Annotated in this window: 116 protein-coding genes, 1 tRNA gene and 1 riboswitch (1 of these 118 running past the window's edge); of the genes, 61 read left to right on the top strand and 56 right to left on the bottom strand. The window is 57.7% G+C overall.

The window, feature by feature from the left end:
* From GE107_RS16030 to GE107_RS16020, 3 genes are all read right to left on the bottom strand, one after another.
* A protein-coding gene (locus GE107_RS16030; protein WP_219640993.1) for a spore coat protein crosses the window boundary here: on the bottom strand, positions 1–103 show its 5' end (the start). 248 nt of this gene lie to the left of the window's left edge; the window shows 103 of its 351 coding nt (coding positions 1–103); the start codon lies at positions 101–103; the stop codon falls past the left edge of the window.
* Positions 104–116: 13 nt separating this feature from the next.
* Positions 117–401, bottom strand: coding sequence for a hypothetical protein (locus GE107_RS16025; protein ID WP_219640992.1), 285 nt, complete (start codon positions 399–401; stop codon positions 117–119).
* 103 nt (positions 402–504) lie between these two features.
* Positions 505–1758 (bottom strand): ATP-binding protein, encoded by a 1254-nt coding sequence (locus GE107_RS16020; protein WP_255570527.1) that lies wholly within the window; start codon positions 1756–1758, stop codon positions 505–507.
* Between the two features lie 249 nt (positions 1759–2007).
* Between GE107_RS16020 and GE107_RS16015 the strand changes: the two genes are divergently transcribed.
* From GE107_RS16015 to GE107_RS15955, 13 genes are all read left to right on the top strand, one after another.
* Positions 2008–2490, top strand: coding sequence for a hypothetical protein (locus GE107_RS16015; RefSeq protein ID WP_219640991.1), 483 nt, complete (start codon positions 2008–2010; stop codon positions 2488–2490).
* A gap of 13 nt (positions 2491–2503) precedes the next feature.
* Positions 2504–3139: a ribonuclease H gene (gene rnhA / locus GE107_RS16010; protein WP_219640990.1), complete on the top strand. Its 636-nt coding sequence runs from the start codon at positions 2504–2506 to the stop codon at positions 3137–3139.
* 392 nt (positions 3140–3531) lie between these two features.
* Complete coding sequence (gene ligD / locus GE107_RS16005; protein ID WP_219640989.1) at positions 3532–4440, top strand: non-homologous end-joining DNA ligase; 909 nt, start codon at positions 3532–3534, stop codon at positions 4438–4440.
* 104 nt (positions 4441–4544) lie between these two features.
* Positions 4545–4688 (top strand): hypothetical protein, encoded by a 144-nt coding sequence (locus tag GE107_RS16000; RefSeq protein ID WP_219640988.1) that lies wholly within the window; start codon positions 4545–4547, stop codon positions 4686–4688.
* 27 nt (positions 4689–4715) lie between these two features.
* On the top strand, positions 4716–5372 hold the full coding sequence (locus GE107_RS15995) for an FMN-dependent NADH-azoreductase (protein WP_219640987.1): 657 nt from the start codon (positions 4716–4718) through the stop codon (positions 5370–5372).
* Positions 5373–6536: 1164 nt separating this feature from the next.
* Entirely contained in the window at positions 6537–7316 is a 780-nt protein-coding gene (locus GE107_RS15990) for a DeoR/GlpR family DNA-binding transcription regulator (RefSeq protein WP_255570526.1), read from the top strand.
* Positions 7313–8275 (top strand): 1-phosphofructokinase, encoded by a 963-nt coding sequence (gene pfkB, locus GE107_RS15985; RefSeq protein WP_219640986.1) that lies wholly within the window; start codon positions 7313–7315, stop codon positions 8273–8275. The genes GE107_RS15990 and pfkB overlap by 4 nt, the downstream gene beginning before the upstream one ends.
* A 3-nt stretch (positions 8276–8278) precedes the next feature.
* The gene (locus tag GE107_RS15980) at positions 8279–9655 is read left to right on the top strand and encodes a PTS fructose transporter subunit IIC (protein WP_219640985.1); all 1377 of its coding nucleotides are present in this window, start codon (positions 8279–8281) and stop codon (positions 9653–9655) included.
* A gap of 24 nt (positions 9656–9679) precedes the next feature.
* Positions 9680–10132, top strand: a complete 453-nt coding sequence (locus GE107_RS15975; RefSeq protein WP_219640984.1) for a PTS sugar transporter subunit IIA — start codon at positions 9680–9682, stop codon at positions 10130–10132.
* Between the two features lie 20 nt (positions 10133–10152).
* Positions 10153–10425: an HPr family phosphocarrier protein gene (locus tag GE107_RS15970; RefSeq protein ID WP_219640983.1), complete on the top strand. Its 273-nt coding sequence runs from the start codon at positions 10153–10155 to the stop codon at positions 10423–10425.
* Complete coding sequence (gene ptsP / locus GE107_RS15965) at positions 10425–12167, top strand: phosphoenolpyruvate--protein phosphotransferase (protein WP_219640982.1); 1743 nt, start codon at positions 10425–10427, stop codon at positions 12165–12167. Before GE107_RS15970 ends, ptsP begins: the two co-directional genes overlap by 1 nt.
* A 253-nt stretch (positions 12168–12420) precedes the next feature.
* Positions 12421–12624 (top strand): cold-shock protein, encoded by a 204-nt coding sequence (locus GE107_RS15960; protein WP_219640981.1) that lies wholly within the window; start codon positions 12421–12423, stop codon positions 12622–12624.
* 181 nt (positions 12625–12805) lie between these two features.
* Complete coding sequence (locus tag GE107_RS15955) at positions 12806–13018, top strand: cold-shock protein (protein ID WP_219640980.1); 213 nt, start codon at positions 12806–12808, stop codon at positions 13016–13018.
* Positions 13019–13090: 72 nt separating this feature from the next.
* On the opposite strand, the gene GE107_RS15950 is transcribed toward GE107_RS15955, so the two are convergent.
* The 23 genes from GE107_RS15950 to GE107_RS15840 all read right to left on the bottom strand — a co-directional run bounded on the left by GE107_RS15950 (position 13091) and on the right by GE107_RS15840 (position 33091).
* Positions 13091–13510 (bottom strand): L,D-transpeptidase, encoded by a 420-nt coding sequence (locus tag GE107_RS15950; protein WP_370636437.1) that lies wholly within the window; start codon positions 13508–13510, stop codon positions 13091–13093.
* Positions 13511–13729: 219 nt separating this feature from the next.
* On the bottom strand, positions 13730–14260 hold the full coding sequence (locus GE107_RS15945) for a C40 family peptidase (protein WP_219640979.1): 531 nt from the start codon (positions 14258–14260) through the stop codon (positions 13730–13732).
* 98 nt (positions 14261–14358) lie between these two features.
* Entirely contained in the window at positions 14359–14916 is a 558-nt protein-coding gene (locus GE107_RS15940) for a DUF421 domain-containing protein (RefSeq protein ID WP_219640978.1), read from the bottom strand.
* A gap of 86 nt (positions 14917–15002) precedes the next feature.
* A complete protein-coding gene (locus GE107_RS15935; RefSeq protein ID WP_219640977.1) occupies positions 15003–15146 on the bottom strand; it encodes a hypothetical protein in 144 nt (47 codons plus the stop codon).
* 81 nt (positions 15147–15227) lie between these two features.
* Entirely contained in the window at positions 15228–16058 is an 831-nt protein-coding gene (locus tag GE107_RS15930; protein WP_219640976.1) for a hypothetical protein, read from the bottom strand.
* Positions 16059–16204: 146 nt separating this feature from the next.
* Positions 16205–17392 carry a glycosyltransferase 87 family protein gene (locus tag GE107_RS15925; RefSeq protein ID WP_219640975.1) on the bottom strand — a complete coding sequence of 396 codons (1188 nt, stop codon included), beginning with the start codon at positions 17390–17392 and terminating at the stop codon, positions 16205–16207.
* Entirely contained in the window at positions 17392–18561 is a 1170-nt protein-coding gene (locus GE107_RS15920; protein WP_219640974.1) for a hypothetical protein, read from the bottom strand. The genes GE107_RS15925 and GE107_RS15920 overlap by 1 nt, the downstream gene beginning before the upstream one ends.
* Positions 18558–20063 (bottom strand): hypothetical protein, encoded by a 1506-nt coding sequence (locus GE107_RS15915; RefSeq protein ID WP_219640973.1) that lies wholly within the window; start codon positions 20061–20063, stop codon positions 18558–18560. The genes GE107_RS15920 and GE107_RS15915 overlap by 4 nt, the downstream gene beginning before the upstream one ends.
* A gap of 24 nt (positions 20064–20087) precedes the next feature.
* Positions 20088–20828: a class I SAM-dependent methyltransferase gene (locus tag GE107_RS15910; protein WP_219640972.1), complete on the bottom strand. Its 741-nt coding sequence runs from the start codon at positions 20826–20828 to the stop codon at positions 20088–20090.
* On the bottom strand, positions 20829–21812 hold the full coding sequence (locus tag GE107_RS15905; RefSeq protein ID WP_219640971.1) for a glycosyltransferase family 2 protein: 984 nt from the start codon (positions 21810–21812) through the stop codon (positions 20829–20831).
* A 30-nt stretch (positions 21813–21842) separates the two neighbouring features.
* Complete coding sequence (locus GE107_RS15900; RefSeq protein WP_219640970.1) at positions 21843–22760, bottom strand: type II secretion system F family protein; 918 nt, start codon at positions 22758–22760, stop codon at positions 21843–21845.
* A 3-nt stretch (positions 22761–22763) separates the two neighbouring features.
* The gene (locus GE107_RS15895; protein ID WP_219640969.1) at positions 22764–23726 is read right to left on the bottom strand and encodes a type II secretion system F family protein; all 963 of its coding nucleotides are present in this window, start codon (positions 23724–23726) and stop codon (positions 22764–22766) included.
* A 7-nt stretch (positions 23727–23733) separates the two neighbouring features.
* Complete coding sequence (locus GE107_RS15890; RefSeq protein WP_219640968.1) at positions 23734–25146, bottom strand: TadA family conjugal transfer-associated ATPase; 1413 nt, start codon at positions 25144–25146, stop codon at positions 23734–23736.
* A 46-nt stretch (positions 25147–25192) separates the two neighbouring features.
* Positions 25193–26032, bottom strand: a complete 840-nt coding sequence (locus GE107_RS15885) for a CpaE/TadZ family protein (protein ID WP_219640967.1) — start codon at positions 26030–26032, stop codon at positions 25193–25195.
* Positions 26033–26078: 46 nt separating this feature from the next.
* Positions 26079–26768 (bottom strand): Flp pilus assembly protein CpaB, encoded by a 690-nt coding sequence (gene cpaB, locus GE107_RS15880; RefSeq protein WP_219640966.1) that lies wholly within the window; start codon positions 26766–26768, stop codon positions 26079–26081.
* Positions 26769–26805: 37 nt separating this feature from the next.
* Positions 26806–27741 (bottom strand): pilus assembly protein TadG-related protein, encoded by a 936-nt coding sequence (locus GE107_RS15875; protein WP_255570525.1) that lies wholly within the window; start codon positions 27739–27741, stop codon positions 26806–26808.
* A 12-nt stretch (positions 27742–27753) separates the two neighbouring features.
* Positions 27754–28134 carry a TadE/TadG family type IV pilus assembly protein gene (locus tag GE107_RS15870; protein WP_219640965.1) on the bottom strand — a complete coding sequence of 127 codons (381 nt, stop codon included), beginning with the start codon at positions 28132–28134 and terminating at the stop codon, positions 27754–27756.
* Entirely contained in the window at positions 28131–28646 is a 516-nt protein-coding gene (locus GE107_RS15865; protein WP_219640964.1) for an A24 family peptidase, read from the bottom strand. Before GE107_RS15865 ends, GE107_RS15870 begins: the two co-directional genes overlap by 4 nt.
* Before the next feature lie 181 nt (positions 28647–28827).
* Positions 28828–29013, bottom strand: coding sequence for a Flp family type IVb pilin (locus tag GE107_RS15860; RefSeq protein WP_219640963.1), 186 nt, complete (start codon positions 29011–29013; stop codon positions 28828–28830).
* Positions 29014–29033: 20 nt separating this feature from the next.
* Complete coding sequence (locus GE107_RS15855; protein WP_219640962.1) at positions 29034–29402, bottom strand: DUF192 domain-containing protein; 369 nt, start codon at positions 29400–29402, stop codon at positions 29034–29036.
* Positions 29403–29482: 80 nt separating this feature from the next.
* Positions 29483–29575, bottom strand: a riboswitch (cyclic di-GMP riboswitch).
* A gap of 345 nt (positions 29576–29920) precedes the next feature.
* Positions 29921–30883: a 2,3-diaminopropionate biosynthesis protein SbnB gene (locus GE107_RS15850; RefSeq protein ID WP_219640961.1), complete on the bottom strand. Its 963-nt coding sequence runs from the start codon at positions 30881–30883 to the stop codon at positions 29921–29923.
* Positions 30861–31862 carry a 2,3-diaminopropionate biosynthesis protein SbnA gene (gene sbnA, locus GE107_RS15845; RefSeq protein ID WP_219640960.1) on the bottom strand — a complete coding sequence of 334 codons (1002 nt, stop codon included), beginning with the start codon at positions 31860–31862 and terminating at the stop codon, positions 30861–30863. The genes GE107_RS15850 and sbnA overlap by 23 nt, the downstream gene beginning before the upstream one ends.
* Positions 31859–33091: an AMP-binding protein gene (locus GE107_RS15840; protein WP_219640959.1), complete on the bottom strand. Its 1233-nt coding sequence runs from the start codon at positions 33089–33091 to the stop codon at positions 31859–31861. The genes sbnA and GE107_RS15840 overlap by 4 nt, the downstream gene beginning before the upstream one ends.
* A gap of 146 nt (positions 33092–33237) precedes the next feature.
* On the opposite strand from GE107_RS15840, the gene GE107_RS15835 reads away from it, so the two are divergent.
* Entirely contained in the window at positions 33238–34008 is a 771-nt protein-coding gene (locus GE107_RS15835) for a YheC/YheD family protein (protein ID WP_219640958.1), read from the top strand.
* An 889-nt stretch (positions 34009–34897) separates the two neighbouring features.
* Here GE107_RS15835 and GE107_RS15830 read toward each other — a convergent pair.
* The 3 genes from GE107_RS15830 to GE107_RS15820 form a co-directional block, all read right to left on the bottom strand.
* A complete protein-coding gene (locus GE107_RS15830; protein ID WP_219640957.1) occupies positions 34898–35116 on the bottom strand; it encodes a hypothetical protein in 219 nt (72 codons plus the stop codon).
* Complete coding sequence (locus GE107_RS15825; RefSeq protein ID WP_219640956.1) at positions 35104–36909, bottom strand: ABC transporter substrate-binding protein; 1806 nt, start codon at positions 36907–36909, stop codon at positions 35104–35106. The genes GE107_RS15830 and GE107_RS15825 overlap by 13 nt, the downstream gene beginning before the upstream one ends.
* Positions 36910–36972: 63 nt before the next feature.
* On the bottom strand, positions 36973–37149 hold the full coding sequence (locus GE107_RS15820) for a hypothetical protein (protein ID WP_219640955.1): 177 nt from the start codon (positions 37147–37149) through the stop codon (positions 36973–36975).
* A gap of 173 nt (positions 37150–37322) precedes the next feature.
* Here GE107_RS15820 and GE107_RS15815 point away from each other — a divergent pair, with 173 nt between their 5' ends.
* Positions 37323–37895: a xanthine phosphoribosyltransferase gene (locus GE107_RS15815; protein WP_219640954.1), complete on the top strand. Its 573-nt coding sequence runs from the start codon at positions 37323–37325 to the stop codon at positions 37893–37895.
* A gap of 38 nt (positions 37896–37933) precedes the next feature.
* Here GE107_RS15815 and GE107_RS15810 read toward each other — a convergent pair whose 3' ends face one another.
* From GE107_RS15810 to GE107_RS15795, 4 genes are all read right to left on the bottom strand, one after another.
* Positions 37934–39286: a sensor histidine kinase gene (locus tag GE107_RS15810; RefSeq protein ID WP_219640953.1), complete on the bottom strand. Its 1353-nt coding sequence runs from the start codon at positions 39284–39286 to the stop codon at positions 37934–37936.
* A gap of 60 nt (positions 39287–39346) precedes the next feature.
* Positions 39347–39856 (bottom strand): DUF4352 domain-containing protein, encoded by a 510-nt coding sequence (locus GE107_RS15805; RefSeq protein ID WP_219640952.1) that lies wholly within the window; start codon positions 39854–39856, stop codon positions 39347–39349.
* 115 nt (positions 39857–39971) lie between these two features.
* On the bottom strand, positions 39972–42773 hold the full coding sequence (locus GE107_RS15800; protein WP_219640951.1) for a Calx-beta domain-containing protein: 2802 nt from the start codon (positions 42771–42773) through the stop codon (positions 39972–39974).
* Between the two features lie 142 nt (positions 42774–42915).
* Entirely contained in the window at positions 42916–43602 is a 687-nt protein-coding gene (locus GE107_RS15795; protein ID WP_370636436.1) for a response regulator, read from the bottom strand.
* A 187-nt stretch (positions 43603–43789) separates the two neighbouring features.
* Here GE107_RS15795 and GE107_RS15790 point away from each other — a divergent pair, with 187 nt between their 5' ends.
* Positions 43790–45205, top strand: coding sequence for a hypothetical protein (locus GE107_RS15790; protein ID WP_219640950.1), 1416 nt, complete (start codon positions 43790–43792; stop codon positions 45203–45205).
* Between the two features lie 128 nt (positions 45206–45333).
* Here the strand turns inward: GE107_RS15790 and GE107_RS15785 are convergent, their stop codons facing one another.
* On the bottom strand, positions 45334–47388 hold the full coding sequence (locus GE107_RS15785; RefSeq protein ID WP_219640949.1) for a molybdopterin-containing oxidoreductase family protein: 2055 nt from the start codon (positions 47386–47388) through the stop codon (positions 45334–45336).
* A 157-nt stretch (positions 47389–47545) separates the two neighbouring features.
* Here GE107_RS15785 and GE107_RS15780 point away from each other — a divergent pair, with 157 nt between their 5' ends.
* Positions 47546–49837 (top strand): type IA DNA topoisomerase, encoded by a 2292-nt coding sequence (locus tag GE107_RS15780; RefSeq protein WP_219640948.1) that lies wholly within the window; start codon positions 47546–47548, stop codon positions 49835–49837.
* Positions 49838–50167: 330 nt separating this feature from the next.
* Positions 50168–50503 carry a metal-sensitive transcriptional regulator gene (locus tag GE107_RS15775; RefSeq protein ID WP_219640947.1) on the top strand — a complete coding sequence of 112 codons (336 nt, stop codon included), beginning with the start codon at positions 50168–50170 and terminating at the stop codon, positions 50501–50503.
* An 821-nt stretch (positions 50504–51324) separates the two neighbouring features.
* Here GE107_RS15775 and GE107_RS15770 read toward each other — a convergent pair.
* Both GE107_RS15770 and GE107_RS15765 read right to left on the bottom strand, forming a co-directional pair.
* A complete protein-coding gene (locus tag GE107_RS15770; RefSeq protein ID WP_219640946.1) occupies positions 51325–52317 on the bottom strand; it encodes a TIGR03943 family putative permease subunit in 993 nt (330 codons plus the stop codon).
* 11 nt (positions 52318–52328) lie between these two features.
* Positions 52329–53456, bottom strand: coding sequence for a permease (locus tag GE107_RS15765; RefSeq protein ID WP_219640945.1), 1128 nt, complete (start codon positions 53454–53456; stop codon positions 52329–52331).
* Between the two features lie 192 nt (positions 53457–53648).
* On the opposite strand from GE107_RS15765, the gene GE107_RS15760 reads away from it, so the two are divergent.
* On the top strand, positions 53649–54896 hold the full coding sequence (locus tag GE107_RS15760; RefSeq protein ID WP_219640944.1) for an NAD(P)/FAD-dependent oxidoreductase: 1248 nt from the start codon (positions 53649–53651) through the stop codon (positions 54894–54896).
* Positions 54897–54966: 70 nt separating this feature from the next.
* Positions 54967–55533 carry a guanylate kinase gene (locus GE107_RS15755; protein WP_219640943.1) on the top strand — a complete coding sequence of 189 codons (567 nt, stop codon included), beginning with the start codon at positions 54967–54969 and terminating at the stop codon, positions 55531–55533.
* Positions 55534–55539: 6 nt separating this feature from the next.
* On the opposite strand, the gene GE107_RS15750 is transcribed toward GE107_RS15755, so the two are convergent.
* The gene (locus GE107_RS15750) at positions 55540–55836 is read right to left on the bottom strand and encodes a hypothetical protein (protein WP_219640942.1); all 297 of its coding nucleotides are present in this window, start codon (positions 55834–55836) and stop codon (positions 55540–55542) included.
* 196 nt (positions 55837–56032) lie between these two features.
* Here GE107_RS15750 and GE107_RS15745 point away from each other — a divergent pair, with 196 nt between their 5' ends.
* Positions 56033–57907 carry an LTA synthase family protein gene (locus tag GE107_RS15745; protein ID WP_219640941.1) on the top strand — a complete coding sequence of 625 codons (1875 nt, stop codon included), beginning with the start codon at positions 56033–56035 and terminating at the stop codon, positions 57905–57907.
* A 36-nt stretch (positions 57908–57943) separates the two neighbouring features.
* Positions 57944–58609 carry a phosphatase PAP2 family protein gene (locus GE107_RS15740; RefSeq protein WP_219640940.1) on the top strand — a complete coding sequence of 222 codons (666 nt, stop codon included), beginning with the start codon at positions 57944–57946 and terminating at the stop codon, positions 58607–58609.
* Positions 58610–58662: 53 nt separating this feature from the next.
* Here the strand turns inward: GE107_RS15740 and GE107_RS15735 are convergent, their stop codons facing one another.
* Positions 58663–59283, bottom strand: a complete 621-nt coding sequence (locus GE107_RS15735) for a TetR/AcrR family transcriptional regulator (RefSeq protein WP_219640939.1) — start codon at positions 59281–59283, stop codon at positions 58663–58665.
* Between the two features lie 216 nt (positions 59284–59499).
* Between GE107_RS15735 and GE107_RS15730 the strand changes: the two genes are divergently transcribed.
* The 6 genes from GE107_RS15730 (at position 59500) to GE107_RS15705 (ending at position 67433) form a co-directional block, all read left to right on the top strand.
* Positions 59500–61005: a DHA2 family efflux MFS transporter permease subunit gene (locus tag GE107_RS15730; protein WP_219640938.1), complete on the top strand. Its 1506-nt coding sequence runs from the start codon at positions 59500–59502 to the stop codon at positions 61003–61005.
* Positions 61006–61774: 769 nt separating this feature from the next.
* Positions 61775–63475 (top strand): peptide ABC transporter substrate-binding protein, encoded by a 1701-nt coding sequence (locus tag GE107_RS15725; RefSeq protein ID WP_219640937.1) that lies wholly within the window; start codon positions 61775–61777, stop codon positions 63473–63475.
* Positions 63476–63594: 119 nt separating this feature from the next.
* Complete coding sequence (locus tag GE107_RS15720; RefSeq protein WP_219640936.1) at positions 63595–64524, top strand: ABC transporter permease; 930 nt, start codon at positions 63595–63597, stop codon at positions 64522–64524.
* Positions 64525–64528: 4 nt separating this feature from the next.
* Positions 64529–65443: an ABC transporter permease gene (locus GE107_RS15715; RefSeq protein WP_219640935.1), complete on the top strand. Its 915-nt coding sequence runs from the start codon at positions 64529–64531 to the stop codon at positions 65441–65443.
* A 12-nt stretch (positions 65444–65455) separates the two neighbouring features.
* The gene (locus GE107_RS15710; RefSeq protein ID WP_219640934.1) at positions 65456–66484 is read left to right on the top strand and encodes an ABC transporter ATP-binding protein; all 1029 of its coding nucleotides are present in this window, start codon (positions 65456–65458) and stop codon (positions 66482–66484) included.
* Positions 66477–67433, top strand: coding sequence for an ABC transporter ATP-binding protein (locus tag GE107_RS15705; protein WP_219640933.1), 957 nt, complete (start codon positions 66477–66479; stop codon positions 67431–67433). The genes GE107_RS15710 and GE107_RS15705 overlap by 8 nt, the downstream gene beginning before the upstream one ends.
* 447 nt (positions 67434–67880) lie before the next feature.
* Here the strand turns inward: GE107_RS15705 and GE107_RS15700 are convergent, their stop codons facing one another.
* From GE107_RS15700 to GE107_RS15690, 3 genes are read right to left on the bottom strand one after another with little or no spacing between them, the layout of a single operon-like run.
* Entirely contained in the window at positions 67881–68465 is a 585-nt protein-coding gene (locus GE107_RS15700) for a ferric reductase-like transmembrane domain-containing protein (protein WP_219640932.1), read from the bottom strand.
* Between the two features lie 3 nt (positions 68466–68468).
* Positions 68469–69437, bottom strand: a complete 969-nt coding sequence (locus GE107_RS15695) for an FAD:protein FMN transferase (RefSeq protein WP_219640931.1) — start codon at positions 69435–69437, stop codon at positions 68469–68471.
* On the bottom strand, positions 69437–69751 hold the full coding sequence (locus GE107_RS15690) for a hypothetical protein (protein WP_219640930.1): 315 nt from the start codon (positions 69749–69751) through the stop codon (positions 69437–69439). The genes GE107_RS15695 and GE107_RS15690 overlap by 1 nt, the downstream gene beginning before the upstream one ends.
* 158 nt (positions 69752–69909) lie before the next feature.
* Between GE107_RS15690 and GE107_RS15685 the strand changes: the two genes are divergently transcribed.
* From GE107_RS15685 to fdhD, 3 genes are all read left to right on the top strand, one after another.
* Positions 69910–70344 carry a hypothetical protein gene (locus GE107_RS15685; protein ID WP_219640929.1) on the top strand — a complete coding sequence of 145 codons (435 nt, stop codon included), beginning with the start codon at positions 69910–69912 and terminating at the stop codon, positions 70342–70344.
* A gap of 202 nt (positions 70345–70546) precedes the next feature.
* Positions 70547–72901: an FdhF/YdeP family oxidoreductase gene (locus tag GE107_RS15680; RefSeq protein ID WP_219640928.1), complete on the top strand. Its 2355-nt coding sequence runs from the start codon at positions 70547–70549 to the stop codon at positions 72899–72901.
* 28 nt (positions 72902–72929) lie between these two features.
* Positions 72930–73718 (top strand): formate dehydrogenase accessory sulfurtransferase FdhD, encoded by a 789-nt coding sequence (fdhD, locus tag GE107_RS15675; RefSeq protein WP_219640927.1) that lies wholly within the window; start codon positions 72930–72932, stop codon positions 73716–73718.
* Position 73719: 1 nt separating this feature from the next.
* On the opposite strand, the gene GE107_RS15670 is transcribed toward fdhD, so the two are convergent.
* Entirely contained in the window at positions 73720–74598 is an 879-nt protein-coding gene (locus GE107_RS15670; RefSeq protein WP_219640926.1) for an aldose epimerase family protein, read from the bottom strand.
* A gap of 145 nt (positions 74599–74743) precedes the next feature.
* The gene (locus GE107_RS15665; RefSeq protein WP_219640925.1) at positions 74744–76057 is read right to left on the bottom strand and encodes an ABC transporter substrate-binding protein; all 1314 of its coding nucleotides are present in this window, start codon (positions 76055–76057) and stop codon (positions 74744–74746) included.
* A gap of 215 nt (positions 76058–76272) precedes the next feature.
* Here GE107_RS15665 and GE107_RS15660 point away from each other — a divergent pair, with 215 nt between their 5' ends.
* From GE107_RS15660 to GE107_RS15645, 4 genes are all read left to right on the top strand, one after another.
* Positions 76273–77421, top strand: coding sequence for a phosphodiester glycosidase family protein (locus tag GE107_RS15660; protein ID WP_219640924.1), 1149 nt, complete (start codon positions 76273–76275; stop codon positions 77419–77421).
* A gap of 142 nt (positions 77422–77563) precedes the next feature.
* Positions 77564–78613, top strand: coding sequence for a LacI family DNA-binding transcriptional regulator (locus GE107_RS15655; protein ID WP_219640923.1), 1050 nt, complete (start codon positions 77564–77566; stop codon positions 78611–78613).
* 14 nt (positions 78614–78627) lie between these two features.
* Entirely contained in the window at positions 78628–79080 is a 453-nt protein-coding gene (locus GE107_RS15650; protein WP_219640922.1) for a VOC family protein, read from the top strand.
* 31 nt (positions 79081–79111) lie between these two features.
* Positions 79112–79780, top strand: coding sequence for a ThuA domain-containing protein (locus GE107_RS15645; RefSeq protein ID WP_219640921.1), 669 nt, complete (start codon positions 79112–79114; stop codon positions 79778–79780).
* Between the two features lie 277 nt (positions 79781–80057).
* On the opposite strand, the gene GE107_RS15640 is transcribed toward GE107_RS15645, so the two are convergent.
* Entirely contained in the window at positions 80058–80666 is a 609-nt protein-coding gene (locus GE107_RS15640; protein WP_219640920.1) for a DUF3298 and DUF4163 domain-containing protein, read from the bottom strand.
* A gap of 215 nt (positions 80667–80881) precedes the next feature.
* Between GE107_RS15640 and GE107_RS15635 the strand changes: the two genes are divergently transcribed.
* Both GE107_RS15635 and sigJ read left to right on the top strand, forming a co-directional pair.
* A complete protein-coding gene (locus tag GE107_RS15635) occupies positions 80882–82198 on the top strand; it encodes an FAD-dependent oxidoreductase (RefSeq protein ID WP_219640919.1) in 1317 nt (438 codons plus the stop codon).
* On the top strand, positions 82195–83112 hold the full coding sequence (gene sigJ, locus GE107_RS15630) for an RNA polymerase sigma factor SigJ (protein WP_219640918.1): 918 nt from the start codon (positions 82195–82197) through the stop codon (positions 83110–83112). The genes GE107_RS15635 and sigJ overlap by 4 nt, the downstream gene beginning before the upstream one ends.
* 699 nt (positions 83113–83811) lie before the next feature.
* On the opposite strand, the gene GE107_RS15625 is transcribed toward sigJ, so the two are convergent.
* The 3 genes from GE107_RS15625 to GE107_RS15615 all read right to left on the bottom strand — a co-directional run bounded on the left by GE107_RS15625 (position 83812) and on the right by GE107_RS15615 (position 88569).
* Positions 83812–86034 carry a molybdopterin oxidoreductase family protein gene (locus tag GE107_RS15625; RefSeq protein ID WP_255570523.1) on the bottom strand — a complete coding sequence of 741 codons (2223 nt, stop codon included), beginning with the start codon at positions 86032–86034 and terminating at the stop codon, positions 83812–83814.
* 98 nt (positions 86035–86132) lie between these two features.
* Positions 86133–87365, bottom strand: coding sequence for a nitrate/nitrite transporter (locus GE107_RS15620; protein WP_219640916.1), 1233 nt, complete (start codon positions 87363–87365; stop codon positions 86133–86135).
* Between the two features lie 262 nt (positions 87366–87627).
* Positions 87628–88569, bottom strand: coding sequence for an SPL family radical SAM protein (locus GE107_RS15615; protein WP_219640915.1), 942 nt, complete (start codon positions 88567–88569; stop codon positions 87628–87630).
* Between the two features lie 236 nt (positions 88570–88805).
* On the opposite strand from GE107_RS15615, the gene GE107_RS15610 reads away from it, so the two are divergent.
* Positions 88806–89078: a hypothetical protein gene (locus GE107_RS15610; protein WP_219640914.1), complete on the top strand. Its 273-nt coding sequence runs from the start codon at positions 88806–88808 to the stop codon at positions 89076–89078.
* Positions 89079–89188: 110 nt separating this feature from the next.
* Here the strand turns inward: GE107_RS15610 and GE107_RS15605 are convergent, their stop codons facing one another.
* From GE107_RS15605 to GE107_RS15595, 3 genes are all read right to left on the bottom strand, one after another.
* Positions 89189–91099: a sensor histidine kinase gene (locus GE107_RS15605; protein ID WP_219640913.1), complete on the bottom strand. Its 1911-nt coding sequence runs from the start codon at positions 91097–91099 to the stop codon at positions 89189–89191.
* A gap of 16 nt (positions 91100–91115) precedes the next feature.
* Positions 91116–93068: a sensor histidine kinase gene (locus GE107_RS15600; protein ID WP_219640912.1), complete on the bottom strand. Its 1953-nt coding sequence runs from the start codon at positions 93066–93068 to the stop codon at positions 91116–91118.
* Between the two features lie 78 nt (positions 93069–93146).
* Positions 93147–93809, bottom strand: a complete 663-nt coding sequence (locus tag GE107_RS15595; protein WP_219640911.1) for a response regulator transcription factor — start codon at positions 93807–93809, stop codon at positions 93147–93149.
* A 192-nt stretch (positions 93810–94001) separates the two neighbouring features.
* Here GE107_RS15595 and GE107_RS15590 point away from each other — a divergent pair, with 192 nt between their 5' ends.
* A complete protein-coding gene (locus tag GE107_RS15590) occupies positions 94002–95165 on the top strand; it encodes an HD-GYP domain-containing protein (protein ID WP_219640910.1) in 1164 nt (387 codons plus the stop codon).
* Between the two features lie 69 nt (positions 95166–95234).
* Positions 95235–95310 (top strand) — tRNA-Thr (locus GE107_RS15585).
* Positions 95311–95371: 61 nt separating this feature from the next.
* Here GE107_RS15585 and GE107_RS15580 read toward each other — a convergent pair.
* The 4 genes from GE107_RS15580 to GE107_RS15565 all read right to left on the bottom strand — a co-directional run bounded on the left by GE107_RS15580 (position 95372) and on the right by GE107_RS15565 (position 97288).
* Positions 95372–95581 carry an alpha/beta-type small acid-soluble spore protein gene (locus tag GE107_RS15580; RefSeq protein ID WP_219640909.1) on the bottom strand — a complete coding sequence of 70 codons (210 nt, stop codon included), beginning with the start codon at positions 95579–95581 and terminating at the stop codon, positions 95372–95374.
* 127 nt (positions 95582–95708) lie between these two features.
* Positions 95709–95921: an alpha/beta-type small acid-soluble spore protein gene (locus GE107_RS15575; RefSeq protein WP_219640908.1), complete on the bottom strand. Its 213-nt coding sequence runs from the start codon at positions 95919–95921 to the stop codon at positions 95709–95711.
* Positions 95922–96013: 92 nt separating this feature from the next.
* Positions 96014–96847 carry a non-homologous end joining protein Ku gene (gene ku, locus GE107_RS15570; protein ID WP_219640907.1) on the bottom strand — a complete coding sequence of 278 codons (834 nt, stop codon included), beginning with the start codon at positions 96845–96847 and terminating at the stop codon, positions 96014–96016.
* Between the two features lie 93 nt (positions 96848–96940).
* Positions 96941–97288: a DUF2512 family protein gene (locus GE107_RS15565; protein ID WP_219640906.1), complete on the bottom strand. Its 348-nt coding sequence runs from the start codon at positions 97286–97288 to the stop codon at positions 96941–96943.
* Between the two features lie 136 nt (positions 97289–97424).
* Between GE107_RS15565 and GE107_RS26620 the strand changes: the two genes are divergently transcribed.
* The gene (locus tag GE107_RS26620; protein ID WP_255570522.1) at positions 97425–97868 is read left to right on the top strand and encodes a WGxxGxxG family protein; all 444 of its coding nucleotides are present in this window, start codon (positions 97425–97427) and stop codon (positions 97866–97868) included.
* A gap of 7 nt (positions 97869–97875) precedes the next feature.
* On the opposite strand, the gene GE107_RS15555 is transcribed toward GE107_RS26620, so the two are convergent.
* Together GE107_RS15555 and GE107_RS15550 are read right to left on the bottom strand one after the other, a co-directional pair.
* A complete protein-coding gene (locus GE107_RS15555) occupies positions 97876–98463 on the bottom strand; it encodes an ImmA/IrrE family metallo-endopeptidase (protein WP_219640905.1) in 588 nt (195 codons plus the stop codon).
* Between the two features lie 189 nt (positions 98464–98652).
* The gene (locus GE107_RS15550) at positions 98653–99057 is read right to left on the bottom strand and encodes a helix-turn-helix domain-containing protein (RefSeq protein WP_219640904.1); all 405 of its coding nucleotides are present in this window, start codon (positions 99055–99057) and stop codon (positions 98653–98655) included.
* A gap of 247 nt (positions 99058–99304) precedes the next feature.
* Between GE107_RS15550 and GE107_RS15545 the strand changes: the two genes are divergently transcribed.
* From GE107_RS15545 to GE107_RS15450, 20 genes are all read left to right on the top strand, one after another.
* Positions 99305–99871, top strand: a complete 567-nt coding sequence (locus GE107_RS15545) for a sigma factor-like helix-turn-helix DNA-binding protein (RefSeq protein ID WP_255570521.1) — start codon at positions 99305–99307, stop codon at positions 99869–99871.
* Positions 99872–99933: 62 nt separating this feature from the next.
* On the top strand, positions 99934–100779 hold the full coding sequence (locus GE107_RS15540) for a hypothetical protein (RefSeq protein WP_219640903.1): 846 nt from the start codon (positions 99934–99936) through the stop codon (positions 100777–100779).
* A 20-nt stretch (positions 100780–100799) separates the two neighbouring features.
* Positions 100800–100991: a YqzN/YkzM domain-containing protein gene (locus GE107_RS15535; RefSeq protein WP_219640902.1), complete on the top strand. Its 192-nt coding sequence runs from the start codon at positions 100800–100802 to the stop codon at positions 100989–100991.
* A gap of 1 nt (position 100992) precedes the next feature.
* Positions 100993–102441, top strand: coding sequence for a phage tail sheath family protein (locus GE107_RS15530; protein ID WP_219640901.1), 1449 nt, complete (start codon positions 100993–100995; stop codon positions 102439–102441).
* A 21-nt stretch (positions 102442–102462) separates the two neighbouring features.
* Positions 102463–102870 (top strand): phage tail tube protein, encoded by a 408-nt coding sequence (locus GE107_RS15525; RefSeq protein WP_219640900.1) that lies wholly within the window; start codon positions 102463–102465, stop codon positions 102868–102870.
* A 127-nt stretch (positions 102871–102997) separates the two neighbouring features.
* Positions 102998–103396, top strand: a complete 399-nt coding sequence (locus tag GE107_RS15520; RefSeq protein WP_255570539.1) for a phage tail assembly chaperone — start codon at positions 102998–103000, stop codon at positions 103394–103396.
* Positions 103397–103419: 23 nt separating this feature from the next.
* On the top strand, positions 103420–103563 hold the full coding sequence (locus GE107_RS15515) for a hypothetical protein (protein WP_219640899.1): 144 nt from the start codon (positions 103420–103422) through the stop codon (positions 103561–103563).
* Between the two features lie 4 nt (positions 103564–103567).
* Positions 103568–105004, top strand: coding sequence for a glycine zipper domain-containing protein (locus GE107_RS15510; protein ID WP_219640898.1), 1437 nt, complete (start codon positions 103568–103570; stop codon positions 105002–105004).
* A 42-nt stretch (positions 105005–105046) separates the two neighbouring features.
* The gene (locus tag GE107_RS15505; RefSeq protein ID WP_219640897.1) at positions 105047–105670 is read left to right on the top strand and encodes a LysM peptidoglycan-binding domain-containing protein; all 624 of its coding nucleotides are present in this window, start codon (positions 105047–105049) and stop codon (positions 105668–105670) included.
* Positions 105667–106632: an XkdQ/YqbQ family protein gene (locus GE107_RS15500; protein WP_219640896.1), complete on the top strand. Its 966-nt coding sequence runs from the start codon at positions 105667–105669 to the stop codon at positions 106630–106632. Before GE107_RS15505 ends, GE107_RS15500 begins: the two co-directional genes overlap by 4 nt.
* On the top strand, positions 106625–107044 hold the full coding sequence (locus GE107_RS15495; protein ID WP_219640895.1) for a hypothetical protein: 420 nt from the start codon (positions 106625–106627) through the stop codon (positions 107042–107044). The genes GE107_RS15500 and GE107_RS15495 overlap by 8 nt, the downstream gene beginning before the upstream one ends.
* Positions 107037–107495 (top strand): DUF2634 domain-containing protein, encoded by a 459-nt coding sequence (locus GE107_RS15490; protein WP_219640894.1) that lies wholly within the window; start codon positions 107037–107039, stop codon positions 107493–107495. The genes GE107_RS15495 and GE107_RS15490 overlap by 8 nt, the downstream gene beginning before the upstream one ends.
* Before the next feature lies 1 nt (position 107496).
* Entirely contained in the window at positions 107497–108606 is a 1110-nt protein-coding gene (locus tag GE107_RS15485; protein WP_219640893.1) for a baseplate J/gp47 family protein, read from the top strand.
* A gap of 31 nt (positions 108607–108637) precedes the next feature.
* A complete protein-coding gene (locus GE107_RS15480) occupies positions 108638–109246 on the top strand; it encodes a YmfQ family protein (RefSeq protein ID WP_255570520.1) in 609 nt (202 codons plus the stop codon).
* Positions 109247–109258: 12 nt separating this feature from the next.
* A complete protein-coding gene (locus tag GE107_RS15475; protein WP_219640892.1) occupies positions 109259–111790 on the top strand; it encodes a hypothetical protein in 2532 nt (843 codons plus the stop codon).
* A gap of 13 nt (positions 111791–111803) precedes the next feature.
* On the top strand, positions 111804–112322 hold the full coding sequence (locus tag GE107_RS15470; protein ID WP_219640891.1) for a hypothetical protein: 519 nt from the start codon (positions 111804–111806) through the stop codon (positions 112320–112322).
* Positions 112323–112601: 279 nt separating this feature from the next.
* Positions 112602–112865 (top strand): hemolysin XhlA family protein, encoded by a 264-nt coding sequence (locus GE107_RS15465; protein ID WP_255570519.1) that lies wholly within the window; start codon positions 112602–112604, stop codon positions 112863–112865.
* 5 nt (positions 112866–112870) lie between these two features.
* Positions 112871–113116 (top strand): hypothetical protein, encoded by a 246-nt coding sequence (locus GE107_RS15460; RefSeq protein WP_219640890.1) that lies wholly within the window; start codon positions 112871–112873, stop codon positions 113114–113116.
* A gap of 87 nt (positions 113117–113203) precedes the next feature.
* Entirely contained in the window at positions 113204–113947 is a 744-nt protein-coding gene (locus GE107_RS15455; RefSeq protein ID WP_219640889.1) for a DUF1906 domain-containing protein, read from the top strand.
* Between the two features lie 507 nt (positions 113948–114454).
* Positions 114455–114940 (top strand): WD40/YVTN/BNR-like repeat-containing protein, encoded by a 486-nt coding sequence (locus GE107_RS15450; RefSeq protein WP_219640888.1) that lies wholly within the window; start codon positions 114455–114457, stop codon positions 114938–114940.
* Positions 114941–115343: the final 403 nt, after the last annotated feature.

Below are 115343 nucleotides of genomic sequence, written 5' to 3'. Positions count from 1 at the left end.
CCAGAATATCGTTGACGCGGTCGCGGTCGTTCATCTCCGGTCCTTTGACCTTCGGCTCGCCGGCCGGTTTGGGATTCTGGATCGTTTGCGGGTTCTGGTTCATGCTCGGCCTCCTGTCATTGTTGAAGCTGCGGGACGCTCTGCATCGCTTGGGTGTTGTTGTTCTGCAGATGCTTAAGCAGCACGGTGTAGTGGTGCTGATGCATTTGACCGGCTTTGTCGAGGGCCGTCCGGATTTCCTGGTCTTGGCATTCCTTGGCGAAATGGCTGCATTTCTTCATGGCGAGAAGCTCCCACGACAGCATGTCCTTCAAGTATTGGCTGTCTTTGGTCGTGATGACTTGCGGAGGTTTGGGCATCACGGCGGCGTTCTGCTGCATAGGGGGTTGCATTTGCTGCATATTCGGTCTCCTTTGGGTCGCGGAATGCGGAATGTAGCCTTATTGTTCCGCCTTTCGGCCCGGAAAATTCCATTCGGCATCCGATTTTCCATTCGCTTGAACCTTAGTCGGATACCGGCAGCGAGATGACGAATTTCGTTCCCTCGCCCGGCTCGCTCCGAACGGACACCGTTCCGTTCATGGAACGGATGAGTTGATAGGATACCGTGAGGCCCAATCCGGTGCCGTTGTTTTTGGTCGAAAAATAGATCGTTCCGAGCCGCTTCAGCTGGCCTTGGCTCATGCCGACGCCGTTGTCGTGAATGGCGATTCTGGCATGATGGTTGTCCCGGTCCAGATGAATCGAGACCTTCCCTTTGGAGACGTTGGCGCAAGCTTCGATGCCGTTTTTGATGAAATTGATGAGCAGTTGCTTGATTTCGTTGGGATTCGCGGCAATGCGGATTTCCGTCTCCGCTTGGAGCCTTTCGATCGTGACGTTGTTCATATTGGCGTATGGTGTCATGATATCGATGACGGAGTCGAGTTGAAGTCCCAGTTCGATTCGTTCCCGGGATTGCAGGGCGGGTTTCGAAACGGAAAGGTATTCGGAGAGGATGGCTTCCGTGCGTTTGATCTCATCCAGGCTGATATCGATGAAATAGCGGATTTTTTCTTTGGGGACGGAGCCGTCTCGGATTAATTTCAGAAATCCCATGACGGCGGTAAGAGGATTGCGGACCTCATGGGCGAGAGACGCGGCGACATGGCCGATCGTCTCGACTTTCTCGTTCTGAAGATAGTTCAAGTAGAGCTCTTTATCGGAAATCGCCTTGTGGAAAAGCGTAAGGAGGAGCCATATCCCCAAGCAGTTTTGAACCGGTATGATCAGAAGGTGATAGGACAGATGCTTCAGCATGTATGGCCGTTCGAGCACGAGCAACACCCCCATGGGGATGGCCGAAAAAACGATCCCCGCCGCGAAGCTTATCCATTTTCGATGGTCGGAACGGCAGTACAGGATAGACAGCAAGACGGACGCGGGATACGTGATCGCGACGATGACAAGTGCGGGCAGCAATCCGTCGCCGCCCAGCAGGATCCGGTAAACGAGGAATTCGGCCAACAGAATCAATCCTGTCGCCATGCCGCCGAATACCATGCCGAAGAACATGATGACGTAGCGGATGTCGAAGATGAATCCGTCCTGCACGCTGGAAGGAAACGTCATCGACAGCAGCAAGCAGACCGTGCATGTCAGGTTGATAAACCGTTTCGAGTAGGTGACCGCCCGGTCGCGATAGTAGATGTTAAAGAGGACGAAGGGCATCAGGGCGAACAGCAATTGCAGCAGAACGTCATTCGCATACATCAACATCCGGGTCACCCTATGCCGCGTATTCCATTACTTATTCGATAAGTGACCTGAATCTCCCTTCTTCGGAATGAGCCGAGAGCCTGATCGAAAAACATTCCATTACGGGAATATCCCTGACCGGAGTTGAACTTGAAAGGGTTCTTCTCTGCTTTTATTTGCTGCGCCGATCCGGCGAAAGGGCTCCCTTGCGGCATCGTCAAGCCATACATGGTATAATGCGGGATAAGAACCAGACGACGGAGGCCGACAATGCTCAGTTTCGAACAGAAGCTCGCGATCGCGGATTCATTCCCCGAGCTGCAGCGCAAGGACGTGTCTCTCGGACGCGTCAATTACCATTACGAAGAGAGCGCCTACGATAAGAAAACGGTGGTCTACCACCTTCATCCGAACGGCAACGGATTCGTTTACGCGGGTCAATTGGACGGCTATGAAACGGATGACAAGGGCTTCGTCAACATCCGTGATTTTGGCGCGGAAGAGCTTCGGGCCGTCATCGGCCAGTCGATCCTTTCCTTGTCGGGGCAGCCGGAAGGCGCAGGCGTGTCCCCCGGGCGGGCGCGCTCGGGCAAAGAGCGGTGGGCAAACGCGAAGAACCAGGAGCTGACGCTTGAGTTGGATGACGAAGACGGCATGTGGTACGTCTTCTCCGGATTGAATTTGGACGCGGCCTTCGACACGTACGAGGAAGCCGCGGCTTATCTTCGGGAAGAAGGGTTCGCCCGCTCGTAAAGGGAGATCGGTTATGGCCAAGCAAAAATATTACGTCGTATGGGTAGGCAACGCCCCGGGCATCTACGACAGCTGGGCGGCATGCAAAGCGCAAGTGGACGGATTTACCGGCGCCAAATACAAATCGTTCGACTCGCGAGCGGAAGCGGAACGAGCATACAAGGACGGTTGGAAACGCGCGCTGACGGCCGGACAGGCGGAAGGGAAGAAGGCGGCTTCCGGATCTCCCGGCACGGCGCCTCCCGTCGATTACGACAGCATTTCGGTCGACGTGGGAACGAGCGGGAATCCGGGGCCGATCGAGTACAAAGGCGTGGATACCCGGACGGGAGAAGTGATTTTCTCATACGGCCCCATCAGCAAAGGCACGAACAATTTGGGCGAGTTCCTCGCCATCGTGCACGCCCTCGCTTACTTGAAAAAAACGGGCAGCGACAAAACCGTGTACAGCGATTCCCGTACCGCCCTCAAATGGGTCAAGGAGAAGAAGGTCGCCACGAATCTCGCGCGCGACGAGTCGACCCGGGAAGTGTGGACACTCGTGGATCGTGCGGTTCAGTGGCTGCAGACGAACAGCTACAAGAACAAGCTGCTCAAGTGGGAAACCTCCGAATGGGGGGAAATCAAGGCCGATTACGGCAGAAAATAACATCCGGAACAGGGCCCTGCTCATGACGCATTGTCGCGTCGGAAGCAGGGCTTGTTTGGTTTGGAGGGCATTGAATTGTGACTTACAGCTGTCATGGTCAACGGTTCTGGAGACCCTAACGTCGAGGAATTTGCCAGGGCGGTAGAAGCTTTATGCAGTTTGAGCTATGCGGTGAGTATGTCTTACAAAAGCGGCGATGTACCGCCTGGATATTACGAATATACGGTATTTCCGCTTGAGGGTGTGTGGGACTTGCTGAATTGGACCGTGCCTGCGGCAGACAAAAACAATTTGAAGTACAGCATCATGATACGCCCGGATCGTTCGCGCAAAACGGGGATAATGGATGGAATAACGGTAGCATGCAACGTTGATCACGGGGGGAGCTCCAGTTGGAAACCCGCATTCTCTCCATCGGTGGAAAGGAAATCCCGATCACCAGCCCGGACCTGCTGCTGTGGCCGCAGCAGGGCATCACGAAATGGGACTATCTCCGGTATTTGCTCGCGGTCGCGCCTTTCATGATCCCATACACGAGGGACCGAATGCTCATGATTTGGCGTTATCCGGAGGGCATAGGGGGCCGCCGAATCGAAGAGCGTTCCATCCATGGGAGCGCTCCGGATTGGGTGTCCCGCACCGTCTACAACGGGAAGGAAAGAATCCTGCTCAATGATGCCGCCGTGCTGGCGTGGGCCGCGAGCCGCGGCGCGCTCGAATTCCACGTTCCTTTCGATCGTCATGACCGCAAGGATTATCCGACGGAGCTCGTGTTCGATCTGGATCCTTCGGAGGGCATGGATTTCGGAGTCGTACGGAAGGTAGCGGAAGAGCTGCGCAAGGTGCTGGACTCCTTATCCTTAAGAAGTTTTCCGAAAACGTCCGGAGCGACGGGCCTCCAGATTTTCGTGCCGATCGCTCCCGTCTATACGTTCGAACAGACACGGCAGCTGAATCGGTTCATCGCCGAGTACATGCTTCGGCATATGCCCGAAACCATTACGCTGGAGCGGGTCCCGAGCCGTAGAGGCGGCAAGCTCTACTTCGATTATTTGCAGCTGTGGCGAGGCCGCACGATGGCGGCGGTTTACTCCGTTCGGGCCAGGCCGGAGGCTGCGGTATCCGCCCCCGTCACGTGGGAAGAAGTGAAACTCGGCTTTCGCCCGACCGATTTCACGGTCGCGAGCATGCCCGCTCGTCTGATGAAGACGGGAGATTTATTCCGATTCGTTTCTGGCGTTACGGATCGGCTGAATCAGAGGCTGGACCCCATCCTGGATTTCGTTCGAGGTCATACCTGAGTCGTGTCGGGCGGAGCTGTTACGCCATCGTTTTGGCGTGCGCTGCATGCGGTTCCGGTAACGGGAGAACACTATCCGCATCCCGAACGGCAGGAGGATACGAGATGTTCATTTATGGACAGGATATACCGCTGGACGATGTCAGGTCCGAGGAGACGGCGGATTCGGGTTCGGGGCGGACGGTGGAGCCGGCGGAGTTTGCGTTCGTGTACGGGAAGGATATGGATCCGGAGCAAGCGGGCGAGTGAGCCTGCGGCGCAGAAAGGTGGTTAACCATGGGAAAGCTGCTGTATATTACGGCGAATCCCAAAGCGATCGAGCAGTCTTATTGTCTATCCGTCGGGCTCGCGTTTATCGAAGCGTACCGGAAGGAACGGCCGGAAGACGAAATCATCGATCTGGACCTTTATCAGATCCGGATCCCTTATCTCGATACCGATGTCTTCAGCGGGTGGGGCAAACTCCAGCAGGGCAAAGCGTTCGACCATTTGTCGGGCGACGAGAAGGATAAGGTCGCGAGAATCAACGATCTGACGGACCAGTTCATCTCGGCGGATAAATACGTGTTCGTTACGCCGATGTGGAATTTCAGCGTTCCTCCTCGGGTAAAGGCTTATATCGACACCATTTGCATCGCCGGGAAGACATTCCGCTATACGTCGAACGGCCCGGTCGGACTTCTCGGGGACAAGAAGGCCGTGCATATTCAGTCTCGAGGCGGCGTGTACTCCGAAGGACCGGCGAAGGAAATGGAGTTCGGGGACCGTTATTTGCGCGCGGTTTTCCAATTCATCGGGATCAAGGACGTGGAATCCGTGATCGTGGAGGGCATGGCCCAAATGCCGGATCAGGCGCAGTCGATCAAGGAGAAAGCGATCGCGAGAGCTCAGGAAGCGGCTCGCAGATTCGCGAGGGAACCCGTCCGGGCGTAGAAACAGACGGAAGGAGGGATCCGCCCTGGCATCCACGAGACAGCACCAAGAGGCTCACGGCATCGGGCAGACGGAGAAGCAGCTACGTCAGCAGTCCGAGGCGGCTGAAGCCATACAAGGCGAGAGCGAGCTCGACCGCGAAGTCGCGGAGGCGAGCCGCCGGCAGCATACGGAGCTGGACGAAGTGATCGAGTCTTAAGGCATGTATGAGCGGCCCGCAGGATGAAGGCTTCAAGCAAGCTTTCGTTCTTGCGGGTCCTTTGGGTTTCAGGGGAAAATTTCACGTTATTGATTTCCGCTCGTCCTGCCGAGTATTGGCGGAGAGACGCTAATCGGCGAGTGGTCATGCGAAATGGTTGAAATAGCGGCGGAGAGACGCTAATCGGGGCGTGGTCATGCGAATTGGCCGAAATAGCGGCGGAGAGACGCTAATCGGGGCGTGGTCATGCGAAATGGTTGAATTAGCGGCGGAGAGACGCTAATCGGCGAGTGGTCATGCGAAATGGTTGAAATAGCGGCGGAGAGACGCTAATCGGGGCGTGGTCATGCGAATCGGCCGAAATAGCGGCGGAGAGACGCTAATCGGGGCGTGGTCATGCGAATAGGCCGAAATAGCGGCGGAGAGACGCTAATCGGCCCGTGGTCATGCGAATTGGCCGAAATAGCGGCGGAGAGACGCTAATCGGGGCGTGGTCATGCGAATTGGCCGAAATAGCGGCGGAGGGACACGAATCGGCCGAAATAGCGGCGGAGAGACGCTAATCGGCCCGTGGTCATGCGAAATGGTCGAAATAGCGGCGGAGAGACGCTAATCGGGGCGTGGTCATGCGAAATGGTTGAATTAGCGGCGGAGAGACGCTAATCGGCCCGTGGTCATGCGAAATGGTTGAAATAGCGGCGGAGGGACACGAATCGGCATGTAATCATGCGAAGATATCCCTCCGATCCGCCCGGGAGCGAGCTGATATAACCAATGAACGGCCTTCTTGGCCGTTTTTTGCCGATTCTTCTATGGCATCCATTTACATCGCTTTGATTATGAGAACGCTTTACTTTTACAAAATGAGCATATATAATCATAATCGCGAACAATAAATCATTAAATGAGCATAAAACGTCACAACACTTCCGATTTATGATTCCGAAGGGGAGGTGGAGGCTGTCTTGCTGTTCGAGGAAGAACGAAAGCGGCAAATCGCGGGTTACGTCCAGGAGCGGGGCCGCGCATCGGTGCCGGAGCTGGCGGAACGATTCCAGGTGTCGGAATCCACGGTGCGCCGGGATTTGAGGGATCTGGAGGACGCGAAGCAGCTCCGGAGAACGCATGGAGGCGCGGTCGCGCTCCAGCAGGACGGTCCGGAACCTTCGTTCGTGGAGAAAGAAGACCGGTTCCGCGCGCAGAAGGAAGCGGTCGCCAAACAGGCGGTCTCTTTCATCGAGGAAGGCGATACGGTATTCCTGGATTCCGGGACGACGACGTATTATTTGGCCAAACTATTGAAAAGCTTTCAGAAGCTGACCGTCGTCACGAACTCGAACATGGTCGCCCAGGAGCTGAGTCAGGTCAAGCAGCTTCACCTGCTGCTCACGGGCGGGACGCTGCGCCACGAGACGCAGGCGATGGTCGGCCCGCTCGCGGATCGCGCCATCGGTTCCCTGAAGGTGGACAAATTGTTTCTCGCCATCAACGCCATCGACGCCGAAAGCGGGCTTACGACGCCGAATCTGACGGAAGCGGAGACGAAGCGCAGCATGATGCGGTCCGCCAGGCAAGTGATCCTCGTCACCGATCACAGCAAATTCGGGAAGGTGTCCTTCGCCAAGGTGGCTGACCTATCCGAGATCCATCATTGCGTCGTGGACGACGAGGTCGCACGCGAAGTGGTCCAGGAAATGGAAGCGGAAGGCATCAAAGTCACAATCGCAAGGAGAATCGACAAATGAAAGCCGTATACACGGTTACGATGAATCCGGCCGTGGACAAAACCGTAACCGTCGAACATTTTGCCCTCGGACAGCTGAACCGGATTCAAACGGTAAGAACCGATGCCGGCGGCAAAGGCATTAATGTAGCCAAAGTGCTGAAACGGTTTTCGATTCCCGTCGTCGCTTGGGGGATTACAGCCGGGCGCGGAGGCAGCGTGATCCAGGAGAGACTTCAAGAGGCCGGCATCCCCTCCGTCCTGCTGCAGGGGGAGGGAGAGACGCGCACCAACCTGAAGGTCGTAGACGAATATACGAAGCAAACGACGGAATTGAACGAAGCCGGGTTCCGCCCGGGTGAGGCTTTGCAGGACGAATTCGTCCGTCAGTTCGAGGCGAAGCTGCGAGAGGCCGAATTGGTCGTGCTGGGAGGCAGCTTGCCGCCCGGAGTGTCGCCCGACTTCTATCGCAAGCTGATCGGAATGGCGAACCGGGCGGGCGTGCGAACGATCCTGGACGCGGATGGCGAGGCGCTTGCGGAAGGCATCGAAGCGGCGCCGTACGCCTTGAAGCCGAACATCCACGAGCTCGAGGCGCTGCTCGGCACCGCGCTGACGACGGACGATCAAATCGTCGGTGCGGCGAGAGGGCTCATCCGCAAAGGAATCTCGCAGGTGCTCGTCTCGATGGGCGGGGAAGGTTCGATCCTCGTCACCGAAGGGGAGGCGTACCGGGCCCGGCCGTTCCCGATCGTGCCGCTAAGCACGGTAGGAGCCGGGGATTCCATGGCCGCGGTGTTGGCTTACAGCCTGCTGAACGGAATGAACCCGGAACAGACGGCAAGAATGACTTCCGCCGCGGGTACGATCACCGCATCCAAGCCGGGCACGGAGGTTGCAACGCTGGAAGAAGTGCGGCAATCGCTGGAACGGGTCGATATTACTCGAATTTCAACCATGAACCCCCTTAAGGAGGAGTAAACGATGGCGAAGAAAATCCTTGCCGTAACCGCTTGTCCGACCGGTGTCGCCCATACCTACATGGCGGCCGAGTCGCTGGCCAAAGCCGCGAAAGAGAAGCAGGTCGAGATCAAAGTGGAAACCCGCGGAGCGGTCGGCGTCGAGAACGAATTCACGGAGAAGGAGATTGCGGAGGCGCATGCGATTATCGTGGCCGCGGATACGGACGTGTTGGAATCCCGTTTCGAAGGCAAACCGGTCGTGAAGGTGCCCGTCGCCCAAGCGATCAAGGATCCGAACGGATTGATCGACCGGGCATTGGACATGAAAGCCGCGGATGCGGACGATTACCTCCGGCAGGTGGAGAAGACGAAGGCGAACCGCAGCGCCTCCAGGTCCGGTCCCTACAAGCACTTGATGACCGGCGTGTCCCACATGCTTCCGCTCGTCGTGGCGGGCGGCCTGCTGATCGCGATTTCCTTCATTTGGGGAATCAAGGCGTTTGAGGTAGAAGGAACGCTTCCGGCCGCATTGATGGCCATCGGCGGCGGTACGGGCGCATTCGGGCTCATGGTGCCCATTCTTGCCGGTTTCATTGCCTTCTCGATCGCGGAGAAACCGGGGCTCGCACCCGGACTCGTCGGCGGGATGATGGCTGCTCATACGGGTGCAGGATTCCTCGGAGGCATCCTGGCCGGCTTCCTGGCGGGCTACTCGGCGCTGTGGCTCAAGAAAGCGATCAAGCTTCCCCGCAACCTGGAGGGCTTGAAGCCGATTCTGCTCATCCCGCTGCTCGCGACGGCGTTCACCGGACTCATGATGGTATACGTGATCGGGGAACCTGTGAAAGCGATTATGGACGGACTGACGGATTGGCTGAAATCGATCGGCTCTGCGAACGCGGTTCTGCTCGGCTTGCTGCTCGGAGCGATGATGGCCTTCGATATGGGCGGTCCGGTGAACAAAGCGGCGTACACGTTCGCGGTCGGCCTTACCGCGAGCCAGGTTTACGGTCCGATGGCCGCGGTTATGGCCGCGGGGATGACGCCTCCGCTCGGCCTTTGGCTCGCGACGCTGATCGCCCGGAAGAAATTCACGCAAGAAGAGAAGGATGCCGGCAAATCGGCCGCCGTGCTCGGAATCTCGTTCATCACGGAAGGCGCGATTCCATTCGCGGCGAGCGATCCTTTCCGCGTCATCCCATCCATTATGGCGGGCTCCGCGGTGACGGGTGCCTTGTCCATGCTGTTCGGGGCTACGCTGAAGGCGCCCCACGGAGGGATCTTCGTGCTCGCGATCCCGAACGCCGTGACGAACCTGGGGCTGTACGCGCTGGCGATCGCGATCGGTACTGTCGTTACCGCGCTCATGATTTCGATTTTGAAAAAAACGGTGAACTAAGTCACCACCCAGGAGGGCATTGCGATGAACGTAAGCGAACTTCTGAGCGAACAAGCGATCTTGATCCCGCTAGAAGCGGCGGATAAATCCGAAGTTATCGGGAAAATGGTGGACGCGCTGGCCGCTTCCGGCTGCGTAACCGATTCGGCCGCGTACCTCGCGGCGGTCACGAACCGGGAGAAAACCGGTTCCACGGGAATCGGCTTCGGCGTCGCGATTCCGCACGGCAAATCCGCAGGAGTCGGCAAACCCGGCCTCGCATTCGCCAAACTGGCGCAGCCCGCCGACTGGGACTCGCTGGACGGTCAACCCGTCTCCGCGGTGTTCATGATCGCGGTCCCGGAGGCGGCGGCCGGCAACGAGCATTTGCAGATTCTGATTGCCATTTCCCGCAAACTCATTGACGAAGATTTCCGCAGCCGTCTTCTGGCCGTACGCGAGCCGGCCGAACTGACCCAGCTGCTGCAGACCATCTAATAGACAGGGAGCGACGCGTCATGGTATCCAAACAAGCCACGATCCGGAACGCGGCGGGCTTTCACATTCGCCCCGCCCAGCTGTTCACGGAACAGGCGGGCAAGTTTCAATCTCAAATCAACATCGCGGTAGAAGCGAATGGCGTGCGTGCAGACGGCAAAAGCATTCTCGGGCTCATGACGCTGGGGCTTCAGCAGGGCAGCGTCATCACGATAACCGCCGACGGCCCGGACGAGTCGGAAGCGCTGGAGGCTCTCGTGTCGCTGGTTGAGAGCGGCTTCGGAGAAGCATAATGGACACGGTGAGAGGTAAGCCGGCGGAAATCCGGATTGGGGGATTGGGCGTCTCGGAAGGCGTCAGGGTCGGGAAGGCGTTCGTCTATGCTCCGGTCCGGCTTGAAGAAGCCGAAGAGACGAAAACGGACGCCCCGGATCGCGAGATCGCCCGGCTTCACGAAGCCAAGGCCCGTTGCCTGCAAGACTTGGAGCAGCTGATCGCGCAGACGCAGGAGAAGCTCGGGGAAGAGAAGGCGGTCATTCTGAAGGGGCAAGTCAGCATGCTGAACGACCCCGTCTTCTTTCCGCCCATGGAGCAGCTGATCCGGCAGGAGCAGTGGTCGGCCGCGGCCGCCGTTCGGAAAGTCACCGAGCGTACGGCGGGCCTGTTCGAGAGCATGCCTGTCGAGTATATGCGCGAGAGGGCCGCCGATGTCCGGGACATCGGCGGCAGGATGCTGACGTACGTAATCGGCCGGGAAGTGAGCCGGTTGTCCGATATCCGGGAGGAAACGATTATCGTCGCGGATGATTTGACGCCGTCGGACACGGTTCAGCTGGACCGCCGGTTCGTGCTCGGCTTCGTCACGCGGATCGGCGGGAAAACGTCCCACACGGCCATCCTGGCTAACTCGCTCGGAATTGCCGCCGTCTTGGGAGCGGGCAGCGGTATCGATTCGATCCGTACCGGGGACTTACTCGTCATCGATGGTACGACCGGCGAGTGCGTGATCCATCCCGATCCCTCGACCGTAGAAGCCGCCCGCGAGAAAATGCGCCTGCAGGAGGAGAGCCGGCAGCAGCTGCAAGCGTACGCGAATCAAGAAGCGGTCACCGTGGACGGATTCCGCGCCGAAATCGCGGCCAATATCGGCACGCCGGAGGAAGCTGCGGGTTTGCCGGAGCAGGGCGCGGAAGCGGTCGGCTTGTACCGGACCGAATTCCTGTTCATGAGCCGAAGCGCCATGCCCGACGAGGAGACGCAATTCCAGGCTTACAAGCAGGTCGCGGAATCGATGCAGGGGCGACCCGTGATTATCCGGACGCTCGATATCGGGGGCGACAAGGAGCTGCCCTATCTGGAGCTGCCGCATGAGCTGAATCCGTTCCTCGGGTATCGCGCCATCCGCCTGTGCCTGGATCGTCCCGAGCTGCTGAGGACCCAGCTTCGCGCGATTCTGCGGGCCGGCGCGTACGGCACGCTGAAGATCATGTTCCCGATGATTTCGGGTCTGCAGGAGTGGAGGCAGGCGAAAAAGATGTGCGAAGAGGTCCGCGCGGAGCTGCATGCGGAGGGAGTGCCCATCGCGGACAAGGTCGAGCTCGGCATCATGGTCGAAATCCCCGCCGCGGCGCTGCAAGCCGATCGGTTCGCCCGCGAAGTGGATTTCTTCAGCATCGGAACGAACGACCTCGTCCAGTATACGGTGGCTGTTGACCGGATGAACGAACGGGTGTCCGGCCTGTACGATTATTTCCATCCTGCGGTCATTCGGCTGATCAAGCAGGTCATCGATGCGTCGATCCTCCACGGCAAGTGGACGGGCATGTGCGGCAGCATGGCCGGGGACCCTCTAGCCGCTCCGCTTCTAGTCGGTCTGGGACTCCACGAGTGGAGCATGTCTCCGTCCGCGATCCGCAAAATCAAACGCGAGATCACCCGGCTGAACGCCGCCGAATGCCGGACTTTGGCCGAACGGATCCTGGACATGGATACGGCGGCCGAAGTGCGGGAGGCGCTTGAAGCGTTCCGCGCTTAATCCATCCGTCATCGCCCCGGCCGCAGAAGGACGGGGTGAACGGACGGGGTCGGAAGTTCCAATTTCACGATTTTGCTTTTCCGCGTTTGCTTTTCCCGATGGAATGTGTTACGATGACATTGCTTCAAATTTTGACCTGAACTCGCATATTGTAGAGGGTTATGGTTGGGGCGAATAACCTTGTACAATATGTGAGTTTTTTATTTCTGCCGAAATAAAGAAGTCATGTACGGGAAAAAAGGAGGTGTACTGCATGTCGCAACAAGGAACGGTAAAATGGTTCAACGCCGAGAAAGGCTACGGCTTCATCGAAGTCGAAGGCGGCAACGACGTATTCGTTCACTTCAGCGCAATCGTCGGCGATGGCTTCAAGAGCCTCGACGAAGGCCAGCGCGTTGAGTTCAGCGTCGTCCAAGGCAACCGCGGCCCGCAAGCCGAGAACGTGGTTAAGCTGTAAGACCGATCGCGATTCAACGGGAAGATCGCTTGTGATCCTGCTTTCCTGGCGGGAGACCAGGCGATCTTTTTTTTTCTGAGATTGACCGTTCGGTTAGTCCGCCCCCTTTCGGCGCTTGTTTTACATTTTCGGGGTATTTTGGCGGTTCGGGGGCATGCTAGGGAGGAAGGGGGCGATTCCCATGTATTCGCGCAAAAAGACGTTCGAAGAGCTGCCGGAGGAAATGACCCCTGTCTGGTCGTGCACCCGGGAGAATTGCAACGGCTGGATGAGGGTCAATTTCTCCTTTGCCGCAGAGCCGGTCTGTCCTAGATGTCATTCCCCCATGGAGAGCGGCATGAGAAGCTTGCCTGTTCTCGTCAACACCGCCGCGATCCGAAAATATTCGAAATAGGATTTCCGATACAGGAAAACCCAACCCTCGCGGGGTTGGGTTTTTATCTGCCTTCCAGAGCGGAGCGGGCGACTATTTCGTGATCCACACGGGCGTTCCGACCTTGATCTTCTCGTAGAGCCAGCGCACGTCCTTATTGTGCATGCGGATACAGCCTTTGGATACGTATTTGCCGATGGATTTCTCATTGTTCGTTCCATGGATCCCATAGGCATAGGAAACCTGATTGCCGATCTTCACCTTCAAGCCGAGCCACCGGTCCCCAAGCGGATTCCTCGGGTCGCCGCCTTTGATTTTCTCCTTGTAGTACGGCCGGTTTTTGATCTTCTCGCGGATCGTGAACAGGCCTTCCGGCGTCGGGGTTTTCTTCTTCCCGGTCGCGACGGAGAATTGCTTCACCAGCTTTCCGTTTTCATAATAGCGGAGCACGTTATCGGAATTGTCGATGACGATGAATTGCTCTTCTTTTGCGTATTTGTCCGGAAGCGGCACGGACCCCGCCTGTACGGCGGCGATCGGGATGAAAAATAAGGCTAGGACGAGGAAGACGGCTCGAAAAACGGCGGAATTGATCGCAAGAACCTCCCTTCCTCACTATATATGCGGGAGGGGGTCTGGACCATGAGGGCGGCGTGCCCGATGCGGGCAACAAAAAAACACGCTGACCGACAGGGTGTCGGACAGCGTGCTGAAAAGGGAGGGAAAGGTTGGTTACAGAACCCTTCTGGCCGTAATGTAACGGCTGCTGTACTTGCTGAGGTCGCCGATTCGGATGCCGTTGATGTTCTTGCCGATCGTGTTGTGGATGAATTTGCCGTCCCCGATATAGATCCCGACGTGGTTGACTTGTCCTTTCACGCTTACGCTGAAGAACACGAGATCGCCGGGCTGCAGGTCGCTTTCGGCCACGTACTCGCCTTGCCGGCTCTGGGCGCGCGAGCTCCACTTGAGGTTAATGCCTTGAGACGCGAAGACGTATTTCGTAAAAGAGGAGCAATCGAACGTATAAGTGCTCGGATCGTTCACTCCGAATACATAGTGAACTTTGCCCTGCAGGGATTTCGCGAAGTTCACGATCTTATCCGCTTTGGAAGAGGCGGTCGAGTATGCCGATGTGGAAACCGTCCCGTCTGCCGCGGCGAATGCCGATCCGGCTCCGGCGCCGAACAGCTGCGCAGCGAGCAGGGACAGGCCGAGGACAGAAGCAAGGAACAATTTATTTGCCAATTTTGGAAATTTCATAATCGTCCTCCTGTTGACTGGATTTGTCGTGACAGGACAAACTATAACATGCTTTCTGGGCGTTATGTTGAATCTGAACCGATTCTCATCTTCCAAACTCAGCCATCGGAACGCCGAATCTCCTCGAATAAAGCGTCGGTGTTGCCTGTGGAGGGCGGCAGCTGCAGCTTCAGCAGGGCGAGGATTTGTTCGGCTTGGCCCCGGGTCAGCGGCTGTGCCGACTCCGTCAATTCATATCCGATCTGGCCGTTGATTTCGATCGTCGCGGTCCGGATATCGGAGAGATTGGAGATTCCGATCTCCCGGAAACGCAGCTCCAACTGTTCCGTCGTCATGCGCAGCTTGGTCAGGTTGCGCCGGATGATTTGTCCGTCGCGTATGATCAAGGTGGGCCGTCCGATGATGACCCGTTCGACCCATCGGAATTTCAAAGCGAGGAACTGAAAAGCAAGCAGAATAAGGATGAAGAGGGAAATGCACACGAGTGTCTTCCAAAGCTCGTTTTCCGTCACGGCATGTCCGATGATCGTGCCGATCGCCAAGACGGTAACCATTTCCAGCGTGGTCATCTCCGCCATCACTTTCTTGCCGGCCAGGCGGAGAGCGGCAAATCCGAAGACGATGACGCACGCTGCCTCGTACATGAATGAGAACACGGAAGAAGTCCTCCTAAGCGCTATGTATTCGTTTATGATGCCCAATACGAAGAAAAAAACCGACCCTTAAGGGCCGGTGCTCGGGTTCAGCAGTTGCCTTCGTTCTGGGCAGGCCGCGGTTTCTTGGGCCTTCTGTCCGCGTTCTCGGACCATTTGTCGCCGAACTGGTCCAGGCGGGATGGAGAGGAAGCCGGGCCGTCGTTGTCCGGTTTATTGTTGCGTCCCGTCATGCACGTCACCTCCGGGGGCGTGGATTCGTTCCCAGACAGTATGGCCACTTTCCCGGATTTTATGGCCGTGCGAGGGACTGATTATCCTGGATGAACAAGCTGGGCTTCCGCGGTACGGATAATGTCCGCGACCCGGCTTTCGAGCTCGAAAATGTCCCGTTGCCGCTCGATGATTTGCCGGGAGAGCGCGTTCACGGACGCGAGGAATCCGGCGGCCGATTTGGCGTCGCGCTTGCCGATGGATTGCGTGAAGCTCTTCCATACCGTCCAGCGGCTGTCCTTGGGGGCGGTCAAGGCGCTCTTGGCCGCTTTGATCCGGGTCTGGACGGGGGAGACGGCGGACAGGGTGTTCCTCACTTTCTTCATCTTGGCGGCCGCGGCTTTCTTGGCTGCCTGATAGGCCGTGTCCTTGTTCTTGATATCCTGGCGGGCGAGGAGCACGGGCAGCTTCAGGCTTTCCACCTGAGCGTTAAGGAGAGCCGTCAGGGTCTTGTTCTTCAGCTTCCGGGCCGCTTTCAGCCCGTCATTGGCCGAGCGGTACAGATCGAACAGATTCTGGTGCTGTTTCTTCGTCTGCTCGACCGTCAGCTTCAGCTTGGCGATCTTGTCCGCGTCGATGAGCGGGATCCGTTTGCGCAATGCCGCCATCTCGTCCGCGCTGCGGTAATGCAGGTCGGAAATCTTCTGCTCCCAGTCCCGGCTCGACACCCGCAGCGCTTCGAATTCCGCGAACTGCTGCTTGAGCTTCGTCCCCAGCGTTTCGTCCGCCGCCGCGACCGAGCGGTCGAAAGCCGTCTTCTGGTAGGCGGTGAAGTCCGGAGAGGCGGCGAGTGCAGGGCTCGCGGCCGCGGCGGCTGCCGCGACGAGGAGAAGCGGAGCCCACAGCCATGTCTTCCAATTGAACCTTGCCATATTCGATAACCCCTTCCCGGCGCCAAACGCGAAAAAGCACCCGCAAGCCAGGCGATTCGCCTTGGCTTACGGGTGCTTCCCGATGCGCGCTCGTTTATTTTCGTCCACTATAACCCGGCCCGGCCCCAAGTGTCAAGAGAACAGACTCAGGCAATGAACCCTTTATGGCGTAAAGAAAGCAAATTATAAACCGAGAGAATGACCCACATGAACAGAGTCAAGTAAATCAAGCCTTTCCAAACGACAAAACAGCGGGAGAGCGACTTCCGATCCGCGCGCGTCAAAACCTGGTCCGCTCGTTTCCCGAGAAAAATGAACAACGGGAATACGGTCAGGAAATAGCGCATGAAGCCGTGGGACGGAATGTTAACCGGCTGGATCAGGACGGAGCAGAGCGGCATCAGAATCAGTCCGAACGTATAGATCGGCTCGGACCAGCTTACGTCTTCCCCTTTACGCTGCCTCCTTGCCGTCGAAATCAAATAATCAAGGAAGATGCCGAACAAGATCAGGTGAAAGACGATGATGGGTTCAATCAGACCGTAATCCCGAGCTTGCTTGATAAACGTCAATATGTCTTCGTAGATCGGGAAGAACGGAATCGTGGAATGTCGCCCGTAATCGGGTGCCATCACCTTCAAAAACAACAAGGGATCGCCCTTCGCGATCCACAGATAAACCGGATAGACGGAAAACATCAAACCGCTGGCGGATGCCCAAGCGAAGTCCCGGACATCCCCCTTCCGGCGGATCATTCTTTCCAAGAAAAAGGCCAGGGGAATCCAGATTCCGACGATTCGGGTGAGCGCGGCCAATCCTCCGACGACATAAGCGGCCCTCCTCCTGCCTCCCTCCCATAATCGAAAAGCGAGTAAAGCGAGGAACAGAAAGAAGCTTTCGGTATAGAAAGCGCTGAAAAAATAAGAGGAGGGGAAAAACGCCAGAATGGAAAGCGTCAGAATCTTCACCCGTTCGCTGAGCCCTCTCCTGTCCATCAGCCGGTAGAAAAGCCAGAGCGAACAGGCAAAGAAAAGATTGGACAAAACGAAGCCTGCCCAATAAACGTCCGCGCCAAGCAGGTCGACGACCCCTTTGACCAGAAGAGGGAACAGAGGGAAGAACGCGGCCAGCCGATCCTCCGCATAGCCTTCCGATACCATTTGCGCATAGTTATACGAATCGTAGTAAATAAAGCGGTCGAGGACCGGATTCGCCAATTGAAACTGATGATCCAGATAATGGATCCGGTCCGGTTGACCGACGGCAAGAAACAGAAAGATTAGCAATCTGCTTCCGGCAAACAGAACGAACGTGACCTTGAGGGCTCTCATCATTACGCCACAAACCCCTTATTTCGCAAGATCATAAGGAATAAAGCGGAAAACAGCAACCAGACGACCAGGATCAAATAATGAACGGATCTTCTGGCTAGATAAGAGCGATCCGTGCGGTTCAGCCACAGGTACCAACGTTCCCCTAGAAACAGGAAAAGCGGGAAAACGGCCAAAATATATCGCATGAATCCATGGGACGCGACATGCATGGTCCTTACGACGATGGAGGACAAGGACATCGCGACGAGCCCCGAGGTGTAGATGAACTCGGACGAGGCCGCGCTGCCGCCCGCTAGATGAGAACGAAGGACGGAAACGAGATACCAGACGAAGAGGATGAACAAAATCAGATGGAACACGGCAATCGGATTCACCCAACCGGTCGCCTTCCATTTCTCGACGGCCCAAACGACGTCTTGATAGACGGGATAAAAGGGAAGGGTCGAATACCGTCCGAACGAGGCTGCCTGCACCTTCAGAAACAACAAGGGATCGCCTTTCGTTACCCACAGGTAAACCGGATAGACGGAAAACATCAACCCGCTCGCGAATGCCCCGGCAAAATCCTTGACGTCCCATTTGCGGCGGATCCCCCTTTCCAAGAAGAAGGCCAGCGGTATCCAGATCCCGACGATTCGGGTAAGCGCGGCCAATCCTCCAACGAAGTAAGCGGCCCCCCTCTTGCCGTCTCCCCATAATCGGAAGGCGAGCAAAGCCAGGAACAGAAAGAAGCTTTCGGTATAAAAAGCGCTGAAGTAATAAGAGGAGGGGAAAAAGGCCAGGAGGGACAGCGTAAAAAACCTGACTTTCCCGGGAATCCCCTTCTTCTCCATGAGACGTTCGAGCAGCCGAAGCGAGGCGATAAAGAATAGATTCGACAAGAGAAAGCCGGCCCAATAGACATCCGTTCCCGTGACGGCGGACAACCCATGGACCACCAGGGGAAAGAGCGGGAAAAAGGCGGTCAGCCGGTCTTCCGTGTAGCCTTCCGAGGCGATCTGCGCGTAATTGAACGAGTCGTACAGGATGAAACGGTCAAGCAAAGCCGGTTCGAGTTGGAGCTGATTGTCCGTGTAATGAGCATGTTCGGGCTGGCCGACGGACAAGATCAGCAAGATCAATACCCGGCTAACGGCAAAAAGCAGCAAAACGGTTCTCCAAGCTTTCATTCGGAACGCCCCCGCAGGTCCCAAACCAGTCCATAGCTTCCCTTAAAAACCGGCTTGGGCAATTGGCGAACGACTTCCTTCAAGGCGACGAGCTGCAAGGTGTTGGCCGATGGATCCGCATCCGCCATCGGAATGATCAGATAATCGGGCTTGTCCGACCGTACGACATCCATCAGATATTCGGACCGAAAGCCGTTCACGGAACGCTCGAACGCGGTCCAGCCGTGCACGCCCCGGGTAGGGTCCAGGATGAAGGGGTCGAACCGGCCGTCCGCCAGCACGTCGCCACCCCTGAACAGGACGTAACCGGAAGTTGTATACGTGGACAGCACTTTGGGCCGCTCCGAAGAAGGGAAGGCTTGCAGGATGTAATCCATTTCTTCCACCGGATACTTCGAGGCCGGATCCTTCACGTCCTGAAACATTTGCGCCGTGAAATTCACGGCTAATCCCAGGGTGAGCAGGGGCAGCACGACTTTGGGCCGGATGTAAGCCTCCGGGCTTCCGAACAGCTGCAGCCGCTTGAACCGGTCGATGGCCGGCGCCGCATAGTAGGGCAGGAAGAGCAGCAGGAACAGGAACTGCTTGTAGCTCGATAATCCGAGATACATCATGCCGATAAAGAGCAGGAAGCGAAACGGCCGGAACGGACGCTGCGTCAGGCTGTACATGGCGGACAAAATGAAAAGGATCACGCCCGCGAAAGCAAATCCGTCACCGGAATACGAGATAGGCTGCCACTCGTTGATCCATTTGGTGAAAGGGCTGTTCGATAAGGCGGCGAAATAAGTCAAGCTCCTCCAGCCCCCGAAATTCGCCAGTCCGCCGGCGATCACCCCCGCGGCGGCAAGCCAGTCGTACCGAACCAGCTTTTTCGACCAAGCGTTGTCCAGCATGTGCATGGTCAGCAGCACGAATACAACCGGCCATACGCCCGTATGGACGTTCGCCAGGACCCAGGACAGAAGGCCAAGCACGAGCGCCTTGCCCGCTCCGGCATGCAAGGCGAACCGCCTCAGCCAGACTGCGAACCATACGACCAGTCCGGCCGAGATCATTTGCGGACGAATATGGAAGTAAACCAGATAGATGAAATAAAGAAGAAACGGAAGAACAACATACACCAAAAAAGGGTGCATCCGGGGGAGGTCCATCTCCTGTCTGGAAACCTCCATCAACCGATACAACCCCCATGCCAGAAGAAAAACGGAAAACAGCGTAAAGAGATGGATAGCCTTCCATTCTCCCGCGTTATACAAGCTCCCGACGATCAGTTGGAAACCGACCTCATGCGGCACGTACGGCAAGCTCTCTCCGGCGAACGTATGGATCGCCGTGTCGATGACCCTGTGCTGCCGGATCATCTCCTTGCCGAGCTCGATATGCCAGTAGGTATCGGGATCGCCCCGGGAGACGCCGGCGTCCATGAAAATGAATAAGGCAACAAAAACGGCGGCGAATAGGCCGAATACGATGCTTTGACGGCGGCTCTTCACGTTCATAGAGTAGGGGGCCCTTTCCGCGGGTTACGTCTTCCGGCCGATCGCGGCGATCGAAACGCCGAACGGCAGTTTGGCGAACTTGAGCAGATGTCTCTCGCTGGACAAGATGCCGGCAAGCAGCTTGTTGAGCACGGGAGAGGGCAAGGTCAAGTCGTCGGATTTCGTGGTTGGTCCGAGTCTCCTCTGCAGGATCCGAACAAGCGCGATCACCGGAAACAGCCAGGTATTGAAGTAGCTGGCATGGATCGGGCGAAGGCGGCATTGCCGCATTTTATCGGTCAGCTCCCGCAATCGGTACCTTCTTTTGTGATGATGGGATTCGTCGTGGCGGCTCCACAAGAAAGAGAAGGCGGGTACGGTAATCAGCAGGCTTCCGCCCGGCTTCAGCTTCGAGGCTAAAGTCCGAAGCGCGCCGACATCGTCGTCGATGTGTTCGAGCACGTCGAGCAGAACGATGAGGTCGAACGATTCGTCGGCAAACGGAACCCCGTCCGGCAAGCTGCCGACGTATACCGATTTTCCGCTCTTCCACCTGGCGATTTCCGCCGCCCCGCGGTCCATTTCGAGGCCCGAGACCTCGCAGCCGAGCCGGGAGAGAAGGCCGAGGTTGCCGCCCGTTCCGCAGCCCGCGTCAAGGATGCGGGAATCGGAGTCGAGAGGCGTAAGCCGGGTGTGCAGAAGGCTCTCGATGATGTTGCGCCGGCCGGCGAACCACCAATGTTCTTGCTCCAGGCGGTCCATCTTCAGGTAAATCGATGGCTCCATCTATTGAACCCCCTCCAGTCGAGGTCTCTCCCTGCCGTCATCCCAGCCTGCCTTGTCTTGCACGAAGTACAGCGGCCGGCGTTTCGATTCGTTGTAGATGCGGCCGACATACTCCCCGATGAGGCCCATCGTCGTGAGCTGCACGCCGCCGAAGAAGAGGATCGCGACCATCAGGGAAGGGTAGCCGGGAACCGGGTTGCCGTGGATCAAGGTCGTGAGGAAGAGCCAAGCCGCAAACGCGATGGCGAACAGGGAAATGCCGAAGCCCGCGTAGGTCGCGACTTGCAGCGGGAGGAAGCTGAAGGACGTGATCCCTTCGACGGCGAAATTCCACAGCTTCCAGTAGTTGAACTTCGTCTTGCCCGCGTATCGCGGCTCCCTCCGGTACGTAATGCTCGTCTGGCGGAAGCCGACCCAGCTGAACAGTCCCTTCATGAACCGGTGCTGCTCGCGAAGCTCCGTCAGCGCGTTCACGACCCTCCTCGACATGAGCCGGAAATCGCCGGTATCCTTCGGAATCGGAATCGGGGTCAGCTTCTTGATGAACCGGTAAAACAAATGCGCCGTCACCTTCTTCACCGAGCTTTCCCCGTCCCGGCGGGTACGGGTCGCATAGACGACGTCATAGCCTTCTTCCCATCGGGAGAGCATTTCCAGAATGACTTCCGGCGGGTCCTGCAAATCCGCGTCGATCGGAATCACCGCTTCGCCCCGGCAATGGTCGAGACCGGCCGTCAAGGCGATTTCTTTGCCGAAATTGCGGGACAAATCGATGATCTTGACGCGGGAGTCCTTCTCCCGCAGTCCGTAAAGCTTGTCCAGCGTGTCGTCCTTGCTTCCGTCGTTGATGAAGATCAATTCGCAAGCGTAGCCGGACGGGTTCATGACCCTGGTGATGCGAGCGTAAAATTCCATGATGTTGGGGCTTTCGTTATAGACGGGCACAAGGATCGAAACCAATCGTCCCTTTACCGCTTTCCTCATGAAAACCAACCCCGCCTTTGATTGTCGATTTCAGTTCTTGGCGAATTGAAGGAATTGAATGGCCACCGGCCCGAGAAGCACGATGAAGATCGACGGGAAAATAAAGAGCACCAGCGGGAATAGCATCTTGATCGGCGCCTTCATCGCCGCTTCCTCCGCACGCTGCTTGCGCCGTTCCCGCACTTCCTGCGATTGGACGCGAAGCACCTGCACCATGCCGATCCCCAGCTTCTCGGCCTGCAGAATGCTGCTGATCAGCACCTTGAGCTCCTCCAGCACGACGCGGTCCCTCACGCCGGACAGCGCCTCCCGCCGCGTTCGGCCCAGGCGGATTTCCTCCAGGCATCGCCGGAATTCGCCCGGAAGAACGCCGTCCTTCTTGGACACGAGCTTGGTCAAGGCGGCGTCGAAGCCGAGTCCGGCCTCCAGGCTGACGGTCAACAGATCCAGAACGTCCGGCAGCTCGCGCAGCGCAAGCCTGGAGCGGGATTTCGTCTTTGTCTTCAAATAATGGCCGGGAAGAATAACCGCAATCAGCATCCCGCATAGCACCGCGAAAACGGCCCCGCCAAGTCCCAATCCGGCGGCAAGCGCGTAGAACAGAAAGAGGGCGGGCAGCGCGATGCATAGTGCCGCCTGCGCGATTCGGAAATCGACCGGCGACATGCCGAATGGCTGGCCGGCCTGCAGCAGCCTGAGCTCGATTTTCGCAACCTGCCGCTCTTCCAAGGTTTTGCCGAAGCCGCGGCGGAATTCTTTCCACACGGGAAGCAGCAAGCTCCGCCGCAGAGGGGGTTCCCGTCCGGCTGAGGCATTCGGGCGGATTTCCGCGGTGCCTCCGGTAATATGGCTTAACCTTCGTTTAAGCCGGTCCTGCCGTTCTTCGCGAAGAACGAAAAAGGAATAGACCAGCAGGGTGACCGTCAGGCAGAAAGCGACATACAGCATTCGTCACACCTCGATCGTCGTGATTTTACGGATGAGGATGAATCCGATCGTGCCCGAGACCAGCCCCGCGACGACCATTCCGATCCCGATGGGATGCGAGAAGAGCGAGCCGATGTAGGAAGGATCGATCAAATAGAGGACGAGCCCCAGCGCGAACGGCAGCGCGCCGATGACGACCCCGGAGATTCTTCCTTGCGCGGTCAGCGTGGTGACTTGGCCTTGGATGCGCACCCGGTCGCGAATGGTCTGGACGATCGTCTCGAGAATGACCGCCAGATTGCCGCCGATCTGCCTTTGGATCAAGATCGCCTGAATCATCAGATCCAGATCCTCGCTGGGCATCCGTTCCTTCCATTCGGTCAGCGCATCCTCCATCGAGGTCCCGTACTGCATCTCCTTCAGCACGGTTTCCGCTTCTTCCCGAACGGGGCCTTCCGATTCGTCGACGACGGTCTTCAGCGCCTGAGCGAAGCTGAAGCCTGCGCGGAGCGAACCGATGACCGTCGTCAGCATATCCAGGAGCCCGTCGTTGAACGCCTGGATCCGCGCGCGCCGCTTCCGGCCGATCCACCACCGGGGCAGGAGGAGGCCGGCAACCGCACCGACGGGAAGCAGGAGCCACTGGCCGGACAAGAGATAGAAGAAGCCCCCGCCCAGAGCCGTGCTGATCCATTGAAAGAGAATATATTCCTCCGGCTTCAGCGGAACGCCGGCGAGTCTGAGCATGTTTTCGAGCCGCGTGCTTTTTTTCTTCGTCAGCACGCGTTCGCGAACCGTTCGCTTGTAGAGCTGCATGCGGACGAGGAGATTGAACTTCTTTCGGTTCAGCTGCTTTTTGTCGTTCAAATCCAATAAACGGTTGAGCCGTTTGTCCAGCCGCTTGTTGGACAGAAACAGCAATTGCAGCACCGCGGCGAACAGCAGGAAGCTGCTCACCGCGAACATGGCCACGAGGATCCAGATCATGGCGGCTTCACCCCTCTTCGATAAACACGGACGCCGGAATATGGATGCCCGAGGCTTCCAGCCGCTCGTAGAATTTGGGGCGCACGCCCGTCGGCACCAGCCGGCCGATGATCTTGCCGCGCTCGTCCACGCCCTGCTGGCGGAAGGCGAATATATCCTGCAGGACGATGACGTCGCCTTCCATCCCGAGCACTTCGGTGATGTTCGTGATTTTGCGGGATCCGTCCTTCAATCTCGACTGTTGGATGATCAGATCGATCGCTCCCGCGATCTGTTCGCGAATCGCCTTCACCGGCAGATCGATCCCGGCCATGAGCACCATCGTTTCCAGGCGGGAAATCATGTCCCTCGGGCTGTTCGAGTGGCCCGTGGCCAGCGATCCGTCATGGCCCGTATTCATCGCCTGCAGCATGTCGAGTGCCTCGCCGCCGCGCACCTCGCCGATCACGATACGCTCCGGACGCATCCGGAGGGAGTTCCGCACGAGATCGCGGATGCTGATCGCGCCTTTGCCCTCGATGTTCGGGGGTCTGGATTCGAGCGACACGACGTGCTCCTGCCACAATTGAAGCTCGGCCGCGTCTTCGATCGTCACGATGCGTTCGTGGCTCGGGATGAAGGAGGACAGCACGTTGAGCGTCGTCGTTTTACCGGAACCGGTGCCCCCGCTCACGAAAATGTTCAGCTTCGCCTTGACGCAGGCTTCCAGGAAGATCGCCATGTCGCGGGTGACCGTGCCGAAATCGATGAGATTCTCGATCGTGTAAGGATCCTTGGAAAACTTCCGGATCGTGATCGTCGGTCCCTTCAGCGCAAGCGGCGGAATGATGACGTTCACGCGCGATCCGTCGGGCAGCCGCGCGTCGACCATCGGACTGCTCTCGTCGACGCGGCGCCCGATCGGCGATACGATTTTCTCGATAATGTTCATGACGTGCTCGTCGTCCCGGAATTGAACGTAGGACAGCTCGATTTTGCCGCCCCGTTCCACGTATACCTGGCTCGGTCCGTTGACCATGACCTCGGTGATTTCCGGATCCAGCAGCAGGGGATTGATCGGACCGAAGCCCGTCAAGTCATGGGTCAGCTCCTCGACCACTTTTTTCCGGTCGATCTTGCCCCGGAACGACTCGTCTTCCGAAATGATCTGAATGGCCATGGCATCGATCTTCGGAATGATGGCCTCGACGTCCCCGTCCTTCAAATCGTTCAGGATTTGTTTGTGCAGCTTGTTTTTTAGCTCTTGATGCTTGGAGATTTGCGCGGCCTGCTCTCTGGGGCGCGTGTCGGTGCCGCGGATTTGCCTGAAGGTCGTGAGCAGATCTTTCTTGGGCGGAAGAGCCCCTTCGGAAGGATCGGGGGCAGCCGCTTCCGATTCCGCTTGGACCGTTTTGGCTTGTACTTTATCCAGAAGACTCATGGGCGACCTCCCTCGGAGCGATTCTTTCGTGATTGGAAAGTAAAGGTCAAGCTTTCGACGTTTTCCGGAAAATCTGCTGAATGAACGAATTCGGCTTCGGCTTCAAGGCGGATATTTCCCGCCGGGTGACGAGCATCTCCGCCATCTTGAACACCGCCTTCGCCAAGTCGGATTTCCCTTGGTTGGACACGAAAGGAATCCCGATGTTCAGGGACTGCGAGACGAGATGGAATTCGTTCGGAATGAAGAAGGCCGTCTCGAAGCCCAGGATCTCCGGCACCTCCGATGCCTTGATCACGCTCTCCATCGTGGCCCGGTTGATGACCAGATGGATTTTGTCCCGGTATCCCAGTACTTGGAGCGTATCCAGCATGAGCTTCGTATTCTTGATGGCGGTCATTTCGAGCGTCGTCACCATCAGGATTTGATCCGCTTTCTCGATCAGTTGGAGCGTATGTTCGGGAAGACCGCCGGCGCTGTCCACGATCACGTAGTCGAATTGGGAGAGCAGCAAATCGCAAACGCGGTCGATGACGTTCGGCTTGATCAAATCGGCGTATTCCGGACGTTCCGGGCAAGCCAGCACCTTAAGGCCGCTGTTGTGATGAATGAGGAAGCCGGAAAGCGCGTATCGGTCCATGGCGTCTATGTCTTCTACGACGTCTTTAATCGTGAAAGTAGAATGAAGATCGAGCGCCAAGGCGATGTCGCCGAATTGAAAATCGCCGTCCAGAAGGCAAATCTTCACGTTTTTCTTCGTGAGGGCGACAGCCAGATTGACCACCATGGCCGTTTTCCCGATTCCGCCTTTGGCGCCGCAGACGACGATCAATTCGCCCCGTTTTCCGTTCGATGATTCATCCGTCAGCTTGTGTGCTTGGGTCATTGCCTTATCCTCCCGTACCCTATTGCTTGCAGCCGGTCCCGGCGGATTACTTCTTCGCTTGCGTTTGTTCCTTCAAGATGCGGCTGTGCAGCATCAAGCTGATGGTGCTGTCCGCATCCTCGTCGGCGTTGATCGCGCGGATCCCGTCCTCAGGCGAAAGCTCCAACGTCACCTGCGAGTATTCCGTATACGGCGTTTCCGGTTTGGCTTCCACCATGCGTCTCCCAATGGCCAGGACATGAACGTTTTCCAACAGGACTTCGGAGTTCAGCTTTTGCGCGGCTTTGTCGTTCTTGTTCACGACGAGGTCGACATAATCGCCCGGCTCGATCAAGTTGGACACGGATTGCACGATGTTGACTCCGATCGAAACGGCGCGGTACCCTTCCCGTACTTTTTTGGAAACGAACAGCGCTTCCTCCTCCTGGGTTTTCAAGTGGTTGGGAAGCAGAACCTCGCCGGCCGTCAGGTTGGAAGCCGCGATCTTGCCCTCCGCGTCCTGCGGGTTTTTGAGCGCTTGGGACAATACGCCGCTTTCCGGTATTTGTTTGATCTCGAGCATGCCTGCGGAAATTCTCGTATTGGCGGGGATTTCCTGCTTGGCCGCGACGACGCTGACGACTTTATCGTTCCGGAAGGCGGGGGTCTCTTTGGTTTTTTTCATATAATTAAAAAAGAGCACCGTCGTGGCGACTCCCATGAGAAGAGCCGCGATCAAAATGAGTTTGGATCTCATCGTTGTCACCCGTCCTAAGCGATTTGTGTGAATGGATTTACGCGATCAGCTTGATGGCATAGGCGCCTCGATTGTCGGCGCCGGGCTTGACGAAACCCGTGTCGGCGTAATTGAAAAAGACGCCGTAAATTTCCGTGTCCGTCTGAGACATCGGAGCTAAAACGTAAAAATAGGCGAAGCCCGTGACCCGAATTTGTTTGAGCTGCGAGGAGGTACCGACGGGCTCGTAGACGGGAATGAGCAGGATTCGCGGAGAATCCCGGTTGGGAAGCGTGCCCGGCTGCGTATAATCCCAGAGCGGGTAAGGGTCCGAATCGATCCGAAGCTTTACGCCGTCCCGGGTGGCTCCGGTGATGTTGCCGGTTTGGGTGTAGATTTGGTCATTTACGCTGATGATGTCTTTGTATCCGTATTTCAAGTTGTCTTCATAAGTACTGGCGCCGTTTCCGCCGAGGGCCAAGACTCCGAAATAACCGGTATCCGAACTGCCGCTGTCGACCCGGAGCCGGTACGGAGTGTTGACGTGGAGGACGATGGATCTGTCGATTCCGAGGGGCGCCGCTCCTTGCGCGCTGCCCATCGGCTGGATTTGCGCCGCCGCCTGCACCTTGACCGAGACGCTCTTGTACCCGAGCAGTCCGCTGAACGAGAGCGGCACCTCTTTCTTCAGAAACACGCGAACGGTGGAATTCATCTGAATCTCGGTTTTCGTCTTGCTGGACAGCTCATGATGCCGATCCAGAATATCGTCGACGACGGCCTCGACCTTCGACTGTTCGCCCGTCAGTTCCTGGGCCCCGGACAATGCCGCCGCATTGGCGGTCTTTTGCAGCTGCATTTTCGCCACATACACCGTGCCCCCGTCTACGACCAGACCGGCGGCAGCCAGCATTAACGTGAAAGCGAAACCGACGAGCACGATCGTGCTTCCCTGTTGTTCGCGCATCAGCTTCCTCAAGATTCGAACCATCATCGGGCAACCTCCTTATTCCACCCGAATCGTTGAATTCGTTGAAAGAACCGGGGCCGGGATGATCTTCGACATCAGCGGGGTAATAAAGGGAAGGGGGCATGAGAGCGAAACGGTCACGTTTTGCCCCGATTTACGAGTCGAATCCTGCGGCGTAATCGTGACGGTCAGTTTGGAAGGATCGCCAATCACCAAATGAGACTTGGCGTAATCGGTGATTTCCGCATCCGTTTTACCCAACCCGCCCAGTCTAACCGCTTCCTGCGCCGTCATATTGAGGCTCGAATACGCGAAGAGAAGTCTGCCTAAATCCACGATGCCGCATATGAGCAGCAATAGCAGCGGGAGCACGAGGGCGAACTCGACGAGCGACTGCCCTTTTTGATCTTTGATCATCCCGCTCCCCATCCTTTCAAACCTAAACAAATGACGGCTCCTCCCGCGATAGCAACGCCGTATGGATACGCTCCGGACGTCCAGATGCCGCCTTCCCATCTCGGCAGCATCCGAAACTGCAAGCATATAAACGTATAGCCGATAAACCGAAGCCTCTCCCGGATCCCTTTCTTGAACAAGACGATTCCAAGCGCGATCGCGGCTCCGAACAGGGCCATGTAGACAGACGTCTCGAGGACGAACCCCGTTCCTTTCAGCGCGCCCACGAGAGCCAGCAGTTTCACGTCTCCGGCACCCATCCCGCCCAGCAGATAAGGAAGGAGCAAGATGCAGAGCCCCGCGGCGAATCCAAGCAGGGAAAACACCAAACCCGCCCGGCCTTCGGTGAGGGCGTGCACGCCGATGGCCAAGACGACAGAAGGGAAAATCACGACGTTGTAGATTTTCCGGCTCTTAAGGTCGGTGATGACGCAAACCGCCAAAACGAACAAAAGCAGCCAATCAGCCCACACGACGGTTCCTCCGTTTCGAACGCTCGGACAAGTAAAACGGCTACGCCGTCCTTTTCGGACGGATAGACGTTTTATCGGAGGTGATTCAGAAAAGGATTGCGGATTTTATACTTTCTGAATCACTAAAAAGAAGGCCATACGTTGAATCAACGTACGGCCTCTTTCGCGGGAGTCGCGCCGATCAGCCCAATCCGGCAACGCCGTTGCTAATGGTGTTGTTCGCTTTCGTAAACAGGGCGGTAATTTGGCCCCTGAGCGCGATCAGGATCCCGACGACCGCGATCGCGATCAGGCCCAGGACGAGACCGTATTCCGTCATCCCTTGTCCTTGCTCGTTCGTTACCAGCGCCTTCATTTTGTTCATCATGGGAGTTCCTCCTAATAGGGTTAAACCCTCTCTGATTGGTTTTGGGCAGGTTGAAAGATCACGGTTTGTCCGACTTTCACTTCTTCCCTTGCCAGCGTCCCTGCCGGAAGCTCGACCACCGAACGGGTACCGGGAAAAGCTTTGCCGATGGTCCCCGTTCCGAGACGATGCTCGATGCCGGTGATTTGACCGTTCTCGTCCAAATGCAGCACATCGATCGGGTAGTTCATCAAGAAGGAATGCACCGATTTGCACGTTCGAATGTGGAGGCCGCATCCTTCGGGCAGCGATTCGGTCAGCATAAGCCCCCGCAAGCGCTTCCAGAAAGAACGCGCTTCGCTCATTTGGGAAGCCAACTGGCGGCCGCTTTCCCGAACGGTCAGCTTCATTCGACGATTTCACCTCCCCGCATGGTCGGATAGCCCAGATTGACCCGAAAGTGGGCACAAAAAAAACGCCCCCTGAATCTTTCGGCAGCTGGCTGGCGTAACGCGCCTTCATCGCGTCCTTAGCCCCTGTAGCTTTGCGTCCCCGGCTTTCGCCGGGTTTGCTATTGTCGAGATTCAGCGGAGCGTGTCGTCCGCCGATCCGATCTGTTGACTCCATCATAAGGGGCCGCCCGAATGTCCGGTAATCCGACGTCATGACCAATTTTCAGAATATTCTTTTCGCAGTTTCCCATCCTTCCGTCATGTGTTTCAAGTGGGAGGTAACTAGTCCGTAAGGAGGGGTGGAAAAAGAAAGACCAGGGAGCATAGCCCTGGTACGCTTGCGTGAATTAACAAAAAATTCTTAAAATATTTAAAGTTAGCTTTTTCTCTCGCATATTGTCTATCTGTCACTTTAGACAGGGGCGAATATTCCCAAGGGACTACCCCTTGGAAGCGCGTTGTCCTCGGCAGGGGCGCTACAATTCGGTTCCCACGCCTTGCAAACGGGCTTGCTTCACCAGGAGGGAGGCAACGGCCAAATCGAAGACCGCCATGCCCATAGGGCTGAACAGGACCGTCTCGGCCGGGGGAATCCCGTCAAGCGCCTGCCGGCACACCAAGTCGGCAAGCGACAAGGTTTGCTGCCGGGTCAGTCCGGTTTCCCGATGAAGGAGCTCGATATCCGTGTTTTCCCGGCACACCTCGTCCCAATCGTCGACGACGATGGCTTTGAGCTCTTGCAGCGCGCTGGCTCGGTAGTCGCGGAGGGAGACGTGCAGCAGCAGGTTGCCCGCCGGCGGAATCCTGTCGATATAGCGGCTGGCCGACACCGTGCAAGTGATGCAGACCCGGCATCCCTCGTAAGCCTCTTCCCAGCGGGAAGCCGCCGTCGTCCGTTCACGCCAGCCGTCGGGGACGGAAGAGAGATCGACGCCGCGGATATCGTAAATCGTGAAATGTTCGATCTTGTTTCCAAACAAGCCGATGCACATGTCCATGTGCGACCGGCCTACCGGCCCCCAACCGATGATGGAGACGCGGAACCGTTCTTCCGGACGGGCTGCGCGGAACTTGCGGAGCACCACGCCGCTAACGGCGGCCGTCCGAAGCTGGTTGGCCATGCCGCCGTTCAGCATCGCGTAAGGCTGGCCGGTATCCGCCCGGTTCAGCACGATGACGCCGTGCGCTCTCGGAATTCCGCGCTCGAGGTTGGCGGGAAAGCTGGCGATCCATTTGATGCCGGCTACGTCGAAATCCCCGCCCAAATAAGCGGGCATGGCGATAATCCGGTTGCGCGGGTCCCCGTAGCGCAAATACGGCTTGATCGGCTGCGCGTAGTCGCCCGCGTCCGCCACGCGCACCGCCTGCTCGACGCAATCGGTCAAGGCGGTCCAACCGGCTTCGAGCGACCGGATTTCAGTATCGTTCAAGATAAGCACCGGAATCCTCCTCAGTAGCGGCAACTGCCGGCGTGCGGCCGAATTGCCGAATCACCCATTCGTCCGAATAAACCGTATCGAGATAACGTTCTCCTCGGTCGTGCAGGATGACCGCGCACACCGCCCGGTCCGGCAGTCGGGGCAACATCCTCCGAACCGCCTCCATGACGCCTCCGGAGGAGGGGCCGGCCAGGATGCCCTCCCGCAACGCGAGCGCCCGGCATCCCGCAACCATGTCCCAGTCCGACACGCAGACCGCCTCATCCCAGAAGCGGTTTTGCCCGAACGGCGGCACGATGCCGGCTCCCATGCCGGGGAACCGCCGTTTTCCGTGCGCGCCGCCCAGGATGGCGCTCGTCTCCGAGTCCACGGCCACGATTCTGGCGGACAGTCCCCGCTCCCGCGCGTACGCGGCGCACCCCAGCATCGTCCCGCAAGTGCTCACGCCGCCGAACACATAATCCACTCGCCCCGCTTCCTCCACGATTTCTTTCATCGTTTCGCTCTGCGACCGCCAGTTGTTCTCGTTGCCGTATTGATTGGGCCAGAAGCTGCCCGGCAGCTCCGACAGCAGCTCCTGCACCCGGTTCAGCCGCGCGGGCAGAAACTCGCCGGTCGCGGGATCGGGCTGTTCCACCCGGTCGATCTCGGCGCCGAATGCCCGGAGAATGTCGAGATTGGCCTGAGCCGTCCTAGGATCGACGACGCAGATGAATTTCAGCTTCAACTGGGCGCACACGACGGCGAGGCTGATCGCCGTATTGCCCGAGCTTGACTCCACGATCACCGAGCCCGGAACGATCCGGCCGGTGCTCCAGGCTTCGCGGATCATGCGCAGGGCGGGGCGGTCTTTGGCGCTGCCGCCCGGGTTCAGAAGCTCCAGCTTGGCGAGCACCCGGATGCCGCGGGAATTCGCGAACAGGTTCGGAAGCTCGACCAGCGGGGTCCGGCCGACGGCGGACAGGATCGACGCTGTCATCGGGAACCGGCTCCTCCGTAATGGATTTTTCGCGTTTTGATGCTTTTCGGTTCCTTCTCCGTCTCCCCGGCGGGCGCGAGTGAGACTTCGATTCCATCCAGCAGGCCGCCTCGGATCATGGCTCCGATCTCCGGGATCCGGCTTTCGATCCCTCTCCGGATGGCCGGCAGCTGCCGGGATTTGAGCGAGGGACTCCGAAGCCGGACGGCAAGCTTGCGGCCGTCGATCTCGACGCGGATTTCGGCGTCGTCCGAGAATTGCCTGACCGCTTCCTCGATGTCGTAGAGACTGATCTTCTCCCCGTGTTTCAGCTCGGGGCCGATCCGTTTGACGATTCCTTCGAACGAATGCCGGGGGACTCCGCCGATTATCTCCGTCCGGAAATCGCGCACCACGTCGTAGGTGACGTAACGGACCGCGGGAAACGCGCCGCGGACGAACGAGGTCAGCACGAGAACTCCTTCGCCGGGCGGCAGCGGTTCGAAGCCTTCTTCGAGCGCCTCCGTTCCGACGCACTCCGCGTGCAGTCCCTCGGCGACCAAGTAACGGCCGAGTTCATGGGAATACGAAGCGATCGTCCCGATTTCGATGGAGCCGTACGTATCGAGAATGTCCGCGGGCGCGATGCCGAACCGTTCGGCGATCTTCTTCTGCCAGGAAGGGGGAGCGATTTCGCCGACGAGAATGATTTTGCGGACGCCGAACCTCTCCGGCCGTCCCGCGGCCCGAACGATCCGGTCCAGGATGGAGGGCATCGTGTACAGCAGGTCGGGCCGGAATTGGTCGATTTTCTCCAAATGGCGTTCCACCGGAAGCTCGAAAGACACCGATTCGCCCTGTACGCCCATGCGGTAAAAGACGTCCAGAGCGGTGCCGGCCGCATGTCCGGTGCCCATGTCCGCCAAAGCCCGATGGATGGGAACGCCGCCCGCGATCAGCCAAGAGAGGAACATCTGGGCTTTGATATCGACATACCAACGTTCGTCCTCTTCCGAATAATAAATCGTTTTGCGTTTGCCTGTACTGGTACCCGAAGTGGAATAGGAATGGAGCGGCAAGCCGAGGGCCGGATCCGGAGGAGCGGCGTAATAATGCTTCTCCAACAAGCCGGCGGTGAGAAGCGGAGGCAGAGGCAAGCCGCCCGCTTCGTCAAGGAGCCTCGCGTACCAAGGATAACGCCGGGCGGTTTCGCGCGCCTGCCGCAGCACGCTGCCGGAGTCAATCAACATCGAGCACCTCCTCTTGTACTGACCCTTCAGCATATGAGGGGGACAGGACAGCATGTTCGGGACGGATGCCGCTCAGGGACAGAAGCCAGGTTCAGATTCGTCCCCGCGCCATTATGATGAACCGATGGAAAGGAGTGGGGAAATCAATGGCGAAACCTTCGCGGAACGCCGGCAACAAGTGGACCAGACATGTGGTTTTGTGGAAGTATTCGAAGCTCACCGGCCATGTCCCGGAAATGAAGCGGATGACCATGTCCAGTCTCATCTCGATGTTGGAACGGCATGGGATGGTTTACGTGAAGCCGGTCTCGGGTTCCATGGGAATAGGCGTGATGAAGGTGGAAAAGTTCGGGAAGAGGGGAATCCGGTACCAGTCGGGGAAACTTCGGAAGTCTTTTCCCGACATCGAGTCGGGGTACGCTTCGCTCCTCCGCGCTTCCAAGGGCAAAGCTTACATGGTCCAGCAGGGAATTCATCTGGCGAAATACCGGAAACGGCCGTTCGACATCCGGCTGATGGTACAGCGGAAACCGAGGAGCGGCTGGACGGTCACGGGATGGGTTGGGAGGCTGGCCCATCCGCGGAAGATCGTGACGAACGGTAGCCAAGGGGGCACGATCTACCCGGTTCGCGTTCTGCTGCCGAAAAGCGGGAGTCTGATCAAACGAATGAAGCGGGTCGGCATTCTATGCGCGCGCAGGCTTCATGCCCAATACCCGGGCGTCATGCAGTTCGGACTCGACATCGCCGTCGACCATAAGCGGCGGCCCTGGATTCTAGAGGCCAACACGAAGCCCGACCCGTGTCCCTTCACCAAGCTGCCCAGCCGCCGAATGCTCAAACGCATCATCCGTTACGGAGCGGCATGGGGCATCCGCTATCGGCTCCATTGCGTGAAAGCCCGACGGGGAGTGTAGGCTCCGATAAGCTTCTCACGATGCGATATCACCGGTTAATATGAGGCGCGAATTGGAATAGTGTCGCAGAGGCACTATTTCGCGGGATTGCGGGAGCGCGAGGCGAAATAGTGTCGCAGAGGCACTATTTCGCGGGAACGCGGGAGCGAGAGGTGAAAAAGTGTCGCAGAGGCACTATTTCGCGGGAATGCGGGTCAACGGCGCAAAATCGTGTCGCAGAGGCACTATTTCGCGGGAATGCGGGAGCGCGAGGCGAAATAATGTCGCAGAGTCACTCTTTCACGGGAACGCGGGAGCGAGAGGTGAAAAAGTGTCGCAGAGGCACTATTTCGCGGGATTGCGGGTGAGAGGCGTGAAATAGTGGCGCAGAGGCATTATTTCGCGGGATTGCGGGAGCGCGAGGCGAAATAGTGGCGCAGAGGCACTATTTCGCGGGATTGCGGGTCAACGGCGCAAAATAGTGGCGCAGAGGCATTATTTCGCGGGATTGCGGGAGCGCGAGGTGAAAAAGTGTCGCAGAGGCACTATTTCGCGGGATTGCGGGAGCGCGAGTCGAAATAGTGGCGCAGAGGCACTATTTCGCGGGAATGCGGGTCAACGGCGCAAAATCGTGTCGCAGAGGCACTATTTCGCGGGATTGCGGGAGCGCGAGGCGAAATAATGTCGCAGAGTCACTCTTTCACGGGAACGCGGGAGCGAGAGGTGAAAAAGTGTCGCAGAGGCACTATTTCGCGGGAACGCGAGTGAGCGGCGCAAAATAGTGTCGCAGAGGCACTATTTCGCGGGAATGCGAGTGAGCGGCGCGAAATCGTGGCGCACGGACGCTAGCGCAGCGGGTCCGGACTTCCGTGTCCCGCTGCTCTTCGCCTCCCACCCGTCGCAGGCTAAGCTACCTTCTTTTCAGCTCAAAAAACTCGCAATCGGCGCGGGAGAAATAGGACAAGTCGCTGACGCCGGCTTGAATGACGACGGTCCGGTCGTCGAAGCGGACAATCGCGCCGCCGGAGTGGACGATGTGGCCATGCTCGAAAACCCGGATGCCGATCTGGCGGTCCATCGCGTCCTGCAAATCGGAATCGGTGTCGAGGCGGCGGTTTACGGCCGGCATGGGGGGTCCTCCCTTTCATGTTTGATCCACAGCTTGGAAAAATCGATCCATCCGAACGAATCGAGCGTGACCCCGTTCAGCGCCGGGTGGTAACGCGAGATTTTGCTTGGGTGATAGCCGAAGAGCAGCCAGTCCTCGTCCCGCAATCTCCATTCGATCTCGTCCATGGCCTTGATCCGCTGTTCCGGAGACGGTATCTTTACATATGCCCGCAATTTTTCCTCCAGCCAGGCATGCTGCCCGTCGTCGAAAAACCGGCGCACATAGGAGGCTTCATCGAGGAACAAGCGAAGGTACTCCCATTCCAAGTCGTCTTCAAGCGCTTCGCAGTTGATCATCAGATCCGCCTCCCGCACCGCTTCGGTCGAGTAGTATTCGATAAAAGATACGGGATGAAGGGAAACGCGAAGTCCGATGGATTCGCAGCGCTTTTGCAGCCACCCGGCATCGTCGTGAAGCGCCTTATTGTCGAAAAAGTAGAGCTTGATCGTTTGGCCGGCGTACCCGCTGTCCCGCATATGGGCTTTCGCCTCCTCCAGCGACGTGGCCTGGAAGTTTGCCAGACGGCTGCGATCGGGCATGAAGCTGTCCGCCGGCGCGTTGCGGTTGCCCTTCAGATCCCGGGTGATCGCGAGACGGTCGAATAAGAGCCTCATGGCCTTGCGGAAGGAACGGTTGCGAGCGATGCCTTCCTTCCGGAAATTGAAGACGATAAACTGGCAGCCGGTCATCCGGTATTCGATTTCGCCGCTGGGATCCGATCCGCCGTTCTTGTGCGGCGAGGCGTCCTCCCAGTAGGGAAGCTGATATTGGTCGTTCGGACCGTGTCCCGGGGTGAACCACAGCTCGACCCGGTCCAGAAAGGCTCTCTCCCCGAAGTAATCGCCATGAACCTCCAGCTTCATGACGCGGTCCGTGAATTCGGCCATCCGAAACGGCCCGGTTCCGACGATGGCGGTCCCCGAAAACTCCACGTCATGAGGCAGGATCGACATATAGTAGGAGCCGAAGAAATGCAGGAACATCCGGTTGGGCCGTTTCAGGTGGAAAGAGATGACGCGGTCGCCCCGGGTTTCGACGCGGTCGATCTCCTCATACTGCCACCGCGCCGGGGAACGGACGTCCTTCAGCCGCCGCAGCGTATACTCCACGTCCTTGGACGTTAACGTTCTGCCGTGATGGAAACGGACGCCTTTTCTCAAGTAGAACGTCCACCGGCTCCCTTCCTCGTCGCTCTCCCAAGTATGGGCGAGGGAAGGAAGGTAGGTTTTGCTCCGGGTATCGAAGGCGACCAGCTTGTCGCATATTTGTTGCAGGACATAGACCTCTGCCGCGGTGGACGCGAAAGCGGGATCAAGCGTGTCGAATTTATGGTTTATGGTGATCCGCAGGACGTCCACCGTGGAAGAGACCGTCCGTTCCACCTGAAAGCCGAACCTTTCGTCCAGCAAGCCGCGGAGCTGATCCCGGAGCGGGACGGGCAGGTCTTTATGGGAAATCAGATCCATGGCTTCTTTCATTTTGTCCTTGGCCAGCAGATCCCGAAAATATTCGTTCGTCACTTCGTCCAAATCGCGAAGGGGCGTCATTCGAGACGAATTGCCCCGGCCCATCCCGGCCTGCCAAGCGATGAACCCTTCCTCCGCCAGCTTGCGCAGGATCAGCTTCACGTTGCGCGGCGTACAGGACAGAACCTCGGTCAAATCCTCGATCGTCACCGGTACGCCGGTGCCCTTGCCCGGATTTCCCGGCAGGGCGAGCATGATGCTCAGATAATGCCTCACGGATTTCACGGCCGCTTCCCCCTTCCCCCGATCCCCTCCGGTCAAAAGGTGAAATCTTTCGTTTATCTTACTCTATTCCTTCTCCTTTTCCAAGCTGCAATTAAGCGCGCTGGCCAACTCACCGATGTTGGATTCCGCCTGGCTGACCTTCGCCATGACGCCGGTCCAGAGCGCGTGCAACGGCTTGATGAACCCGGCCGCGGATGCGATGCTGATCGACGTGAGCACTAAGGAAAGCCGCAGCTTCATGTACAGCCTCCAATATTGGGTGCGAACTTGCCGGTGGCGATCGGGGTGGGACTCGGCGGCGCGCTGTTCGCCGATCGCAGTACCCGCGCGGGCACGGATCTTCTTTTTTACATGCGGCGCCGCCTTGCCTTATAATAGGGGGATGATCGGATAAGGCCAAGGAGCGGAAAATCATGCAAATGTTAAAAGATAAAATCGTCCGGGAAGGAATCGTGCTGAACGATCAGGTGCTCAAGGTCGATTCCTTCCTCAACCACCGGGTCGATCCCGGGTTGATGCAGGCGATCGGACAAGCGTTCGCGGCAGCGTTCGCCGAATCGCGCATCGATCTCGTGCTGACGCTGGAATCGTCCGGCATCGCCCCGGCGCTGATGGCCGCCATGGCGCTCGGAGTGCCGCTCGTGTTCGCGCGCAAGCAGCTGTCGCTCACGATGAGGGACGACCTCTACGTGGAGCCTGTCTATTCTTTTACGAAGCAGCAGCAGTCTCAGGTTGCCGTATCGCGCAAATTCCTGACCGAAGGACAGAGCGTGCTGATCGTCGACGATTTCCTGGCGCACGGGGAAGCGGCTTTCGGCATGGCGCGGATCGTCGAAGCCGCCGGAGCCCGAGTCGCCGGAATCGGGATCGTGATCGAGAAGTCGTTCCAGAGCGGCCGCGCGAAGCTGACGGAAGCGGGATACCGCGTCGAGTCGCTCGCCCGTATCGCCTCGCTGTCGGGGAATCGGGTCGAGTTCGTGGAATAACGCTCCGATAACTCGAGAGCAAGTGCATGCGTTTTCGCTTATCCCGCTTGAAACTCCCTTAGGATTCGTCGTGACGGAAGCAGAATCCGCACGACGGTTCCCTTGCCGGGACTGCTCTGGATCTGCAGCTTTCCGTTGTGCTTCTCGACCACCATATAGGTGTAAGATAATCCTAGACCGAAATTATGGGATTTGTCTTTGGTTGAATAGAACATGTCCATAATGTGGGGAAGTTGATCCGACGGGATGCCCGTTCCGTTATCCCTGATCTCCAGCGCAAGTCCTTTTCCCGCTTTTCCGACGGAGACGGTGATCTCCCCGCCCTGCTCCGGAAGGGCATCCAGGGCGTTATTGAGGATATTGACGATCGCTTCCTGCAGATGAACGCGGTCGCATAACAAGATCGCATCGGCAGGAAAAGCGAGGCAAACCTTCGGATGCTTCTCTATCCGGTAGAAGGCGCACGATGCCGCTGCTTCCTGAACGATGGCGCTTAGCTTCCAGGCTTGCTCGTTCAAGTTGATTGCAGCGGTCCGGTGCTGGATCCGTTTGATCATATCGAAGAGATGGCGGGTTTCCGCGCGGATTTGATCGGCATCCCCGCGGACCGGATTGCTTGCGGCCTCTTCCGGCTGTTCCAGTATTTGATTGGCTAACAACTCGATGTTGATTAAACGGTTTTTGATCGAATGGTTCAACATCGCCGTCCCCATCGTAACCGAACGAAACGTGCCCTCCACAACCTGCCTTTCCAGACGAATCCTGATGCCCAAAAGACCCGAAGCCAAAATAATAAGCAAATACAAGAAGCAGGTTCCGGCCATCGGATAAATGGCATAAGCCTCCCATTCCGGCGAGTCGCCGAACAGATCGGGAGAGTAATGGAAGATCAGGGCAGCCAGCATATTCGGCATGATGAGGAACGCTTCGACGATCTTCCGGGTCCTCGGACGTGCCCCGCGCTTTCTGGTTAATTCCGCCGTCATCAGCACGAGCGCCAATACCAGATATCCCTTTGCCCAGGCGTAGAATAATAGATTGTCCGGATTTAACTGTCCGTCATCCAATGTCGGGACGGTCAGGAAGAGGGGGAGAAGGAGGCAGGGGCCGATCCATCGGCTGGTTATGCCGAAGAAGGACCCGTGATAAGCGGCTGCAGCCATAAGAAAAGCATAGGGAATCCCGGAAAGATGGAGAAAGGAGAAAAGCAGGGAAGCGGCGTGAGGGAAACCTGCGGACAGGTCCCCCAGCCAGTGGAGTAAAAAATGGTTCAATTCGAACAAGCTGGCACAGATCAGGCTGACGGCAAGCCAAAATTTCATGCGATCTTCCCGATCGGCCAGCAAGGAGGCCGCAAACAGCATCTCGACGAAAAAGAAAGCAGAATCCATCAACTCGCATTCTCCCCCGTAAAGAGCGAAATGGTGCCGCCTGTTAAATTATATCAAAATTCATTTCAATACGAACTCGATCATTCGTTCCGACATCGGATTCGGTTTGAATTGAAGCTTCATGACCGGGTCGTTCTTCGGATGCTCGAACGGAATGATACCGGTTACCCGTGCGCCTGGCGACAATTCACCTTCGTGAAGCTCCTCGCCATTGTCCAAAGCCGTCACGTTCAGGTCCGGTTCGGAGCCGGAGGAAAGCAGCTTGAAGCTTGCATAATGGTAACGTTTTGTTTCGGCTCCCGCATTTTCGAGCGTCACCTTCACGAGGACGAATTCCGTCCCGTCCTTCAATATTTGCTGATGATAGTCACCTGTTTTCGTCACTTCGTTCACAGTCGCCTTGATGTCGAACAACATGGCGGTTTCCCCGACCCGGTACGTTTGCTCTCCCTCCGTCATGTTGCCGGCCGCCGACGGCTTCGTCTCGGCAGGTCCGCCGCAGGCCGCAAGCAAGATCAGCAGCAGCGCCGTGACGATTCCCGCGAACCGGTTGCGCGTATTCCGTTCCAACGATGTTCCTCCCCTTTATGAACGGACTGCGGCAATAAGACCGTCCCGGCCTCGCTGGTGTCGAAGACGGGACGGATTGCCGGTTCCTTTTGTACTACAGGCTGCGATTCGTGATTCATGCGTATTTGATCGTGATCCATTCCGTAACCGAATTCCCGGCCAGATCGGTTGCCGTTACCGAAATCTGCTGCGGACGAGCCTCAACGTTGACGGTCGCTTCAAATTTTCCCCCGCCTGTCACCGAGGCTTGAACGGAGTCGACGACAACCGAATCGGCGCCGTTTGCCGTTCCCGAAATGACGGCAGAAGTCTGCCCTCCCGATACCGTAACTTCGCCGGGTACTGTCAGTAAGGGCGGCTCGGTATCCACATACTCGGTGTAGACGGTCTTTCCGGAACCCAGTTTGTAAGTGTAAAAACTCGAATCCATGAAATAAAAAACGAGTTCTCGTGACGCCGGTGAATTCAATATCGGTTTCAGAACGGCTAGATCTTCGTCGCCGTCGCTGATCAATCCGGCATCGATCGCTCCCTGGATATAATTTTCCGGCCAGGCCTTTGAGTTGTCTGCAGGAATTCCGAGAAACTTCATGATGAAAGCCATCGCTTCCGCAGTCGTAACCTTGTCGTTCGGACGGAACGTGCCGTCAGGAAATCCGACCGTTGCTCCCGTTCGCTGCATGAACTCCTTTGCAACCTCAACATAGCCGATTGCCCAGTGGCCCTTCATGTCGGAAAAAGTGCTCGCCTTTACCGATTTGGCCTCTTTATCCGCCCCGAAAGCCTTCACCATCACCGTCATCAGTTCCGCCCGGGTGATGTTGGAATCGAGCGCCAATCCGTCTTTTCCCCGCCCAACAATCAGTTTCATAGCTCTCATTCTCTCCGCGGCTTTCGTCATATTTTCCTTCGTGAGCCTCGGTTTCGGTTTCGGCGCAGGTGTCGGCGTAGGTGTCGGCGTAGGTGTCGGTGACGGTGCTGGAGTTGGTGTCGGCGTCGGTGTCGGTGTCGGTGTCGGTGTAGGTGTAGGTGTAGGTGTAGGTGTAGGTGTAGGTGTAGGTGTTGGTGTTGGAGTCGGTGCCGGAGGTGTCTCGTCATCGACTATGGTGAGCAAGGCCGTCGCCGGCGTCCCTAATGAAGCTCCCGGACCGGGATTGCTGAGCTGGATGTGAATCGTTTCGTTCCCTTCATAAACGGAATCGTCCGCGATCGGAATCGAGAAGGTTTTGACCGTTTCCCCAACGCCAAAGGCGAGCGTGCCGGAGACGGCGGTGTAGTCGCTTCCCGCTATCGCGCTGCCGTTCGAAGTGGAGTAATCCACGCTTGCCGGAACACCGGTGTTGTCGCTTCGGACTACCGTTACGGCCGCGCTCCCGCTGTTTTCGTTTACGCTCGCCGCGGCCGACTGAAGGCTCAGCACGGTCGGAAGTGCCGATTCGTCATCTGCGATGGTAAGCAAGGCCGCTGCCGGCGCCCCCAAGGAAGCTCCCGGACCGGGATTGCTGAGCTGGATGTGTACCGTTTCGTTCCCTTCATAAACGGAATCGTCCGTGATCGGAATCGAGAAGGTTTGGACCGTTTCCCCGACGCCAAAGGCCAGCGTGCCGGAAACGGCGGTGTAGTCGGTTCCCGCTGCGGCGCTGCCGTTCGAAGTGGAGTAATCGACGCTTGCCGGAACGCCGGTGTTGCCGCTGCGGACTACGGTTACGGTCGCGCTCCCGCTGTTTTCGTTTACGCTGACCGCGGCAGACTGCAGGTTCAGAACAACCGAGGGTTCGGTTTTCAATAACGCAAGGCGATTCCCGATAAAGTCTGCAACGGCCAAATCGGTTTTCGAATCCCCGTCGAACAGCCCGGATGCGATGGCGGCCGGAGTGCCGCCGCCAATGGCATAGTTGTCCGCTGCGCTTAATGTCCCGGTTCCGTTCCCAAGCAAGATGGAGACATTCTTCGAATTTTTGTTCACCACGGCTGCGTCATAATTCCCGTCCCCGTCGAAATCTCCCGCCGCGATGGCGACCGGATGCTGATCCGCCGTATAGTCGACATGCGGTTGGAACGTTCCGTCCCCATTTCCGAGTAGAATATAGACGTTGTTGCTGTCCGTACTATTGTCGGCAACGGCTAAATCAGGCCATGTATCCTCGTTGAAGTCTCCCCAGGCAATATAGGCCGGTGAAGTGCCGACCGGATAAACGTCGCCTGCTATGAACGTTCCGTCCCCGTTCCCCAGAAAAACGGCCACATTGCCGTTATTCGGATCCGTAACGGCCAAATCGAGATCGCCGTCGCTGTCGAAGTATCCTGCTGCAATCGAATATGGCGTCGCATTCGTTCCGGCCGAATAGCCGGGTCCTGCGGTGAACGTTCCATCGCCGACGCCCAAAAAAATGTAAATGTAATTGTTGTAGCTGTCCGTAACGGCAAAATCGTAATTTGTGTCGTGGTTGAAGTCGCCGAATGCGATCGAGGAGGCAAACGCATTGCTTCCGAGAGTAATAGGGGCGTCAGATTGCGTGAATGTGAAGGTGGTGGCATCCTGCTTATATAACAAGACTAACCCTGTGCTGCTGGCGTTATTGTAATACCCGACAGCCAAATCAAGCTTGCCGTCCTTGTTGAAATCCGCCGACGCCAGGGACCAAATGGAAGTAAAAGTTCCAGGCAATGAGATGCTTGGTCCATCCGTGAACGTTCCGTCTCCGTTTCCAATCAGAATGGATACGGTGCGCGGCCCGTTCAACCCCACGGCGAGATCCGTTTTTCCGTCTCCGTTAAAGTCCCCGGAAACGGTTGCAACCGGCGAAACGCCGGTACTTTGATACTGCACGTTCTGAAACAAACCGGCGGCGAAAACATCGGGCGGCGCCAGCAATGCTAAAAGTGCGGCGATGCCCATGCACAATGGCAGAAGCATCGCTTTCCTCCAACTTGCATACATGACCTCATCTCCCTTTGCCATTGATCTGTGCAACATGATAGCAAAGGGGAAAACAAAATAAACTACCCGAAATTTCGAGTAGTTTGTCAGATACGGATGGGCTGGAGAGCCTGGAGGCTCAAATCAGATGAAGCTGCTTGGCCAGCTCCAGAATTTCCTTCGAATTGTGCTTCTTCAGCCTGAGCCATTCCAGATAAGGAAACTTGCCTTTCAGAACGGACGAGATCTTGCAAAGCTCGTTGTTGATTGTATATTCGCTGTAGAACAGCATCTCCGAGATTTCCTTCCGGCTGTATCCGGCTTCCTGCAGTCTGAGGATCTGGATCTGTTTTGGAGTAATCTTCTTCTTCAGCTCCCGTTCCTGCTGCGCGCTCAAGCTGTTCAGCACTTGCCTGGCGGCGGAATGGTGGATGCTGGGCCGGCCGTAATAGGCGTCACGGACGGCGGCAGGAACGTCATTCAGATTTTGTTTCGTGATATAATTGACAGCCGAGCCGAATCCGAGCATGTGGGAAACGATTTCTTCTTCTTCGAGGGAAGACAGGACGATGACTTTAAGAGAAGGATGGCTGCGATGGAGTTCCAGCGAGATCTCGAAGCCTTCCAGCTTCCTGTCGGCAAGATTGAGATCGAGCAGAAGCACGTCGAATGCCGACGTTCTCGATGCCTCGGCGAGCTCGCTCTTATTCGCGGCGGTGCCGGCAACCGCAAGATCGGGTTCCTTGCCGAGCCGACTCAGCAACAGCCGGGTGAACACCGGATCGTCTTCGCAGACGAAGACGCGAATTTTTTTCCCTGCATCCACAGCCGATATCCTCCTTTCCTTCCTGACTTTGACTCAAATATATCATACCGATGCAGGAAATGGCTCTAAGCCGTCTAACGAAGCGGGCTGCCGCTTGGAGCCAGGAAGCTTGGCCCTGTGCGAACGCCTAGCGGCGAAACCGCATACCATGTAGCACCTACACTGCATGGTTGGAGAGTGATTCCCGGTGAGCATACAGCTGACGGCGCTGCACTGGGTTTATCTGGCTTTTATCGTCTTTATTCTGGCGGTACTGGTGAAACGCAGGGATACGACCCTGATTTGCGTAGCCGGCATTTTCACGCTGGGGTGGATCGCCACCGAAACGTTGAACGGCGCGGTATCCGGCATTTTCAACAGCTTTATCTACGCGACCAAAGAGCTGCTCGGCACGATCTTCATCATCTCGATCATCGTGGCCATGAGCCGGGTTCTTATCATTACAGGCATCAACGAAACGATGGTGAAGCCGCTGACGCGGTTTCTTCGGACGCCGGCGCAGGCTTACTGGGGAATCGGCCTCATCATGCTGGTGACGTCGCTGTTTTTCTGGCCGTCGCCGGGCGTCGCGCTCATCGGCGCGGTCCTGCTGCCGGTGGCGGTGCGGGTCGGGCTGCCGGCGCTCGGAGCGGCGATGGCGATGAACCTGTTCGGCCACGGGATCGCGCTCTCCGGGGATTACGTCATCCAAGGGGCGCCCAAATTGACCGCCGACGCGGCGGGACTGCCGGTATCGCAGGTGATGGAGGCGAGCGTTCCGCTCGTCGCCGTCATGGGCGTCGTGACGACGGTTGCCGCGTTCTGGATGATGAGCCGCGATCGGAAACGCGGCACCTGGCGCGACGGACTGGTCGGGAGGGGGGCAGTCGGAGCACTTCCGGCTGAGAGTTTGAGCGGGGTTGTACGTTCCGGGGCCATGCTGCCGAGGGAACTCAAGGGTTTCGTTGCCGTCATCATCGCGCTGCTGTTCGCGGCGGACGTCGCGGTCATGCTCGCCTTCCGTCTGCAGGGCGGAGACGCGACCGCCTTGATCGGCGGAACGGCCGTGCTGATCCTTATCGGCGTTACGCTGCTGGCCCATCGGAACCGGGGGCTAGAGGAGACGACGTCCTATTTGATCGAGGGGTTCCAATTCGGATTCCGCGTGTTCGGTCCCGTCATTCCGATCGCCGCATTCTTCTACCTCGGCGACTCCGCCTTCACCGCGCTGTTCGGCGAGCAGGCGCTCCAAGGCTCCCACGGCATCGTGAACGACCTCGGCGTCGCGCTCGCGAACCACGTCCCCGTGAACGGGGCGGTGGCGGCGGTGACGCTGACGGCTACCGGGGCGATCACGGGGCTGGACGGATCTGGGTTCTCCGGAATCTCGCTCGTCGGATCGATCGCGCACATGTTCTCGGTCTCCGTCGGCGGCAACGACACGCTGACCGCCCTCGGCCAAGTGGCTGCGATCTGGGTGGGCGGAGGCACGCTGATCCCGTGGGCGCTCATCCCGGCCGCGGCGATCTGCGGCGTCAGCCCGTTCGAGCTGGCGCGGCGGAATCTGAAGCCGGTGCTGATCGGGCTCGCGGTGACGACGGTCGTGGCAATGTTCTTGCTGTAGGCAAGATGAACCTGCCCCCATCTTGAAGACAAGGCGGGGGCTTTGTAAGCCGTTGCAGGTCCAGAGCGCGTTTCCGGTCGACTGACCAGGCAATAAAGGTTGTCGGAACACCCCGCCGAACCCGCTGCCTAAGCAGGCAGAACCTCCACCCGCGCCGAGAAGAACGTTGCTCCTCCGCCCATGTCCGCGAGGCGCTGGGGCGTCAGCGCGTTGATCGACTGCTCGCCCCCGTAGCCGTCTTCCCACCACAAGCCTTGCGTCACCAAGACGCCCGGCAGCACGTTTTCCGCCGCATCCAAGGTAATGACGACTTCGCCGCGCCCGTTGCGCACGCGGACCCGGTCGCCCGACGAGAGACCCAGAGCCGCGGCGTCATCCCGGTGCATGTGCAGCGTCGGCTGCTTCTCCAGCTTCTTCAGCTTCTCCTGGTTGGCGAACGTCGAGTTGAGGAAGCTGTGGTTCGGCCCCGCCACCAACAAGAACGGCAATTCCTCCTCATCCCCGCCGACCGGCGAGTATTCGGGAACCGGAGGCAGTCCGGCGAGACGCATCCGCTCCGAGAACAGCTCGATTTTGCCGGACGGGGTCGGGATGCGATGCTCGAACAACGACAAGCCTTTCAGCCCAGCCTTCATCCACCCGCGCTCCCGCAGCTTCTCGAACGTGATTCCTTCCAAATACGGATTGTCCGGATTGTCGAGCGCTTCCCGGATCATCTGCTCCTCCGTGATCCCGAATACGTCCGGCTCGAACCCCATCCGCAGCCCGAGCTCCTTGAACAACGTGAAGTTCGACTTGCATTCGCCCATCGGCTCGAGGATCGGTTCATGCAGCTGGACATAGAGGTGCCAGTAAGAGGTGAATAAGTCCAGGTTCTCGAAATGGCTTGTCGCCGGGAGAACGAGATCCGCGTAGCGGCACGTATCGGTCAGGAAAAGGTCGTGAACGACGGTGAACAAATCTTCTCTCATCAAACCTTCGCGCACCCGGTTGGAATCCGGCGTCACGATGGCGGGATTGCAGCTGTAGACGAACAGGAACTTCACCGGCGGGTCCTGCAGCTGCAGCAATGCGTCGCCGAGCTGATTCATGTTCACGACGCGGGTCGAACGGTTGGCGAGCAGATCCGGCCGCATCAGCCGGTTCTCGTTCATACCCGTATAGTGGCCGTTACTCTTGATCGCGCCGCCGCCCTTGACGTTCCATTGGCCGGTCAGCGCGGGCAGGCATGCGATCGTGCGGACCGCCATCCCTCCGTTGTCGTGATGCTGCAGGCCGTTGCCGATCCGAATATAAGCGGGAGATACCGTCCCGTATTCCCGCGCCAACCGGACCACGACGTCAGCGGGCACCCCCGTGATTTCCTCGACCCGCTCCGGCGGATATAGCGCCGCTTGTGCCGCCAGTTCCTCGTAACCGACCGTCCGATCCTCCAAGAACCGCTCGTCCGTCAAACCGTCCCGGATGAGGACATGCATCATGCCCAGCGCCAAAGCGGCGTCGGTTCCCGGCCGCACGGCAATGAATTCGTCCGCCCAAGTTGACGTGCGGTTGCGGTGAACGTCGATGTGGATGATTTTGGCGCCCCGCTTGCGGGCTTCCGTAGCGTACATGACCTGGTGCATATTCGTGGAGACGAGGTTGCAGCCCCATACGAGAATCAGCTTGGAGTGGACCGTATCCTCCGGGTCGATCCCCGCTCCCGCTCCCATCGTATATTTGTAGCCGACGCCGCCCGCCACGCTGCAGATCGTCCGGTCGAGCTGCGTGGCGCCCAGGCGGTGGAAGAACCGCCGGTCCATGCCCTCGGCGTTCAGATAGCCCATGTTGCCATAGAAGCTGTAGGGCATGACGGCCTCCGGCCCGCATTCCTCGATCGCCGCGTTCATCCGCCGGACGATGTCCTCGTACGCCTCCTCCCAAGTGATCCGCTCGAACGCCTCAATCCCGGAAGTTCCTTTGGGGGCAATCCTCCGCATCGGATACGTCAGCCGCTCGGGATGATGCACGCGGCCCGGCATGTTCCGCACCTTGTTGCAAATCGCTCCTTGGGTAACCGGATGGTCCGGGTCCCCATCGACGGCGACGATCCGGTCTCCTTCCAGCGTGACTTTCAAGCTGCATGTATCCGGACAGTCGAGAGGGCACACGGATCTGACGGTTCTCTGGGCCGTTTGCGGCATGTTCTCCACTCCTTATTTCAGCGCATGATTATATGTTTATTACCATGAATAACGGCGATACAACACGGCTCAACGCCGTTAACCTTCAATGTAGTATAATATTCAAAGTACCATACGGCTGTAAAATATGCATCTTCTATCGGAGTGGAAGAAACCTTTGAAAACGCTCGTCATCGCCGAAAAACCGGATATGGGACGCAATATCGCCGCCGTGATCGAACCCAAAGCGGTGAACAAACGGACCCACCTCGAAGGGGAGCGTTACGTCATCACGTGGGCGATCGGCCATCTCATCGGCTTGGCCGAGCCGGACCACTACGACGAGAAATACAAAAAATGGCGCCTGCAGGATCTCCCCATCATTCCGGAAGATTTCCGGCTGCTGCCCAATCCGCGGACGAAGGACCAGCTCGGCGTCATCAAGGAACTGGCCGCCCGCTGCGGAGAGCTCGTGAACGCGTGCGACGCCGGGCGCGAAGGGCAGCATATTTTCTCCTTGATCAAGCGGTACCTCCGCCTGAACCATCCCGTCAAGCGGCTCTGGATTTCCGACCTCACGCCCGAGACGATCCGCAAAGGGTTCGAGCAGCTCAAGGACGATGCGGAATACCTGAATTTGACCGTTGCCGCCCGTTCCCGAAGCGAAGCCGACTGGCTGATCGGAATGAACGGCTCGCGGGCTTTCACGACGAAGCACGGGGAGCTGCTGTCTGTCGGACGGGTGCAGACCCCGGTTCTGGCGCTGATCTATGACCGTCAACTGCAAATCGAGTCGTTCGACTCCCAGAAATATTATGAGGTGTACGGATTTTTCGGCCAGGAATCCACCTCGTATCGGGGGATGTGGCAGGGAGAACGGATCACCGATCCCGAACGCGCGGAGCGGCTGGCCGCCAAGGTGAAGGGTGTTTCCGCGAAGGTCGAGTCCTACGAGATCAAGGATACGAAGGAATACCCGTGGAAGCTTTACGACCTAACGCTGCTGCAGCGGGACGCGAACGGCAAGTTCGGCTTCTCCGCCAAGAAGACGCTCGACATCGCGCAGTCGCTTTACGAGAAGCATAAGGTCATTTCGTATCCCCGTACCAATTCGAACTACGTGACGGAGCAGAACATCCCGGAAATGCACCGCGTGCTCGGCTCGCTTCGGGGGTCCGAGTACGACGCCCTCGTTCAGGGAGCGAACCGGAACCTGGTCCATACGGGCAACCGGAACGTGTGCAACCCTTCGAAGGTCGAGGATCACCATGCGATCATGCCGACGTTCAAGAAGCCGGGAGCGCTGAGTCCCGAGGAACGCAAGCTGTACGACCTGATCGTCCGCCGGTTCCTGTCGCACTACTATCCCGCTGCGGAATATAAAGTACACACCGTTATGACGGTCGCCGCGGAGGAACGGTTCAAAACGACGATCAAAGAGAAGCTGTCCGACGGCTGGAAAGTCGTATACGCGGGACAAGCGGCGGATGGAGATGGCGGAAACGCAAAAGGAAAGGGCCGCGGCAAAAAAGGGGACAAAGACGACGGAGGTTCGGGACCGGAGCGGGAGGACGAGACCGAGGAGATCGAAACGCCGTTCGTGCTGAATCCCGATCTGCCGGTCGCTTGTGCGGATGCCGAAGTGAAGGCCAAGGAGACCCAACCTCCCAAGCATTATACGGAAGGCACGCTGCTGAAGGCGATGGAAAGCGCGGGCAAGCAGATCGAGGACGAGGAGCTGCGCGACGCGATGAAGGATTCCGGCCTCGGCACGCCGGCCACCCGGGCGGCCACGATCGAGCGGCTGAAGCAAGTAGGCTACATCGACATGCAAGGGAAGAAGCTGACGATCACGCGGAAAGGGCGTACGGCGATCGAGCTCATCCGCGGGGCCGGCGTGGAGCTGCTCGCTTCCCCCGAGATGACGGGACATTGGGAGCGGCGGCTGACGGAAATTTCCCGCGGACAAGCGTCGGCGGAGAAGTTCATGGAGAATGTAAAGAAGTTCGCCGTGCAGATCGTCGAGCGCGTGCGCGGCCAACAGCAGGCGGCGAAAACGGCGTTCGCAGCGGACGAGAAGCCGGTCGGCGCAAGAGGCAGAGGCAAGGCGGCGACAGCAACCCGAGCGAAGAGGACGACCGCCCCCGCGGAGAAGAAGCAGCTGCCCGCGCAGGCGTCGTCGTCGCCTGACGCCCCGGCCGGCACCGTTGCCCGCTGTCCGCGTCCGGGATGCGGCGGCCATATTTTCATGGGCCGCAAAGGATATGGCTGCAGCGAGTACAAGACCGGCTGCAAGTTCGTGATTTGGAAAGACAGCTTCGGCAGAACGCTCACCGACGCGATGGTCCGCAGCCTCGTCGAGAAAGGCAAGACGTCCAAGCTGAAGCTGAAGGATGAAGGCGGCGAATTCGAAGCGCGTCTCGTTCTGGCCGACCCCGGAACCGGGGAGCTGCGGCTCGATCGCGCGTAGGTGAGGAGAAGGGCGTGCCGCGGAAGAGAGCACGTCATGTCTGAAGGCAACAAAAGTAACCGCTTTAGACGGATGAAGTATTCTCTAATAGGTAAGCAACATTTTGCATGGTATGGGGGTTAACGATATTCATCGTGCGGGTCGAGGGGATTATCCCGAGGCTTGGATATTTGAGGGGGATTCGCCCTAACAGCGCTAGTTGAAGCGTTCCTGCTGCCGGTAAGCAGGAGTGACTAGCAAGAAGGGGAATCTCAAAAGTGAATCGTCAAATCAGTGGATTGACATACCCCGCAGGGGTATAATATGATGGTCAACAAGAGGTGATCATCGATGGAACAAACCGCACCGTCCTGCCATGACGACCACGGCGCCGAAGGCGGCGGTTCCGCTCGCAAGAGCCATCACTCGGACCAGGTGAAGGCCAATCTCATCAGCCGTCTGAACCGGATCGAAGGCCAGATCCGCGGCGTGAAGGGCATGATCGAGAAAGACACGTATTGCGACGATATCCTCAATCAGATCGCCTCCGTGCAATCCGCGCTGAATGGAGTCGGCAAGCTCCTTCTTGAGGGGCACATGAGAAGCTGCGTGATCGAACGGATTCAGGCGGGCGAACATGAAGTCATTGACGAATTGCTGGTTACGGTCAACAAATTGATGAAATAAGAGGGAGAGACCGTCCACGGTTTAAACCTGCGGGACTCGCTTAACGTGTTCGAAGAGCTGCGGTTGTCGGAGTTAAGCCTGTGAGACAGGCTTAAGGTGTTCGATGAGCTGCGGTTGTCGGAGATAAGCTTGCGAGACAGGCTTAAAGTGTTCGGTGAGCTGCGTTTGTTGGAGTTTAAGCCTGCGAGACAGGCTTAAAGTGTTCGGAGAGCCGTGGTTGTAGGAGTTTAAGCCTGCGAGACAGGCTTAAAGTGTCTGGTGAGCGGCGGTTGTCGGAGTTTAAGTCGGTGAGATCGGCTTAAAGTGTTCGGCGAGCTGCGGTTGTCGGAGTTAAGCCTGTGAGACAGGCTTAAAGTGTTCGGAGAGCCGCGGTTGTCGGAGTTAAGCTTGCGAGACAGGCTTAAAAGTGTTCGGAGAGCCGCGGTTGTCGGAGTTAAGCTTGCGAGACAGGCTTAAAGTGTTCGGTGAGCTGCAGTTGTCGGAGTTTAAGCCTGCGGGACTAGCTTAAAGTGTTCGGAGAGCCGCGGTTGTCGGAGTTAAGCTTGCGAGACAGGCTTAAAGTGTTCGGCGAGTCGCAGGTGACGGAGTTTAAGTCGATGAGACAGGCTTAAAGTGTTCGGTGAGCCGTGGTTGGCGAAGTTTAAGTCGGTGAGACCGGCTTATCGCGGTCCTCTACCTGCGATTCACATCTGCAAAGTCAAAAAAAGCAAAATCAAATACTCAAGCCCCGAAAAACGGGCTTCCTAACGTCAAAGCTCCCCGACCGGGGAGCTTTTTCCATATATTGTTCCGCCTATGCCGAAACCGTCCAACGAACCGCCTTATCCGCCGCCCCCGCCCTGCGTATCCTCCAAACCGAAATCCAGATCCGGATACACGTATGGATCGGACGCCGGCTTGATCTTCTCCGCTTTCTCCAGCTTGAGTCCCATGATCTGGTTGCCGTTGTAATCGGTCTTCTCCAGCGTGCCGGTAATCCGAAGCCACGTGTCGTTGGGATACGCATTGGCGTTCAGATTCCCGCTTGAAACCATGATCCCGTATGGGAGCGCGTCCGCGGTGCAGCATTGGACCGCGAACCGCCCGAGCACGAAGCGGTCCTTGGCGATTGTTTCATCCCGGTACACGAACCCGCTGATCGTCAGCTTCTTGCCGACGAAGTTGTCGAGGAACATGTCGAGCGTAGTGAGGATTTCCATAAAACTCTTCTCCGTGACTTCGATCGCCGGCTGGCGGTAAATCCGTTTGCCGTAATTCGCGTAAGCCTCCGAGAATTGGTCCGATGGGAACAACGCGTCCAGGTTGTCCGCCGGCTTGCCCGCGGATGATTCGCCGCCGTTCGGCTCCGCGGAAGGCTCAACCGGGGGTGCCTTCGACGGGGAAGCAGCGGGAGCGGGTACAACTCCGTTCGTCGGTTTCACCGCCGACGCGGCGGAGAGGTTCATGCCCTTCTTGCCGGCCATCGCGCTTCCGATCGTGGTGTCCGGCGTGATGAATCCGACAAGCAGCGGAACGGCGAACAAGGTGTACACCGCGGCGCTGCGCCAAAAGGATTCGGAAGGCGGATGCTCGCAGTCACATGCCGCCGCGTCCTTCTGGCCTTGCCATGCGCGGAACGCTTGGTAGAGCTGAACGGCGGCAACCAAATACAGGCCCATGGCGGCCAGCTTGACGTAGATCGTCATGCGCGGAGCGATATAGAGCGTGAGCGTGTCCAGCCGGACGAGCCGGATGATGTAGAAAGCGAAGCCGCCCAGGATCAGGGCTCGGATGAAATGATGCGCCATAAGGCTGCGGTGGGAATGAGTTTCCATAGGCCCTCCTTTTAGAGCACGAGCGTTTCGAACAGCAGGGACGCGGCGAGCACGACGACGGCGATGAGCAGCGACAGCCGGACGACGAACCGGGTGCGGAACGTGGCCAGCATCATCAGCGTGTTTTTGAAGTCGAGCATCGGGCCGAAGACCATGAACGTAAGCATCGCGCCTTTCGGGAAGGTGCCCGAGAACGAAGCGGCGATGAAGGCGTCGGAAGTCGAGCACAGCGAGATGACATAAGCGAACCCCATCATCAGCAGGTGCGAGCCGATCGGGCCGCCTCCCAGAGAGAGGAGGTCCTGCCGACTGACGAACGTCTGGATGACCGCGGTCAGGAACGCCCCGAGCACCAAGTATTTGCCCATTTCGAAAAATTCGTCCGACGCGTGGGTGAACGTTTGAAGAACGGGATTCCCTTTGCGGCGATGGTCGTGATGGTGGCCGTGGGTATGTACGTGTCCATGACCGTGATCGTGATGGTGACCATGATCGCGGCTACCGTGATCGTGACCGTGGCCATGATCGCGGCTACCGTGATCGTGACCGTGGCCATGATCGCGACCGCGATGGCCGCGAGGCTCCGTCCTCAGCGGGTTCCGCTTCGCGAACGCATACAGGATCCAGCCGATGGCTGCCGCACAGACGAAGGCCAGTCCCATCCGGTAATACGCCATTTCCGGCTGCGTCCGGAAAGCCAGGTACGTGGCCGCGTACGTGACCGGGTTGAGGATGGGGGCGGCAAGGATGTAGGTGATGCCGAGATAGGCCGGCATGCCTTTGCGGATCAGCCCGCGGACGATCGGGATCATCCCGCACTCGCACACCGGCAGCAGGATGCCGAGCAGGCAGGCGAGCAGCACGCCGGGAACCGGGTGAGCCGGGATGAGCCGGCGCAGGGCGTTGTCCGACACGAACAAGTGCAAAGCCGAGGAGACGAGCACCCCGAGCAGGATGAAGGGCAAGGCTTCCAGGAAGAGACTGACGAACAAGGTCTTCACGCCCTGCCACTGCTCCGGCCGGAACGTGAACCAAGTGACAAGGGACGAAAGGTCGCGATTGGTGAAGATCAGATACAGGAAGATCAGGCATCCTGCGGTCAGCAGGTTCAGCGTCCAACGGTAGACCGATTGAGGCATGATCCACCTCCTAATCGAAATGTTTACGTTTAGTATACGATATTCGCCTGGAACGCGATATAGACAAGTTATTTCTCCGAGGCTCCGCTTATGACCGAAGTTGTGACGTTTGTAACTGGTCATAGGATGGAAGCGCAAGTTACGATTGGAAAAGGATAGATAAGATACGGTTGGAAGGTGCGTCTTCTGAAAATGAAGTCCGAGTACGACGTCATCGTAGTGGGAGCGCGGGTTGCCGGCTCAACCTTGGCCTATGAAATGGCTCAAGAGGGGTTCGAGGTGCTGCTGCTGGACGAAAATCTGTTTCCGAGCGACACGCTCTGCATTCCGAATCTGTACGGGAATTCCCTTGCGATGCTGAAGGAAATGGGCGTGCTGGACCGGCTTCTGGAGTCGGGCTCGCCCTTGTATAGTCGGGCTCGTCTGAATATTGACGGAGCGGAAATCGAGGGCGTTATCCCGGGGGGAGCGGAAGCGTCTTCCTGTCTGTGCGTCCGCCGACTGATCCTCGATCGTACGTTGCTTGACCATGCCAAAGCCCAGGCCGGCGTAACCGTGCTCGAGGGCTTCAAGGTGATGGGGCTGGTTCGGGAGAACGGCACGGTGGCGGGAGTCGTCGGACAGAACCTGGATGGCCGAGCGGTCAGCTTTACCGCGCATATGGTCGTCGGAGCGGACGGAAGGCGTTCCCGGGTGCGCGAAATGGCCGGATGCGCTCGGAAAGCTTCGCAGCCTTCGAATGGCGCCTTCTGCGTCGCTTACGTCTCCGGCTATGCCGAGGAAGGGGAGCCGCGCTCCGAATTCTATCAGCGGCGGGACAGAACGGCGGCTGTCTATCCGGCCGGAGGCGGGCGGCATGTCATCGGGGTGACGTATCCGCTGGAGAGCTCGTCCTGGAGCCCCCGTTTTTCCGCCCATGCGGAAACCGCATTCCGGGCATTCATCTCGGAAGAGTTCGGCGATACGGCATTGCCCCGGCGGCTCGCCAAAGCGGTGTTCGAGGATCGGATTCGGGGATTGCACGGCTTCGAGAACTTCTGGTACCAAGGGATGGGGAAAGGATGGGCGCTCGTCGGAGACGCCATGACCTTCAAGGACCCCCGGCTCGGTCAGGGGATCCACGACGCCTTGTACGGCTCGAGACTGCTCGCGGCGATCCTTGCGGATTACGACCCGAAGATTTGGGGGCCGAACGGGGAGTTGATCGGACGTGTGTACCAGTCCGCCATGGAGAAGAAACTGATGTCCCGATTCCGGCAAGCTTGCCGGATTGCCGGGGGCCGGGCGTTCTTTCCGGAGAAAACCGCCGTTTACCGGTTGCTGGGAGCCGATCCGGAAGCGACAGCCACCTTGCTCGGAACGTATAACTACATGAACGACCCGGCGGACGTAGAGCGGGAAATCGACCGTCTTCTCTCCTCGGCAAACCGCATACCCTGAAAGGGAGCTATCTGCTTTTTTCTCCCGTATGCCGATATATAAGATAGATACGGACAAGGGGGTGCGGCGCATGAACGGCTGCGACATTATCGTATTCACGGGAACGAGCGGGGCGGGACGCAAAACCATCGCTCGCCTGGTCTCGCGAGCATTGGGTTACCGGCAGGTTGTGTCCGCGACCACGAGGCCACCCCGCAATCCGAATCAACCCGATTCGGACTATCATTACGTAAGCGTCCAACAGTTTGACAAGTGGGCGGAAGAAGGCGGGTTCATCCAAACGGCGGAAATCGACCGGAACCGTTACGGGGTGCTTAAACGCGAGATGGATGATGCGCTCGGCTCCGGCAAAGGAGTCAGCTTGGTTCTCAACCGGGAAGGAGCGGAAGCCGTCAAGCGATTGTATGGCGACCGGGTGGTTCGAGTGTTCATATACGTGGACAAGCAGACGGTTCGCGAGAGATTGGAAAGCAAGGGTTCGAAATACGACGTGATTGAAGCGTATCTCGGCCACTACACCGACGAGGTGACCTACCGCAAGAAATGCGAGCTCGTTGTCGAAAATGTCGACCTGGACAGCACGGTCGCCCGGATCGTTCACGAGCTCGGCGTTCTAAAGAAAGGAAACATCGAATAAACTCGACTATTCCCGCAGCGAAACGACATGAACGAGCTGGGGACCCGCTGTCACCTTGATGACCCCGTGGGCGCGGTCGTATTCGGCAAGTCCCGGTCCCACGGGCGCGGAAGGGTCGGATCCGAGCACGTAGAAGACGTCGTCGGCCAACGTTCGGAGGCAGACGGCTTTTTCGTTCTCGTCGAGATCGGTCCAGTCTCCGTCATCCATTTCGAACGTCTGGTAAAACCGGGGGATCGTCGAGATCGCGCGCGACAAGTCGTCCAATATTTTGTCGTAGTCTCTCGTGTATTTAATGCTCATGCCGACACTTCCTTTCGTATTGCTTCATTATATGTCGTGACCCCCGCTCAAGCCAACCTTCAGCCCGGCTTTAACCAACCTTTAGCCGCGCATCCAGGCGGTTCTGCTTTCATACGGCACGCTCTTCCTTTATAATAGATAGGGCCGATTTACAAAAGAGATAAACGGCCTGAGAGACGAAAAAGGGGGAACGGCCATGTGGAAGCACTACGGGGCCCGTTGGTTCGCCAAGCCGTTCGTATTCTTTTCCCTCATCATGCTGCTCAAGATCTACTTGACGAAAGCCGTGTTGTTCTCGGACGGATCGATCTGGCTGCCGCTGATCACGGAGCTGCCGGCCGTATGGGTCGTCTTCTGCCTGGTCGAATGGCTGGCCCCGAGACGCAAATTCGGCGCTTATCTCGTTGCGAATCTGATCATGACCTGCGTGTATTTCGCGGTGATCATGTACTACAAATATTTCGGGGTTGTGGTCACTTACCACGCGCTTCAACAGGTGGGACAGGTAACGGAAGTGCAGGGCAGCGTCATGTCCCTGCTGCATCCGTATTTCCTTCTGATCTATACCGATATCGTGGTGTTTCTCCTTCTCCTGGCGGTGAGCAGGAGATTCCGGCAATGGCGCATGCGGCTGGCCCGCCGGGAGCCCAGGCGCATCGTGCTCAGCTTGTTCATTCTCTCGCTGACGATCTGCCTGGCCAACGTTTGGCAAAGCCGTGAGAGCATGAACGAATTGAAGAAATCGGAGAATATGGGAATTATTCCGTATCAGACGGTGGAGATCGCGACCGGCGCGAAAGACGCCTTCGCGGCCATGGTCGAGGAGCCCGAGCCGCCGAACGACGTGACTCCGCCCGCGATCGCTTCCCTCAAAGGCATCGTCGAACCCGCGGCTCCCCAGTATCAAGGCATAGCCAAGGGCAAAAATCTGATCGTCATCCAGTTGGAAGCGTTCCAGAACTTCCTGCTGGGTACGAAGATCGACGGCGTGGAAGTCACGCCGAACCTGAACGGGCTGCTGGGCAGCTCGATCTATTTCCCCCGCTTCTACCAGATGGTCGGGCAGGGAAATACGGCGGATGCCGAGTTCGTCGTCAATACGTCGCTCTACGTGCCGCAGCACGGCGCCGCGTCCCAGGACTTCGGCGACCGGTTGCTTCCGAGCATGCCGAGAGTGCTCGCGGCGAACGGGTACGACACCGCTACTTTCCATACGAACGACGTGAAGTTCTGGAACCGGAAGGCGTTATACCGGGCATTGGGGTTCGGCCGCTATTATGACAAAACGTTTTTCGGCGATGACGACATGGTGTTCTTCGGGTCCTCCGATGAGCTGCTCTACGCGAAGACCGCCGGCAAGCTGAGCGAAATGAGCGCCGGGGGCAAGCCCTTCTACGCGCAGCTCATTTCGATGTCCGGCCATCACCCGTTTAACATTCCGGAACGCAAAATCCGTTTCAAGCTCCCGGACCGGTTCGAAGGCACGCTGGTCGGCGATTACCTTGAGGCGCAGAATTACGCGGACTACGCGCTGGGTCAATTCTTCGCGAAGCTGAAGCAGGACGGATTGTGGGACAACAGCGTGATCGTCATCTACGGAGACCATATGGGGCTTCCGATTTATTCTCTGAGCGAGCGCGAGCGCGAGCTCATGAAAGAATTGATCGGACACGAATACCGGTCCACCGAGATGATGAACATTCCGCTGATCCTGTCGGTTCCCGGAATCGCGGGCGCCCAGGTGCGGACGGAGACCGGAGGCCAGGCCGACATTTACCCGACGGTGGCGAACCTGCTCGGCATCTCCTTGAAGGATCGCATTCATTTCGGCCAAGATTTGCTGAACCAGACGTCCAACCTGCTTCCGCAGCGCTATTACTTGCCTTCCGGTTCGTTCATCAACGATAAAGGGATATTCGTTCCGGGAGAAAGCTTCGCGGATGGCACGCTCTTCGGCTTCGGAGGAACGTCGCCGGCGCCGGAAGAGGCCACCCGGGAACAGTACGAACGGGCGCTGAAGCTGCTCGACATGTCCGACCGTTATGTTCAAAGCTTGCCCAAACTGGATTAAATCGAATCCGGCATAGAGACAAAAGGGGTTGATCAAGTGTTGTTGCTGCGTAAAATCGACTGGAGAAAATATTCGCCTCTCGCTTTCATGCTCATATTCCCGTTTCTCGGCATGATGTACAAGTGGACCAACCGGGCGAACCAAGACGTATATTCGCTCGTTACGGCTTTCGACCGGGCTACTCCGTTTATTAAATATTTCGCCCTTCCTTACGCCGTATGGATATTCTATATTTACGTTTGCCTGGTCTACTTCTTCAAGAAAGACGTGAGCGTGTATTACAAAGGATTGGTTACTTACACCGTATGTGCGCTCACCTGTTACGTGATTTATGCGGTATTCCAGACGACGGTCCCGCGTCCCGTGTTGGTCGGCAACGATCCGTTCACGTGGCTGATGCGGTATATTTACGACCGGGATCAACCGTTCAACTGTTTTCCCAGCATCCACTGTTTCTCCAGCTACATGGTCATGAGACTGGTGTGGACCAGCTCTTTCCGGAACAAATGGAACGTGGCGCTGATTACGGGCATGTCGTCCTTGATTATCGTGTCGACGCTGTTCGTGAAACAGCATGTGGCGTTGGATGTCTTGTCGGGCATCCTGCTCGTCGAGTTCGTTCTGGCCATTATGCTGGTCATCGAGACGCAGGTCCGGGAATCCCGGCAGCGTCACCGCGAGAAGCGGACCTACGGAGCGTAAATCTGTGCGTGAAATCAAAGCGGGCTGTCCGGGTGGACAGCCCGCTTTACCTATTAGACGTTGGCATTCGAGACGGGAAGGTAACACATTCGGCGGTAGTGGTTCTTCATTTGTTCCTTGGTGTATCCGAGCTCCCGCTTGATGTGGAAATGGCCCACCGGCGCCATGGCGCAGATGAGCGCGTGGGCGGTCAGGACCGGGTCGGCATTCGGGCCTGGACGGCTCTCTGCGATTTCGGCCAGCAGCTCCGAGATTCTTCCCCTCATGAACAGATAAAGCGAGGACTGAAAGAAGCTGGCCGCGCGGCTTTCTTCGCTTTCGGCGCAATGATGGGCCTGGATCGTCATGATGAGTTCGGACTTCTTCTCCATCGCATCGATCCACATGTCCAATACCCAACCTAACCGGTCCTCCGCCGGCTTCTCCCGGTTCTTGGCCAAGTACCGCCCGACTTCTTCCACGAAAGCTTGAGTGTAGTCTTGAATAATGTCGAGACAGAGATCTCCTTTATGCGCATACTTGCGATATAGCGTTCCTTGGCCGATGCCGGCGGTTCGGGCAATCTGATGCATGCTGACTCCGCGGACGCCATGCAAGTCGAACAACGACTCGGCGGTACGAAGGATTAACTTTCGGTGCTCTGCAGCATCTTTCCGTTCCGCTCGGACACTCATGATCTCATTTCCCTCCTTCGATGGAAAATTCCGGTTGACAACCGGACAGATGTCCGGTAACATCGAAATGAAAACGGACAATTGTCCGTTTGCTTGTCTCTGCATCTTTCCGTAGAACCCGTATGCTCCTATATTACCGCCGTCGATGCCCGGAGGTCAATTTAGGATAAGAGAGGCTTCGCGGAGGGAATGCTTACTTCGGATAGGAGGGTATCCATGTCAACGAATGCAAGCCAGGCTCCCGCAGGAGGCGCCATGTCCATGCGGGAAATCATCGGGCCGCTTGTCGCCATCATCATCGGCATTTTCATGGTCATTCTGGACGGCACGGCCGTGAACGTCGCCCTGCCCAAGCTCATGGAAGAATTCAAGCTCACGGACTTGTCCTTGATCCAATGGACGGTAACGGGTTACGCGCTTGCTCAGGCGGCCGTCATTCCTCTCGCGGGTTGGTTGTCGGACCGTTTCGGAGCGAAGAAGATCTTCTTGATTTCGGTCGGACTGTTCACGATCGGATCGGGTCTGTGCGCGCTCTCGAATTCGGTGGAAGTGTTGATCATTTGCCGCGTTCTCCAAGGCTTGGGCGGCGGCGTCGTGATCCCGATCGCCATGGCGTTCATTTACCGGCTTGCTCCGCCGGATAAGGTCGGCCAAGTGATGGGCATGATGGGGATTCCGATCCTGCTCGCGCCGGCGCTGGGACCCGTTCTGGGCGGATGGCTGGTCGAGAAGGCGACTTGGGAATGGATCTTCCTGTTGAACCTGCCCGTAGGCGTCGTAGGGATCTTGATCGGCATCCGATCGCTTCCGAACATCGCGCGCCAATCGGTGCCGGGGCTTGATATCCTCGGGATTATCCTCGCTCCAATCGCTTTCGCGGCTCTCGTGTATGGCGTAACGGAAGGCGGAAGCATCGACCCTGTGACGCATAAATCGCAATGGACGTCGACCGAGGCGCTCGCCGGCATGATCGGCGGAGCCGTCGCCCTGGTGCTGTTCATTATCGTCGAACTGCGGCGCCAGAACCCGCTTCTGGAGCTGCGCGTATTCCGCTCCGGCAATTTCAGCAGAGGCATTATCGTACAGTGGATTTCGCAGATGGCCATGTTCGGCACCATGTTCCTCGTGCCGCTGTTCCTGCAGCAAGCGCAAGGATACTCGCCCATTAAGACGGGGCTCCTCATGCTGCCGCAAGCGCTGGCTTCCGGCTTCTTCATGCCCATCGGAGGCAAGCTGTCGGACAAATTCGGCGCAAGGCCGCTCGTACTGGCCGGCATGACGATTACGACCGTTGCCGCGCTCTTGCTCTCCAACATCACGGCGGATTCGTCCGACATGGCGATCATGTTGCCGCTAGCGATGCTTGGAGCAGGCATGGGATTGTTCATGATGCCGCTGAACACGCATCTGATGCAGTCCGCTCCGCAGAACCTGGTCGGACGCGTGACGTCGCTGACCAACGCAACGCAGCAGGTCGTCATGTCCTTCGCGGTCGCCGGCCTCACGACGCTGTCCGCGTCCCGTTTCAACGATCTCGTCATTCAGAAGGGGCCGCCGACTCCGGAGACCGCTGTCGCATACCAAGCCGATGCGTTCGGCTACACGTTCAGCATTCTCGTTTACGTAGCGATCGTCGGCGGAATTCTCGGCTTCCTGCTGTCGCGGCCGAAGCAACAGCCGTCCGAAGGCGGGCAAGTCCCGGAATTCCAGATGATGCACTGAAGTCGGTCGATGTCTACTCTATAATAATGGACGACCCCCGCAGGCTCTCGCCCGACGGGGGTCTTAGCATATGCGTAGCGTAACCGCGTGTTTTTCCGTCTGTCACTTGCACGAAAACAACGATGGCCCTGCCTCTCCATCATTCTTGCGGCTCCTAGGCCGCTCCAGGGTGAGTTCGTGTTCCTTCCAGCAGCCGATTGTTTTAAGGAACGTGTTGGGGAATGGAGGAATATTGCCCATCTTGAGGAAAAATCTGAGGGTTACTTTCTACGACGTCTTATTATATAGTAAGAAAGCCGCTGCGTCAAATCTTTTTGCATTTCCTTGCACTTCAGTTAAAAAAACAAGCGAATGTAAGCGTTCGGAAGGTGGGAACAGGCTCAAAACGAAATTTGGCTATTTTTTTTACATTTACGTATTTTTATGCAGTAATATTTTAATCGAATCGGGGCGGAGGGCCTGAAAGCCGTGAAAATACTTGATGCACTGGGCTTTTCGGCTTATGCGGCAAAATGCGCTATACGTTTGCACTAATAAAATTCCGTTCGTGTAATCGCTTCCGGTCATATTGGGGTGAGTAACCTTCACTTTATCGCGTTAAGTTACCTAACATTTGGAAAAGAATCGATTGCAGATCACGAACAATGATAGTACTATTTATTTTGTTCGATATCCTCGTTCGGAATGGTCCGGATTCCGGGACGATCGTCCCGGCATTCGGAGGAAGTCAGGCGGAACTCGAACGAAAATATTAGGAGGGGTTTGAGGAATGAAGCTTAAGAAGATTTTCACTTCCGCTTTGGCTGTCACCTTAATCGGTGCTTCCCTCGCTGCGTGCGGCAGCAAGGGCTCCGATGACGCCAGCGGCAGCCCGAGCGCCAGCTCCGGCGCAAGCGCTAGCGCCAGCGCTGGAGGCAACGGCAAGAAAGAACTCGTGATGAACTACCGTGCCGACCCGCCGGCCCTGGACGTATCGATCGCGGAAAGCGCGGCATCGTTCACGTTCCTTGGCGCGATCAGCGAAGGTCTGTATCGCTTGGATAAAGACATGAAACCGACGCCCGCGCTTGCCGCGGACATGCCGACGATTTCGCCGGACCATCTGACCTACACGATCAAGCTGCGCGACGGCATCACTTGGTCCGACGGCACGCCGGTAACGGCCAACGACTTCGTTTACTCCTTCCAGCGCACGCTGGATCCGCGTACGAAAGCGACCTACGCGTTCGTCGTCGCGTGGATCAAAGGCGGCGAAGCCATCATGAAAGCGGAAGGCGACGCCGCGATCGAAGAGGCCAAGAAAAACCTGGGCGCCAAAGCGATCGACGACAAAACGCTCGAGATCACGCTGGACCACCCGGTACCGTTCTTCACTTCCATGCTGGCATTCCTGAACTTCTATCCGCAGAAGAAGGATTTCGTAGAACCGCTGGGGGACAAAAACGGCGCGGACGCCGACAAAGTCATCGGCGCAGGTCCGTTCAAGCTCACCAAGTGGGACCACGAGCAAACCCTCGTTCTCGAGAAAAACGAGAAATACTGGGATGCCGCAAACGTGAAGCTGGATAAAGTTACGGTCAACATCGTGAAAGACACGAACACCGGCCTGAACCTGTACGAGACGGGCGCAACCGACTATGCGGACATCCGCGGCGACCAGATGGACGCTTATAAAGACAAGCCGGACCTGCGAATCAAGAGCGAGCTCGTAACCGGCTACGTGAACTTCCAAACGAAGAAAGTTCCCGCTTTCGCCAACGCGAAAGTCCGCCAAGCGTTCTCCATGGCGATCGACCGCGAAGGCTTGGTCAACACGGCCATGAGAAACGGTTCCGTAGCCGCTACGGGTTATGTGCCGAACGGCAACTCCGACGGCAACGGCGGCGAGTTCCGCAAAGTCGTAGGCGACCTGATTCCGCCGTTCGACGCCGCGAAAGCGAAGCAACTGCTTGAAGACGGCCTGAAAGAATCCGGCACGACGCTGCCGAGCAAGCTCACGATTATCGGCGACGACACCGAAATCAACAAGAAGATCATGGAGTTCGTCACCCAGCAATGGCAGACGAACCTGGGCGTAACCGTCGAAGCCAACCCGATGCCGCACAAGAACCGTCTGGAGAAAGAACTGTCCAAACAGTACGAGCTCGTGAACACGCTGTGGGGCGCGGACTACAACGACCCGATGACGTGGCTCGACATGTACGTGGCCGGCGGTCCGTTCAACACGCAAGACTGGGAAGGTCCGAAAAACGAAGAGTACACGAAGCTGGTCACTGCGGCGCAAACCGAGACGGATCTCGCGAAACGCTCGCAAATGCTGCAAGACGCCGAGAAAATCCTGATCGGCGAAGCTGCGGTCGCTCCGCTGTACTTCCGTTCTTCCCCGTTCGTCGTCAATCCGAAGCTGAAGGGCCTCATCCTTCCGCCGTACGGCCAAGACTTCGAGCTGAAATGGGCTTACTTCGAATAATAAGGTCAAATGATTCGCGATCGTTTATAATTTAAGCCAAGCAATACGTGAAGGAAGCCGTTCTTGCACGCTAGGGAGGCGGCTTCTTTCATGTTAAAACAGAAGGGAGGATTTTCCTTGTGCTGAGTTACACTCTGCGCCGGTTAATGTACATGGTGATCACCCTGTGGATTATCGTGACGCTGACCTTTTTCCTCATGAAGCTGCTCCCGGGAGATCCCTTCGGTGATGCCATTACGAAGCTGCCGCCGGAGAGCATGCAACTCTTGATCAAGCAATACGGTTTGGACAGGCCCGTATGGGAGCAATATCTCACCTATATGGGACACGTAATTCAAGGAGATCTCGGCGTATCGTACCAATTCCCGACCCGTTCGGTCGTCAGCGTCATCAAGACCGCGATCCCGGCGTCGTTCGAGCTGGGCGTATGGTCCTTGATCATCGCCATCGTTTTCGGTTTGATTTTGGGCACGATCGCCGCGCTGAAGCACAACAAAGCTGGCGACTACACCGCTTCGATCATCGCGCTCATCGGCGTATCGATCCCGTCGTTCGTCATCGGGCCTTTGCTGTCCTATTATGTAGGCGTGAAGTTGAAATGGCTGCCGCCCGGATTATGGACGGGGCCGGAGCACCGCATTCTGCCGGCGATCGCGCTGTCGCTGGGCACCATCGCGATTCTTACGCGCATGATGAGAGCTTCCATGCTCGAGGTCATGCATCAGGACTATATCAAGACGGCCAAATCCAAAGGCCTTTCGAAATCGAACATCGTCGGCAAACACATGATCCGCAATGCGATTCTTCCCGTCATAACGATTCTGGGACCGATTGCCGTTAACGTGCTTACCGGCACCTTGGTCGTCGAGAGAATTTTCTCCGTTCCGGGGCTGGGCAACCAGTTCGTGCTCTCGGTATATTCGAACGACTATACGATGATCGTCGGTTTGACTTTGTTCTACGCGGCGGTTCTTATCATCGCCATGTTCTTGACCGATATCGCGTACAATCTCATTGATCCGCGAATCCGTCTGGGAAAGGGGAAGTAAACCGATGGAAGCCATATCCAAAGAGAAGTTTCAGCCGGCCAAGAAAACGACAAGCGCCGAAGCCATCGTGCGTCCTTCCCTGAACTATTGGGTTGACGCCTGGAGGCGCTTGAGAAAAAATAAACTCGCGATGCTGGGCCTGACCGTCCTGGTCATCCTGACCCTGCTCGCTATTTTCGCTCCCATGTTCAGCTCGCACGATTACGCCACCCAGCATTTGAAGGAAACGAACTTGAAGCCCAATTCCACGTACTGGTTCGGCACCGACGATTTCGGACGGGACATGTGGACCCGCGTGTGGTGGGGCACGAGGATCTCGCTTTTCATCGGGCTCGTGGCGGCCGCGCTCGACTTGGTGGTCGGCGTTCTTTACGGAAGCATTTCCGCCTATTTCGGCGGCAAAGTCGATTCTTTCATGCAGCGGTTCATCGAAATCATCTATTCGATTCCGTACCTGCTTATCGCCATTCTTCTGATCATGGTGCTCGGCTCGGGGATCACGTCGATCATTCTGGCATACGCCATCACCGGATGGGTGACGATGGCCCGGCTCGTGCGGGGGCAGATGCTGGTCTTGAAGGAACAGGAATACGTGCTGGCTGCCCGCACGCTCGGCGCAGGCCCGTGGCGGATCATCTCCAAGCACCTGATCCCCAACGTTCTGAGCGTCGTCGTCGTGCAAATCACATTCGTCGTTCCGACGGCGATTTTCGTAGAATCGTTCCTGAGCTTCATCGGCCTCGGCATCAAGCCGCCGCTTGCCTCCTTGGGCAACCTGCTGAGCGACGGAGCCGGCGTACTTCGTTACCAGCCGCACCGTCTTTTATTCCCTACGGCCGTGTTCAGCTTGATTTTGCTTAGCTTTAACCTGCTCGGGGACGGTCTCCGCGACGCCCTCGATCCGAAAATGAGAAGATAAGGAGGCTGACGAATGAGCAAGCCGATCCTGGAAGTCGACAATTTGCAGGTTTCCTTCAAAATGTTCGCCGGTGAAGTGCAGGCCGTTCGCGGCGTCTCTTTCACTTTGAATAAAGGGGAAGTGCTGGCCATCGTCGGGGAGTCGGGCTGCGGGAAATCCGTAACCTCCCAGACGATCATGCGGCTGGTACCGACGCCGCCGAGCTATATCAAAGGCGGCTCCATCCTGTTTGACGGGAAGCATGAGATCACGAAAATGAAAGAATCGGAGATGGAGAAAATCCGCGGGAACGAAATCGGGATGATTTTCCAAGACCCGATGACCTCCCTCAATCCGACGATGACGATCGGCGATCAGATCATGGAAGGCATCCGCAAGCATCAAGGGGGCAGCAAACAGGCGGCGCGTACCCGCGCGGTAGAGCTGCTCAAGATGGTCGGCATGTCGAATCCGGTCGAACGTCTGAGGCAATATCCCCACGAGCTCTCCGGAGGCATGCGTCAACGGGTGATGATCGCCATCGCTCTCGCTTGCAACCCGAAGCTGCTGATCGCGGACGAACCGACGACGGCGCTGGACGTGACCATTCAAGCCCAGATCATGGACCTGCTGAAGCAAATCCAAGAGCAGACCGGAACCTCGATTATCCTGATTACCCACGATCTCGGCGTCGTCGCCGAGATGGCCCAACGCGTCATCGTGATGTACGCGGGCAAAGTGGTGGAGCAAGGAACGTTAAACGAAATTTTCTACGATCCCAAACATCCGTATACGTGGGGCCTGCTGCAATCGGTACCGCGGCTGGACAGCGACTCGAGCACCGAGCTCAAGTCGATCCCGGGCACGCCGCCCGACCTGTTCGCGCCGCCGAAGGGATGTGCCTTCGCAGCGCGCTGCCCATACGCGATGGAGCTATGCTTGGAGAAGGATCCGGCGCATTTCCGCGCTTCCGATACGCACAGCGCCGCTTGCTGGCTGAATCATCCGGACGCGCCGAAAGTGGAGCGGCCGGTCGAAGTGGGGGGGCGCGCGCATGTCTGACAACATTCTCGAGGTCAAGAACCTCAAAAAGCATTTTCATCTGGGCGCCAACCGGATCCTGAAGGCCGTTGACGGCCTGAGCTTCGCCATCAAACGAGGGGAAACGTTCGGTCTCGTCGGCGAGTCCGGCTGCGGCAAATCGACCGCGGGGCGCACGATCATCGGTCTGTATCAGGCGACGGACGGGGAAGTCGTTTTCGGCGGCAAGAGTACCCGGAACTTGAACGGCAAAGAGCTGAGCAAGTTCAATCAGCAAATGCAGATGGTGTTCCAAGACCCGTACGCATCGCTGAATCCGCGGATGACCGTCGGCAAAATCATCGCCGAAGGGCTCGACATCCACGGCCTTCACAAAGGCAGCAAAGCGCGCAAAGCCCGCGTCGCCCAGCTGCTGAACGACGTCGGCCTGAACGAAGAACACGCGAACCGCTTCCCGCACGAATTCTCGGGCGGTCAGCGGCAGCGGATCGGGATCGCCCGCGCGCTTGCCATCGAACCGCAGTTCATCATCGCGGACGAGCCGATCTCCGCGCTCGACGTGTCGGTGCAGGCTCAGGTCGTGAACCTGTTCAAGAAGCTGCAGAAGGAACACGGCTTGACGTATCTGTTCATTGCTCATGACCTCGCGATGGTCAAGCATATCTCCGATCGCATCGGCGTCATGTACCTGGGCAAGCTCGTCGAGGTCGCGACCTCGGAGAAGCTGAACCGGAAGCCGTTGCATCCTTACACGCAGTCGCTTCTGTCCGCGATACCGATTCCGGATCCGGAGGTCCAGCAAGCGCGCGAACGGATCCTCCTGAAGGGCGAGATCCCCAGCCCGATGAATCCGCCGAGCGGCTGCCCGTTCCGGACGCGCTGCCCGGCCGCGATGGCGCAATGCGCCGAGAAGATGCCGGAATTCAAGGAAGTCGAACCCGGCCATTATACCGCATGTCACTTGTATTGAACCGATATCGGAAACGCGAAACCCCATCCCGCCGGCTGAAGGCGGGATGGGGTTTCTATTGATCAATCAGAATAGCGGTTTGGGGAAGCGAGAGGGAGGGTTACGGTTCTGGCGCTCTTGTTTATGTTCGGCTTGTCTTGCGGAGCGGATTTTGAGACTTATCATAGGTGTCTTCAGGAGCTACGAGCGCTGTAGTGACTTCCGGAGACGTTATTTCTGCGAATTCCTCGACTGCGAGCGCTGTAGTGACTTCCGCAGGCGTTATTTCTGTGAATTCCTCGACTGCGAGCGCTGTAGTGACTTCCGGAGACGTTATTTCTGCGAAATCCTCGACTACGAGTGCTGTAGTGACTTCCGGAGACGTTATTTCTGCGAAATCCTTAGGTGTGCTGCAGGTACAGTTGAGAAAGCGGGATCGCACAAGCGGTTTTACTTGTTTTGACTGAATTATAGACGTCTCGTTTGGTATCGACTCCTCCCGGATCTGGACTCGGCTGCCTGTTTTTCCGCCGAAGCGCGGTAGAACGTGACGGCGAGCAGGGCAGCGGCGGTGACGAGATATCCCGCGAATACGGGAACGCTCTGCGTATCCGTGCCGGCAAAGATGCCGTGGAGCAGTGCCAAGAAGTAAACGGGATAGGCAAGCAGATGGAGCGCGATCCAGAGCTTGCCGTTCATCAGGAGGCGGAAGTCCGAGGTCAGCAGGACGACCAGCATCCCATAGAAGGCAAGAGAACCGATACCGTAAACGACTGGATGCTCCGGATGCGAGAACGGGATGAGCAAATCGGACCATGAGAAGGGACTGTAATGATCGATGACGAGGACCATGGCGTGGGCCAGGATAAAAAGGAGTCCCAGGTTCTGGGTTCGGGAGTGCCAGCGGTAAAAGCGGGTTTTCCAGACGCCGGTCAACTTGGGCGTCCCGTACAGGATGCCGAGGAACATGCCGGCGAAGAGCAGATAATAGGCGATCAGCCCCGTCGCCCGGGCAATCATCCAGGTCGGAAGCTGAAGCAGCCAGTCGGCCATCGGCTATTCTCCTTTCCATTTCCGGCCGGCGTCTGCGGACGGACTTCGCAGCAAGCGAATGCTGCCGTTCCGCAGCAGAATAAACGCGTCGCTGCCGGGGCAAGCCCGCCCCAGCCACTCCGCGCCCTCCCCGCTTCCGAGAAGGCATACCGTTTTGGCGGCGATTTCCGCCTCCGCGGCGTCGACGCCTGACACCGTGCATTGCAGCACGTCGGAATCCGCCGGGCTGCCGGTTCGCGGGTCGATCAGATGGTGTCTTCGTCCTTCGCGCGTATTCCAGCTTCGCCGGAGGACGCCGGACGTGGCGACGGCGCCGGACCGGAGGGCCACGACGCCCAGCGCCGTTCCCGGCCGGCGGGGATCCTCGATTTCGATTTCCCACCGCGGGGCGTCCGTGCCGCCCCACACCCGCAAGTCACCCCCGGCGTTGACCAGGCCGGCTGGGATTCCCTTGCCGATCAGCCAGTTCGCAACACGATCGACGGACCATCCTTTCACGATGCCGCCCAGATCGATCTGCGTACCGGGATTCAACCGTACGGTTTGAATCGGGGGAAACAACCTCCATCCCGCGGCCGCAACGGAAGCGGCGACGGACGGTGCCGGGGCGCCGCCTCCGGAGAGGATGTCCGAGACGCGCAAACGTTCGAAGCTTGCCGTATACCCGGCAGAGATCAGAAACGGCAGGATACAGGGGTTGAAGAGGCCGTTTGTCAATTCCCGATACCTCGCGGCCAGTTCCAGCACTTCTTCCATCGTTCGGGAGATGCGGACCGGAAGGCCGGCGGACAGATTCAGGCCGCTTAGTTCGCTGTCCGGGCGAAACCGGCTGAACACTTTTTCGGCATAGGCGAACCAGCTTCGGACCTCGCGGAAAGCCGCTTCGGCGGAAGAAGGCTCCAGGGCCAGCGACACGGTGACGTCGGCGTTCATCGCGCGGAAGCGCTCGATCGTCAAGGTGCAGGCCGCCATTAGGATTGCCCCGATCGGGAACGGAATCCGGATCCGGTATCGGAACGGCCGATGCGGTCTCCGAAGCCGGAAGGGGAGCCGCCGGCCGACGGGTCGGACAGGGAGCTGGATTGGCTCTGGTCCTGCCACTCTTGCATGACCGGATCCCGTGTAGAAGAGTCTTCCTGCGCGAGGGAAGGGGAATCCGTCGCAGCCGATTGCGCTCCCTGGAAAGCGTCGCTGTTTTTGATATTCTGCAGCAGCAAGGCAATGGACAACGTGCATCCGACGCCGACCGCCCATTTTCGGAGAGATTTGCGTATCGGAGCTCGCATGGGCCCACCTCCTGGATCGATTATCAAGAGGATAAACCTCTTACCTGAAGGGAAGATGAAACGAGGCTGAAAATCCGTTGAAAGAGCGAAAGGGTCCATAATCGTTGCATGAGGCCGGCTTGCCTCCGATATACATATCCATAAAAGGAGGCGGTATCATGAAGCAGTTTGCTTCGGTCGTGCGCGAGCTTAGGGCCTGGCTGGCCTCGTTATCCTGGATTCGCGGCTTGTTGCCGTATCACCTTCACCTGCTGTTCGGCGGGGTGGGCATCCAATTCCTCTACGATCTTCTGCTTCGGATCGTACCCTACTCCGGCTATAACGCCATCGATACGCTGTTCAACAAGATTCCGCTTTACGTGATCGGTTACTATGGATTTCTCCTCGGGATCTGGCTGACGCTCGTCTCCAGGAACGTCAGATACTTGCCTTACGGGCTGTGGGCGTATGCGTTCGTTCTGCTGTTTCCGTTCGAATACCTCGGCCTGCAAACGATTGTAAGCGCCATCCTGTACGTGCTGTTCGGTTACGCTCTGTTCCGGTATTCCGCATCTTCATACAGCGAGACCGATACGCGCAACGTGAACTTTTGAAGGAGGCGGTGACCGTTACCGCTACATACCCGGGCCTCTGAGCCGGTCCTCCCCCGCCGTCCGCGGCGGGGCTGGAGCGGATTTTTTTCGCGAAGGCAGGCAGCCCCCTTCCTTTGGAGAGGAACCCATGATCGAAGCCGCTTCCGATGTAGGCGCTTTCTTGTTAGACTTAGGGTATGAAGAGTGGAAGCGGAGGCGCCATATGGGAACGACGAAACATTCCGGCCCGGTCAAGCTGCCCGGACGCCCGAATCCGAAGCTGTGGGTGAGCAAAGTCCCGTTCGGTCTCGGCAAAATCAAACCAAAGCATATCCGCGACACAATGAAGGTCGTGTGGGAAAACCGCGACAGCCTTCCGTATGCTTATCGGATCCTTACGCGAGGCGTATGCGACGGATGCGCGCTCGGCGTCTCCGGGTTGCGGGATCGGACGCTCACGGGCCCCCATCTATGCACGACCAGGCTGAACGTGCTTCGGCTGAATACGATGCCTGCGATCAAGCCCGACATTCTTCATGCGGACATCGACGAGCTCCGGCGGCTGGACAGCTCGCAGCTGAGGAAGCTCGGTCGTCTGCCGTATCCCCTCGTCCGCGCAAGGGGGGATCGCGCGTTCCGCCGCGTTTCGTGGGATGAAGCGCTGGATCGGATCGCCGCCCGGATCCGCGGCGTCGATCCGAAGCAGCTGGCGTTCTACCTCACGGCGAGAGGGATTACGAACGAATCCTACTACGCGGCGGCCAAGGCGGCCCGTTATATCGGCACGAACAACATCGACAATGCGTCGCGCATCTGCCACTCTCCTTCGAAAACGGCGCTGAAGCGTTCGCTCGGCATCGGCGCGTCCAGCTGCACCTTCAAAGACTGGATCGGGACCGACGTGCTGGTGTTCTGGGGCAGCGTCGCCGCGAATAACCAGCCCGTTTCGACCAAATACATGTACGCCGCCAAGCGCAAGGGTACGAAAATCATCGTGATCAATCCGTACCGCGAACCGGCGATGGAAGGGTACTGGATTCCGTCGATTCCCGAATCGGCGCTGTTCGGGACGAAGCTGGCCGACGATTTCTACCAGGTGAACATCGGAGGGGACATCGCCTTCATGCATGGCGTCATGAAAGCATGGTTCGAAATGGAGGCCGAGCGACCCGGCTCGGCCGTGGACCGCGCCTTCGTCCGGGAGCATGCGACCGGTTACGAGGAATTGAAGGCGCACGTCCGGAGGCAGGATTGGGAGCTGTTGGAACGCTCTTCCGGCCTTCCGCGGTGCCGGATGCGGGAGTTCGCGGAGCTGCTCGCGCGGGCGCGTTCCGGCGTGTTCGTGTGGAGCATGGGACTGACGCAGCACCGATTCGGCACGGACAACATCTCCCAGGTCGCGAACCTTGCGTTGCTGCGGGGGTTCCTCGGCAGAGAGCATTGCGGGGTCATGCCCATCCGGGGCCATAGCGGCGTCCAAGGCTCCGGGGAAATGGGCGCGGATCCGTTCAGCTTGCCCGGAGGCGAATTCTCTGAGCGGGATGTCGATCGGCTGGAACGTTTGTGGGGATTCAACCTCCCGAGGTGGCAAGGAGATATCGTCGGCGTATCGCTTGAGAACGCGCTGCTGCCGGACGATCACGAACGCAAGCTGAAGGTGTTCTACACTTCGGGGGGCAATTTCCTCGAGACGATGCCGGATCCGGCGTTCGTGAAGCGTTGCCTCGAAAACATGGATATCCGGGTCCATCAAGACATCGTGCTGAACACGTCGACGCTCGTGGACGCCAAGGAGGAAGTGTGGGTGCTTCCGGCGATGACGCGTTACGAGCAGCCCGGAGGCGGAACGTCCACTTCGACGGAGCGGATGGTGTACTTCTCTCCGGAAATCCCGGGGCCTCGAATCGCGGAAGCGAAGGCCGAGTGGGCGATCTACGGCGAATTGGCGGCCAGGGTGAAGCCGCAGGGCGCGGAGATGGTCCGTTTCCGGTCTGCCGCCGCGATCCGGGAGGAGATCGCGAAGACAGTTCCCTATTACGACGGCATCCAGCAACTCTCTCGCCAGGGAGACGTTTTTCAATGGGGAGGGGCATGGCTGTGCGAGGGCGGCGTGTGTCCGACAGACGACGGCAAAGGGCGGCTGATCCCGGTCGAGCTGCCGGAGCTCCGCAAGCCGGAGGGGCGGTTCTATGCGACGACCCGGCGCGGCAAGCAGTTTAATTCGATGGTGTACGGAGGAATCGACCCGTTTAACGGGGCGGAGAGGTACGATGTCCTCATGTCGGCCGTGGACGCGGATGCCCTCGGCATTCGGGACGGCGACGCCGTCGTGGCTTACAACCGGCACGGAGTCTTTCACGGCAGGGCCAAGCGGGCGGCGCTGGCGCCCGGAAATATCGAGCTGTACTGGCCGGAAGGCAACCCGCTCTTCCCGAAGGGCGTTTACGAGCCGCACGCCGGCATTCCGGAATACAATGCATTCGCGGTCGTAGAGAAAGCGGAGACGTACCATGCGCGGAAAGACACCCGATACGTGGAACGCCGAATAGAAGAATTGGAGATCGACCTGCCCGGATGAGTGCCGGTGAGAGAGGAGGGGTTGCGAGATGGAAAGGCCGCCTAGCTCGACTTGGCCGACCATTAAGGTGACGGGTTCGGAAGCGTACGACAAAGAAGACGAAATCGCGGCGGAATACCCGCTCACGATCCGTCTCGACGGCGAGGAGTTTGCCACCTTGGTCTGTTCCCCGGGCGATCTGACCGATCTCGTCATCGGGTTTCTCGCTTCGGAGGGCGTCATCCGGTCGACGGAGGAGCTCAAAGCCCTCTCCCTCGACGAGGAACGCGGCTTTGCCTACGTGGACCTTCACCGTCCGCAGTCGACGGGCAAGAATTATTATTCGAGAAGGTGGATCGGCTCCTGCTGCGGCAAGAGCCGTCAATTTTACTATCATAACGATGCGCGCACGGCGAAGACGATCGTGGGGGGGACCCCCGTCACCGCCGCCGATTGCTTCGAATACATGCGGCTGCTGCAGCAAAGTTCGGCCGCGTTCCATCAGACGGGCGGCGTGCACAATGCGGCGTTGTGCCGGGAGTCCGGACTCGCCCTTGTCCGGTCCGACATCGGCCGGCATAACGCGCTCGACAAGCTGTTCGGCCACTGCATCCGCCACCGCATGCACGCCAAAGATTATGCGATCGCCTTCAGCGGAAGGTTATCGTCCGAGGTCGTGCTGAAGGCGGCCAAGATCGGCAGTCCCGTCTTGCTATCGAAATCCGCGCCGACGGATCTGGCCCTCCGGCTCGCCGACGATCTCGGCATCACCTGCGCCGGGTTTATCCGAGACGGCACCATGAACATATACACGCACCCGAGTCGGATTTTGCTGTGAGTTAAGCTTCCTCGCAATGAATATGCAATTCGGCACGCAAGGTCTCCCCCGGCTTCACGGAGAGGAGGCCTTCTTTGTCGTTCAGGGCTTCATTGAGAGCCGTCCATGGCTCCACGCAGACGAACGGTTTGCCTTCCACGGACCAGAGCACCACGTACCGGAACTGCTCGCTGTAAACCAATCGGACGGCCGCCTCCATCGACAGCGGGAACGAAATCTCCGGCCTCGACGCATCCAGCAGCGCGGCGGATTCCTTCATGCCGGTCAAATCAAGCGTACCTTCGAACGGCTTCGTTTCGTTATCGTTGTAATCCAGATAGCGGGTGGCGTCCGTGACGTAAGGGAGGTTCTTCGTCTCCGTGGCGAAATACGGATGGAATCCCGCCACCATCGGCATCGGCCGGTCCGCGAGGTTGCGGTATTCCTGTTCGATCGACAAAACGCCGTCCTTTAACCGGTACGTAAAGCGGAGCTCGAAATCGAACGGAAACTCGGCAAGCGTGCCGGAGGAGCTTCTCAGCACGAGTACGGCCCACGCCGATTCTCCGCTGCCGGTCGACTCCACCTCCCATGGACGGTTGCGGGCGACGCCGTGGTTTTTCATCCGGTACGTGCGCCCTTCCCATTCGTATTCCCCTTGGCGAAGCTGTCCGCATATCGGAAACAGCACGGGGATGCCGCCGCGGATGTTGGCCTCCGGATCGTAGAACGTCTCTTTGTCCAAGTACAGAAGCTCTCGTCCGTGCAGTCTGGCCGAGGTGACGATGCCGCCGCGTTCCGGGCAGAGGAGCACGCTGGAATCCGTCTCTCGGTCGATCAACTCGAGGATCGGGTATTGGTCCGTGAAATTGTGAATGGCGTAGCGGGATGCTTCGGTCATGGGTATTCCTCCTGCTTCATCATCGAATAGCCTTATTATAGCAAGTGAAAGACGTTCTCCCAAACGTTGCTCAACGGAAAACCGCCTTCCCAATCAAGTGAAGGCGGTTTTGATCATTTCTTGGGAAATGGTGTCGATGGAGACGTTACCGCTTGACCGCCCTGGATTTGGCCGTTTTCACGGCTGCTGCCCATTCTTTGGCGGGATCGGCTTTGGCGTTGCGGACCAACTTCGAGATCGCGTTGTCGTAAGCATCTGGTGCCGGGTACAACTCTTGGCTTAAAGCATCGGGTTTCGCCGTTTTGGCGGCTTGAGCGAGTACGCGGTTCACCTGCTGATTGCCGAAATAGGCGTCTTTTTCCGCCAGCCACTCCGGCTCGGATAAAACCTTCAAATTCGCCGGGAACAGTCCTAACTCGTGATATGCCCAATTTTGCATTTTCTCGGACGCCAGCCAATGGAGGAGATCCAAGGCGATTGCCGGTTCATGAGCATCGGCGGGAATGGCGCCCGATAATATTCCGCTGTCCGTCGATCCTTCCGGCAGGGGGGCGACAGCCCATTTTCCGGAACCGGCTTTTCCGAATCGATCTTTAATCTGATTCTCTGTGCCCGGCCATCCGATCGAAGAACCGATAGCTCCCGATTTCATGGCTTTGATTGCGGCGGGGGTTCCCGTTTCATATCTGCCGATCCAGCCGTTTTTCAATCCATTGACCACATAGTCGTAGGCTTTTTTGATTTGCGGGTTTTGATCTCCGATATAGACGCCTTTCATATTGTAGTATACCGGGCCGTTGAGTGCGAGCATGTGCCGGAAAAGTTCGGACGGTTCACCGAACAGCGCTTTTTTCGTTTTGGCTGTGAACGTTTTACCCGCTGCTTCAACCGCATTCCAGCTATTCAATTTGGCGGAAACGGCATCCGGGGCGGCAGGCAGCCCTGCTTGACGGAACAAATCGGTCCGGTAAAACCAGACGGCTGGAGAGGAATTCAGAGGGATAAACGATACCGATTGCTGACGGTACGGGGGGTTGACGGTTCCCCAAACGCCTCTTGCCAGATTGGCTTGCAGCTCTCCTACGACTTCTTCGGAGATTTGATTCATATCCGCGAACATCCCGCTCTGGGGGGCAGAGGCAAGAGCAAACTGCGGCAAGAGCCAGTTGGGAAACAGGATCAGGTCGGGAACATCCCCGGAGGCCAGCGCGATTTTCAGTTTGTCCTGGTAATTGTACAAAGGTACGGTCGCGATATGTACGGTCAATTCCGGGTTTACTTCGTCCACATAGGCTTGAATGGCAGGCGTATAGTCCCAGATGTCCGTCTGCCAGAACGTAATCTCCGGGGCGGCTGCTTCTTCTCCGCTGGATTCCTCGGCAGCGGCAGGTACCGTGCCCCAAATGAGCAACAGCATGAGAATCAGGAACGAAACTCGTTTTGCGGCGGAAGCTTTCATGCCTTGCTTTCTCTCCTTCGTGTCATTAATGAATAGATATAAAAACAGTCTATAGGCGGGATGTAAAACGAGCAAGAAATAAATGGAGCCGAAGGTCGTTGATTCTGACGTGCCCTTGGAATCTTTAGCGAATCTGCGGGTTAGGCTGCAACATGGCGGCGTTTTCAGTCGTATTAGAGGGGATGGCAATTCACCAGCAAGGGAGCGTGGACATCATGCCAGCACCATCCATCAAGACCGCGCCTGCCAAGACCGCAAGCAATTCAGCGGGCCGGACCTCGTCCAAAAGCAAGAGGCGTGCAAGCAAGCGCCGGAGATTCGGCCTCATTCGGTTGATTCGAATGACGATCCTGTCGGGGTTCGTCGGCTGTTTGCTGTTTGCCGTGTGGTTTTATCTGACGCCTTCGGGGCGCACTTTCCGGTACATGGTGGCAGACACGATCATAACGACCCAGCACCGGGAATGGGCGAAATATATCATCGGCGAGAAAGGCTTGAAGGAGCGGGTTGCGGAGTACCAATCCAGCTTCGATCACATGGGAGATGAGAGGGACAGACACCGGATCGCGGTTCCTTCGAATGTGGCTGCGGCGAATATGCCGCTTACGTCGGTGGAAAAGGTAAGCGGTGAAGGATTCCGCGGTTATTTGCTCACCGTCCGCGACCCGAAGAAAATCCGTCTCGTCGTGCCGCAGAAACCCGGCCGCGGCGAGAAGGTGACCAGCATGGTGGAACGGACCGGCGCGCTGTACGGCGTCAATGCCGGAGGATTCGCCGACCCGAATTGGCAAGGGAACGGATTTCAGCCGATCGGCGTCGTGATCAGCCAAGGCAAGATCTATTACGACGGGCTCGGGAACGACAAAAGCACGCAAATCGTCGGTCTGGACCGAGCCGGCAAAATGATCGCGGGCCGCTATACGATTCGGGAATTAATGGATCTCGGCATTTCGGAAGCGGTCACCTTCTCTCCACGCATCATCGTGAACGGCAAAGGTTTGATCAAAAACCGCGCTCAAGGGTGGGGCATCGCTCCGCGGACGGTGATGGGCCAGAAGGAGGACGGCAGCGTCATGTTCCTGGTGATCGACGGCCGCCAGCCGGGATACAGCATCGGGGCCACGTTGTACGATGCTCAGGAAATCATGCTCGAACACGGAGCAGTCATCGCCGCCAATCTCGACGGAGGTTCGTCGACGGTGCTCGTGAACAGGGACGGGGAAATCGTCAACAAGCCGTCTGCCGCGCACGGGGAACGGTATTTGCCCACGGCGTTTCTGGTATTTAATGATCCTAACAATGTGCAAGTGCCCAATGTTTGGGCAGGCCTGAATCCATCGGACATCGATCCCGGCAAATGGTAGAAAGCGCTTGGGGGGGCGCGGAGGAGGAGATAGCGTCGGAGCGCTACAATACCAGCCTTCCGATTGACGGTAAAGCTTTCCCCTTGATAAGATAGCTTTATAAACACGCGTTCACAAAAACGTGAGAAGAGGGAATCGCCGATTGAAGAAGACGGGGATCGATTCGGTCGAGATCGCGCGTCTTGCGGGCGTGTCCAGGAGTACGGTGAGCCGGGTCATCAACAATTACAGCAACGTGCCGCCGGAAACTCGGGAGAAAGTCATGCAGGTCATTCGGCAGTACAACTACGTGCCGAATGCATCCGCGCAAGTGCTGGCAGGCAAGCGGACCCGAACGATCGGGTTGTTCATGATCGAAGCGGGCCACGTATCCGCGGATATCCTGACCAACCTGATGCTGGCCAGCATCATCGAGAACGCGTCGACCCTCGGGTATTACGTGTTGACCCGCATTATCCGGAATACGAGAGATGAGGACGCGGTTCGAAGCGTGAAAGAGATTTTCTACCAGCGGCGGATCGACGGGGGGATCTTCATCGGGGCGGCGAACCGTGAACCGTTTATCGAGGAGTTGGTCGCCGAAGGCTTCATGGTCGGGATCGTCGATCAGGAGCTGTCCGGGAACGCCGAGCCGAACCGCATCGTCGCCAATTTCGACAATCATGGCGGGATGAGGCTGGCCGTCGAGTATTTGCACAAGCTGGGGCATCGCCGCATTGGAGTCTTGAACGGCGATATGAACCGGTGCTCGGGACCTTCGAAATACGAGGGTTTTCTGGCGGCCATGCGCCATTATGGATTGGAAATCGATCCGCAGCGGGTGCTGCCAGGCGGGTTCAGCGAAGAAAGCGGCTACCAATCGATGTCGCGCTTCCTGGATGAAGGGATGCCGCTTCCGTCCGCGATGATCATGGCCAACGACAGCGTCGCCTTCGGCGCGATCCGGGCGCTGCAGGAGCACGGGCTGCAAGTTCCGCGCGATCTCTCAGTCATCGGATTCGACGACCATCCGCTCAGTTCCCGGACCCACCCGGCCTTAACGACGCTCAAAGTCGATTTTGCGGATATGATGGGAACGCTGACCGCCTCTCTCGTTCGCCATATCGAGGGGGAAGAAACGGGCTATGCTCCGTTCAGCGTCCGCAACGACTTGATCGTCCGAGATTCCTGCCGGCCAATCATATTTTCCTGAAGGGAGACGGGAATGTGCAGCCAAACGTACTGGGCAACAACGTCATTACCCAAATCGGATTGCTGGTGCACGACATCGAAACAACGTCGGAGGCTTACGCCAACTTTTTCGGAGTGGAGAAGCCGAAATGGTTCTGGACGGACACGCCCGACATCGCGCAGACCGAATACCGGGGCAGCCCGACCGAGGCGCGCGCGAAGCTGGCCTTCTTCGACATGGGTTCGCTCCAATTGGAGCTGATCGAACCGGACCATCATCCGAGCACTTGGAGGGAGTCATTGGACCGGAACGGGGAAGGCTTCCATCACATCGCGTTCGTCGTGGAGGGAATGAAGGAAAAGATCTCCCTCCTGAAGCAAGGCGGCGTGCCGCTGCTGCAGAAAGGGGAATACACGGGAGGCCGTTACGCTTATCTGGACTCTTTCCGGGATTTGAAAGTGCTGATCGAGCTGCTCGAAAACGATTGACGGGAAACCGGAATGGGAGGAACCATTGGGGATGAAACGCGTGGCGGCGGTCGTCGGGGATTACTACCATCGTGCGGAAGAGAGCGGGGAGGCGCTTCAGCAAGCGTTGCGGACATGGGCCGGCGCATCGGACGTGAGCCTTCGATTCGTGGACGCGGGCCGGATTCCGGTGGCGCTCGCCGAAACGCCCGACGCGGTCGTGTTGTTCAAGGAGGACCGGGTCGCCCCGCAAGAGGACGAGAATGCCCGTTGGATGACTGCGGCGATTGCGGAAGCGATCGCGAAATACGTGGAACAGGGCGGAGGATGGCTGGCCTGGCACTCGGGGCTTGCATCCTATGAGCCGGAAGGTACGTACGTGTCGATGCTTCGGGGACGTTTTCTGTTTCACCCGGCATTGCATCAGACGGTACGTTATACGGCAGCGTCGGCGGAAGCGGGTCGGGATATCCTGGATTTAGGCGGAAAGAACGGGTTCGAAGCGCTGGACGAGCATTATTTCGTCGAGTGCGACCGCGGCCGGACCGAGGTGTTTCTCCTGTCGGAATCGGTGGACGGCAACTCGATCGCGGGTTGGAGGCATCCCTATGGCCACGGCCGCATCTGCTGCCTCACGCCGGCGCATACGCGGGAGGGATTGTTCAACCCCGACTTCCTGCGGGTGCTTGGTTCGGCGGTCCGCTGGTGCTGCGGGGAATAGCAAGCGGGGATCAAGGGGGCCTCCTGCTAGTGTCATGTAGCATAAAGGATGGCCGGCAGCGAACGGTGCATTCGGGTGTGATTAGCCGCTTGAATTGACGGTATATTCCGAACCGCCAATTCAAGCGGCTTTTTATTCGTGTTTCAGTCATGCATACAATTGGGATGGTTATACGAATTACGGAATGGCTCTTTTACGTTCAATCTTCTCACATCCCCTTAATGGATGGCGAAGGCATATCCGTATGAGGCAAGTTCCTTTTCGTAATCCTTTAACCTCAGGAAAGCATAATGCCCAGCGGACCGTTCTCGTCCAAGATTTCCTGGAGTTCGTAGACGGAAATCGGGAAGTACGGGAAACCCCATGCATACGGCACGAGCGCGTACAGAGGGAAATAGATGACCAGCGCCTTGTCGGCGATATAGAAATCCTGATCCGGGGACAAGCCCGGATAGGGACCGAGGATCGGCAGTTTACGCGCGGCGATTTGCGCCTGGATGATCGCGTTCAGGCGTTCTTCGTACCGGCTGCCGAGCTTGAACAATTCGCGAAGCGCGTAGCGTTTGCCCGTATCGGCGTCGAAAGTGAGCGAATGCTGCAGGGTGTTTCCGTGCGCTCCGCCGGAATACGTGTAGTTGATCAGCGACAGGCTGAGCACCCCTCGCTCGTTTGTTTTGATCTCGAAGCTGCCGTTCATTTCCCGAATGTAGGGGCTGGGGTAACCTTGCGTTTTCATCTCGGCATGAACGACGTTTACGATTTCGCGATTCATCTCGTTCCGCGCTTGCGGCGTTGTGCCTCCGGCCACGACCGGCGTATTGATTTTGATGTTCGGCGCGGTGAACGGCCGTACCTCCATCGGAAGCATAAGCGTGTTTCGGTTCATGGGGATCCCCGCTTTCCGCCTAGGGGCGGTTCTCCCATCAATGTATTCAGCCCGAGATTCCGCTGTTCCGGGAGCATCGCATGATATTCGAAGATGAGCGACGACGTTAAGGCTTTGATTGTCACAAAAAACGCAAGCGCGTCGTCTTCTTGGCAGTACAGCGGAGCGAGGCCGTTTCAGGCCTTCGATTCGCAAGCCAAGGAGGCGTTTGGGAGATGGAAAAGAAGGATTCGGCGGGCCGAATGTGGGACGTTGCCGTAATCGGGGGCGGGCCGGCCGGTTTGGCGGCGGCTGCTTTCGCGGCGCGCGCGGGAAAATCGGTGGTGTTGTTCGAGAAAGCGGCGGGTTTCGGTGGACGGTCGGCTTCCGTAATCGAAAGCGGAGCTGTCCTCAATCTGGGGGCGCATGCCTTGTACCGGGGAGGCTCCGCGCAGCATGTGCTCGAGCAGCTTGGGGTGGAAACGCCCGGCAAAGGTCCTGGACCGAATATCCACTGGGTACCGGGGGAAGGGCGCGGGGACATTGTGTCGACCGCGGGGCTGCTGCTCGGAAGGGCCTTGACATGGGCGGAAAAGCGCAGGTTTCTGCGGTTTTTCCTCGGCCTGCGCAGGATCGATCCGAAGAAAGCCGAGGGGATGGGGTGGACGTCGTGGCTGGCCGAAAACGGCCTGACGGGTCGGGCTGCCGCGGTGGCGGAGGCGATGGCCCGCGTGTCTTCTTACGCGGGAGACGTGGATCGTATAGATGCGGGGACGGTCCTGCGGCAGCTGCAAAAACCCGGCGTCATCTATCCGGACGGGGGATGGCAGACGTTCGTCGACGGGCTGGCGGTGAAGGCTGCGCTGGCGGGCGCGGAATGCCGCACCTCCGCATCGGTAGCTGGTGTAGATTGCCCGGAGGGAATCGGAGGGGCAGGGTGGATCGTGCGATTGGCGGACGGAGAAGCCGTTCGGACACGCACCATCATCGCGGCTGTGGAGCCGCTGCGAGTTGCGGGTTGGTTCGAGCCCTGGCTGTCGGCCGATTATGCCCGTTCGCTCAGGGAATTGGAGCCGGTTTATGTCTCTTCGCTGGATCTCCACCTCCGCCGCCTGCCCGATCCGGGCCGGCCGTTCGCGCTGGGACTGGACCAACCCTTGTATTTCTCCGCCCATTCGCAGTGGGCCCGGTTGTGCGACCATCCGGAGCATGCCGTCGTTCACGCGATGCGGTATGATGGAGGGAAGAAGGGCGATCCTTCCGCTTCGCGCGCCGAGCTCGAAGCCTTTCTCGACCGGCTGCAGCCGGGCTGGCGGGACGTCGTGGAGCGGGTCAGATTCTTGCCTCATGTCGTCGTTACGTACGGCATGCCTTCCTATGGCAGGAAAGGCGCCGCCGGCCGTCCGGCCATAGACACGGGCGCCGGCGGGGTCTATGTGGCCGGAGATTGGGCGGGAACGGAAGACATGCTTCTGGACGCCGCTCTTCACAGTGCAAGGGAAGCGGCTCGGCTGGCGGTACAGCAACAGGGAAAGGGAGTGAACGTTTCATGAACGCGGAACGGGAAACGGTGCCGGAACGTCCGGATTTGACGGAATGGTACCTTGCACACCGCCGGTATTTGCTGTCCGTGGCTTACCGGATGCTGGGCACCTGCGCGGATGCGGAGGATGCCGTGCACGACGTGTTCCTGCATCTGCAGGACCGGGATGCCTCGGCGATTCGGGAGCCGAGGCCGTATTTGACCAAAATGGTCGTGCGGCGCTGTCTGGATATCCTGAAGTCGGCCCGGAAAAAGCGGGAAACGTACGTCGGGCCTTGGCTGCCCGAGCCCGACGTCAGGCCGGCGGACGAAGAGCCGGTCAGCGGCATGCTGTTGGAGGAGACGGTGTCGTATGCGCTCATGGTCGTCATGGAGCGGTTGACGCCGGGGGAGAGGGCGGTTTTCCTGCTGCATGAGGCGTTCGGTTACGGATACGGCGAAACCGCGGCGGCGCTCGGCAAAACCGAGGCCGCCTGCCGGCAGCTGATGAGCCGAATCCGGCGCAAGCTGGACGGCGAATGGCCGGAACCGGTGCCGAAGCAACAGGCGCGGGAGCTTGTGTTGCGTTTTCTGGAAGCGGCGGCGAGCGGCCGCATGGAAAGCCTGGTGATGCTGCTTCGCGAGGATATCGCCGTGGTGACCGACGGGGGCGGGCGCGTATCCGCCGCCCTCCGCCCGCTGCTCGGAATCGAGCGGGCAGCCGCGTTCGTTCTGGGTCTCGCCGCCAAGTACGGGAAGTCGGACATCGAAGTCGTGCCCGTCCTCGTGAACGGGGAAATGGGGCTGGGGTTCCGGGAGCAAGGCGCCTGGACGACCGTGCTTGCGTTCGAGTGGCGGGACGGGAAGCTGCGGAGAATGTTTATTGTCCGAAATCCTGACAAGCTGGAGCGGCTGGTTCGGGCAGAAGATCGCCCATGGGGGTAGCACATCGAGGCTTTCGCAGCAAGGAAACTTCCGCTTTCAACGGCGCGAGTTGTTTTCCGGGTTTGTCGATTCGATGGCTGCTAAGAGCTAAAATACAGTTAGTATGTCAAAAAACACATGATTTACGTTCACTAAATGCAAATTACATTTAGATTCTTTCGATTCGGCGAAATGCAGATGTTTGGGTCTCGAATAAATGTATTTATGCTGTTAGTGCCTCCCAAATAAACGATTTCGGAAAAAATAGTTGTCTATATGCAATTAGCAAAGAATCGCGCCCCCCAATCGCAACAAATGGCAGTTTGAAGGTTAATTGGACGGTTGAGACGGTTCGCTGCGGACAGCTATTGTGCCGAGTGACGGGTCATGGCAGGCAGGTGTCAGGTGGCAGATGCCAGATGCCAGATGGCAGGTGTCAGGTGTCAGGTGTCAGGTGTCAGGTAGCGGATGGCAGATGGCAGATGGCAGGTACGGGCGGCAGGCAACGCGGCGGCCGTCGCAGGCTTCAGATGGTGCGGTTTCGACGGGCCCATGCAGTTTCCGTATGTTGGAACAAAAAGCTTTATGAATATGAATATTTGCTGTTTCGGGACCTGCATCGAGGGCCGCAGAACGAAAACACGATCCCTTCTACCGAGCAGAAGGGATCGTTCGATTAGCGGGCACTGCCCTGGACGCCGCCGTCCAAAGGCAACGCGATCATGATTGCGCGTGTCCGGTCGCGGCGGCAGCGGCAGGCGCAGGCTTAAGTGCGGTCGCGGCCGAAGCTGCCGCTGCAGGCACGGTCGCGGCTTCGGGCGGGAAGCGTTCCACTCGGACGGCTGCGATCTTGAATTCGGGCATTCGGCTGATCGGATGAAGCGCGTCGGAAGTGAGCAAGTTGACCGACTGTTCGCCGCCCCAATGGAAAGGGACGAAGATCGTCGTCGGATGGATTTCCGACGTGATTTTGCAGGCGAATACGGCGTTACCGCGCCGGGAGACGACGCGGATCCGGTCATCCGGGCGGAGCTTGATTTTCTCCGCGAGGGACGGATGGATTTCCGCGACCGGCACCGGGGATTTCTTCATCAGCCCTTCCGTCCGCCGGGTTTGCGTGCCGCTCAAGTAATGGCTGCCTACCCGGCCCGTCGTCAGCAAATAGGGATATGAGGAATCCGTCGTCTCCGCCGGTTTGCCCGGCCGAATGCCATGCAGCTTCGCCCTGCCGTCCGGATGGTGGAACGACTGCCCGAACATTCTGGGCGTGCCCTCATGTTCGGGCGAAGGACAAGGCCAGAACAGGCCTTTCTCTTGTTGCAGCCTCTCGTACGTCATGCCGCTGTAATCCGCTTTGCCGCCTTTCGTCGCCAGGCACAGCTCGCGGAAAATCTCCTCGTTGTCTGCATACCGGAAAAGCTCTCCGGCGCCGAGGCGCTCGGCCAATCCGCAAATGATTTCGTAATCCTCCAGGCCTCCCGGAGGTTTCGCGAAAACCCGGGGACGGTGAAAGACCCTGCCTTCTAGATTCGTCAGTGTGCCTTCCGTCTCGAGGAAGGAGGAACCCGGCAGCAGCCAGTCCGCGCAAGCGGCCGTCTCCGTCTCGAACAGGTCCACGACGACGCATAGCTCCAGCTTCTGCATCGCCGCAAGGACCCGGTTCGCGTTCGGACTGGAGACGACGGGGTTGGAGCCGAGCACGATCAAAGCCTTGATTTCCCCGCTCTCCATCTTCTGGAACAACTCGTACGCGGAAACCCCTTTGCCCGGGAGCGACGCCGGATCGACTCCCCATACGCCCGCCACGTATTCTCTCGCGGCCGGATCCTCGATGGACCGATAGCCGGGCAACTGGTCCGCTTTCTGTCCGTGCTCCCGTCCGCCTTGGCCGTTCGCTTGCCCTGTGACCGCTCCGTAACCGCAGCCGGGACGGCCGATCTTGCCCGTCAGCAGGCACAAATTCATGTAATTCAATGCGTGCTCGACGCCGTTGATTTGCTGCTCCAAGCCCCTCGCCGTCAGTACGATGCCCGTTTCCGCCTTGGCGAATCCGCGCGCCACGACCCGAATGACTTCTTCGGGGATGCCGGTGTAACGCTCCACGACGTCCGGCGGGAAATCCTTGACCGCGCCGCGGACCTCTTCCAATCCGTTCGTCCGTGTCTCCACGAATTTGGCGTCGTACAGCTTTTCCTCCAAAATGACGTGAAGGAGCGAATTAACCAGCACCGAATCGAAACCCGGCTGCAAGCGGATGTGGATGTCGGCGATTTTGGACGTCATTGTGTTGCGGGGGTCGATCGTGACGATGACCGCCCCTTGTTTCTTGGCGGCCAGCAAATACGGCATCATCGTCGGCTGGCATTCCGCGATGTTCGTGCCCGCCAGGATGATGTACTTGGCGCGCGGGATTTCGTCGAGCGGGAAATTCAGTCCCCGGTCGATGCCGAACGCGAGATGCTGGGCGGCGGCGGCCGAGGACATGCAATACCGTCCGTTGTAATCGATGTAGCGGGTCCCGAGGGCGACCCGGGCGAATTTGCCGAGCAGGTAGCTCATCTCGTTCGTAAGAGACCCGCCGCCGAACACGGCGACGGAATCCGGGCCGTGAAGCTTGCGAAGCGTCTTTAGTTTGGAAGCGATCTCGTCCAGAGCTTCATCCCAAGTGAACGGATTCAAGCGTTCCGGGAGATGTCCGTCCGGCTTCCGCTCCCTGCCGAGGGGAACGGAAAGCCGGTCGGGATGAAGAACGTGTCCCATGGCGTTGAAACCCTTCTGGCACAGGCGCCCCGTCGCGACGGGGAAATCGGAGCTGGGTTTGATTTCCCAGCCCGTTCCGGCGGCGTCCGGAGAAACCTCGATTCCGCACTGCATGCTGCAATAACAGCAGTGGGAGCGCAGGGGGAACCGGGTATCGGCCGGTTGGGGTTTGAGTGTGAGCATGGGTTTCCTCCTTACCATCCGGAATCGAAGCCAAGATGCTGCGACGAATATGCCGCAGCTCCCAGGTTTCCGATTCGAAATCGTTTCATGCTGTCGTACTAGGCTTGCGCTGTTGCTTCGTTAGCGGTATTGGCGCGTCCTCCTTGACCGACGAAGGAGGATTTCCAATCTTTCTGCACCGCCAGAATCGTGATGATGCAAAGGACGGCGATTCCGCCCAGGATCAAGAAACCAGTCGAGTAGCTGCCGGTGGCTTGCTTGACGTTGCCGAGAATTTTAGGGAGGAAGTAACCTCCGAGGCCGCCTGCCGCACCGACAATGCCGGTCACGATTCCGATTTCTTTCCCGAAGCGCTGCGGCACCAATTGGAACACAGAACCGTTGCCCATGCCGAGCATCATCATCATGGCAAACAGCAGGATGGTAACCACGGCCAGCGAAGGCAGTGTGGAAATGGCAGCCATCATGATGGCGACGCCTCCATACAGCATGAGCAGCATGCGGATGCCGCCGACTTTGTCGGCCAGCCAACCGCCGAGCGGCCGGAAGAAGCTGCCCGCGATGACGCATATGGTCGTGAAGTTCGCAGCCTGGATAGCGGAAAGGCCGTATTGGGTATTAAAGAAAATCGTCAGGTAGCTGGACATGCCGACGAAACCGCCGAACGTGACGCTGTAGAGCAGGTTGAACAACCAGGTGTCCCGCTTCGTCAGCACTTTGCCGTAATCGACCAGTTTGGCCGGAGCCGGTTGATTGGGACTGTCTTTGGCCAGCAGGGAGAAAACAATGAAGACGATGGCAAGCGGAATGAGAGCGAAGCCGAAGACGACGTGCCAGTCTCCGAAATAAGTCGCGATCCGGTTGGCGAACAGCGTGGTGAAAACCGTGCCGCTGTTGCCGGCTCCCGCGATGCCCATGGCCAGGCCTTGATATTGCGGCGGGTACCAGCGGCTGGCCAGCGGCAACGCGGCGGCGAAGCTCGCCCCTGCGACTCCGAGAAGCAAACCGACATAGTGGATGCTGCTCAGCGTGTCCGCGAATTGCCATCCCCAGACGAGCGGAATAAACGTGATCAACATGCCGAGCTGTCCGGTGCGTTTGGGTCCGATTCGATCCGTAAGGAAACCTAACACGAGACGAAGGATAGATCCGCCGAGAACCGGGAGTGCGACCAGATCGGCTTTCTGGGCGGCGGTCAAATTGAAATCTTTCATGATAATGACGGAAAGCGGCCCAAGCAGAACCCAGATCATGAAACTTACATCGAAGTACAAGAAAGCGCTGAGAAGGGAAGGCTTGTGTCCGGCTTGAGAAAATCCTTTTTTGTCCATAGGTGACTCTCCTCTCCAATTTGGCGACGCACTTTTGAAAACGGTTTTACTGCAATCAAAAAAGCCGGCGGCGGTCGAATGGTTCGACTGCTCCCGGCTTCATTGCCTGGTTGAGGCACGCCCTTGTGCCGCATGATGCTGCTATAGGGTCATTATATTTGTGTCCTGTTTTTATGTCAATAAATTTAACGTAATTTAGGGGAGTTTTTCCGTAGAAACAGAAAATGGTTCATTTCTGTGTCATATTATATGACATTTATACCTAAAAGAGCGTCAACTGTACCGGCCCGATGGAGGGTTCGGGCGGATTCGAAGTTCGATTCCCTTGATTCTCCCGATTCCCCTTCCCGACCGGTTCATGCGCCGACAACCCGCTGGCCGCAAGCTGACGGCGTATGCGCTCGCGCATGGGCTGCTTATACGAATCCGGGACGTAGCCCGAGCCCCAGTACAGCCTGCCGTACGTTTCCGTCAGATGGGGGTAATGCTGCCGAAGAGTCTGGAAGAACCAGCTTTTCACCTCCGAAGTCGACAAGCGCAGGAAGGAGGGCATCACGAACGCTGCGCGGACCTTCGCGCATTCGGCGAGCAAGGCCTCGATCGAGGACTCGTCGTCCGAGATGTACGGGAGGATCGGGGCGATGAATACGCCTGCCTGGATGCCGGCTTCGTTCAGCTTGCGGACGGTATCCAGGCGAAGGCGCGGGGCTGGGGTAGAAGGTTCGAACGTCCGCCATATATCCGGATCCAGCGTATGGATGCTGATATTCACGGTAGACCCGGGCATCAGCTGCAGCAGGTCGAGGTCGCGGAGCACGAGCGGAGAACGCGTGGTGATGCTGGCCGGCACGCCGTATTCGGCCAGCGCCTCCAGGCAGCCCCGGGTCAGCCGGGCTTTGCCTTCCAGCTGCTGGTACGGATCCGTCGCGGTGCCGACGGCCACGTATGGGGGCAGCCTTCCCGCCATCTTCTTCAATTGGCCGCGAAGCACGTCCGGGGCGTCCTGCTTCCAGAATACGTGGTTCCGGAAGGCGTCGTCCGCGGTTTCCCCGATGAAAGCGTGGGTGCTGCGGGCATAACAGAAGCTGCAGCCGTGCTGGCAGCCCCGGTAAGGATTGATCGACCAATCGAACGGCATCGAAGCGGCTTTGACGGGATTCAGCACCGTTTTGGGGCGGATGGGCTCATATCGGATCGGATTCATGGCGCGCCTCCGAGGTTCAATGTGGGAACGTGTGTTCCCACATATTATAACACAATCGGTGGCGTTATAAACAACAGGGATCGCTTCCAAAAGATGATGGAAAATCTCGGGAGAGGGGATGCAACCGGGAGGGCTGATAGGCGAACGAAACCTTTTCTTTACTTCTGTCGTTAAGCTATAAGGATATCAAATCCAGGTGAGGTGTGATTATGCTTTATCCTTTACGGAGTATTGCGATGATAGCATTATCGGTAACTTTAATATCAACGATGGCCTGCACTCAAAAAAACGATTTATTAACAAATGAAGAGGCGGCTAAAGTCCTCTCGGAATCTAACGAAGTTTCAAAGTCAAATATACAAGTCGTAAATGTAAGTAAGCCTTCTAAACGTGGATTTACAGTTTCCTACCGAATTAAACAAAACAACGTTTGGAATCCTCCCGGCGAGGGTGTTTTTATGGCGGAAATAAGCAGAGATAGAGAAAGTGTGACCATCTTCCGTTTCTGATCGAAACGTTCCGCCGCAGTTAGGAGTTCCTGATGTAACGGCAAAACCCGCCATTCCTTCCGGAAGGCGGGTTTATAACGGTTGAACCGGGTAGGGGCTGCGCCTTGTCGTCATGCGGGCATGGACACGAACAGAACGGCGCCGGCCTGGGAATGCTGCAGCCGGAGCTCCCCGCCCAGGCGGGAAATCCGCTCGGTTACCGATTTCATCCCGAGTTCTGCCGCTTCCTCCGGAAGCGCGATTCCGTCGCGGATGAGGAGAAAGCGGATCGCGCCGGAGGAAGCCGTGAGCTCGAAGTCGAAACAGCGGGCGGCCCCCCGCTTCACGCCGCTGGCCAAGCCTTCCTGCAGCGCCTGGAACAGGACTCTTTTCTGCAGGAAGGAGAGGGAATCCGGCAGCGGGCCGATCCGGCACTCCACGCTGCAGCCCGACGTCTGTTCCGTTTCGCGGATGAGCGCGCCGATGGCTCCCGGCAAATCGAAATGGCCGGAATCTTCCCGAAGAAGCCGCACCGATTGCCGGATGTCTTCGAGCCCCTGGCGTGCCAGGAACTGCGAAGCTTCCAGTTTCTCCTCCGCTTGCGCCCGGTCGAGCGGAAGCAGCTTTCTGGCGGCTTCGAGCTGGATGATGGCGGCCGACAGCGTATGCCCGACCGTGTCGTGGATGGCGCCCGTGATGCGATGCCGCTCCTCCAGCATTATCGTTTCGGCCATGGCTTCCGCGGACTCCTTCAGCGACGCGGCGAGGCGTTCGTTGGCGATTTCCAATTGCCGGTTGCTGGCCTGGATTTCCTCGATTCTCGACTCGACGAGCTGCTCCAATGACCGGTTGACTTCCGTGAGCTGCCGGTTCATCGCGGTGTAGCGGTACACGATGACACGGATGAGGCAGATGACGAAAGCGAACAGCCCGAGGTAAATCAAGTCTTCCGGAAGATTGTCCAAATAAGTCTGCAAACCGGGCCACCACTCGTACAGGCCCGGAGGGAGCCAGTAACGGACCACGTGCACGAAAGCGACCGCCACGAGCGACGTGAACCCGGCCATGACCCAGATCGACTCCACGTCCCTCCGGTTGCGGTAAGCCTTCCAGATCGTCCAATACGAAATGACGAACATGGACATGAAAACGGGGAGATACAGATACGACGTCCAGAAGGTATAGAAGTACACGTTTAGCGCGCCGGCGGTCGCCATCACCGAGAATCCCAGCACGATCCGGCGAAGCGTCTTCACGATCCTCCGGTTGATATCGGGAAATACTTGCTCGAGCGCGCCGACGACGGCGAAAGTGGCCCACGGCATGGCCGTTTCCTGCAGGGAGCTCACCCGGGGATCGCTCCAGAGGAATTTGATGAATTGATTCCCCACCAAGGAGGCGTAACCTCCCGCGAAAGCGAGCAAAGCGAAATAGAGATACAGCTTGTCCCGGTGGGAAGCGTACAATCCGAGGGAGACGAGGCTGCTGAAAATGAGCAAGGCTCCCAAAATGACGTTGTCGAGGTCTTTGTGGAGACTTCGATTCACGAACGACGCTTTTTCCCCGAATTCGATGGACGGATTTTGCTTGCTGAGCACGCCGTTCCGCAGCAGCAAGTCGACATGGCCGGGGACCGGAAGCGGGAGACGGGCCATGTGCCAATAGAAGCCGCTGTTCACGCGCACGCCCAGGTTGGCCGGATCGTTCTCGTAAACGATTCGACCGTCCGCGACGACGCGGTTGCCGCCCATGTGCAGCATGAACAGGGACGGGTCCTTCCACTCCGAAGGAGGGAGAGGGACGCGAAGCCAATAGTAGGTTTGCGCGACTTCTACCGGGGCGGTATACGGACGCCAGCCATCCGTCGGCGGAGATCGCTCGTTCCAGGATTGGGCGGGCGCCCACTGCCAGGCCGAGGAATCGAGTCGGACCGCGTCCGCATCCCTCTCGAAAGCGGCAAGCGCGCCGCCGGCCGCAAATAGCAGGGTGAGAATAATCGAAAACGTTCGGAGCACGCGAACGTGCCGTTTCAGAAAATTCATCGTCCAGACTCTCTCCCTATACGGTTTCTCGGCGCTGCCCTTCGTCATAGGGAAGCGATAGAAGCAGCACGCATCCGGGATGGCCCGGTTCCACCGACATGACGCCTCCCAGCTGGGCGACCCGCTCCGCCATCGCCTTGAGGCCGAATCCGAAGGACGAAGCCGAGTACGTGTTGCCGTCCGATTCCAACCGGAAAAAAACGATCGGATCCCCGTCGGTCAGAGTGAAGGAGAATCGGGTGCTGCCTCCGTGCCGAAGTCCGTTGGTTATCCCCTCCTGGAGCGCCTGGTACAACACCCTCTTTTGCAGCGTGGTGAGAGATTCCGGAAGAGGATCCATGTGCACCTCGAATCTGGCCTCCGTCGTTTGTTCGGTTTCGCGGATGAGACCGATCATGGCGTCGGCCAGGTCATATCGGGAGAAGTCGTCTTTCAGCAGCCGCACGGATTGGCGGATCTCTTCCAGGCCTCTGCGTATGAGCCCTTGGGAGGCCGTCAGCTTGTCCATCGCCAGGCGCGGATCCCTGTCCAGCAACCGTTTGGCGGCTTCCAACTGAATAATCGTGGCCGTAAGCGCATGTCCGACGGTGTCGTGGATGTTCCCCGTAATCCGGTTCCTCTCTTCGAGCACCATCGTGGAAGCGATCGACTCGGCCGTCTCCCGGGTGGTTTCCGCCAGCCGGTCGCTCGATTCCCGCAGCTGGCGGGTCCTATCTTCCAGCTCGAACGTCCGCGCCCGCACGCTTTCCTCGAGAAATTCCCCGATGTGCTGCAGCCTCCGGTTCATGAGGCCGAACCGGTACAGGATGACGCGAATGAGGCAAATCAGGAACAGGAACAGCCCGACGGTGGCGAGGTCGAACGGAAACCGGCCCAAGGCCGGCACGTATTGCTCCATTCGGACGTATGCGGCGGGGAGATACGTTTTGACAACATGAATGAGCGAGAAGAAAGCCACGATGACGAATCCCGACAGCATCCAGACGGAATCGGGCCCTTGCCGCTCCCGATAGGCGCCGCGCAGCGTACTGAATACGACGGCTGCCGTGGCGAGCAGCAGGAGCAGGAGCGGATAGCTGATCATCCATCCGAACCAAGTCGGTTCGAGAATGACGGCTCCGGCCAGCGTCAAAGCCGAATAGCCGAGAAGGACGGCGCGAAGCCGTGCCGGGAGCCGTGAACCCGCTGCGGGGAACACCTCGTTCATGATGCTGACCAGCGCATACACGCCGACGGGGAAGATCGCGAGATCCAGATAGCCGAGCCAAGGTTGGTTCCAATAAACCTGAAGGAGATCGTTCCGGACGAGCGATGAATAGAAGCCGCAGAACGACAGGAGGCCGAAATAGAGCTGGAGCCTGCTCCTCCGGATGGCGTACAGGCCGAACGCCGTGCAAGCCGTGAAGAGGAAGAGGGCGCTGAGCACGAAGCTGTAGCTGTCCTTGCGGAGCAGCTCGACGTACAAATCCCCCTTGCTGACGGCTTGGATCCATGGAGCCGGCCGGGGAGCGCCGCGATTGTCGAGCAGCAAAAAGACTTCGGTTGGCAGCGGGGTCGGCAGGGGGGCCAGATTCCAATGCGTAAACAAATTGATCCGTTGGCCCCGCCGGCCGGGATCATAGTCGTAGAGCGGACGGTCGCCGTCGAATACCCGAATGGAGACGGCATTGAAGATCCATAGCTGCGGATCGCGCGGGCTGACTGAGGGGAGGGGGATTCGAAGCCAATAGGTTCGGGATTGATTGTGCAGGTTGGTTGCGGATGCGTACGGAATCCAGCCGGCGGCCGGAGGAGAGGTTTCGTCGAACGACGAGGCGGGCGCCCACCGCCACGCCGAGCGGTCAAGCCCCCGTTCCTTGATGCCTTGCCCAACCGAGGAAAGTCCCCAGCCGATCAACGCCAGGATCGATACCAGAAAAGCCGTCGTCCGGATCAAAGGCAGATGGTTGCGCCAACTGCTGCGATACAAAAGCCATTCCTCCCTGGGTAACCAGCAATCCGTTCTTCCATTGTAGCGGGGACGAAGGCGGCATCCCAGTGACTGTTGTCATATGACAGTCATGTCTTTGAGCCAGATGACGGCTTGGGTCCGATCGTTGGTGCCGATTTTATCGTAGATGGTGCTGATGTAATTTTTGACGGTCCCTTCGCTCATGAACAGCAGCTGGGCGATCTCCCGGTTCGTTCGCCCCTCGACCATGAGGGAAATGATGCTCATTTCCCGTTCCGTGAATTTGAGCTCGGAAGTCCGGCTTCTGGCTTTGGGGACATCAGCCTCGGCGGCCGGAGGAGCGGCAGACAGGCGGGCCGCCAGCTTCACCGCTATGGCGGACGGCAGCATGATATCGCCGCGGGCCGCGTCGCGGATGGCCTGCAGCAGCTTGTCCGTCGGGATGTCCTTGAGCAGGAACCCCACCGCTCCGCTGGCCAATGCTTCGATAATGTATTCGTCTTCGTCGAAGGTCGTCAGGACCAATATTTTCGTGCCCGGCATCGTTTTCCTCAGCTGTTTGACGGCCTCGATTCCGTTCATGACCGGCATGCGGATATCCATGAGGACCAAGTCGGGGTGATGCTCACAGGCCAAGCGGCACGCCTCTTCTCCGTTCTCGGCGGTGGCGACGACTTCGATATCCTCCTCCAGCTGAAGGATCGTCTGGAGGCCGTCCCTCATGAGGGTCTGATCGTCGGCGATCAATACGCGGAGCATTCGGTTCTCCCCTTTCCTTCCTCCATTATAAGACATTGGTCCCTTTTTTACATGGCGCTTTCGACGCGATTTGAACAATTTCGTGACTATGCTCCTGACGCATGTCACTGGTCATATGACAGCAGACTCTCGTACGATAGGACTAGGACAGGGGACGCGATGCCGGCCCCGAAGAGGAAAGGAAGTGTCTTCATGATTATCATGAGAACAAGCGAATGCCGTCCGGGAATGAAACTGGGCCGCTCCATCTATACGGAACAAGGACACGTATTGGCGGGCAGAGGTTTCATCTTGACCGAGCATGCCATTTACAAACTGCAGCAAATGGGACTCCCGTTCCTGCACATCGAGGAACAGGGAACGGAAGACATCGCCCCCGACCAGGCGATCCGAGACGAGACGCTGATCGTTCTGCACGGCGCGCTGTCGCATGTGCTGGATGAGCTGTCCGCGGGAGCCAAGAGCGCCATGGCCGGGTCCGTCGTCCGGTTCTGCATGGATGCCGCCAAGCTGCTGGTGGACGACCTGCGCGTCCGGCGCAACCATCTGTGCCTTCCCGTTTATCTTAGCACTACGCTGACGGACGGGGACAAGCAGCATTTTCTCGAGCATGCGTTGAACGTGGGCGTCTGCGTGACCAAGCTCGGGCTCGAAGAGGGACTTGCCGGGGAAGAGCTGCAAGCTCTGGCGATGGGGGCCATGCTTCACGACATCGGCCGGCTCCTGCTTCCAGGCGGGCTTGCCGAAAGGGCGATGAACGGCGATATCGCGGAATACGCGAACCATGCCGAGCTCGGATTCCGCATTCTGAGAGACAGCGGTTTCCCTTCACTGACGTCCCAATGCGCGTTGTTCCATCATGAGCGCGTCGACGGCAGCGGATATCCCTTCGGCCTGCAAGGCAGCCGCATCCACCCGCTGATCCAGTGGGTGAGCATCTTCGACATGTTCGACACGCTGGTTAACGGCCGCGGCGGCGGCGCTCCGATGCTCCCGCACGAAGCGTTGGAGGTGCTTTACGGCGGCGCCGGCACGTTGTACGACATGGGGAAAGTATGCCGGTTGCGAGACAGCATGGCGCTGTTCCCGAGGGGGACGACCGTAAGGCTGAGCTCGGGCGAGATCGGCGTCGTCGCCGGCTTTCACGAAGACAGCAAGCAGCGACCCATCGTGCGGGTCATCCGCAACCCGGAAGGAACCGCGCTGGACCGCCCGTACGAAGTCGATCTGAAGCGCCAGCTCCATCTGATGATCAGCGGATTCGGCACCTCGGGTTCCGAGAACGCCGTCCCGGCGCAAGAGGTCAAGGCAGCGCCGATCCATCGGGGCGGGAGCCGCGTGTTCCACGTGGTGTAAATCCATCATCATCCAGCGAAAAAGTGCTTGACTTTTATCCGGAAAATCACTATTCTATAAAAGTGTCTTGCTGATGTAGCTCAGCTGGTAGAGCAACGCATTCGTAATGCGTAGGTCGGGGGTTCGAATCCCTTCATCAGCACCACTTTACCACAAAAACAACGGCGCGGCATCCGAGCGAATCGGAGCCGCGCCTTTTGCTTTGTCTAGAATTGAATTCGACCGGCAAGCTGCTGTTCCGCGATTTGGACCATTCGGCGGACCATGTTGCCGCCGATCGTGCCCATGTCCCTCGAAGTTTTGTCCCCGTTGTAGGCAGGGTCGAGCGGGATCGTGAGCTGCTGGGCGATTTCGAATTTCAGATGATCCAGAGCGCCGCGTGCCTGTTGGTTCAGGAGCTGGTTGCGTCTTGGCATGGATGTTCACCTCCTCCGGTTACGAAGTAGTATGCTTCCTTGTATCGCCACGTATGTAAAAGCTTTCCGATCGTCGATAAAAAAAGCGCGGTTCCCGAAGATCGGAGCCGCGCATCTGCTTCGTGATTCAAAATTTTCCGGCCAGCTGCTGCTCGGCGATGAGGATCATGCGGCGGACCATGTTTCCGCCGATCGCGCCGGTATCCTTGGTCAGCATGTTCCCGTAATACCCATCCTGGGGGAATTGAATCCCCAGCTCTTGGGCCACTTCATACTTCAGCTGCTCCAGAGCCCGGCTCGCGCCCGGAATGACAAGCTGGTTCCGATTCCGTCTCGGCATCGTAATCACCCCTTCTTTTTTTCCTTATTCTGCATTCCGGGCTCCTTCGCTATGCAAACACTTTCCAGTTCTTTTTTGATGACGGTGGGGGATCACTTAGCTGCCTTCTTTCCGTGCGGGTTCTTCGCGGGCAAGCCAGGCGTCTCTTCGTGGCCGAGAGAAGCCAGGCTTCTCTGGATGGCGGACAAGAAGTCGGCTGCGGCTTCCTGGGGCTCGGTTTCCTCCCGCGGAACCGCTTCAACGGGGATTTGACCCATCCATTTGGAATCGATCAGCCGGATCACCGCTTCGTTGTACACGTTCTTGTACGCGCCCGGCTCGAAGGGCACCGACATCCCCGATACCAAGCTTCCGAACGCTTCGAGCAATGAAGGCGTAATCTCCTGCGTATTGGCGGGGGCGGCAGCCGGGTTCGCGCGAACCTCGTCGGCATAATGAAGCGTGGAGAGCATCATTCCGTCTCTGGAGGCCCAGATGGCGGCCAATTGCTGCACGGAACGGAAGGTCACGTAGCCGATGCCCGTTCGTTTCATTTTGGTTAAACAATAATGCAAAATGTCGAATGCCTGCGCGCCAACCGTTTCGAACCCGACAAAGTAATGCTTTTTCATGTAAAAGGGTTCGATCTCGGACGAACGGACGAAATGCTCGATCCGGAAGGTTTTATCCGCCTTCGGCGCCAGATTTTGCAGCTCTTCCTCTTCGATTTCGAGGAATTTGCCGCCGCCTAATTCATAAGCTTTCCGAATTTCGCCGGTTTCGACAGGCACGTTGCAGGTCTGGCAAAATTTCAGATGAGAAATCGGCTGTCCGCAGGCTTGGTGCTGCTGGCGGAAAACGATCCCTTTGTCTTCCGACGCCGCGTAAAGCTTGGCCGGGAATTGCAATTTGGCGATTTGGATCGTGCCTTTCCAGAAAGCTTGCATCCGTTCGTTCCCCCCGTTCGGATATCGATTATTACCTTTATTTCCAAGGAAACGGGGGGAAATACGGGCGATTCGCTTCATATACAGGACCTTTTAAGCGGCGGTTTTTCTCATGAACCTCGAATCGTTAAATACATACCGGTGCAAAAACCACTCCGCGATGCCCAGAATCGCCGTGATGACGAGGATTTCCCCGAGATTCAGGTTCCAATTCATCCAATAGGCGGCGGCCCACAAATACACGATGGCCAGAACGGCATCGGCGAAGGTGGCGATCGCATTGTTCGTCGAGCGCAAAATCAACTGATCTCCGAGGAAATAGGCGACCACCGTCAAAACCGTAGCCGCCGCGATCCCGGTGAGAAGCGGAATTTCGGCATAATAAAGGAGAAGCAAGGAGACGATCGCTCCGTTGAGCAGCCATTTTACCAGGAATTTCATCCTTTCGATCACCTCGGGGTAAGGGTCCGTTACCGGCTTATTTTCCCCGTTCCGCAGGCAAATCATGCTCCGCATAAACGCTACGCAGAAGGACATCTTAGAAACGGATCAAAATCGTTTAAAAGGTGGGTACAGCATGAACAGACAGATCACAAGCGGTTTAATGGTCGCAAGCGTATCTTTGATGTTGGCCGTTCCGGCCTTTGCGCACGGTACGACGACGGGCATGACGGCGACGACGACGGGCACCGGGACGTATGCCGGTACGGGCACGACGACCGGGACGACGTACACGGGAACGGGTGTCGGCGTGAACGGAATGAACAGACCGTTCGCCAATGACGGGATGGTCACCAACCGGTACGGTACGTACGGTACGACTACGTATACGAACGACGGCATCACGAACCGGTATGGCGTGAACAATTATACGGGTTACAACACGACGGTTACCGATGGCAGATACCGGACCCGGGCGGCGACGACGAATCGCAATTACAACTGGGGATGGCTGGGGCTGCTCGGTCTCATCGGCCTTGCCGGCATGCGCGGCAGAAACCCCGAACGCGACCGCAGGTAAGCCGGCTTCATACGGAGACGGTGAAGGGTTCAAGAGCTCGCCCATGGGGCGGGCTCTTGCGTTGTGCGCTCGGCAAGCTCCGAAAGCCTTCGTGTTTGATCGCCTCTTCCCATAGAATCCGGGAGAAAATCCGCCGCTGGATCTGTTCCAGCCTTCTGCTCGCCAGCGCGGGCGTGACGCCGAACCGCTCGGCCAATGCTTCGACCGCTTCGTCCAGGTGATCGGGCAGCTTCAAGTCCCGGATCATGGAAGCGGGCATCGCGGCATAGAGCACGAAGCGGTTCGCTTCCGCCTCCTGGCTCTCGCAGAACGACTTCGGCATCAGCGTCTGGTTCCCCGCATGGCGGAGAACGTGGCACAGCTCGTGCAGGAACTCCTCCCACTGCTCCCGCCGGCCAAGCCGTTTGTCAACCAGGATGGAGCGCATCCCGAGATATTCGAGGGCCCGGCTGGTTTCGTCCATATAATGGACCCACACGTTCAAGCGCGAGGCGACCTCGTCGATGTTCAGCTGCTGGGCGGAGCGGATTCCGGCTTTGCTCCACAATTGCTCCGTCCATTGCTCGAACGGAGTCGGCCAATAGTATCGGTTCATGAGTTCACTCCGAATCACGGGAATGTATGTTCGCCTATAGGTGGAAAAGAAAAGCCCTGCCGGGCTTTTTTGGTGATTCAGAAAGGATAAAATCTGCCATGCTTATCTGAATCACTTCGATAAAACGTCTATTCGTCCGTAAAGGAACGCGTAGCCGTTTCACTTATATAAATGTTCCTCGGGATGATTTCAGGATTCCCCTTGCCGGTCTCCCGGCTTCCTCCCCTGTTCCTTCTCCCGAATGAATTCCCAGAATCTGCGCATCTCTTCCTTGCGCGCTTCCGGGGCGGCGAGATACTCCTTGAAAAAAACGCCGTGCTCTGGATCGTTGATAAAGGCTTCGAACTCCGCCTGGGAGGACGCGGACGCCGGATCGGCGCGATCCGGGACGGGATCGTCCGTCCTGCCCAGGAGGTAGTCGGCCGTGGTGTTGTAGTATTCGGCGAAACGGCTCAGCATGCCCGGGTCCGGCTTGCGGTCGCCCGACTCGTACCGGGACAGCTGCACGTTGCTGATTCCGAGATCCCGGGCCGTGTCCAGCTGCGTCTTGCCAAGCTTCTCCCTGCGCTCGCGGAGGCGAGAACCTAGTGACATCGTCGATCTTCCTTTTCGGTATCGGATGATTCTATTATAGCAAAGTTGTCGTTGCGGTAAAGATCATGTTTTGCCGTTTTGGAAATTTTATCATTGACTTTGGAAATATCATCCGCTAGGATCATGGTATATTACCGTTATGGTAAAACACTTCGCTCGATGAGGGGATCTTTTTGCGCAGGATGTAGGAGAGTCGTCGAGCGCGTTTACCAAAACGGTAAAAATGTGAGCAAGGGAGTGTGGAGACATGAACTTGAACCGTATTGTCGATCTTGGCCCCGCCAGTTTGGAGAATTATTTGGAAACCCGCCGTTCCCTGCTGCGGATCGCGAGCGATTTAACCGTGAAAATTTCGGCGATGGAGCCGGTCCGCACGATGGAGGACATGAATCGGCTGTTGGCATTGGAACAAGACCGCAAATGGATCATGGAGATGATCGCGAGCTGCTCCTATATCATCGAATGGCTGGAAACGGGGAGAATGCCGGGAAACCGAAGGGGCATTGAGAGAAGGGCCGGTTACCAGAGGGAGGTCTTGACGGACCCGTCCCGGATGCAGGCGATGCAGGCAGCCGCGCGGCAGACGGAGAGTATCCCCTCCGATCAGGAGGAATTCCGCGAACGGCTGGAGCGCGTGCTTGGCGTCCTGACGGAGAGGGAGCGGGACTGTTACGTGCTTGCGCACGGCGAGTGCTTCACGTTCGCCGAAATCGCCGGACTGCTGGGCATCAGCAAATCGAGCGTAGGTACGTACATGACCCGTGCGCAGAGGAAGATTTTGTTGGCGGTCGAGGGAGAGTGCCGGGTTGGATGAGGTTTGTCATACGATTGCCACCTAGGGATGCAAGGCCAGTTTGGAAGCGGGGAGGTGAGAGGATGAGAGAAGCGATTCGGCAGCGGTTGCGCGAGGCGATCCCGGCGCTGAACGGACAAGCGTTCGAGATGCACGAGGACGTATCGGCGGCGCAAACGCCGTATGTGGTCATCGTTCAGGGACCGGACGCCGTCGAGAACGCCTGGTCGGGGATCCGGAGAACGTACGAAATTTGGCCCTATTCGCAGGCGGGGGCCGGGTTCGGACAAGTGGACGGGCTGGTCGGCGCGATCGTCCAAGCGTTGGACGGGCAATCGTTGTCGGATGCGGTGACGGGAGAAACGTTCGTGTGCCGCTACCGGGGGACGGTGGACGGCGACAGGCTGGACGAGGCGAAAACGGCCATTACGAGGGGAATCCGCTTCGCGATTTGGGGGATTCCGGACCATTCGGCCGCGGAAACGTTGCCGGCCGACGTCTGGTTGACCGCGCTGGGACGCTGGTCCGAAGCTTGGCTGGGCGGCGGGTGGCGCGTTCATCTGGGCGTCTGGCCGCCGAATTTGGCGAGGCCTGCGGTGTTGTGGAGAATCCAAGCCGCGGAAACGCGGGAGCTCGGTTCGGCCGCGTACGAGATGCGGAAGCGAATCGTCGGGCATTTTCTCGGACCGACCGCGAACGGGGAGGCGGCCGCCGTATTCGAAGCGGCGGGACGGCTGCAAGCCGGAACGAAGATCGCGCTCGATTCCGTAGGGCGGATTTATTTGAAGGTTGCGGAAATCCAGGCGAACCTGGAAGCCGACGGCTTGACCGCCGGGCAAGTGGAGGTCGCGTTGTCCCGGAGGATGAGCCGGACGGCGGGGGCGGCCCCGCTGATGAGGAAAGTGGGCATTCACGGCATTCATACTTAAGATCATGGGGTGAGCTTACGATGGCAGGGAAGAAAACGGGAGCCGGCGGGGAGAAATACACCCGGGAAGAGCTGGCGACCTACGCGGAGGCGCTGTTCGGCGTGAAGCCGGAAGCGCTCGCCGGGGCGCTGCACGGCGTAAGGGAAACGGAATTGACCTTGGACGAAGCCCGCGGCTTCGTGTCTACATTCATGAAACGGAAGGTGATGTAACATGGCGGGAGGAACTTGGAGTCAGACGGACAAACCGGTGTTGCCCGGTTTCTATATGGCATTTCAAGCGGCGGCGGCCGCGGCGGTCCAGCCGGGATCGAGGGGCGTTATTGCGGTTCCGGTGAAAGCGCATTGGGGCCCCGTCAAGCAGTTCGTCGAAGTGACGGACGAAGCGGGCGCGGCGAATGCGTTCACGCGGGACGGCACGGATGGAGCGACAGCTTATGCGGCTTTGCGGCTGGCGCTGCTGGGCGGCGCCCGCAAAGTGCTGGCGTATCGGCTGGCGGACGGCAACGCGGCGGCTTCGTCCGCAACGCTTCAAGATACCGGCGCTACGCCCGCGAACGTACTCAAGGTGACAGCCTTGTACCCGGGTGCTCGCGGTAACGCATTCCGGCTCACCGTGCAGTCGAACCCGGTGGACGCGACGAAGAAAGACCTGCGCCTGCACGAAGGCACGACGCTCCTTCGGACGTTTACGTTCGCCGGCGGGTCGATCCAGAACGCGGTCGACGCGGTGAACGCCGACTCCGGCAACGTGTGGATCCGGGCGGAGAAGCTGGCCGACGGGAACGGAGCTTTGGCGAACGTCACGGGCGTCTCGATGGCGGGGGGCGATTCCGGTGTGGCCGGACTGGCCAATTCCGACTACGTCGACGCGTTCGCGGCGTTCGAGACGCAGCAGTTCGACGCTTTCGCGCTGGACGGAGTGTCGGACGCATCGCTGCAGGCCAGCCTCGTGGCATGGATCGCGCGTATCCGCGGAGAAGGCAAGGGCGTCATCGCCGTTCTGGGCGGGTCCGCGGCGGATGACGCGGCGACGGACGCGGTGGCGAAGGCCGTTGCCCGCAGCGCGGGTTTCAACCACGAAGGCATCGTGAGCTTGGGGACGGGAGCGCGTCTGGGCGGCGAGAGCTACAGCTCCGCGCAATTGTCCGCGTACGCAGCCGGATTGATCGCCGGACAAGCCTTGAACGCTTCCGCTACCTATGCGGCTACGCCGTTCGAAGACGTAACCCGGCGCTGGACGCGCGCCGAGCAGGAACAAGCGGTCCGCGGGGGCGTGTTCCTGCTCGTCCATGACGGGCGGCAGGTGAAGGCGCTGCGGGGCATCAACAGCCTGCAGGCTCCGCGCGCCGGACAGAACAACGCCTGGAAGAAAATCCGCACGGTCCGCGTCATGGACAGCATCAACGCCGACCTTCAGCGGACCGCGGAAGAGAGCTATATCGGCAAAGTGAACAACACCGAGGAAGGCCGCCTGGCGCTGATCGGTGCCTGCAAGCAGTATCTGCAGACGCTGGCCCAAGCGGGCGTGATCGAAGCCGACGGCTACGACGTCTTCGTCGATCCGGACCAGACGCCGGAGCCGGACCAGGTATTCCTGAAATGGGAAGCCCGGCTCACGGATGTCATGGAACAAATTTTCAGCACCTTCGTGGTGCGATAAGGACAAGGGGGAGGAGCGGACATGATGGATCCGACCAGAGCGATTCTCGGCACGTACGGGCAAGTATTCATCGACGGGGTTTGGCAGACGAACATCAACAAACTCGAGGCGTCGGTCGAGGTGGAGAAGCGGGAGCTGAAGCTCTCGGGCAAGGAATGGACGACGCACAAGCTCGGCGCGAAGAAAGGCACCGGCACGATGAGCGGGTACAAGGTGACCAGCGACATGATTTCGAGAGGGTTCGCCAAATTCGAGATCATCAACAAGCTGTCCGACCCGGAGGCGTACGGCTTCGAGCGCATCCGGCTCATGAACTGCGTGGCGGATAAGATCCAGCTCGCCAACTGGACGGCGGGAGAAGAAGTCGCGGAGGAGACGGCTTTCACTTTCGAAGGCTACGAGCTGCTGGATCCGATCGTGGCCGGTTGACGGCCGACGGGCGGTTGACGGCAGTCTGCTAATAGCAGAACGCAGAAGGCAGAAGGTTCACGGCAAACGGCTGTTGGCTGAGTCTCACGGCTAAAGAGAAGCGAAGGAGGAGGAAATAAGCGTGGATATGGAGCAATTGACGGAAGAACAAATTTTGCAGCGGCTGCTCGATGCCGACGCTGTGCCGGATCGCACGGTGCGGCTGGAGCGGCTGAACATCCCGGTCCGCCTGCGCGGCCTGACGGGCAAGCAGGTGTTCAGCATCCGCGAGCGTTCCACGGAACGGAAGGAACGGCGCGGACAAACGACGGAGCGGCTCGACGAGGAGCTGTTCAACGTGTCGCTCATCGCGGCTTCGACGGTCAGCCCCAACTGGGGGGATCCGAAGCTGCTGGCGAAATACGGAGCGAGCGGGCCGGAGGAAGCGATCAAACGGCTGCTGCTTGCGGGCGAGTTGTCGGCGCTCGGCGACGTCGTGCTTGACCTGTCCGGCTTCAACACGGAGCTGGAAGACGTAAAAAACTGATCCGATCCGGGGCGCTCGCCGGCATGCTGCATGCCGTCTGGGTCCGCCATCACCTGCGCCCCGGAGAGTTCTGGCTGCTCCCTCGCGGGGAGCAGCTTTTCCTGATGGCGAGCATGGAGCTCGAGTGGGAAGCCGAACGGGCGCAAGCCGGGTTGAAGGGAGGTTGAGGAGATGGCGGGAGAGGTTGCTGAGCTGTCGATCGATTCGAGCGGATTGGTCCAGACACAGATGGGACTTCAAGCGTTGGAACGGTATATGATGCAACTTGAGAAACGGAGCAAGTTGTTCAACCGAATGCGCATCAGCCCCGTGGTTCAGTTGATGGCGAATCAAATGGTCGCTTCGTTAGACCTAATGAAGTCTCGTTTGGTCGAAATGACGTCAAAAGTTTGGCCGGTGGAAACCGAACCATCGGCTGTCCAGCAATCTTTCACGGCTAAGGGAGCGGAAGCCGGAGCGGCATTCACAGAAGCTTTTCTTACGGCTTTTGATACGGACAAGATCGCGAAAAAAGCGAAAGATTCGCTAGAGGCGATTACTGTGAATGTGAATGTTAATGGTGGCGATTCTGGCGATGGGATCAACTGGGGAGAAAAGTTTGTTGATTTAGGGTCAAACATTATTAGTGGAACCATCTCAGGTATAGCAGCGAATCTCGTAACCGATAGGTTAATAAAACGCAAAGGATCTAATACCTCGAGTTCTCATCCAACTGGTGGTTCGACTGGTAGCGGGAGCGCTGTAGCTGAAAGAAGGAGTATCCTTTCTGGATCGCAAAATAAACCTCAATCATTAGTCGATGCAGATGGAAATCCGCTTTCCTCAAAAACTTCAGCACCAGATGTCGGAAAGAAAGGCAACAAGATACTAAATGCTGGAAAGAAGTTGTTAGCTAGCATCTTCGGATCTAACAATCCGACAATGGGCTATTTACCTACACGAGGGTTAAAATCAGATTCAGCTGCTTCAGCGCTGAAGAGGTCAAACCAATATTCGAAATTGGCAAGTGGAGCGCCATATCTAGGGTCTGCTTCCTCTCTGGCAGGCAAAGCTTTCCGTCCTTTATCAGTCATTTCAGATATTGCAAACATAGCTACCGCCAAGCCCGGAAAAGAACGGAATCGGGCCATCGGAAGCGCGCTTGGAGGCTGGGGTGGTGCAGCAGCCGGGGCGGCGATCGGTACTGCGATACTGCCTGGGGTAGGTACTTTGATCGGCGGCGCGATTGGAGGTCTGGCCGGAAGCTCCGTTGGGGAGTTCGTCGGCGAAAAGCTCGGCAAGGCAAGCGACAAACTGAAGAGTTTCCTTGGTTTCGGCCGCAAGAAGAAAAAGAAAGAGGAAGTCGTCCCGCCGCCGACGCCACCGTCGATCATGCCTCTTCCCACGGCTACGGCGCAAGCTGCCCTACCTGGTGCCGCACCACTTTCTAGACAGCTACCCGGGTCGCAACACGTGACCGCTGCCGGCGCGGTGTCCATCAACGTGAATCTGCCGACCGGCGCCGTTCAGCTGACCGTGGAGGACAAGCTGAACTATGATGAAATTTCCGCCCTCATCGGAAGCAAAATCGCGGCTTCCATTCAACAAGCGATGGAGAACAGAGCCTGATTCCATACCGCGCGTACCCGCGAAGAAAGAGGGTGATCCAAGTTGGACATTTCGCTGCGTTACCCGTCGGGAGAAGCGTTCGTTTTTCCCGTGAATCCGGAGGAAATCACGATCCGGCGGGACAAGCAATTCGAGACGGTGAATCTGTTATCCGTAGGGGAAGTCGACGTCCCGCAGCGGGAGAAGGTGAGGGAGATCGCCTTCTCTTCTTTTTTTCCCAAGGTGCATGACGAGAGTTATTGCATGTGTGGCGGCAATCATCCGGATCCGCAAGAAGCCATGAACCGATTAACGGCGTTAATGAACAGCCGGGAACCCGTGCAGCTCATCGTTTCCGAGACGGCAGTCAATGTACTGGTCACGCTCTCCTCGCACAGTTCCACCTTCAAAGGCGGGGAACCGGGGGACGTTTATTTTGACGTTACGTTCCGGACCTATCGGGAGATGAGAGCCAAGCCAGCCGGTAAAAAAGGGACGAACACGCGCTCCGACCCTAAGCCGGTACCCAAAGTATATACGGTTAAATCGGGCGATACCCTTTGGGCGATCGCGAAGCTCCAGCTCGGGGACAGCGGCAAGTGGAAGTCGATTTACGACCGGAACAAAGCCGTCATCGGACCGAATCCGAGCCTCATCAAACCCGGGCAAAAGCTGGTGATGCCGTGAGCTGCGAAGTCATTTTGGGAGACAAATTCGATATCAGCGATTTCGTGGAAGAGATCTCGTTGGAAGAGTCCCTGGAGGAGATCGCGTACCGCGCGAACCTTCGATTGCTGGTCACGGAACGGCTTCCGGCCATTGCTCCGGGACAAAGCATCCGCATTTCGGGTACGCCCTACGGCGGGACGGGCACGGCAGCGCTGCTTCACCCCGGCATCGTCTGGGAATGCCAGAGTGACAATAGCGGGAGTAAGCATCTCAGCGTTACCGTGTATGACAGAAGCATCTATCTGGCCAAATCGGAGGACGAAAAGCTGATGCCCGCGGGCCAGACAGCCTCTCAGCGGCTGCGCGTTTATGCGAAGGAATGGGGTATCCCCGTCGGGAGCGTGGCGGATACCTCGATTAAGCTGTCCCGTAACATCAAACGCGCCCAGTCCATCATGTCCATGATTTTGGAGGATTTGAAGGAGACGGTGGACAAAGGCGGGGACATGTTTCGGGCGCGGATGACCCCGGCCGGCCTCGGATTGGTGAAGCTGGGGAGCAACGCAACGGTCTGGGGATTGGAAATGGTGGAGCAGGTCGCGCAGACGAGGACGCTGGAGGGGGCCGTGACGCAGGTTAAAGTTTTGGGAGCTGCCTCCGACGAAAAGAAGCTGTCCAACGTTCTGGCGGTGGAAAAGAAGGATACGGCGAAATACGGAACGCTGCAGAAAATCGTTCAGGATTGCGCCATCCAAACGCCCGGAGAAGCGAAAGCCGCCGCGCGCAAGCTTCTTCTCGGCCTGCAGGAGACGTTCTCGGTCACCGCTCCGGACATCAACGCCATTCGGGCGGGGGATCGCGTCATTTTGAATCAAATGCCCTTAATCGTTAAGCATGTGAATCATCGGCTGGGGGAACCCGGGCATATGGAGCTGGAGCTTGCGGCCGAGGACAAGGTGAGGAGGGATTATTTTGGCTGATCCTTTCAAAAAGCTGGCTGCGACGTTGGAAACGAGGCTGAGCGGCATGGCGGCCAAAGCGGTATCCGGCCTGCCGTCGGAGCTCGGCACGATTACCGGGTCGGGGCTGAAGCTCGATTCGTTCAAATACGAAATCCCGGATTACCTCGTGGCGGACTGGACGGCGAAGCTTCATTTTCCGGCGTTTTCCCTGGTCGGGACGATGACGTCTCCTGTTGACGGGGAGGGCGTTCCCCAAGGAGGGGCGGTGCCCGGGCCGAGAACGCGGTTCGATTTCGAGGAGGCGGAGGTCGAAGACGTGCGGTTGAACTGGCAGTCCGGTTTGAAGGCGGGGGACCGGGTGCTGGCCGTACCCGTCAATGGCGGCAGGGATGCCGTAGTACTGTGCAAGGTGGTGGGCTCGGGTGGCTAATTTGTTTCCGGAAACGACGGGGTCTGTGGAGTCGGAGGATCAGGCGGCGGCTGCCGGCAGTTCGGTAACGTTCGGCCGCAGCTGGCGGTTTGATTACGAGGCGGGGGAATTCGTGTTGACGCCTACGGGGAAAATTGCCGTCGCCGAGGACACGGAGGCCTGGCTGGAATGGTGCCGTAAAGCTTTGCAGACCGAGCGGTACCGCTATTTGATCTATTCCCGCGACCACGGCCAGGAGTTCGACGGGTTGATCGGCAGCGGGTTGTCGCGCTCCGCGTTGGAAAGCGAGATCCGCCGGATTACGACCGAGACGCTGATGAACGATCCGCGGACGGCAGGGGTGGAGGGGTTCGTTTTCCGCTGGGAGGCGGATCAATGCTACTTCTCGTGCACGATAACGAACGTCCGGGATGAAGCCGGAGTTATTACAGGAAGCGTGGTGAACGGATAACATGTCGCTGCCGGATTATTTGAATGGTTTGACGGAAGACATCATCCGACTGCGGATGCTGGAGCGCGTGCCCTCCGACGTGGACAAAGCGGAGGGTTCTTTTATTTGGGATTCGCTCTCTCCCGTTGCTTTCGAACTCTATGGGGCCTCTCTTTGGGCGCAGGAAGTGCTGCGGAGGGGGTTCGCGTCGACGACGTTCGGGGAGTATTTGGATCTCCGGTGCGAGGAGCGCGGGGTGGCGAGGCGGCCAGCGGTCAAAGCGACGGGGCAGGCGAGGGTGACGGGTGCCGCGGGGACGGTGGTTCCGGCGGGGACACGGCTCGCGACGCCCGCGGATGCCGTGACGGCTTCGCCCTCGATCGAGTTCGAAACGATGGAAAATGGCATGGTGGGTGAGCTTGGGAGCGTGATCGTACCGATTACGGCGGTGGATGCCGGTTCGAGTGGGAATGTCCCTGCGGGCTCCATCAATGTGCTGGTCGATGCCGTTGCAGGTGTGACGGGTGTGACGAATTCGTCGGATACGGTAGGTGGAGCGGAAGCCGAGAGCGATGAGTCGCTGCTCGCGAGGTATCTGGTGAAGGTCCGTCAACCGGGCACGAGCGGCAACAAAGCGGACTATCTCCAGTGGGCGCTTGAGGTGCCGGGAGTCGGCGGCGCTCTCGTCCAGCCGCTGTGGAACGGCCCCGGAACCGTGAAGGTCTACGTGGTGGATACGGAGAAGCGCGCTCCGGGCGCGGCGGTCGTGGACGCGGTACAGGCTTATATTTCGCCTAGTCCGGGTTTAGGGGAAGGCAAGGCGCCGATCGGCGCGACAGTTACCGTGGCTGCTGCCGTAGAGGTGCCGATCAATATCAGCGTGAAGCTCACATTGGCAAGCGGGGCGAATTTGAGCGATGTGCGAGGGGCGATTGAGTCCGGCGTGAGGGCCTATCTGAAGCAGTTGGCTTTCGCCGAACCTGTCGTTCGCTACAGCCGGATCGCCGCGATCTTGCTCGACCTTCCGTCGATCGTCGATTATTCGAACCTGACGGTCAATGGCGGCGAAAACAACGTCGAAATGCAGGTCGGCCAAGTCGCAGTTCTTGGGACGGTGAGCGTGAATGGCTGAGGTTTTGTTGGCGAGGGGAATCGGTTCGAGTATGACAGAGTTGGCGATGGCCGGCGAGCAAGTTTCGGGGATGTCCGAGCTAGCGTTGGCCAGTGAGCACGGCCAGAGGATGATGGGCAACCTCCCCGGCTACTACTCGACGTCACGGATCATGAACTCGGTGATGTACGCGCAAGGGATGGAGCTGGACATGCTCCGGCAGGCTTTAGATGAGACGTTGGCGCAATATTTTGTCTCGACCGCCACCTGGGGGCTCGATGTTTGGGAGCGGGAACTCGGCATCGCCATTGATCCGGCGAAGCCGGTGGAGCAGCGGCGAAGCGTTGTCCTATCGAAAATTCGCGGTATCGGGACTGTCACGGTAAGTCTCATCAAATCGGTGGCCGAAGCCTATGATGGCGGCACGGTTGATGTCGCTTATAAACCGGGGGAATATCGATTTACGATCAAGTTTATCGATACTTTGGGCGTGCCCCCGAATTTGGATGACTTGAAGCGAGCGGTCGAAGAGATCAAGCCTGCTCATTTATCGGTGAACTACGAGTATAAGTACTTGGTAATCAATCAAGTACAGGCCATGACGATAAACGAAATTCAGTCACACAAATTGACTGATTTCGCGCCGTTTATTCCTGTTTAAGGAGGGCTTTCAATGTCCACGACAACGCCGAACCTGGGTCTTTTTAAGAGGGACCCGGCAACGGAAGGAAACGAGTATTTTAATATTCAGCAGCAAATAAATGACCCGCTCGACGTGATTGATTCAAAAGTTGGGGGTGAACTTGTTGCTAAGGCTCCGAATACCATTTCTCTGACTCCAGGCGTGCAGATCATCACGGGATCCCGAAAATCCCGCGTCCGTAACGTGAAAATGACGGGGCGGACGTTGGTTAACTTGTTGGGGCGTAACGGGAATTGCGAATCAACGACGCCGTGGTTGCTTGCGAATGCAACGGTATCGCTTGATACAGTTAACTTTGTACTCGGTACGAACGGTATCAAGATTACAACGACCGGAACAAACGGAAACACGAGTTTGCCCGTATACATGACGCAAAACTCATACTACTTACTCGTTGGTTACGTTAAACACGGAACCGGTACGAGTACGCAAATTAACATTGGCGGCAATATTTCCGCGAACGCCGTGACAGGGACAACGGCGTTTACGCTTTCATATAAGGCGGGTCAATGGACGGCGGCGTCTGGAAACGCACTTCTTAACGTGGTTGTTAGCGGACCTTCCGGTAGCATCGGCTACGTTGACGGTCTGCGCGTTTATGAGATTACTGCGTCTGAAAGTGCGAATATTAACGGCATGACTACCGCCAATGCTCTAACGTATATCTCTACAAATTACCCTTACGTTGACGACATGAAGCATGTCAACGCGGTCTATGTGCGGAATCCGGGGAAGAATCTTTTGCCGCCGTATTCGGAGTGGACGAGGATTCACGCGAATGCGGTAATCCTTGATTCGTACAAGTTGACGCATACCAAGACATCCGGTTCAGCCGAGTCATCTACCCCTCCAAGTATTCCGGCTGTCCCAAGTACAACATATTCTATCAATCCAGGCGGTGCGCGTATGCGTGTATATGAGTCCGCCGATGGTTCGTCGTTTGCGATGATAAAGGATGTTACGGTACAGGATACATTTACCACAAGCGCGACAACCAAGTTTATATTAGTTGAAGCCTTTCTTCTTTCTACTGACGCCGGAACGTTCACGTGGAATCAGCCTATGCTGAACATCGGTTCCACGGCCATTACATTCGAACCGCAACAATCGTCCTATCTGTATCTGCCGGACGCACAGATACGGTCGAATGTTGACGGAAGCGTTGCGGACAAGCTGGAACTTGACGGAGAGGGCAAACCGTATGCGACGAGACGGTTCCGGGAAATGACGCTGGATGGAAGTCTGAATTGGGCTTTATCCGCAGATTTTACTGGATTTAAGCGCGTTAATTGGGGTGATGCAATCCCCAACTATACGTCCGCATCGGGCAAGATTACAGTAACGAAATTCGATGGGAAAATACTTGCTATCGGACCAACAAACACATCCGCAGACTGTGCAAGTGATGGTGCTGCGTCTACGTTGTATATCACTATCGCCGACACAGACAGCGGTTGGGGCGAATCGTATACACCGACAGCCGCAGAGATTCAGGCGTATTTCTACGGCTGGTTTATGATGGATTTGAGTACTGGTTTACCGTACAACGGTACAGGCACTAAGGGTTGGTGCGAACAACTAGCAAGAGGAATTACAAGTGGGACAAACACGACTACTTTGCCTACACAAATGTCCACGTATGGAGGCTATAAACCCTACCGCCTCATGTACCAATTCGCCCAAAGCGTCACGGAATACGTCTCATATGAAGGCGAATTGTTTGTCCACGACGGCCCGAATAAGATTGAAGTTGGTACGGGCGTTGTGGTTCGGGAAACGGCGAAACCTAAATCAGATGGTGCATTTTATCTAATCTCAATTGATGGTAGCAAATATGCTCATGGTGCCGGTTCTGAAACCAAGTATAGAACCTTGGATTTTCTTGGGGTTTATCGGAATCAAACAGCGGACAAGGGATGGACGAAAATATTCGCTTCGAATGCTTACGGTAAAGTGTATCTCCGTTACCCCGTAAGTACATTCGACCAAACAGCCGCTTATTCCGTTACCTATCTCGCTCTCGACACCTACGCGCTTGGCATCGCTCCTCAGTCCGTAACCGCCGAATACGCGCCTAACATCAAGGAAACGGTGGACAGTTTGGCGCGGGGGCTGACGGAAGCGCGGACGGAGATTTCCGTTTTGCGGAATGTAAAGGCCGGGAAGCAACAGCCCCAATGGATTGCGCCGTTGTTGCTTAATGGGTGGGTTGCATATGCTTTATCATATCCAACAGCCCAATATTTCAAAGATGAACTTGGCATAGTTCATTTGAGGGGTCTTATTAAATCTGGAACAGTTAGCCCCGGTACTATTCTTTTTTATCTTCCGAAAGGGTATAGACCTTCGTTGAACTTAGCGTTTGGAGCGCTAAATTATGACGGATCAACTATTAAATCTATCGAACTTGCAATTAGTACAAGCGGCGCGGTCTCGTTATCAATAAACTCGGGCAATGTTTATCTTTCGTTCGAGGGCATCACATTCTTAGCAGAACAATAAGGAGGGTTGAACCGTGAAAGAAGCACTCAAAGTAGACTTGACCGGCAACGTCGTAGACGTCGAACTGGTCGCGGACGACGCCCCTGACATTACGGAAAGGTACGAACCGGACCCGGAAAACTCGGAAGAATTGATTCTTGTAGGGTATCTCGTCGCCAAGAAACCACCCGAGGAAGTACAAATTTACAAGCACAAGTGGGACTTCGAAGCGGAGGAGTGGACCGAAGCATTGACTCCGGAGGAGATCGACGCGATCAAAAACACGCCAACACCGAAGTCCCCGATCGAGATCCGCGCCGACCAGCTAGACGTTCGGACGCTCGGGATGCAGGACGTCCAGGACTTCACGCTGCAACAGATCACGACGATCGAGGAACGCACCCAGGGGATGAAGGGCATTGACGATTACACGCTAGAGCTTGTACTTGTACTCCAAGAGACCGTAAATTCCCAAGTCGCGACGATCGAACAACAGGCAGCGGCAATCGCGGACTTAACCGCCAGAATAACAACGCTGGAAGGAGGTGTCTAAGATGTACCCGTACAACGACCCTATCTGGAACGAGAACGATCAAGGGTATTGGTTCAAAATGTGCCGTACGTACAAATACCCCGTCAGTAAAGTGCGCGAACCATTTCGCTATTTGATCGAAAAGAATCAAGACACATTATGGAAAGCCCAGTACGAACAATACTTGGATGAAACGACCCCACAGCCTACATTGTATTTTTACGAATAGAGACCCTTATTTGCTATTTTTATTACAAACCACAGGTCCCCTCGGGACCTTCTTAATTGGAGGTGACCCCCTTGCCCACCAGCGAAGAAGCACGCGTGCTCTCGGAGATCCGGGAGCGCGTCGTTCGTTTGGAGACGAAAATCGATGCGATGACGGACGTGCGGGAAACGGCGGAGACGGCGAGAGAGGCGGCACTGCAGGCGGCGCAAGCGGCGAAGTCGGCGCATCACCGGATCGACGAAATCGCCGATAACCAGCGGTGGCTTTGGCGCACGGTGGTGGGGGCGATCCTCGCCGCCGCGGTGGCCATACTCGCCAACCTCAGAGGAGGATGATCCGAATGGACGATCTCAACCGGCTGACCGAACAGGTCGCGCTTCTTGCCCCAATCGTCGCTGCATATGTTGGAATTGCCAAAGAGTTTCAGGTCCCCAGCCGTTACAACCATCTGCTCAGCCTGGCGGTCGCAACCGTGTTCGTGTTGGTCCCTGCCTCCACCCAGCAGACGTTGACGACGATTTCGGTTATCGGTCTGACGGCGTCCGGACTCTACCATTTCACCAAAAAACGAAACCATAACACATAAAATTTTCCAGCCGACACCTTGAGCGAAGAAGGAACATCGAATATAAAGGAGACATGTAGTGAAGCCAAGGAAAGCGAGTGATGTCCGATGGCTGAAGGAATCGATTGCGCCACGCCCTTGAACGCCAAGTCGGCGAAAGCTCTCGCCGATGCCGGATACCGGTTTGCCGCGCGTTACCTGGTCCCGTCCTCCTACGCTTGGAAGAGGTTGACCCGATCCGAGGCGGAGGCGATCACGGAGGCCGGCATGCAGATCATCTCGGTCTACGAGACGACGGCCAACCGTCCTGCCGGGGGTTCTCCGTCCGGGCAAGTCGACGGCGCATCCGCTCTTCGGGAAGCGAAAGCGATTGGCCAACCGGAAGGGACGGCGATCTATTTCGCCGTGGACTACGACGCGGGGCCGAGCGATTACGACGAGATCGAAGCGTATCTTCGAACGGCGGCGGCGCAGATCCCCGGTTACAATGCCGGCGTGTACGGCTCGTATGCCGTCGTGGAGGAAATGGCCAAGCGAAGGGCGTGCGCGCATTTCTGGCAGACGTACGCCTGGAGCCGAGGCAAGAAAAGCGATAAAGCCAACGTGTACCAATACCGGAACGACGTCCGGGTCGCCGGGGTCGCGGTGGATTTGAACAAGTCTTACGGCAACGAAGGCTGGTGGAGTTTGAAGGATGATGAGGAGGTTCCGCAAATGAGCAAGGACGACGCGATCAAAATCATCCGTTTCCTGCAAGCGGCATGGAATGCGGCGACGACGCAGGACGACAAGGACGAGTTCCACCGATTGGCGAACGAAATCCGGAAAGCGGCTGGCATGCCTTTGGAATGAAGAGGGCGATTCCCGCGAGGCAGTCCTTTTATCACCGCTCACTTTCGCTATTAATCGACCATCACCCTCTACTTGGCCTTCTAGGTCAGGTGGAGGGTGATCTTCTTCTGTAAGGTCTTCCTTTTTACAATCGGAACGAGCCGGTTTCATTTAACTTCGTCTTGGTCATTCTCGTCTAATGTTCGATTGAATCTTTTGGGTTACACCTGGAGACGAGGTGGCTTGCAGAATGAAAAGCAGAAGCGCCATTCTGGCCATAACAGCTGTCATGGTAGTGTTATCGGGGTGCCGTGTGAACGATAAAGAGCGTGCTGAACCGTCTCAATCAGCAACGGAGCTGTCGCGGCGAGTTCCCAAACAACAAATTCCGAAGGGTTGGAAACGGGCCCGACCGAGTCACCAAGCGAAGAGCCGGCAAACGAGAGAGAGGAAACTTTTTTTCTAAACGACAAAATCGGATGGAAAGCCTCGTATCAATTTTACGGAATGTTTCACGAGGACATGATTTTGTATAAATCGGCCGATGGAGGACGGACATGGACGGTAATTGCCAGCTCGGACAAGGCGGGGAGTTCCTTGCCGGGCGGCGTGAAATCGGGGATCGTCTTTACCAGTGAGTTGAGGGGCTGGATGACGACGAACGCCCCGTGGGAAGGAAAGATCGGATTGTTTACGACCACGGACGGCGGATATACTTGGAAAGAAACGCGGTTAAGCGTACCTATGGAATTTCGAGAAGCGCAACTGTATGTATTCCCGCCACTATTCATTTCAGCGGATAAGGGCTTTCTCGTCACGCGACCGGAGTCAAATAAATCGCTTATTTACATCACTCAGGATGGAGGCAAGGATTGGACGCCGATCGCCGATGAGCGGGAAGGGAAACTTGATGGTATCTCGTGGTCTCTATCTGAAGATGGCGTCTACACCATTGCTCAATATAAAACTTGGACCCTGGATACAGCAGGATCAGGGACATGGAGCCGTGCATAGTCAATAACCGCGCACTCTAACACGACGACGCTGGGAGTGACGGCACGATCGCAATCTTTCGCATCCTGCAAATTCTCATAACACATCAAGAGAAGTATTTTAGCGGGAAAACCTCCCACTTTTTTCGCAATATCCATCGGCAAACTAAATTACAGGGAAAAGCTCCCACTAATTTTGGCGTTTTTGCCGAAATGGGCGCGATTGACGCTAATTAGTGGGCACCTTTCTTACTAATCATCAAAATATGGCGTTTTTTTCAAAATTAGTAGGAGCTTTCGGCTAGGCCCCTTAATTCTGGAGTCTGCCCCACAAAAATTACATCGTTCGCAGGATAGGTATGTTTTTCTAGCGATTACAGCGCCCTGTAAAACGCAGATCGGTCTTCAAGTTCCATTGCCCACAT

It is taken from the genome of Cohnella sp. CFH 77786 (assembly GCF_019400745.1).
GTDB lineage: Bacteria > Bacillota > Bacilli > Paenibacillales > Paenibacillaceae > Cohnella.
Note: the sequence above shows the minus strand (reverse complement) of the source record. Positions and strands in the feature narration are given on the sequence as shown.

Bases quoted from the DNA above. Each gene is read 5' to 3' on its own strand.
- GE107_RS15860 (WP_219640963.1), bottom strand. From the start codon at position 29,013: ATGATGAACAAAATGAAGGCGCTGGTAACGAACGAGCAAGGACAAGGG.
- ku (WP_219640907.1), bottom strand. From the start codon at position 96,847: ATGCAAGCTTTCTGGAAAGGCACGATCCAAATCGCCAAATTGCAATTC.
- rnhA (WP_219640990.1), top strand. From the start codon at position 2,504: ATGGCCAAGCAAAAATATTACGTCGTATGGGTAGGCAACGCCCCGGGC.
- GE107_RS15485 (WP_219640893.1), top strand. From the start codon at position 107,497: ATGTCGCTGCCGGATTATTTGAATGGTTTGACGGAAGACATCATCCGA.
- GE107_RS15455 (WP_219640889.1), top strand. From the start codon at position 113,204: ATGGCTGAAGGAATCGATTGCGCCACGCCCTTGAACGCCAAGTCGGCG.
- GE107_RS15925 (WP_219640975.1), bottom strand. From the start codon at position 17,392: ATGATGAGAGCCCTCAAGGTCACGTTCGTTCTGTTTGCCGGAAGCAGA.
- GE107_RS15475 (WP_219640892.1), top strand. From the start codon at position 109,259: ATGTCCACGACAACGCCGAACCTGGGTCTTTTTAAGAGGGACCCGGCA.
- GE107_RS15960 (WP_219640981.1), top strand. From the start codon at position 12,421: ATGTCGCAACAAGGAACGGTAAAATGGTTCAACGCCGAGAAAGGCTAC.
- GE107_RS15610 (WP_219640914.1), top strand. From the start codon at position 88,806: ATGATAGCATTATCGGTAACTTTAATATCAACGATGGCCTGCACTCAA.
- GE107_RS15520 (WP_255570539.1), top strand. From the start codon at position 102,998: ATGGAGCAATTGACGGAAGAACAAATTTTGCAGCGGCTGCTCGATGCC.
- GE107_RS15695 (WP_219640931.1), bottom strand. From the start codon at position 69,437: ATGGCGGCCTGCACCTTGACGATCGAGCGCTTCCGCGCGATGAACGCC.
- GE107_RS15980 (WP_219640985.1), top strand. From the start codon at position 8,279: ATGGCGAAGAAAATCCTTGCCGTAACCGCTTGTCCGACCGGTGTCGCC.
- GE107_RS15775 (WP_219640947.1), top strand. From the start codon at position 50,168: ATGGAACAAACCGCACCGTCCTGCCATGACGACCACGGCGCCGAAGGC.
- GE107_RS15680 (WP_219640928.1), top strand. From the start codon at position 70,547: ATGGGAACGACGAAACATTCCGGCCCGGTCAAGCTGCCCGGACGCCCG.
- GE107_RS15670 (WP_219640926.1), bottom strand. From the start codon at position 74,598: ATGACCGAAGCATCCCGCTACGCCATTCACAATTTCACGGACCAATAC.
- GE107_RS15870 (WP_219640965.1), bottom strand. From the start codon at position 28,134: ATGATCAAAGATCAAAAAGGGCAGTCGCTCGTCGAGTTCGCCCTCGTG.
- GE107_RS15660 (WP_219640924.1), top strand. From the start codon at position 76,273: ATGCCAGCACCATCCATCAAGACCGCGCCTGCCAAGACCGCAAGCAAT.
- GE107_RS15770 (WP_219640946.1), bottom strand. From the start codon at position 52,317: ATGGAAACTCATTCCCACCGCAGCCTTATGGCGCATCATTTCATCCGA.
- GE107_RS15905 (WP_219640971.1), bottom strand. From the start codon at position 21,812: ATGAGGAAAGCGGTAAAGGGACGATTGGTTTCGATCCTTGTGCCCGTC.
- GE107_RS15640 (WP_219640920.1), bottom strand. From the start codon at position 80,666: ATGAACCGAAACACGCTTATGCTTCCGATGGAGGTACGGCCGTTCACC.
- GE107_RS15930 (WP_219640976.1), bottom strand. From the start codon at position 16,058: ATGGCAAGGTTCAATTGGAAGACATGGCTGTGGGCTCCGCTTCTCCTC.
- GE107_RS26620 (WP_255570522.1), top strand. From the start codon at position 97,425: ATGAACAGACAGATCACAAGCGGTTTAATGGTCGCAAGCGTATCTTTG.
- GE107_RS15710 (WP_219640934.1), top strand. From the start codon at position 65,456: ATGAGCAAGCCGATCCTGGAAGTCGACAATTTGCAGGTTTCCTTCAAA.
- GE107_RS15955 (WP_219640980.1), top strand. From the start codon at position 12,806: ATGTATTCGCGCAAAAAGACGTTCGAAGAGCTGCCGGAGGAAATGACC.
- GE107_RS15885 (WP_219640967.1), bottom strand. From the start codon at position 26,032: ATGACCCAAGCACACAAGCTGACGGATGAATCATCGAACGGAAAACGG.
- GE107_RS15480 (WP_255570520.1), top strand. From the start codon at position 108,638: ATGACAGAGTTGGCGATGGCCGGCGAGCAAGTTTCGGGGATGTCCGAG.
- GE107_RS15745 (WP_219640941.1), top strand. From the start codon at position 56,033: ATGTGGAAGCACTACGGGGCCCGTTGGTTCGCCAAGCCGTTCGTATTC.
- GE107_RS15615 (WP_219640915.1), bottom strand. From the start codon at position 88,569: ATGAATCCGATCCGATATGAGCCCATCCGCCCCAAAACGGTGCTGAAT.
- ptsP (WP_219640982.1), top strand. From the start codon at position 10,425: ATGGACACGGTGAGAGGTAAGCCGGCGGAAATCCGGATTGGGGGATTG.
- GE107_RS15525 (WP_219640900.1), top strand. From the start codon at position 102,463: ATGATGGATCCGACCAGAGCGATTCTCGGCACGTACGGGCAAGTATTC.
- GE107_RS15765 (WP_219640945.1), bottom strand. From the start codon at position 53,456: ATGCCTCAATCGGTCTACCGTTGGACGCTGAACCTGCTGACCGCAGGA.
- GE107_RS15975 (WP_219640984.1), top strand. From the start codon at position 9,680: ATGAACGTAAGCGAACTTCTGAGCGAACAAGCGATCTTGATCCCGCTA.
- GE107_RS15760 (WP_219640944.1), top strand. From the start codon at position 53,649: ATGAAGTCCGAGTACGACGTCATCGTAGTGGGAGCGCGGGTTGCCGGC.
- GE107_RS15580 (WP_219640909.1), bottom strand. From the start codon at position 95,581: ATGCCAAGACGCAACCAGCTCCTGAACCAACAGGCACGCGGCGCTCTG.
- GE107_RS15800 (WP_219640951.1), bottom strand. From the start codon at position 42,773: ATGCTTCTGCCATTGTGCATGGGCATCGCCGCACTTTTAGCATTGCTG.
- GE107_RS15540 (WP_219640903.1), top strand. From the start codon at position 99,934: ATGAGAGAAGCGATTCGGCAGCGGTTGCGCGAGGCGATCCCGGCGCTG.
- GE107_RS15810 (WP_219640953.1), bottom strand. From the start codon at position 39,286: ATGGATTCTGCTTTCTTTTTCGTCGAGATGCTGTTTGCGGCCTCCTTG.
- GE107_RS15665 (WP_219640925.1), bottom strand. From the start codon at position 76,057: ATGAAAGCTTCCGCCGCAAAACGAGTTTCGTTCCTGATTCTCATGCTG.
- GE107_RS15890 (WP_219640968.1), bottom strand. From the start codon at position 25,146: ATGAGTCTTCTGGATAAAGTACAAGCCAAAACGGTCCAAGCGGAATCG.
- GE107_RS15920 (WP_219640974.1), bottom strand. From the start codon at position 18,561: ATGAAAGCTTGGAGAACCGTTTTGCTGCTTTTTGCCGTTAGCCGGGTA.
- GE107_RS15750 (WP_219640942.1), bottom strand. From the start codon at position 55,836: ATGAGCATTAAATACACGAGAGACTACGACAAAATATTGGACGACTTG.
- GE107_RS15735 (WP_219640939.1), bottom strand. From the start codon at position 59,283: ATGAGTGTCCGAGCGGAACGGAAAGATGCTGCAGAGCACCGAAAGTTA.
- GE107_RS16025 (WP_219640992.1), bottom strand. From the start codon at position 401: ATGCAGCAAATGCAACCCCCTATGCAGCAGAACGCCGCCGTGATGCCC.
- GE107_RS15625 (WP_255570523.1), bottom strand. From the start codon at position 86,034: ATGCTCACACTCAAACCCCAACCGGCCGATACCCGGTTCCCCCTGCGC.
- pfkB (WP_219640986.1), top strand. From the start codon at position 7,313: ATGAAAGCCGTATACACGGTTACGATGAATCCGGCCGTGGACAAAACC.
- GE107_RS15730 (WP_219640938.1), top strand. From the start codon at position 59,500: ATGTCAACGAATGCAAGCCAGGCTCCCGCAGGAGGCGCCATGTCCATG.
- GE107_RS15715 (WP_219640935.1), top strand. From the start codon at position 64,529: ATGGAAGCCATATCCAAAGAGAAGTTTCAGCCGGCCAAGAAAACGACA.
- GE107_RS15690 (WP_219640930.1), bottom strand. From the start codon at position 69,751: ATGCGAGCTCCGATACGCAAATCTCTCCGAAAATGGGCGGTCGGCGTC.
- GE107_RS15510 (WP_219640898.1), top strand. From the start codon at position 103,568: ATGGCGGGAGAGGTTGCTGAGCTGTCGATCGATTCGAGCGGATTGGTC.
- GE107_RS15970 (WP_219640983.1), top strand. From the start codon at position 10,153: ATGGTATCCAAACAAGCCACGATCCGGAACGCGGCGGGCTTTCACATT.
- GE107_RS15935 (WP_219640977.1), bottom strand. From the start codon at position 15,146: ATGACGGGACGCAACAATAAACCGGACAACGACGGCCCGGCTTCCTCT.
- GE107_RS16015 (WP_219640991.1), top strand. From the start codon at position 2,008: ATGCTCAGTTTCGAACAGAAGCTCGCGATCGCGGATTCATTCCCCGAG.
- GE107_RS15545 (WP_255570521.1), top strand. From the start codon at position 99,305: ATGAACTTGAACCGTATTGTCGATCTTGGCCCCGCCAGTTTGGAGAAT.
- sbnA (WP_219640960.1), bottom strand. From the start codon at position 31,862: ATGACAGCGTCGATCCTGTCCGCCGTCGGCCGGACCCCGCTGGTCGAG.
- GE107_RS15785 (WP_219640949.1), bottom strand. From the start codon at position 47,388: ATGCCGCAAACGGCCCAGAGAACCGTCAGATCCGTGTGCCCTCTCGAC.
- GE107_RS15995 (WP_219640987.1), top strand. From the start codon at position 4,716: ATGGGAAAGCTGCTGTATATTACGGCGAATCCCAAAGCGATCGAGCAG.
- GE107_RS16000 (WP_219640988.1), top strand. From the start codon at position 4,545: ATGTTCATTTATGGACAGGATATACCGCTGGACGATGTCAGGTCCGAG.
- GE107_RS15915 (WP_219640973.1), bottom strand. From the start codon at position 20,063: ATGAACGTGAAGAGCCGCCGTCAAAGCATCGTATTCGGCCTATTCGCC.
- GE107_RS15620 (WP_219640916.1), bottom strand. From the start codon at position 87,365: ATGGACAAAAAAGGATTTTCTCAAGCCGGACACAAGCCTTCCCTTCTC.
- GE107_RS15530 (WP_219640901.1), top strand. From the start codon at position 100,993: ATGGCGGGAGGAACTTGGAGTCAGACGGACAAACCGGTGTTGCCCGGT.
- GE107_RS15875 (WP_255570525.1), bottom strand. From the start codon at position 27,741: ATGATGGTTCGAATCTTGAGGAAGCTGATGCGCGAACAACAGGGAAGC.
- GE107_RS15595 (WP_219640911.1), bottom strand. From the start codon at position 93,809: ATGCTCCGCGTATTGATCGCCGACGATCAGACCCTCATGAGGGACGGC.
- GE107_RS15700 (WP_219640932.1), bottom strand. From the start codon at position 68,465: ATGGCCGACTGGCTGCTTCAGCTTCCGACCTGGATGATTGCCCGGGCG.
- GE107_RS15840 (WP_219640959.1), bottom strand. From the start codon at position 33,091: ATGTTGATTGACTCCGGCAGCGTGCTGCGGCAGGCGCGCGAAACCGCC.
- GE107_RS15550 (WP_219640904.1), bottom strand. From the start codon at position 99,057: ATGTCACTAGGTTCTCGCCTCCGCGAGCGCAGGGAGAAGCTTGGCAAG.
- GE107_RS15590 (WP_219640910.1), top strand. From the start codon at position 94,002: ATGATTATCATGAGAACAAGCGAATGCCGTCCGGGAATGAAACTGGGC.
- GE107_RS15685 (WP_219640929.1), top strand. From the start codon at position 69,910: ATGAAGCAGTTTGCTTCGGTCGTGCGCGAGCTTAGGGCCTGGCTGGCC.
- GE107_RS15855 (WP_219640962.1), bottom strand. From the start codon at position 29,402: ATGAAGCTGACCGTTCGGGAAAGCGGCCGCCAGTTGGCTTCCCAAATG.
- GE107_RS15515 (WP_219640899.1), top strand. From the start codon at position 103,420: ATGCTGCATGCCGTCTGGGTCCGCCATCACCTGCGCCCCGGAGAGTTC.
- GE107_RS15535 (WP_219640902.1), top strand. From the start codon at position 100,800: ATGGCAGGGAAGAAAACGGGAGCCGGCGGGGAGAAATACACCCGGGAA.
- GE107_RS15645 (WP_219640921.1), top strand. From the start codon at position 79,112: ATGAAACGCGTGGCGGCGGTCGTCGGGGATTACTACCATCGTGCGGAA.
- GE107_RS15900 (WP_219640970.1), bottom strand. From the start codon at position 22,760: ATGCTGTATGTCGCTTTCTGCCTGACGGTCACCCTGCTGGTCTATTCC.
- fdhD (WP_219640927.1), top strand. From the start codon at position 72,930: ATGGAAAGGCCGCCTAGCTCGACTTGGCCGACCATTAAGGTGACGGGT.
- GE107_RS15555 (WP_219640905.1), bottom strand. From the start codon at position 98,463: ATGAACCGATACTATTGGCCGACTCCGTTCGAGCAATGGACGGAGCAA.
- GE107_RS15815 (WP_219640954.1), top strand. From the start codon at position 37,323: ATGCAAATGTTAAAAGATAAAATCGTCCGGGAAGGAATCGTGCTGAAC.
- GE107_RS15575 (WP_219640908.1), bottom strand. From the start codon at position 95,921: ATGCCGAGACGGAATCGGAACCAGCTTGTCATTCCGGGCGCGAGCCGG.
- GE107_RS15830 (WP_219640957.1), bottom strand. From the start codon at position 35,116: ATGCCGGCCGTAAACCGCCGCCTCGACACCGATTCCGATTTGCAGGAC.
- GE107_RS15725 (WP_219640937.1), top strand. From the start codon at position 61,775: ATGAAGCTTAAGAAGATTTTCACTTCCGCTTTGGCTGTCACCTTAATC.
- GE107_RS15945 (WP_219640979.1), bottom strand. From the start codon at position 14,260: ATGAAATTTCCAAAATTGGCAAATAAATTGTTCCTTGCTTCTGTCCTC.
- GE107_RS15460 (WP_219640890.1), top strand. From the start codon at position 112,871: ATGGACGATCTCAACCGGCTGACCGAACAGGTCGCGCTTCTTGCCCCA.
- GE107_RS16020 (WP_255570527.1), bottom strand. From the start codon at position 1,758: ATGTTGATGTATGCGAATGACGTTCTGCTGCAATTGCTGTTCGCCCTG.
- GE107_RS15910 (WP_219640972.1), bottom strand. From the start codon at position 20,828: ATGGAGCCATCGATTTACCTGAAGATGGACCGCCTGGAGCAAGAACAT.
- sigJ (WP_219640918.1), top strand. From the start codon at position 82,195: ATGAACGCGGAACGGGAAACGGTGCCGGAACGTCCGGATTTGACGGAA.
- GE107_RS15835 (WP_219640958.1), top strand. From the start codon at position 33,238: ATGGCGAAACCTTCGCGGAACGCCGGCAACAAGTGGACCAGACATGTG.
- GE107_RS15755 (WP_219640943.1), top strand. From the start codon at position 54,967: ATGAACGGCTGCGACATTATCGTATTCACGGGAACGAGCGGGGCGGGA.
- cpaB (WP_219640966.1), bottom strand. From the start codon at position 26,768: ATGAGATCCAAACTCATTTTGATCGCGGCTCTTCTCATGGGAGTCGCC.
- GE107_RS15705 (WP_219640933.1), top strand. From the start codon at position 66,477: ATGTCTGACAACATTCTCGAGGTCAAGAACCTCAAAAAGCATTTTCAT.
- GE107_RS15565 (WP_219640906.1), bottom strand. From the start codon at position 97,288: ATGAAATTCCTGGTAAAATGGCTGCTCAACGGAGCGATCGTCTCCTTG.
- GE107_RS15635 (WP_219640919.1), top strand. From the start codon at position 80,882: ATGGAAAAGAAGGATTCGGCGGGCCGAATGTGGGACGTTGCCGTAATC.
- GE107_RS15605 (WP_219640913.1), bottom strand. From the start codon at position 91,099: ATGAATTTTCTGAAACGGCACGTTCGCGTGCTCCGAACGTTTTCGATT.
- GE107_RS15895 (WP_219640969.1), bottom strand. From the start codon at position 23,726: ATGATCTGGATCCTCGTGGCCATGTTCGCGGTGAGCAGCTTCCTGCTG.
- GE107_RS15820 (WP_219640955.1), bottom strand. From the start codon at position 37,149: ATGAAGCTGCGGCTTTCCTTAGTGCTCACGTCGATCAGCATCGCATCC.